Genomic DNA, 115,343 nt, shown 5'->3' with positions numbered 1-115,343 from the left:
CTACAACCCTTGTCGTACAAATAGAGCCAGGTCCAATTCCTACTTTCACCACATCTGCTCCTGCCTCAATTAAGGCTTTGGTTCCTTCAGCTGTTGCCACGTTTCCAGCAATAATGGTGAGGTTAGGATACGCAGTTCTGATTTCCTTTACCATATCAAGAACACCTTTTGAATGTCCATGGGCTGTATCGAGGACAATCACATCGACATTTGCTTTTACAAGCATATCCACACGTTTCATCGTGTCGCTTGTTACACCGACTGCAGCTCCGGCTAATAAACGGCCTTGGCTATCCTTAGCGGAGTTTGGAAATTCAATAACCTTTTCGATATCTTTAATTGTTATTAGCCCTTTTAAAACACCCTGCTCATTTACAAGCGGAAGTTTTTCAATTTTGTAACGCTGCAGTATCTTCTCTGCCTCTTTTAACGTCGTTCCGACTGGGGCTGTGACAAGCTTCTCTTTGGTCATTACGTCAGAAATTTTAAATGAATAATCTTGGTCTGAAATAAAGCGAAGATCCCTATTGGTGATAATACCGATAAGCTTTTGTTCTTCAAAGTTATTTACGATTGGTACTCCGGAAATACGATATTTTCCCATTAAATGCTCTGCATCAAACACTTGGTGCTCTGGTGTTAGGAAAAATGGATCAGTAATAACCCCGCTTTCCGATCTCTTTACCTTTTCAACCTGCTCCGCCTGCTGATCAATGGTCATGTTTTTATGAATGATCCCTAAACCGCCTTGGCGAGCCATTGAAATAGCCATTTCTGATTCTGTTACTGTATCCATCCCAGCACTAATGATTGGAATGTTCAGCTTTACAGTTGGTGATAATTCCACTTGCAAGTTTACATCTCTTGGCAATACCTCAGATTTACCAGGAATTAATAACACATCATCAAACGTTAAACCTTCTTTTGAAAATTTACTTTCCCACATTTTTATGGCCCCCAGGAAAAAAATATTATTTGTAGGTTATCAATTGGATAAAATACTGTCAAGGAATAAGTATTAGTCTGATTCTTCTGAAAAAGGTGATATAGTCTTGGGTATTGAATATAAAGATTGGAAAAGCTACTCTTGCTTCTTTTCCGCAGAATACTGCCAGCGCTTTTTAAAAGGTTGTTACCAAAAGCGTCAGATCGAGAATCCTGAACAAAAAAGCTATGAAAATTGTTATGCCTTTCTTTATTATCTTGAACACGGACAAATTTATTATCAACAAGCAGAACGCTCTCCACTTATTATAAAACCAATTTTACTTTTTTATGGTCTCGTCCATTTAATTAAAGCATGTATATTAACCATTGATCCTGCTTACCCAGAAACAACGGCGGTTTTAGCACACGGAGTTTCGACAAGGAAAAGGAAGAAGCAGAATTATCATTTCTTTCAAGACGAAGTTAAATTTCAAAAAAATGGACTTTTCCCCTTCATCTCTGAAAAATTGTTTCACATGAAACAATTGGAAGGGGAGAAAGTCATAATGGAGGAATTACTACAGCTTATACCAGAACTGGATGATTTATTCTTTTTACTTGAAGGGAAAAGAACATTTATTAAGTTACAAACGGATCAAAAACAGTTTTTTGTACCTGAAACCGTATTAGATCATTTTCATATGACAGAAAATCGGTTTAAGGAATTTTTGACATCTAAGTTTGAAAAAGGAGTGGAATTTTCAAATGATGGTCTGGCATTTTCGATGAACACGACTTCTCATTTTGGAAATTCTCCACTTAAATATAATATTGAGAATGGAACTTTTTCATTGCCTCTTAATAAAGAGAATTATTTCAATTTCCCAGAACTATTGGTCCATTATTTATTGCTTTACAATTTAAGTATGATCGCCCGCTATGAGACGGAATGGTGGAGTGAGCTGACAAAAATGATGCCCAATCAGGATTATCCATTCATAAGTTCTTTTCTTGATGTCACCATGCAGAAAGGACCGTTTTTGATTTATCAGTATTTGATGGGATAGTAACTATGACCATCCTTTTGTTACCGTTGAAGGATTTTTTCCTCTTCTTCGGTAACATAAAGCCCTTCTATGTTACCGGCAATGGCTTTTTACTTCCTGTTCGGTAACATAGGACACTTCTATGTTACTGAAGTTGGTCTTTTTCCTCCTCTTCGGTAACATAGGACCCTTTTATGTTACCGAAGAGGGCTTTTTTTCTGTTGTATGGGCACAATTATTCTTTTTTGTGACCGGTACAAGCTCTTTTCCTTTTCCATGGGCACAATTATCATTTTCTGTTCACCCATACATAAATCTTCGAAAACACAAAAAACAACCATTTCTGGTTGTCTTAGATTTGCCTGGCAACGTCCTACTCTCACAGGGACGCGTGTCCCAACTACCATCGGCGCTGAGAAGCTTAACTTCCGTGTTCGGTATGGGAACGGGTGTGACCTTCTCGCCATTGCTGCCAGACTATTTTTTTAGAGGTATCATTCCCTCAAAACTAGATAATACAGAAGAAGTTGTAAAAACAAGTATGCCTTAAAAATTGGTTAAGTCCTCGAACGATTAGTATCAGTCAGCTCCACATGTTACCACGCTTCCACCTCTGACCTATCAACCTGATCATCTTTCAGGGTTCTTACTAGCTTGCGCTATGGGAAATCTCATCTTGAGGGGGGCTTCATGCTTAGATGCTTTCAGCACTTATCCCGTCCGCACATAGCTACCCAGCGATGCCCTTGGCAGAACAACTGGTACACCAGCGGTGCGTCCATCCCGGTCCTCTCGTACTAAGGACAGCTCCTCTCAAATTTCCTGCGCCCACGACGGATAGGGACCGAACTGTCTCACGACGTTCTGAACCCAGCTCGCGTACCGCTTTAATGGGCGAACAGCCCAACCCTTGGGACCGACTACAGCCCCAGGATGCGATGAGCCGACATCGAGGTGCCAAACCTCCCCGTCGATGTGGACTCTTGGGGGAGATAAGCCTGTTATCCCCGGGGTAGCTTTTATCCGTTGAGCGATGGCCCTTCCATGCGGAACCACCGGATCACTAAGCCCGACTTTCGTCCCTGCTCGACTTGTAGGTCTCGCAGTCAAGCTCCCTTGTGCCTTTACACTCTGCGAATGATTTCCAACCATTCTGAGGGAACCTTTGGGCGCCTCCGTTACTCTTTAGGAGGCGACCGCCCCAGTCAAACTGCCCACCTGACACTGTCTCCCACCCCGATCAGGGGTGCGGGTTAGAATTTCAATACAGCCAGGGTAGTATCCCACCGACGCCTCCACCGAAGCTAGCGCTCCGGCTTCTCAGGCTCCTACCTATCCTGTACAAGCTGTACCAAAATTCAATATCAGGCTACAGTAAAGCTCCACGGGGTCTTTCCGTCCTGTCGCGGGTAACCTGCATCTTCACAGGTACTATAATTTCACCGAGTCTCTCGTTGAGACAGTGCCCAGATCGTTACGCCTTTCGTGCGGGTCGGAACTTACCCGACAAGGAATTTCGCTACCTTAGGACCGTTATAGTTACGGCCGCCGTTTACTGGGGCTTCGATTCAGAGCTTCGCTTGCGCTAACCCCTCCTCTTAACCTTCCAGCACCGGGCAGGCGTCAGCCCCTATACTTCGCCTTGCGGCTTCGCAGAGACCTGTGTTTTTGCTAAACAGTCGCCTGGGCCTATTCACTGCGGCTCTTCGAGGCTATTCACCTCAAAAAGCACCCCTTCTCCCGAAGTTACGGGGTCATTTTGCCGAGTTCCTTAACGAGAGTTCTCTCGCTCACCTTAGGATTCTCTCCTCGCCTACCTGTGTCGGTTTGCGGTACGGGCACCTTTTATCTCGCTAGAGGCTTTTCTTGGCAGTGTGGAATCAGGAACTTCGGTACTAAATTTCCCTCGCTATCACAGCTCAGCCTTCGCGAGAAGCGGATTTGCCTACTTCTCAGCCTAACTGCTTAGACGCGCATATCCAACAGCGCGCTTACCCTATCCTCCTGCGTCCCCCCATTGCTCAAACGATAAAGAGGTGGTACAGGAATATCAACCTGTTGTCCATCGCCTACGCCTTTCGGCCTCGGCTTAGGTCCCGACTAACCCTGAGCGGACGAGCCTTCCTCAGGAAACCTTAGGCATTCGGTGGATGAGATTCTCACTCATCTTTCGCTACTCATACCGGCATTCTCACTTCTAAGCGCTCCACCAGTCCTTACGGTCTAGCTTCAACGCCCTTAGAACGCTCTCCTACCACTGACATCTAAGATGTCAATCCACAGCTTCGGTGATACGTTTAGCCCCGGTACATTTTCGGCGCAGAGTCATTCGACCAGTGAGCTATTACGCACTCTTTAAATGGTGGCTGCTTCTAAGCCAACATCCTGGTTGTCTAAACAACTCCACATCCTTTTCCACTTAACGTATACTTTGGGACCTTAGCTGGTGGTCTGGGCTGTTTCCCTTTTGACTACGGATCTTATCACTCGCAGTCTGACTCCCACGGATAAGTCTTTGGCATTCGGAGTTTGTCTGAATTCGGTAACCCGATGAGGGCCCCTAGTCCAAACAGTGCTCTACCTCCAAGACTCTTACTACGTGAGGCTAGCCCTAAAGCTATTTCGGAGAGAACCAGCTATCTCCAAGTTCGATTGGAATTTCTCCGCTACCCACACCTCATCCCCGCACTTTTCAACGTGCGTGGGTTCGGGCCTCCATCCAGTGTTACCTGGACTTCACCCTGGACATGGGTAGATCACCTGGTTTCGGGTCTACGACCACATACTCATACGCCCTATTCAGACTCGCTTTCGCTGCGGCTCCGTCTCTTCAACTTAACCTTGCATGGGATCGTAACTCGCCGGTTCATTCTACAAAAGGCACGCTATCACCCATTAACGGGCTCTAACTACTTGTAGGCACACGGTTTCAGGAACTATTTCACTCCCCTTCCGGGGTGCTTTTCACCTTTCCCTCACGGTACTGGTTCACTATCGGTCACTAGGGAGTATTTAGCCTTGGGAGATGGTCCTCCCTGCTTCCGACCGGATTTCTCGTGTCCGGCCGTACTCAGGATCCACTCAGGAGGGAACGAAGTTTCGACTACAGGGTTTTTACCTTCTATGACGGACCTTTCCAGATCGCTTCATCTACCCCGTTCCTTTGTAACTCCATGTTGAGTGTCCTACAACCCCAAGAGGCAAGCCTCTTGGTTTGGGCTATGTCCCGTTTCGCTCGCCGCTACTCAGGGAATCGCGTTTGCTTTCTCTTCCTCCGGGTACTTAGATGTTTCAGTTCCCCGGGTATGCCTTCCATACCCTATGTATTCAGGTAAAGATACTGTTCCATTACGAACAGTGGGTTCCCCCATTCGGAAATCTCCGGATCAAAGCTTACTTACAGCTCCCCGAAGCATATCGGTGTTAGTCCCGTCCTTCATCGGCTCCTAGTGCCAAGGCATTCACCGTGCGCCCTTTCTAACTTAACCTAAAAGGTTATTCTCTTACTTACATAAGAGAGAAAACTAAAATGGCATTGACTCGGTTCTTACATTGACTTCTTCATTACGATTATCTAGTTTTCAAAGAACGATTTTGGTGGAGCCTAGCGGGATCGAACCGCTGACCTCCTGCGTGCAAAGCAGGCGCTCTCCCAGCTGAGCTAAGGCCCCGTTATGAAGATGGTGGGCCTAAATGGACTCGAACCATCGACCTCACGCTTATCAGGCGTGCGCTCTAACCAGCTGAGCTATAGGCCCCCACAACGGAAATATAAAGAGAGATTATACTCTCAAAACTAAACAAACAAAGATCGTGTCACAAACTGTTTTGTCTGGCTCACAGGTCCAGCTTTATCCTTAGAAAGGAGGTGATCCAGCCGCACCTTCCGATACGGCTACCTTGTTACGACTTCACCCCAATCATCTGTCCCACCTTAGGCGGCTGGCTCCTTACGGTTACCCCACCGACTTCGGGTGTTACAAACTCTCGTGGTGTGACGGGCGGTGTGTACAAGGCCCGGGAACGTATTCACCGCGGCATGCTGATCCGCGATTACTAGCGATTCCGGCTTCATGCAGGCGAGTTGCAGCCTGCAATCCGAACTGAGAATGGTTTTATGGGATTGGCTAAACCTCGCGGTCTTGCAGCCCTTTGTACCATCCATTGTAGCACGTGTGTAGCCCAGGTCATAAGGGGCATGATGATTTGACGTCATCCCCACCTTCCTCCGGTTTGTCACCGGCAGTCACCTTAGAGTGCCCAACTGAATGCTGGCAACTAAGATCAAGGGTTGCGCTCGTTGCGGGACTTAACCCAACATCTCACGACACGAGCTGACGACAACCATGCACCACCTGTCACTCTGTCCCCCGAAGGGGAACGTCCTATCTCTAGGAGTGTCAGAGGATGTCAAGACCTGGTAAGGTTCTTCGCGTTGCTTCGAATTAAACCACATGCTCCACCGCTTGTGCGGGCCCCCGTCAATTCCTTTGAGTTTCAGCCTTGCGGCCGTACTCCCCAGGCGGAGTGCTTAATGCGTTAGCTGCAGCACTAAGGGGCGGAAACCCCCTAACACTTAGCACTCATCGTTTACGGCGTGGACTACCAGGGTATCTAATCCTGTTTGCTCCCCACGCTTTCGCGCCTCAGCGTCAGTTACAGACCAGAAAGCCGCCTTCGCCACTGGTGTTCCTCCACATCTCTACGCATTTCACCGCTACACGTGGAATTCCGCTTTCCTCTTCTGCACTCAAGTCCCCCAGTTTCCAATGACCCTCCACGGTTGAGCCGTGGGCTTTCACATCAGACTTAAAGGACCGCCTGCGCGCGCTTTACGCCCAATAATTCCGGACAACGCTTGCCACCTACGTATTACCGCGGCTGCTGGCACGTAGTTAGCCGTGGCTTTCTGGTTAGGTACCGTCAAGGTACCGGCAGTTACTCCGGTACTTGTTCTTCCCTAACAACAGAGCTTTACGACCCGAAGGCCTTCATCGCTCACGCGGCGTTGCTCCATCAGACTTTCGTCCATTGTGGAAGATTCCCTACTGCTGCCTCCCGTAGGAGTCTGGGCCGTGTCTCAGTCCCAGTGTGGCCGATCACCCTCTCAGGTCGGCTACGCATCGTCGCCTTGGTGAGCCGTTACCTCACCAACTAGCTAATGCGCCGCGGGCCCATCTGTAAGTGTCAGCCGAAACCGACTTTCAGCTTTTCCTCATGAGAGGAAAAGGATTATCCGGTATTAGCACCGGTTTCCCGGTGTTATCCCAGTCTTACAGGCAGGTTGCCCACGTGTTACTCACCCGTCCGCCGCTAACCAACAGGAGCAAGCTCCTATTGATTCGCTCGACTTGCATGTATTAGGCACGCCGCCAGCGTTCGTCCTGAGCCAGGATCAAACTCTCCAAGAAAGTTGATTAGCTCATTTTGTTACGTTGGCTTAGTTTCGTAATTGAAACTAAAATTTTTGTTTGATTGCACGATTTTGTTTGTTTAGTTTTCAAAGGACAATTTCTCTATCGCCCGTAAGCGACTTAACTAATATACCATCTGTAAAAATTAAAGTCAACAGTTTTTCTATCTTTTTTACTTTGAACAATATAATAACTCTTTCTTACGATTACATCTCTATTTTATAATTCATGGACATAGAAAAGGAGCACATCTATTGTGTGCCCCCTCTACTTTTTTATTCTACATCCTCGTTTGTTTCAACCTCATGATTTTCTTCCGGAGAGTCTCCTTCAGCTTCATTAGGATTATTTTCAAGGTTTTCTTCCTCTTCTTCTTTCTCTACTTTTGCCACAGTGGCAACAAATTCATTTTCGCTTTCCTTCATACTAATGAGCTTTACACCTTGAGTATTACGTCCCATTTTAGAAATACTGCCAACATCCATTCGGATGAGGACACCACCTGTGGTAATAAGCATCAGGTCCTCTTCACCTGTTACCGCACGCATCGAAACAAGGTCGCCATTTTTTTCTGTAACGTGGCAGGTTTTAATCCCTTTACCGCCCCTGCCTTGGATCCGGTATTCTTCCGCTTTGGTACGTTTACCGTAACCATTTTTCGTTACAATTAACACATCATTCGTTTCCTCTAATACTTCCATTCCGACAACTTCATCGTCACTATCGAGCGTAATGCCTTTCACGCCAGTGGCTGTTCGTCCCATTGATCGAACATCCGTTTCCGGGAAACGAATCAGCATACCCTTCTTTGTTCCGATAATCATATGCTTTGTGCCATCAGTTAAGCGGACAGAGATTAGTTCATCCCCTTCACGCAAACTTAGCGCAATTAGGCCGTTGTTGCGGATATGTGCAAACGATGTTAACGGAGACCGTTTTGAAATCCCTTCTTTGGTCGTAAAGAATAAGAACCAATCATCTACAAATTCCGCAACGGGAATGATTGCATTGACCCATTCTCCCTTTTCGACACCAAGGAGATTGATAATTGGTATCCCTTTCGCTGTTCGGCTGTATTCAGGGATTTCATATCCTTTAGAACGGTATACCTTCCCTTTATTTGTAAAGAAAAGGATCGTATCATGTGTTGAGGTGGTGATCAAGTGTTCAACAAAGTCATCCTCGTTTGTACCCATTCCTTGGATTCCCCGTCCGCCTCGTCTTTGAGCACGATAGGTGGAAACAGGGAGACGTTTAACATATCCGTTATGGGTTAAAGAAATAACAATATTTTCACGAGGAATTAGATCTTCATCCTCAATATTTTCAATTCCGCCCGTTACGATTTCTGTCCGGCGCTTATCATTAAAACGCTCTTTGATTTCATTCATTTCTTCGCGGATAATTTCAAATACCTTTTCCTCATCCGCTAAAATTGCCTTTAATTCAGCGATTAGCTTCACAAGGTTTTGATATTCTTCTTCAATCTTTTCTCTTTCCAATCCAGTTAAACGCTGCAGGCGCATATCCAGAATGGCCTGAGCTTGCTTTTCAGAAAGATTAAAGGTAGTCATTAAGCCTTCACGAGCGATGTCTGTCGTTTGTGAGCTGCGGATTAAACTAATAACTTCATCAAGATGATCCAAGGCAATTCTTAAACCATCTAAGATGTGGGCACGTGCTTCCGCTTTACGTAATTCAAACTCGGTCCTTCTACGAATGACTACTACTTGATGATCTAAGTAATGCACTAAGCATTGCTTGAGAGTCAACACCTTTGGATGTCCATTAACTAGGGCTAGGGTGTTAATTCCAAAGCTGGTTTGAAGTGCTGTATGTTTATATAAATTATTTAAAAGGACGTTGGCATTCGCATCTTTACGAACCTCAATAACAATCCGCATTCCTTTACGATCGGATTCATCCCTTAGGTCGGTAATGCCTTCAATTTTTTTATCGCGGGCTAATTCAGCGATTTTTTCAACTAATCTCGCTTTATTCACTTGGTATGGTAATTCATTAACAATGATAACTTCTTTACCATTTGCTTTTTGTTCGATTACTACTTTTGCACGAACTGTTATTGATCCTCTGCCTGTTTCATACGCTTTACGAATACCGCTCCGGCCCAAGATTATTCCACCTGTTGGGAAATCTGGACCTGGGATAATTTCCATAAGCTCCTGCGTCGTAATTTCAGGGTCACGACTAAGCGCTAACACAGCATCAATTACCTCGCCAAGCTGGTGCGGAGGGATATTGGTCGCCATACCAACGGCAATCCCGGTCGACCCATTGACTAAAAGGTTAGGGAATCTGGCCGGTAATACAACAGGCTCTCTTTCTTCGCCATCATAGTTGTCTTGATAATCAATGGTATCTTTGTTTATATCTCTTAATAATTCCATCGAGATTTTAGACATTCTTGATTCTGTATAACGCATTGCTGCCGCTGAGTCACCATCGACAGAACCGAAGTTTCCATGTCCATCTACAAGCATATACCTATAGTTGAAGTCCTGTGCCATCCGAACCATTGTTTCATAAACAGCAGCGTCACCATGCGGGTGATACTTACCGATGACATCCCCAACGATACGGGCTGATTTTTTATATGGTTTATCTGAATGCATACCAAGATCATGCATAGCATATAGAATTCGGCGATGAACTGGTTTCAACCCATCCCGAACATCTGGAAGGGCACGTGAAACGATAACACTCATCGCATAGTCAAGAAAGGAAGCTTTCATTTCTTTGCTAATATTAATCTCTGTAACTTGAGAATTTGGGGTTTCAGCCATACTTATTTCCTCCTTTCACCTTTTCTTTATATATCTAAATTCTTCACGTATTGAGCATTCGCCTCAATGAAATTACGACGTGGTTCTACTTTTTCACCCATTAACATATCAAAGGTTTCGTCTGCTTCGATCGCATCTTCAAGACTTACCTGAAGCATACTTCTATTTTCAGGATCCATTGTTGTTTCCCATAATTGATCAGGATTCATCTCACCTAAACCTTTATACCGTTGGATATTCGGTTTTGGAGCAGCTGGAAGCATGGCAAATATCCGTTCAAGTTCTTTATCATTATAGGCGTACTCAATTCGTTTACCTTGTTGAACTTTATAAAGCGGCGGCTGGGCAATATAAATATAACCGGCTTCTAAGATTTTTCTCATAAAACGGTAAAAGAACGTTAAGAGAAGCGTCCGAATATGAGCACCATCCACATCAGCATCGGTCATAATGACAATTTTATGATAACGGGCTTTAGCAATATCAAAATCTTCACCAATGCCTGTTCCAATCGCTGTAATCATCGCCCTAACTTCATTGTTAGAAAGGATTCTATCGAGACGGGCCTTTTCCACATTAAGAATTTTCCCCCGAAGTGGCAGAATTGCTTGGAAATGGCGATCACGACCTTGCTTTGCCGATCCGCCAGCGGAATCACCCTCAACGATATACATTTCACTTTCAGATGGATCCTTCGAAGAACAGTCAGCCAATTTCCCAGGTAAACTAGAAACCTCTAAAGCACTTTTCCGGCGTGTTAATTCCCTAGCTTTCTTTGCAGCAAGCCTTGCACGTGCTGCCATTAAGCCTTTTTCGACAATTTTTCTAGCAACTGATGGATTTTCCAACATGAACTTATCAAAGGTACTTGCAAAAACGGTATCAGTGATCGTTCTCACTTCAGAATTCCCTAATTTAGTCTTTGTTTGTCCTTCAAATTGGGGATCAGGATGTTTAATAGAGACGATCGCCGTGATACCTTCACGAACATCTTCACCAGAAAGATTGGTATCATTCTCCTTGATTAAGCTATTTTTCCGAGCGTAATCATTGATAACCCTTGTTAACGCAGTCTTAAAACCGGATTCATGCGTTCCACCTTCATAGGTGTGGATATTATTTGCGAAAGAGTAAATGTTATCTGTATACCCCTCGTTATATTGGAGTGCGACTTCAACACTAATGCCGTCACGCTCTCCCTCCATGTAAATCGGTTCTTCATGAATCACTTCTTTTGTGCGGTTTAAATGCTCAACATATGATTTAATTCCGCCTTCGTAGTAGTATTCATTGCGTTTATTTTCAACACGCTTATCCTCAATCGTGATCTTTATTCCCCTGTTAAGGAAGGCAAGTTCACGAAGTCTAGTGGCTAGAATGTCATATTCATATACTAATGTTTCTGTAAAAATCTCACCATCTGGTTTAAAGTGCGTAACTGTACCCGTGATATCAGTCGTTCCAATGACCTCTAATTCTTGAACTACCGCGCCGCGCTCAAATTTAATGGAGTAAATTTGACCATCCCTGTGTACATATACCTCAAGTTCCGTGGAAAGGGCATTAACTACTGACGCACCAACACCATGCAGTCCTCCGGATACCTTATATCCTCCGCCGCCGAATTTACCGCCGGCGTGCAGCACAGTCATAATGACTTCTACCGCTGGTCTACCCATTTTTTCCTGAATTCCGACTGGGATTCCACGGCCATTATCCTTTACCGTGATGCTGTTGTCTTCTTCAATAATGACATTGATTTCATCACAGAAACCAGCCAGCGCCTCGTCAATACTGTTATCAACAATTTCCCAAACAAGATGATGAAGACCTTTACCACTTGTTGAACCAATGTACATACCGGGTCTTTTTCGAACAGCTTCAAGTCCTTCAAGAACCTGTATCTGATCCGCACCATATGCTTCTTCGACTGCTTTTTGTTCCAAAGTCATGCTTGTTCACCTGCACCTTCTGACAAAAATATATCTATATCGTTAATTAAAAAATAAATAAATATCAAAATTCATGTATATTCATTTGAGTTGATCGTTTCTTTAAAGTTCCTGAAGAAATCGGGGATAAGTATACATTGTCATATGTAATAATGACTGATTTAAAGGGGTTTTTCGATAGATTGATTACCTTTTCTTTACGTTGACTGATGAACTCCTCTACAAGCGGCGAGTTGTTTGCACTCTCTTTATCCAAGATAGAAATAATATCTCTTGCCCTAATATTAATATCTTCCCCGATATGGATATACATGGTACACCTCAATTAATTTTCTTTATGACACCAGCTTCAACGATAAACGTGGAAGCTTCCCTTAATGTTTGATGGTCAATACCCTCGACACTTGTGGTAGTCACGAAGGTTTGAACTCTTCCTTGGATGGTATTAAGCAAGTGAGACTGCCGATAGTCATCTAATTCCGATAAAACATCATCTAGCAGTAAAATGGGATATTCACCAATTTCAGCAGAAATTAATTCAATTTCTGCAAGCTTTACGGATAGTGCTGTGGTACGCTGCTGACCTTGTGATCCAAATGTTTGAACGTCTCTACCGTTTACATAAAAAAGCAGATCATCACGATGGGGACCGAAAAGCGTAGTACCTCGCTCAATTTCCCTAGTTCTAACCTTGCTGAATTTTTCTTCAAAGCATGCTATCATCTTCGACAAATTTTGATCTTCTAATACCTCTACCGACGGTTTATAGGTAATTTCGAGCGTTTCCAAGCCTCTTGAAATCCCTTGATGAATCGGTTTTGCCCAATTCTGAAGTAAGCGCAGGAATTCAAACCTTTTCGCCACAATTTTCACAGCCATCTGGATAAATTGTTCCGTTAATATCTCAAGCATGGTCTGATCGGTCTGTTTTCTGATCTGTAACATTTTCAAAAAATGATTACGCTGCTGGAGAATTTTTTGATATTGACTCATATCATGTAAATAAATGGGCGATACCTGTCCAATTTCCATATCAATAAATCGTCTTCGGACCTGCGGGCTGCCTTTCACTAAGTTAAGGTCCTCAGGAGCAAACATAACCACATTCATATTGCCTACATATTGACTTAATTTTTGCTGCTCAATATGGTTGCATTTTGCTTTTTTGCCCTTTTTAGAAATAATTAATTGCAGCGGCAATGAGCTGTGTTGTTTTTGAACCCTACCCTCTATTTTAGCATACTCTTGGTCCCAGCGAATAAGTTCTTTATCATTGGAGGTCCGGTGCGACTTCGCCATGGCCAAAACATAAATAGATTCCATGACGTTTGTTTTACCTTGGGCGTTTTCACCCAGGATGACATTTACTTTATTTTCAAATTCTACGAACAAATCTTCGTAGTTTCGATAATTTGTTAGCGCTAATTTTTCGATATACATGCAAACGACATCCTTTAGCCTTGCTACTCGGTAATTATTTTGATAATTACTCGGTAATCACAAACTCCCCAAAACCAGCAATTTGGATTTTGTCACCTGTGCGCAGCTTTCTTCCTCTTCTTTGATCTTGTTCGCCATTAATGAATATATCATGTTCACTTAAAAACCATTTTGCCATGCCGCCCGATTGAATTACTTCAGCCAATTTAAGAAATTGACCCAGCGTAATAAATTCAGTATCGATCTTAATTTTTTCAGGCAAATCGTCACCCTCGTTTCTAAAATGGTCTCAATACTTTATTTTACTAAATATTTCACAGAGATACAAAGGAAACTAAAAGAAAGCCACCAATGTGTGGTGGCATATGGGTTTAGGCTCTATAAATTTAGTATGTTCGAACGGGTAATATTAATTGCAAAATCGTTTCATCATGAAGCGGGCGAATGACGAACGGGCGCATGGCTCCAGTAAAGCTTACCCTAACATCTGTTCCTTCAAGCGCCTTTAATGCATCCATCATATATTTGGCACTAAAAGAAATCTTTAATTCTTCACCCTCGATGGCTTCGCTTTGAATTTCCTCGACTACCTTCCCGACCTCAGGAGTATTTGAAGAAATTTCAATAATTCCGCCTTCAATTATCGAAAATTTGACAACATTGTTTCTTCCTTCTCTTGCCAGCAAAGAGGCACGATCAATTGCATGCAAGAATTCCTTTGTATTTACCGTCACATCCGTTTTACTTTCATTCGGAATTAAACGAGAGGTATCCGGATAATTTCCTTCTAACAATCTTGAGAAAAATAATAAGTGCTTCGCTTTAAATAATATTTGATTCTCGGTAATAACAATATCAATTAAGTCATGGCTGTCATCAATAATCTTACTCAACTCATTCAAGCTTTTTCCTGGAATGACCACATTATAATTTTCGTTGTTCGCTATTTCGATCTTTGCCTTTCGAAGCGCGAGCCGGTGACTATCTGTTGCAATACAGTTTAGTTCCCCGTTTTCAACCTTCCAGTTTACACCTGTCAAGATCGGGCGTGTTTCTGAGGAGGACACTGCAAAATGAGTTTGGCGAATCATCGCTTTTAAAAGATCTGTTGCAATATGAAATTTATTATTTTCTTCGATCTGTGGAAGGTGAGGATACTCTTCAGCATCCAGGCCAATCAAGTTAAATTCAGATTTTCCAGAACGAATGACCGTTTGAAGCGAGCCTAAGACTTCAATTTCAACCGAATCAGTCGGGAGCTTTTTGACAATTTCACTAAATACTTTTGCTTGGAGAACGATCGCTCCTGCTTGTTTCAATTCAATAATTTCATCACCAGCATCCTCTTTTGGAATAAAGGATTCAATGGAAATATCGGAATCACTTCCTGTTAGGGTAACACCTTCAGATGTAGCTGTGATTTTAATTCCGGTTAAGATAGGGATTGTTGTTCTTGTAGTAACAGCCTTCATAACGTCTTGAACACTCTGAACTAACCGATCTCTTTGAATGATAAATTTCATCGCATGTATTCCTCCGTTTTAAGCATATTTTTTATAGCTATAACATAATATATTTTTTAAAAAAAAGAGTAGAAGTACTAGTAGGGCCTGTTGATATGTGGATAACTGGATTATTTCAACGGAAACACAGCCTATCCACATGTGGACAGACTGTGTGTAAATGCAAAGAAGTTATTCACATATTTGAAAGGAAAAAACACCAATAACTGCCTAAACTTTTAATAGTTCATGCAGTTCTTTCATTTGCCTTTGCAGCTGGGCATCGGTCTGAAGAAGTTTGGAAATTTTCTCATGCGCATGTATGACAGTCGTATGATCGCGGCCGCCAAATTCTTCTCCTATTTTTGGCAAAGAATAATCGGTTAATTCCCGTGATAGGTACATTGCAATTTGTCTAGGAAAGGCAAGCGACTTTGTCCGCTTTTTTGCCTTAAAGTCCTCGAGTTTTATACTAAAGAGTTCCCCGACTGTCTTCTGAATATCCAGAATGGTTATTACTTTAGGCTTTGAACTTGGAATAATATCTTTTAATGCCTCTGCTGCTAAATTAGCATTAATATCTTTATTGATTAAGGAAGAATAGGCGACCACTCGGATCAGTGCTCCTTCTAGCTCCCGGATGTTTGTATCAATTTGATTGGCGATATAAAGCATTACCTCGTTAGGTATATCTAATCCTTCGGCTCTAGCTTTTTTGCGAAGAATGGCAATTCTCGTTTCCAAATCGGGCGGTGTAATATCTGTAATCAATCCCCATTCAAACCGTGACCTGAGCCGGTCCTCTAACGTTGGAATTTCTCTAGGCGGCCGGTCGCTGGAGATAATAATCTGTTTGCTTTCCTCATGAAGAGCATTGAAGGTATGAAAAAATTCTTCTTGTGTTGATTCTTTTCCAGCTAAAAATTGAATATCATCTATAAGTAAAATATCGACATTTCGATATTTATTGCGGAAACTCTCTGCTTTATTGTCACGAATCGAGTTAATAAATTCATTTGTAAATTTTTCTGATGATAAATAAACCACTTTTGCTGAAGGGTTATGATCTAAGACATAATGGCCAATTGCATGCATTAAGTGCGTTTTTCCTAATCCAACTCCTCCATAAATAAAGAGGGGATTGTATGCTTTGGCTGGTGCTTCGGCAACTGCCAGTGATGCAGCGTGGGCAAAACGGTTGCCTGAGCCTATAACAAACGTATCAAAAGTGTATTTCTGATTTAGAATACCCTGAGGAAATTCCCCATGGTCATCGTCCTTTTTTACCTTTTTTGGTGGCAGCAGGACATCACTTTCTGTCTCGTTTTGATTTTGCGGAATGATAAACTTAACAGAAAGCTCTTCTCCGGTAATTTCATAGAGGATTCCAGAGATTAGCTGCGAATAACGCTCTTCCAGCCAATCACGAGCAAACTCATTGGGAGCAGTGATGATTAGCAAATCGCCTTGAAGGGAATGGGCCTTTGTGGACTTAAGCCAGGTATCAAAGCTTGGTTTGCTTATTTTTTTTTCTATATTGGCTAATGCAGCATGCCAAAGATCCGCAATATTTTCCAAATAATATCCCTCCTTTGTTGTGTTTTTTTTATAAAATAACGTGCTTTTCTTAATTATACCGTCAGTACAACCTATTAATTTATAAATATACGAAATAGTGAATGTGGATAATAAATAATAAGGAAGTAAAATGGAGTTTCGACAATATCCACCTCTTGTGGACAACTTTCTGCAGTACCCTCGGATAAACTATCCACATGATATCCACAAATTGTGGATAACGTATTATTGTGGATAAAGTTATTCAGAGTGAAAACACAAATATGATATCAAATAATTGCTTGATGTGCAATGCCTTTTCGTAGTTTATCCACAACTGTAACAATATGTGCACAGTAATTGTCCACAAGTAGATGTTTTGTGCAAAACCTGTCAATATCTTGTGTAGAATGTGAAAAAAATGTCGAAAATTTATCCACAGGATATTCGTACCTTCCAGGAGAAAGGGCTGGATGAATTATGGGAGTAAAAATAAGAATTCCACTTTCATGGTTCAGATCTATTCTTATAGCTATAGAATTTCTGGAAATTAGCAAATTCATGTTCAATAAAATTTGGAAATGGAAACAATAGTGAAGAGTAGTTGACAATTTTATGGTGAGGTCTTTATAATAAGTAAGACTGTCATTTAAACTTGATAGCTATTCCTCAGGGAGGTGTCATATAATGAAAAGAACATATCAACCAAATAGCCGTAAACACAGTAAAGTTCATGGCTTCCGTAGTCGTATGAGCTCAGCTAATGGCCGTAAGGTTCTAGCTCGTCGTCGTCTAAAGGGAAGAAAAGTATTATCAGCATAGACCACTGCAAAGTCAGTGGTCTTTTTTCTAATCCGACTGAAGGTGTTTTTATGAAAAAAGAGCTGCGTATTAAAAAAAATAAAGAATTTCAAACGGCATTTCAAAAGGGCCAATCATTTGCAAATAGGCAATTTGTCGTCTATTCATTAAAAAAAGAGGGACAAGACTATTTTCGCATTGGCCTGTCGGTGAGTAAGAAGATTGGAAATGCGGTGACAAGGAACAGAATTAAAAGGTATGTAAGACAATCCATTTTTGAACTGAACGAACAGTTAGCACCAGGGAATGATTACGTGATTATTGCCAGGAAACCAGCAGCTGAAATGGATTTTTTTGAGGTGAAAAAAAGTTTAACCCATGTACTTAAAGTTGGGAAGGTTTTGAAAAAGTGACTTTAAGGACAAAATTTGCAAAGGAATTCGTTGAATATTTATATCCTATTGAAGACAATTCCTTTGCCTAAGTGATAAAATACCTTTGAAATCATCCAAAATAAATTGTACATAGATTTGATTCTAAACTGTTCATTATCTTTATTGTAAGGAGGAAAATTTGGTTGAAAAAACGAATATTACTAGGTATTGGTTTACTTTCTGTATTTATGTTCCTAACAGGATGCAGTGAAATTAAGAAGCCAATCACATCGGAGAGTTCAGGCTTTTGGAATGAGTACATTGTCTATCCTTTATCCTGGTTGATCAAGGAAGGGGCGCTTATTCTCGGGGGCAGTTTTGGGTTATCGATTATTGTCGTAACTATCCTGATCCGCCTTGCGATTTTGCCGCTAATGATCAAGCAGACAAGAAGTTCAAAAGCGATGCAGGCATTGCAGCCAGAAATGGCCGAACTGAAAAAGAAATATAGTTCTAAAGATCAAAAAACACAGCAAAAGCTGCAACAGGAAACCATGGCACTTTTTTCAAAACATGGTGTAAATCCAATGGCTGGCTGTTTTCCATTAATTGTACAAATGCCAATTTTAATTGGTTTTTACCATGCCATCTCACGAACAAGGGAAATTGCAAACGATAATTTCCTATGGTTTGACCTTGGTGATAAAGATCCTTACTATATTTTGCCGATAGTAGCAGGTATAACCACGTTTATTCAGCAAAAAATTATGATGGCTGGACAAGATCAGAATCCACAAATGGCGATGATGCTTTGGATGATGCCAATCATGATTGTTGTTTTTGCCTTTAGTTTCCCCGCCGCGCTTTCGTTGTACTGGGTAGTAGGAAATATTTTTATGATTGTGCAAACCTATTTTATTAAAGGACCGGATTTGAAAATGGCAAAAGCATCCGGTAATGCGGGAGGAGCAAAAAAGTGAAACAGGTAACTGCTACAGGACAAACTGTCGAAGAAGCAGTAAAATCAGCTTTAGCTCAATTACAAACCAGCAAAGACCGCACAGATATTGACATTATTGATCAAGGGAAAAAAGGGATTTTTGGTATTTTTGGTTCACGTCCAGCTGTTGTAAAAGTAACCGTCATTATTGATCCCATTGAAGAAGCAAAGAAATTTCTTACTCAAGTAAGTGAACAGATGGGAGCGCCCGCAGAAATAGAAATCAAACGCGACGGTAAACATGTTCATTTTATTATGACGGGTGAAAAGATTGCGTTATTGATTGGAAAAAGAGGTCAAACATTAAATTCGCTTCAATATTTGACGCAATTAGTGCTAAATCGTTTTTCGAATCAGTATTTAACCGTGATCTTGGACGCGGAGGATTACCGAAAAAGAAGAAATGAAACGCTGATTCAATTAGCCCATCGTCTCGCCCAAAAGGTGGTTAAGTCAGGAAAAGATGTAACCTTAGAGCCGATGCCTTCCTATGAGCGAAAAGTGATTCATGCTGCTTTATCTGATAATAAACGCGTCAAAACACTTTCTGATGGATCGGAGCCTCATCGCTTTATTGTGATTACTCCAGCATCAAAAAGATAAGGATTTAAACTTAAAAACAAAATCACAAAGGCATCCTATTGAATGATAGGGTGTCTTTTTTTGTCGAATTTTAAAAAAATGAGCCTGTTGATAACATTCAATTTTTTCACATTTTTCGTTTTATTGTTATTCACATGTGGATAAGTTAAAATAATAATGAGATAGAAGTGAATTGTGGATTAATTATTTGGAAGAGGGATTACTTTTTCCACAGAAAATGATGTGGTATTCTATTGTTTTGGAGAAAAAATATTTTTTATATATATGAACCGATTTTTTAAATGTGAGGTGAAGGAAATGGAATCTGATACGATTGCGGCAATATCGACTCCGATGGGCGAGGGTGCGATTGCGATTGTGCGTTTGAGCGGGGATGAAGCATTCCCGATAGCAGACAAGCTATTTAGGAGTATCGGTGGGAAAAGGCTGACTGAAGCAGCAACCCATACGATCCACTATGGACACTTGATAGACCCTAATACGGGGCAAGTGGTTGAAGAGGTTATGGTGTCTGTCATGAAAGGGCCAAAAACTTTTACAAAAGAGGATGTTGTTGAAATAAACTGCCATGGCGGGATTGTTTCTGTGAATAGAGTTCTTCAGCAGGTGTTAACGAATGGAGCGAGACTCGCGGAACCTGGAGAGTTTACAAAAAGGGCATTTTTAAATGGACGGATTGATTTATCCCAAGCGGAAGCGGTAATGGATTTAATCAGGGCAAAAACGGATCGCGCGATGAACGTCGCCTTGGGACAAATGGAAGGGCGCCTGTCGAAATTAATTCGAAGACTACGGCAGGAGATTTTAGAAATCCTTGCCCATGTGGAAGTGAATATAGATTATCCGGAATATGACGATGTCGAAGAAATGACTCATAAGATGTTAGCAGAGAAGGCCCATTTTGTTCGGGAAGAGATCAAAAAGCTATTGCAAACGTCGGAACAGGGGAAAATTTTACGAGAAGGACTGTCTACTGCGATTGTTGGCCGTCCGAATGTAGGAAAATCCTCGCTATTAAACAGTCTAGTTCATGAAAACAAGGCGATTGTGACAGATATTCCTGGAACCACAAGGGATGTAATTGAAGAATACGTGAATGTTCGCGGTGTCCCATTGCGACTTTTGGACACGGCAGGAATTAGGGAAACCGAGGATATTGTCGAACGAATTGGAGTGGAGCGTTCCCGCCAAGTTTTACAAGACGCGGATTTAATTTTGCTTGTTTTAAATTACGCTGACAAGTTAAGTATGGAAGATGAGCAGCTTTTTGAAGTGGTCAAAGGGATGGATGTTATCGTTATCGTCAATAAAACGGATTTGCCGCAGCAAATTGATCTGGAGAAAGTGAATGAGTTAGCAAAAGAGCATAAGATTGTCACTACTTCACTACTTGAGGACCGTGGCGTCGATGAGCTAGAGGAAGCGATCGCTTCGTTATTTTTTGCAGGCTCGATTGATGCAGGCGATATGACCTATGTTTCAAACAGTCGTCATATTGCACTATTGCACCAAAGCTTAAAGACAATCGAAGAAGCAATTGATGGGGTCGAAATGGGTACCCCTATTGATATTGTTCAAATAGATTTAACAAGAACATGGGAATTACTTGGCGAAATCATTGGCGAGAGTGTCCACGAAAGCCTGATTGACCAGTTATTTTCGCAATTCTGTTTAGGGAAATAGAAAGAGGAGTGACTACATGCAATACGAAGCAGGAAATTATGACGTTATTGTCGTTGGAGCAGGCCATGCCGGCTGTGAAGCGGGCCTTGCGGCGGCGAGACTTGGCGCCAAAACATTAATGATTACCATCAATCTTGATATGGTTGCCTTTATGCCATGTAACCCATCCGTTGGCGGACCAGCTAAGGGGATCGTCGTTCGTGAAATAGATGCTCTGGGTGGGGAAATGGGTCGAAATATTGATAAAACCTATATCCAAATGAGAATGCTGAACACGGGAAAAGGTCCAGCTGTCCGCGCGTTAAGAGCGCAGGCTGATAAATTTGCTTACCAGCATGAAATGAAAAAAACACTTGAGGAAGAACCGAATCTAACCTTACTCCAAGGGATGGTCGAGAAACTGATTGTCGAGGATGGAATTTCTAAAGGGGTTATCACAAAGACAGGTGCGGTCTACCGCTCAAAAACGGTCGTCATTACAACCGGAACCTATTTGCGTGGGGAAATTATCCTTGGTGAGTTGAAATATTCAAGTGGTCCAAATAATCAGCAGCCATCGATTAAGCTGTCAGAACATTTAGAGGAGCTTGGTTTCGACCTTGTCCGTTTTAAGACTGGAACCCCGCCACGTGTTAATAGTAATACGATTGATTATAGTAAAACAGAAATCCAGCCTGGCGACGAAGTTCCACGATCTTTTTCCTATGAAACAACGAAATATATTACGGACCAACTGCCATGCTGGTTGACCTATACCAATGAACGCACCCATCAGTTAATTGACGCCAATCTACATCGTTCTCCAATGTATTCCGGAATGATTAAAGGGACAGGACCAAGGTATTGTCCATCGATTGAAGATAAGGTCGTCCGCTTTAATGATAAGCCGCGCCATCAGATTTTCCTTGAGCCTGAAGGAAGACACACAAAGGAAGTCTATGTACAGGGTCTATCCACGAGCTTACCGGAAGATGTACAGCAGGAAATTCTTAAAACCGTTCCAGGGCTTGAAAATGTGCAAATGATGAGAGCTGGATATGCGATTGAATACGATGCGATTGTGCCAACACAGTTATGGCCTACCCTGGAAACCAAAGTGGTTGAAGGACTGTATACGGCGGGTCAAATTAATGGAACTTCCGGCTATGAAGAAGCAGCAGGACAAGGAATCATGGCTGGTATCAATGCAGGACTGAAAGCGATTGGCCGTGACCAGTTAATTTTAAGTCGTTCCGGTGCGTATATTGGAGTTTTAATTGATGATTTGATCACTAAAGGAACAAATGAGCCATACAGATTGTTAACGTCAAGAGCAGAGTATCGCCTACTGTTACGACATGATAATGCTGATTTACGCTTAACCGAAATAGGCCATCAAATCGGACTGATTCGTGATGACCGATACGAACGATTTTTAGCAAAGAAAGACGCAATTGAGGCTGAAAAGCAGCGTTTAGAGTCGACGTTTTTGAAACCGACGGCTGAGGTTCAAGAGCTGATTCGAAGCATTGGCGGCAGTGAATTAAAGGATGGAATCCGCGCTTCTGATTTATTAAAAAGACCAGAAATGAACTATGAACTGCTTGAAACCATTTTTCCAAGTGATGTCAGCCTTGATGAAGATGTGAAGGAACAGGTTGAAATCCAGTTAAAATATGAGGGCTATATTACCAAGTCACTACAACAGGTTGACCGCTTAAAGAAAATGGAAGATAAGAAAATCCCTGAGAATATTGATTATGACATGGTGTCAGGCCTTGCGACAGAAGCCAGACAGAAACTAAAACTAGTCAAACCGCTATCAATTGCCCAGGCATCCCGGATTTCAGGAGTGAATCCAGCGGATGTTTCGATCCTGCTTGTGTACCTAGAACAAGGCAAAATAGCTAGAGTTTCAAATGAATAATTATGTGAGGAAGATTATTGAATGATCATTGAACAATTTGCAGCAAACCTAAGGGAAAAGGGGATCTCCCTTTCAAGTGAACAGCTCGGCCAATTTGAAATGTACTTTGAGACATTGGTCGAGTGGAATGAAAAAATGAATTTAACCGCCATTACTGATAAAGCTGAAGTGTATCTAAAGCATTTTTATGATTCGATTACGGCTTCCTTCTATTTTGATTTTACAAAGCCTTTCCATCTTTGTGATGTGGGGGCGGGAGCGGGGTTCCCTAGTATTCCGCTAAAAATTGTTTTCCCACATATCGAAGTGACGATTGTTGATTCACTAAACAAGCGCATTTCGTTTTTAAATCATCTCGCGAAGGAATTAAAATTGGAAAATGTTCATTTTATTCATGATCGCGCCGAAACCTTTGGGGTAAATCCAAATTTCCGCGAAAATTTTGAAGTCGTAACCGCTAGGGCCGTGGCAAGAATGTCTGTGTTGAGCGAGCTCTGCCTGCCACTTGTTAAAGTAGGCGGACACTTTATTGCCATGAAAGCTGCCCATGCGAAAGATGAATTAGAGATCGGTCAAAAGGCAATTTCCATTCTGGGCGGCAGGTTGGAAGATATGCACACCTTTACATTGCCAATGGAAGAAAGCGAGCGGAATATTTTAATCATTAAAAAGGAAAAACAAACACCAAAGAAATACCCGCGCAAGCCTGGGACACCAGGAAAGACACCGATTGAATAAGAAAAACGGATTTGGAGTGCTAACAATTTTTCAATAAACATGTTATTCTAGGCAGGAAGAATGTCTGTATTCAGAGAATAAGTAATAGGGAGTTTCGTAAAGGTGGTGTTGGGGATGAAGCAATCGTTTACACGCTTTTTTGGCCTCGGCGATAAGGGAGAACAAGAGGTTGCGCTTGAAAAAGAGCTAATTGTAGAAAAAAACGAGGAAATAAAAAAGATTCCAATTGACCATATTGTTGCAAACCGATTTCAGCCTCGTACGGTTTTTGATGAAGAGAAAATTGAAGAATTAGCGCGAACAATTCACATTCATGGGATCATTCAACCGATTGTCGTTAGAGAGTTTGCCATTGACCAATATGAAATTATTGCTGGGGAACGCCGTTTTCGTGCGATGAAAAAGCTCGGTTGGACCGAAGCACCAGCCATTATAAAAAATTTATCAGATACTGAAACGGCCTCTGTTGCTTTAATTGAGAATTTACAACGGGAAGAGCTGTCGCCGATTGAAGAAGCGATGGCGTATGGGAAATTGCTGGAATTGCACAATTTAACCCAAGAAGCATTAGCACAACGCCTTGGGAAAGGGCAGTCAACCGTTGCCAACAAGCTTCGTCTTCTTAAATTGCCGCAGCCTATTCAAGAGGCATTGTTAAATAAAATTATTACAGAGCGTCATGCACGTGCACTGATCCCTCTTAAAGATCCAGAAAAACAAGTGGTGCTATTGGCTGAAATTATTGAAAAGAATTTTAATGTCAAGCAGACAGAGGAACGTGTGGTCAAACTGCTTGAACAAAAAAGCGAAAAGCCAAAGCCGAAACGGAAGGCTTTCAGTAAAGATATGAGAATCGCCGTAAATACCATCCGTCAATCATTAACAATGGTAACGGACAGCGGGATTAACCTCGATGCTGAAGAAGAAGAATTTGATGAATTCTACCAATTTACAATTCGCATACCAAAGAAAAAGTAAGATCAATAGAATAATAGATGCTAGAACCAAACGAAATCACAAGTTTGGTTCTTTTTATTATGTTAAAGATCAATATTGATTTTGGCACTATGTTGATTGGAGCGGAAATCAACATTTCAGTATAAATAGCCTTTACTTGAGGAATTTTCGTAATAAATAGTAATTTATGGATAATTAATGTCCATTCCCCCTCTAAATCACAGATATAAACTAATTGAAAATTTGAATATTTTTAGAAAAAATCCAACAACCTTTCTGTTTCATGCTAAAATAAAGGAATGGAAATTTTCCTATCATAAATTCAGTTTAGATTAGCCAAATGACTAGTATTTTAATAGAATTTAATAGAAACATAGAATAAAACTTTGAGAGAATAAAAGGGTAGGTGACATCGTGGGCAAAATTCTTGCAATCGCGAATCAAAAAGGCGGAGTCGGTAAAACGACTACCTCTGTCAACCTAGGGGCCTGCTTAGCATATATTGGGAAACGTGTCCTGCTAGTCGACACGGACCCGCAGGGAAACGCAACAAGCGGGATTGGTATTGAAAAGGCAGAAGTTGACCAATGCATATATGATGTTTTAGTAGATGATGTAGAAGCAAAGGATGTTATTAAACAAACATCGGTCGAAAATTTGTATGCGATACCAGCAACAATTCAGCTGGCAGGAGCAGAAATTGAATTGGTTCCGACGATTTCTAGAGAAGTTCGTCTGAAACGAGCACTTGGAGAGGTTAAAGATCAATTTGATTATATTATTATTGACTGTCCGCCATCGTTAGGCTTATTGACGATCAATGCGTTAACGGCCTCTGATGCTGTCTTAATTCCTGTTCAATGTGAGTACTATGCGTTAGAAGGCTTAAGCCAATTATTAAGTACAGTAAGACTTGTTCAAAAGCATTTGAATCAGGATTTGAAAATTGAAGGCGTCTTATTAACGATGCTTGATGCTCGAACCAATCTTGGCCTTCAAGTAATTGAAGAAGTAAAAAAGTATTTTCAAGATAAAGTGTATAAAACCATTATTCCAAGGAATGTCCGTCTAAGTGAAGCACCAAGCCATGGGGAACCAATCATTACTTATGATTCGAAATCGCGTGGTGCTGAGGTGTATTTAGATTTAGCGAAGGAAGTGGTCTCAAATGGCTAAAGGTTTAGGAAAGGGACTAAACGCAATTTTTACGGATGTTGGCAAGGAAGAAACAGTTCAAGAAATCAAGCTTAAGGAACTGCGCCCCAACCCTTACCAGCCGCGAAAAACCTTTCAACAAGAGGCAATTGATGAATTAAAAGATTCTATTTTAGAACATGGAATCATACAGCCAATCGTCGTTAGAAAAAGCCTTAGAGGGTATGAAATTGTTGTCGGTGAACGGCGTTTTCGGGCTGCAAAGGAAGCAAAGCTTGAAACAGTCCCGGCTGTTGTCCGCGACCTTTCAGAGCAGCAAATGATGGAATTGGCCGTCCTTGAAAATCTGCAGCGGGAAGATTTAAATCCCATCGAAGAGGGTTTAGCGTATCAAACATTAATGGAAAAGTTAAAGCTAACCCAAGAAGAGGTAGCGAAGCGATTAGGCAAAAGCCGGCCGCATGTAGCGAACCATGTTCGTCTGCTTTCCCTCCCTCCGAACATTCAAGAGTTAATATCCACTGCTAAGATATCAATGGGACATGGCCGTGCCTTGTTAGGACTCAGGGAAAAGGCAAAAGTTCCTGCATTAGTGGAAAAGATCATCAAGGAAGCGCTCAGCGTCCGTCAGTTAGAAAAACTGATTCAGCACTTAAACGAAAGTGTTTCACGTGAAACAAAAAAGCCAGAAAAGAAAAAAGATGTGTTTATCCTGGAACGTGAACACACCCTGCGTGAACGGTTTGGAACGACTGTAAACATTAAGCAGAATAATAATAAAGGGAAAATTGAAATTGAATTTTTCTCTCAAGATGATCTTGAACGAATTCTGGAAATGCTTGATCAAAATGAATCCTTATAACCATCATTTCGATGGTTTATTTTTTTGGGTAAATATGATAGTTTATTAGGTATATATTTCGAAGGTCGAAGAAAAAGGTGGAAATAGGATGTTTTTATTAGGAACACTTGTAAATGGGCTGTTAATAGTCATTGGAACGCTTCTTGGGAAGTTGTTAAACCGCATCCCAGAAGGAATGAAGGTTACTGTCATGTATGCCATCGGGTTGTCCGTCATGGTTTTAGGGTTGCAAATGGGCTTGAAGAGTGAAAACTTTCTCATTGTTATTATTAGTTTGGTGGTTGGAGCTGTGGCCGGCGAGGCTCTCAAATTAGAGGATAAATTAAATGACTTAGGTATATGGCTTGAGCAGAAAGTCGGCTCTAACAATGGAAAAGGGAGTATCTCAGAAGGGTTTGTCACTGCTACCCTCATCTTTGTAATTGGGGCGATGGCGATTATTGGTGCACTTGATAGCGGCATCCGCGGCGATCATGCTGTTTTGTACACCAAATCATTGATCGATGGATTTACGGCGTTAATCTTAACGACAACTTTAGGGATAGGCGTTATTTTTTCTGCGATTCCGGTTGTCCTTTATGAAGGGTTGATTGCCCTGTTTGCTACCCAGATTGATCGATTTGTTCCCCAAGCATTAATGGATCAGTTTATTGTTGAAATGACGTCTACGGGTGGGATCATGATTTTTGCGATTGGCCTAAATTTAACCGGAATGGTGAAAATTAAAGTAGCCAATTTGCTGCCAGGCATTGTTGTAACGGGACTGATTGTAACCGTTCTTTATTATTACCATCACTATTTGTAGCCAATAGAAATAAAAGAGCAATCGGATATAACACCGTTTGCTCTTTTAATTTGTCTTCTCTTCTTCGAGCCAATTTAAGTTTAATTCCGTCCAGGTTTGTTTAGGGTATAACAGGCTTGCTTGATAGATCCCATTGGCAATCGTTTTTGCCATTCTCATGACAAGATTTAAGCGGGTGTTTTGCAGGACAAAAAACTCCATAAACCCACTGACATTGACGATGCCGGTGATATGTATATCTCCGACCGCTGGAAGTTCTTTGTTTACTCCAGCTCCTGGTTTGACAGGACCATTTCCTAATTGAATGACTCCGACATTTTTAATCCTGCCCAAACAAGCATCAATCCCAATAATATAGGGGTCATCATGTTTTGCATGGATTTCCTTTAGTTTTTCAGAAAGATTGACGGCATGAATCGGTTCATCTAATGTTCCGTACACATAAAACGACCTTATACCCTTTTCTTCCAGCAGTGTCCCAACAAGTGGTCCTAATGAATCCCCTGTGGAGCGGTCGGTACCAATACAAACAAAGACAATTGGGCGCTTTGTCAGACTGGGAATCACAGCAAGCAACTCTTCAGCTAGATTTTCAGCCGCATGCAAATCATCGTGGCTGATTCGCGTCTTAGCCCTCCTGTCAAAAAAACTGGTCTTCAGATTCATTAAGTCACTCCCTCGCAGTAAATAGTCTTATTAGTATACGGAATTTTCAGTAAATCTATACATGAACTGGGGAGAAAAAGGAAAATTCATTATGCTATTAACTGCGCAGAATAATTGCTAAAATAGATGTGGATTATGAAGTTATTAGAGGATGGTGTCTGAATGAGTCTCACACAAAAGGGAATGCAAAAATTAATCGATAAATTTCAAAATGAAGATACATGGTTGAATATGGGTGAAGCCTTTCTAAAAATCCTTGCGATTTTGGTCATTACCAATATCTTGATTCGAATTGGAAATTTGATGATCCATAATATCTTTAAAATTAGAAACCTCTCTCCGCTCAATACATCAGATCGGCGTGAAGAAACGCTCTCAAGGCTGCTTGATAATGTCCTTTCTTATGTGGTTTATTTTATCGCTTTTATGATGATCCTTTCTGTGTTAGGAATTGATGTAAAAGCACTGATTGCCGGAGCGGGGGTTGTTGGTTTAGCCGTTGGTTTTGGTGCACAAAGTTTAGTGAAGGATATTATTTCTGGCTTTTTTATTATTTTTGAGGATCAATTTTCAGTCGGTGATCATGTTCGCATAGGACAATATGAAGGTAATGTCGAAACTATAGGGTTAAGAACCACAAAAATAAAAAGCTGGACCGGGGAACTGCATATTTTACCAAATGGCAGTATCATCGAAGTAACCAATTTCTCAATAAATAATAGTATCGCTGTTGTTGATATTGCCATCGCCTATGGTGAGGACATAGCCAAGGCGGAAAAGGTAATTGAGGAAACCATTCAGTTTATGCCTGCCCAATATGAAGAGTTAGTTAAAGCCCCTGAGCTATTAGGGATTCAAACAATGGGTGCAACCGAGGTTGTTTTACGGGTTGTCGCAGAAACACAGCCTATGAAGCAAGCGGCTGTTTCTCGAAATATTCGCAGGGATATCAAGCTTCAATTAGACGAGAATGGCATTAAAGCACCAACTCCAAGAGTGGTCATGTATGGATCTGAACAACCAAAATAAGGGGAGATTTTGCAATGGAAGAAAAAGAATTTGCCTTAAATGATGTTGTCGAGATGAAGAAACAGCATCCCTGTGGAACAAATCGTTGGAAGGTGATCCGCATGGGGATGGATGTTCGGATCAAATGTGAGGGCTGCGGTCACAGCGTTCTCATACCAAGGAGGGAATTTTCAAGGAAAATGAAGAAAATTTTGGTGAAGCATGAGGAGTAGTTCATGCTTTTTTTTAATGGAAAACTATATTATTCTTATTAGAAAAGTAGAAATAGAATTTTTCACATAGGGGATGGGGAAATTGGCACAAATACGTAAGGCAGCATGTCCGTTAAATTGCTGGGATAGCTGCGGTTTTAATGTAACAGTCGAAAATGGCCGGGTCATTAAAGTAGAAGGAGATCCCTCCCATCCGATCACACAAGGGAAAATTTGCGGACGGGGACGGATGCTCGAAACAAGGACAAACTTCTCGCAACGGTTGTTGCATCCATTAAAAAAGATAAACGGTCAATTTGAGCAAATTTCCTGGGAACAGGCACTTAATGAGATTGCTGATAAATTAAAACAAATAAAAGAACAGTACGGTTCTACCGCTGTTTTACACAGCCATGACTATGCGAATAATGGCTTATTGAAAAACCTCGACCAGCGTTTCTTTAATTGCTATGGCGGTGTGACCGAGCTTTACGGCTCGCTCTGCTGGGGAGCAGGAATTGAAGCACAAAAGTGGGACTTTGGCGATGCTTACAGCCACGAACCAGATGATCTTTACAACAGCAAAAATATTATTGTCTGGGGACGAAATGTCGCCCGCACAAATATGCACTTTTACGAAAAACTTTTAGAAGCGAAAAAGCTTGGCGCGAAACTAGTGGTTATTGACCCTATTTTTAATGCAACGGCGAAAATTGCCGATGACTATATATCGATCAAACCTGGGATGGACGGACTATTAGCGGCGGGAATTATCAAGGAAATGCTCCGCTTAGGAGTAGAAGACCGCAGTTTTATTGAGCGATTTACCGCGGGCTTTGATGAGGTGGAACAGCTCCTTAACAGCATCTCAATCGAAAAAATTAGTGAAATGACGGAAGTCCCTTGTGAAGTGATCACTAAATTAGCTCATGTTTATGGGGACAAACCAACTTCTACCTTTATGGGGCTTGGCTTACAACGCTATAAAAATGGCGGCAATACGATTCGCTTCATTGATGCCCTTGTTGCATGCAGCGGGAATATTGGCATTGCCGGCGGCGGCGCCAACTATGCCAACCTTCAAGTTGGACAAAGCTTCGTGTTTGAGGAGTTGACCCTGCCAACTCGCAAACAAAAGCAGCGCCAATTTTCAATTATGAAACAGGCAGAAGAAGTGTTAAAGGCAATAGGCCCAGAAATTCAGATGATTGTAGTGACGTGTGGGAATCCCTTAACCCAGGTGCCTGACACCCAAGTGGTTGAAAAAGCCTTCTCTTCCGTAGCGACGCTGGTGGTGATTGATCAATATATGACGGACACAGCGCAGCATGCCGATTATGTGTTGCCGACCACAACTGCCTTTGAGGAAGAGGATATTTATTATTCTTCGATGTATCATCATTATGTTAATTATGGTCCTAAGCTTGTAGAAGCACCGGGTGAAGCCAAACCGGATTTATGGATCTGGACAGAATTAGCAAACAGACTCGGTTTTGGGGCGGATTTTAATTTTTCAAGAGAGCAATTCCTAAAGATGGCCTTTCAAGCATTGGAAGAAAAGGGTGCATCTCTAGAAACTTTAATGGATAAGCATACATTAGAATTGCCGGTACTCGCCATCCCATGGCAGGACCGAAAGTTTAAAACACCATCCGGTAAGTTTGAATTCACGGCACAGTTAGGTCAACGTAGCGGCAGCGATGGACGGTTAACCTTAGCTGTACCCGCAGAGTCTAAATGGGAAAATCCGAAGCTTGCTGAAAAATATCCATATAGTCTGCTGACGATTCATCCGATGCGCTCTAATCACTCGCAGAACTATCACCTTTATGCAGTGACACCAAAAGTGAAGGTGGAGGTTGCCAAAAATATTGCTGATGTTCTCGGTTTGCAAAAGGATGATTTTGTAAGGGTCTGGAATGACCGCGGCGAAGTAAAGGGCTATATTTCGATAGCAGCGGCTGCCCATCCGAACACCATTAATATCGATGAAGGAATTTGGAAGCAGTTTGGCGGGTCTGTTAATCACCTGACCTCGAGCGAGGCATCTGATAATGGTCTTGGGAGCACCTTATATGATTGTCTCGTGAATATTGAAAAGGTCCATTAATTTATAATAGAATAGGGGGCTGCCGAGCGGCCCCCTTTCTCATAACTAGAATTAATTATATTTCGGGATCTCTAGTACTAGTTTATAAGAATCTATTAAACTATATAAATTGTAAATTTGGTGGACTTGCTTGGCAGCCCAGCCGATATCTGACGCATATTGATGTGTTGCACGACCGCTTGTTACTGTTGAACCTGGATTCCATCGCATTTTATAGAGGGTATCCTGCCCTGCGTTAATATATCCGTTGGCAATAAATTGTGCACCGCCGAGAATAGCTTTCTCAGGAGTAAACCAACCAGCATTATAAGCAAATTGGGCCCCACTGGTGACCGCAGTTTGATCATAAGCACCAATTCCGAACATATTATAAACAGTTTTCCCATTAATTTGGACACCTTGAGCCAGTTGTGATTTACCTTTATTTGTTTCTAATAAAGCATGGGATATTAAGTAAAGTTCATTTATTCCATATGTATTTCCAGCCTTGATAAAGGTGGATGCTAATCCTTGCAAACTACCTTTTCCAGACAGAATTCTTTCATTAACCTCTTTAGCACTTATATTGGCTGTCACTGACAGTTTAAGAAATTGCAAGGAATCGACCGTATTCTTTTGGAAATTATTTGGATCTACATAATAGGTAATATCTTCCGGACTCGCATTTACCCAGGTTTTATTAAATTTTACCCGGTACCAGTTATCCCCATCTGTCCCCTTTAGTTTACCAAGAATTTGTAGAGTATCCTGTTTCTTCACTTGGCCGACTACCCAATAGCCAGGACCAGCCCCACCTCTTACATTCCAACTCGATCCATTGACCGTCCCGCTTGTTTCACTAGTTAATGTTAAGCCATCAGCTCTGATGTACGTATCATATGACTTGTCTGTTTGTGGATTAACTGCCATCTGCTTTTGTACCAAATCAGATAAGGGAATGTCATAGCTTTCAATAACCTTATCAATGGTTCCACTAGTGGTATTGGGATTAAAGGGCGGAGTTGTTGACAAGTATTGCGTGCTGATATATCCCGTTTTCCCATTGGCCGCTACTTTAGCCCAACCATTTCCTTCGGAAAGAATCGTGACAAGGGTTCCTCTTGATAACTTTGTTACGATAGAGGCGCTCCCAGCAGCGCTAGAACGCATATTTAAGCTGGAACCATAAATAACATCCACATATTTTGTCTTCGTAGTTTCTTTACTCGGTTCCGAATTATTATTGTTCGCAGCAACCGATCCGGCAGGGGGAGTTGTTTCAGATAAATAGTGAGCTTGGACATAGCCCGTTTGCCCATATGCTTCTATTTTAGCCCAGCCCTTTGCTTCAGAATGAACGATTACTTTCACCCCACGAGCTAATTTAATTAAAATGGATGCATTCAATGAGGCACTTTTGCGCATATTTAGAGTGGAGCCTAGGTTGATATTTACATATTTGTTTATGGTCGTTTGTTTATCCGGTATTTCGTTCACAGGGGTAGTATTTACTTTCGTAGTAGAAAGATATCCAGAACTTACATACCCCTCTTTCCCATTGAATTTTACTTTAGCCCAGCCATTTGCCTCGGAATAGACCTCTACTTCAGTTCCATTTTTTAATTTTTCAAGAACTGTTGAACTGGTTGATGGACCTTTCCTTAGGTTCAAGGTAGAGCTAGCACCAACATTTACAACCTTTTTTGTGGTTTTCACAGGGGTAGAAGCTGATGTACCCGTACTAGGATTTTTGCTTGGACTCGTACCAGATAGAAAAGCAGAACTTACAAAGCCAGTTTTTCCATAAACTTTAATTTTCGCCCAGCCACCCGCTTCAGAATAAACCATTACCGCCGTCCCTTTTGCAAGTTTCACAATAAGCGATGCACTTGTTGAAGTACCATTACGCATATTTAACGTGCCACTTTTTACATTTACGTATTTAGTTTTGGCGGTTGTCGTTGATGCTGGAGTAAAATTGGTCGGGCTTTTGGATGATAGAAAGCCCGAGCTGACATATCCAGTTTTACCGTTCACGCTTACCTTGGCCCATCCCTTTGTTTCAGCAGAGACCTTTACTGCCATCCCTTTTGATAGAGTTGTGACGATAGCTGAACTAGTCGAAGTACTTTTTCTCAAATTTAATGTCCCGCTGGTTATATTTACATACTTGGTAGTCTGAACACTATTACCACTGATTTGTGTAGAACTTGTTTTTTCTGCAAAAATTGTTTCCTCAAAAGCAACGGTAGACAGCACTGCAAAACAAAAACTCGGAAGTAAGGCTTTTTTTACAATACTTCCTGAAATCCAGGGTCCATCTGACTTTTTAGGTACTTGTTGTGTGTTTGTTTTTTTCATTACTCCTCCTCCATATATCTATTAATCTATTATTCTAGTAAAACTATCAAGTAAGGTTTGTATTAAATTTACCATATTTACTAAATAATATAGGAAAATTTGTAGAAAGAGGGGGAATTAGTTTGAAATTTCGATCTCTTTTTATCTTTATTTAGCATTTATTGGCATAAAACCAAATCTTCGTACCTCCTTTCTTTGATTGTCGTTACCATTAATCATTCTTGTCTTTTTACATTGAAATGCCTATAATTGTGAAAGACTTGTCTTTTTATTATCAGAACTAATTTTATTTAAAATAGATCTTATTTTTTTGAGGAGTGAAATAAATGGCATTAACAGCTGGTATCGTAGGTTTGCCGAACGTTGGTAAGTCTACTTTATTTAACGCAATTACCCAGGCAGGGGCAGAATCGGCCAATTACCCTTTCTGCACGATTGACCCGAACGTCGGAATCGTTGAAGTACCTGACGCCCGTCTGCAAAAATTAACTGAACTTGTTCAACCAAAAAAGACGGTTCCCACCGCTTTTGAATTTACCGATATTGCCGGGATTGTTAAAGGCGCAAGTAAAGGTGAAGGACTCGGAAATAAGTTCCTCTCACATATTCGCCAAGTGGATGCGATTTGCCAAGTAGTCCGCTGTTTTGCAGACGATAACATTACCCATGTATCTGGTAAAGTTGATCCTATCGATGATATTGAAGTCATTAACTTGGAGTTAATTCTTGCTGACATGGAATCGGTTGAAAAGCGGATTAACCGTGTTGAAAAATTGGCTAAGCAAAAAGATAAGGAAGCAGCGGCTGAATTCGAGGTCCTCTCCATGCTTCGCGATGCGTTTGAAGCAGAGAAACCAGCTCGTACCGTAGATTTTACGGAAGAACAAATGAAACTTGTTAAAGGACTTCATCTGTTAACAATCAAGCCTGTTCTTTATGTGGCCAACGTGAGTGAAGATGATATTGCCGATCCTTCTGACAATGAATATGTTCAAAAGGTCCGCGAATTTGCTGCTGCAGATAATGCAGAAGTGATCGTGATTTGTGCGAAGATTGAAGAGGAAATTGCTGAACTTGAAGGCGAAGAAAAGCAAATGTTCCTATCGGAGTTAGGAATTGAAGAATCCGGTCTTGACCAATTAATCCGTGCGGCCTATCACTTGCTTGGCTTAGCGACTTATTTCACAGCAGGTGTTCAAGAAGTTCGGGCCTGGACCTTCAGAAAAGGAATGAAGGCACCGCAATGTGCAGGAGTTATTCACTCTGATTTTGAACGCGGCTTTATTCGCGCCGAAACCGTTTCTTATGAAGATTTATTAGCAGCTGGCAGTCATACGGCAGCAAAAGAAGCGGGCAAGGTCCGTTTAGAAGGTAAAGAATATGAAGTAAAAGACGGCGACGTCATCCATTTCCGTTTCAACGTATAATATTCCAAGCTCTGCAGGATTTGCAGAGCTTTTTTAATTGGAAAAATCTCAATCCTGTGAATGAGATTGCTTTTGTTAAATAACTATGCTATAATTTCAACTTGTGAGTAATGAATAATTGCTCCTTGCCCAAATGGGCCGTTTAGACCAAAAGGAGGTGACTGTGATGAATAAGTACGAAATCATGTACATCATCCGCCCAAATATTGAAGATGAAGCTAAAAAGGCTCTTGTAGAGCGTTTTAATACAATTCTTCTTGATAACGGTGCGGAAACTGCTGAAACAAAGGATTGGGGTAAGCGTCGTTTAGCATATGAAATCAACGATTTCCGCGACGGATACTACGAAATCACTAAAACAACATCTTCAGCTGCTGCAGTACAAGAATTTTCTCGTCTTGCAAAAATCAGCGAAGATATCATTCGCCATCTAGTAATTAGAGAAGAAGCTTAATAATAGATTTGAAAATGTTTCATGTGAAACATTTTCTGAAAAAAAAGGAGTTGATTCTGATGATAAATCGTGTTGTTCTTGTTGGCCGTTTAACCAAAGACCCTGAACTGAAATATACACCAAATGGCATTGCGGTTGCTACATTTACTCTTGCAGTAAATCGTCAATTTTCAAATCCCCAAGGGGAACGTGAAGCAGACTTTCTTAACTGTGTAGTTTGGCGAAAGGCTGCTGAAAATGTTGCCAACTTCTTGAAAAAGGGCAGCTTAGCAGGTGTTGATGGTCGAATTCAAGTTCGTACTTACGAGCAGGATGGAAAACGTCAGTATTTTACTGAGATTGTGGCAGATAATGTTCAATTTCTTGAGCCTAGGGGTTCTTCAGGCGGAAATGGTAGAAACGACAACAATCAATTCGGTGCTCCACCAAGGGAACCTCAAGGGAATCCTTATGGCGGCGGCAATCAGAATCAACAACGTCAAAACCAAAACACGAATAATGGTTTCCAAAGAATGGACGAGGATCCGTTTGCAGGTAATGGTCAAATTGATATTTCCGATGACGACCTTCCATTCTAAACAACCTTAAATGAACGATAAACTAAAATGATAAAGGAGGGAATTTTCATGGCAGGAGGACGTAAAGGCGGTCGCGCAAAACGCCGTAAAGTATGTTATTTCACAGCAAACGGTATTTCTCGCATCGATTATAAAGATGTGGATTTACTTAAGAAATTTATCTCTGAGCGTGGAAAGATTTTACCACGTCGTGTAACTGGTACTAGCGCTAAATACCAACGTAAATTAACAGTTGCAATCAAACGTTCACGTCAAATGGCATTACTTCCATTTGTTGCAGGTGAATAAAAATAGATAAGTAAAAAGGCAGTTAGGGTTATCCCTGCTGCCTTTTTGTTATACTCTAGAGTTGAATAGAACACCTTATATCGCTAAAATAAAGAATAGCGTTGTAAAATTAGGGGTGAAGTAGTGAAAGATGTACGCAAGCTTACAGAGGGTGCTGTTCTTTTGGCGGCCTTTGCTGCACTATTATTAATAACGATTTATGTTCCTGTCGTTGGATCAATCCTAAACCTGGTACTGCCGCTGCCATTTATCATGTTTTCTGTTAAAAATAATCTGAAACTGATTGCCGCCTTTTTAGTAGCAGCCATATTTATTGCATTTATTGCAGGCTCTTTAATGGGTGTTGGCTTAATGTTGATTTATGGTTCGGTAGGTACCGTTATTGGCTATCTGCTCCAAAAAGGCAAGAGCCGGACGTTCATATTAATAGCTAGTTCCCTTACATTTATGGCTGGGCTAGTGATTTCATATGTTGTCATGGTTGCTTTTATGAAAATCGATATTATCCATGAACTTACTGTAGCGTTAAATGAATCAGTTAAAAGCTCTGAGGTAATGCTTAAAGCAATGGGAAGAGAAGACCAAGTTGAACTCTTAAAAGAGCAAAATGCCTTAATGCTTAAGCAAATCGTAACGCTTGCACCAAGTGCTCTGATTTTCGCTTCCATCCTTTCCTCTTTTATTACTCAATGGATTTGCTTTCCAATTGCGAAGAGGTTTGGGGTGAACGTACAGCCATGGGGCAGTTTTCGCAATCTTGTCCTGCCTAAAAGCCTTTTATGGTATTATTTAATTGCCTTAGGGATGATGCTGCTCTTTCATCCGCAAGAGGGAACTTACTTATATTCTGTTTTAATTAACGCCAGGTACATATTAGAGACATTTATCATGCTTCAGGGTCTGGCTCTTTTATTTTTTATTTTCCACCAAAAGTCGGTTGCAAAGGGACTTGCTGTATTAGTTGTAATTCTTACTTTCATGATTCCAATAGTCCGTTATATAATAATGTTATTAGGCATTACTGATTTAGGCTTTGATTTTCGAAAGCGATTTGAAATGAAAGAGTAAGATTCACGACTAGGAGCTGAAAATATTGCCTGCATTTTTAGAAAAGCGGTCGATTCGTTACCCTTTTTATGGGTTAATAGGCGTTACAGTGGTATTGATCATTGCCCTGTCCTTCTATAATTGGACCATTAGTGCAGCCGGGCTGTTTATCATGCTCTTCCCGCTCTACTATATGTTTGTTGTTGACCGTCGCCAAAGAAAAGAAATGGAAGAGTATATCGCGACCCTTTCTTACCGGGTTAAAAGGGTGGGCGAAGAAGCATTGATGGAAATGCCAATCGGGATTATGCTTATTAATGATGAGTATTATATCGAATGGACAAATCCATTTCTAGCCTCTTGTTTCGATGAGGATACCTTGGTCGGAAGATCACTTTATGATGTCGCAGATACGCTGATTCCGTTAATTAAACAAGAAGTAGAGACAGAAATCATTACGCTCCATGAACGAAAATTCCGTGTGATTCATAGACGGGAAGAACGGCTTTTATACTTTTTCGATGTGACTGAACAAAAGGAAATCGAGAAAATGTATCAAAATGACCGAACTGTCATTTCAATCATCTTTTTAGACAATTATGATGATCTTACCCAAGGAATGGATGACCAGATGCGTGGCAGCATTAATAATTTGGTGACGTCAATCCTGAATAAATGGGCGCAGGATAATGGGATCTTTTTAAAAAGAATTTCATCTGAACGATTTATGGCTGTGTTTAGTGAAGGAATTCTTCAGAAGTTGGAAAAAGGTAAATTTACGATTCTTGATGAAGTAAGAGAGATGACTTCCAAACAAAACGTCTCATTTACCTTAAGTATTGGCGTCGGAACAGGCGTTTCTTCCCTGCCAGAATTGGGGGTTTTAGCCCAATCCAGCTTGGACTTAGCCTTAGGCAGAGGCGGCGATCAAGTGGCCATTAAACTGGCAAGTGGCAAGGTGAAGTTCTATGGCGGTAAAACGAATCCAATCGAAAAGAGAACCAGGGTTAGGGCACGGGTCATTTCGCATGCCTTAAGGGATTTAATTATGGCAAGTGATAAAGTCATCATTATGGGCCATAAACATCCGGATATGGATTCGATTGGCGCTAGCATTGGCATTTATAAAGTAGCCCAAATGAATCAGAAGGATGCTTATATCGTTGTTAACATGCAGGAAATAGACAATGCCGTCAAACGGCTCATGTCGGAAATCCGCAATCAAGAGCAATTATTTTCACATTTTATTGGTCCAGAAGAGGCGCTTGAAATCGCATCTGATAAAACCCTACTCGTCGTCGTCGATACCCATAAACCTTCCATGGTCATGGAAGAACGGCTTCTTAATAAAATTGACCATGTCGTTGTGATTGACCATCATCGCCGCGGTGAGGATTTTATCCAAAATCCGTTACTTGTATACATGGAACCTTATGCCTCATCGACATCAGAGCTTGTGACTGAGTTTCTTGAATATCAGCCAAAACGGGGTAAAATTGAAATGATTGAAGCGACCGCCCTGTTAGCAGGAATCATCGTCGATACAAAAAGTTTTACGTTACGAACAGGCTCAAGAACGTTTGATGCGGCCTCCTATCTAAGAGCACATGGAGCAGATACGATCCTCGTTCAAAAGTTTTTAAAAGAAGATGTTGATACATATATCAAACGTTCCAAGTTAATTGAGTCTGTTACCTTTTACCGTGATGGGATTGCCATTGCAAAAGGAACTGCAAATGACTTTAATGATCAAGTGATTATTGCCCAAGCAGCGGATACATTGTTAACAATGGACGGAGTGCTTGCTTCCTTTGTTATCTCCGAACGCAGTGAAGGGGTCATTGGCATCAGTGCAAGGTCACTCGGAAACATCAATGTCCAAATAATTATGGAAGCCTTAAAAGGCGGAGGGCACCTGACTAACGCCGCCACACAGCTGAGTGGTTTATCGATCGCAGAAACGGAAAGTAAATTAAAGCTAGCAATTGATGAATATTTTGAAGGAGTGAAAAAAGAATGAAAGTAATTTTCTTAAAAGACGTGAAAGGTAAAGGGAAAAAGGGCGAAGTCAAGAATGTAGCTGATGGTTATGCCCATAACTTTTTAATTAAACAAGGTTTAGCAAAGGAAGCCAATAACGCGAATATTAGTACGCTGGATGCACTTAAGAAGAAGGAAGAAAAAGCAGCTGCCGAAGAATTAGCGGAAGCACAAAAATTAAAAGAGGTATTGGATCAGATTACGGTGGAATTAAATGCTAAAGCTGGTGAAGGCGGCCGCTTATTTGGTTCGATTACAACAAAGCAGATTGCTGAAGAATTACAAAAGAAACATGGTATTAAAATTGATAAACGCAAAATGGAATTAGCGGATGCGATTCGTACGCTTGGCCACACAAAGGTTCCAGTAAAGCTTCATCATGAAGTAGTCGCAACGTTAACCGTTTCTGTTACAGAAGTAAAATAAAAATTTTCCCAGTGCGAAATCGCTGTGGAACATGATAGAATATAAAATGTAATCAACGACATGTGATCGGTCTTAACTGGTCACTTTTTCCTTTTTTGGATAGGATATGATAGTTTAGAACTTTGATAATTGTTGAGCTTTTGCTATTTTAATATAAATCATCCTCTTCATGATAGGAGGTTTTTGATAGATGAATGACTTATATGCGGACCGGATGCCGCCGCAAAATATAGAGGCCGAACAGGCTGTTTTAGGGGCGATTTTTTTAGAACCTGCCTCTTTGATTTTAGCTTCAGAAATATTAATTCCTGAGGATTTTTATCGTGCTTCCCACCAAAAAATATTTAATGTCATGCTTAGTCTAAATGATCAAGGGAAAGCAGTTGACTTAGTTACGGTAACTGAGGAGCTTTCAGCTGCCAAACTGATTGAAGATACAGGCGGGGTTAGTTATTTAGGGGAATTGGCCGCCTCTGTTCCGACAGCAGCAAATATTGAGTATTATGCAAGAATAGTAGAAGAAAAATCATTACTTAGAAGATTAATTCGTACCGCAACGAGCATTGCTTCGGATGGGTATTCCCGCGAAGATGAAGTGGAAGCTCTCTTAAGTGAAGCGGAAAAAAGTATTATGGAAGTGGCCCAGCGAAAGAATGCCGGTGCTTTCCATAATATCAAGGATGTACTTGTGCGTACGTATGACAATATTGAGGAAATGCATAACCGTGTTGGGGACATTACGGGTATTTCAACAGGATTTGCGGAACTGGACCGAATGACAGCAGGATTCCAGCGTAATGACTTAATTATTGTTGGCGCTCGTCCTTCCGTGGGTAAAACAGCGTTTGCCTTGAATATTGCAGCCAATGTGGCGACGAAAACGAATGAAAATGTCGCGATTTTTAGTCTAGAGATGGGTGCCGAACAGCTGGTTATGCGTATGCTTTGTTCGGAGGGGAATATCGATGCGCAAAGGCTTCGTACAGGTTCTCTGACGGATGAAGACTGGGGTAAGCTGACGATGGCGATGGGCAGCTTGTCGAGTTCAGGGATTTTTATCGATGATACTCCAGGGGTACGAATCAGTGATATCCGTTCCAAATGCCGCCGTCTCCAGCAGGAGCATGGTTTAGGCATGATTTTAATTGATTATTTGCAGCTGATCTTAGGAAGCGGACGATCTGGTGAAAACCGTCAGCAGGAAGTTTCTGAGATTTCACGTTCCCTAAAGCAATTAGCACGTGAATTAAAGGTTCCTGTTATTGCCCTTTCTCAGCTCTCCCGTGGTGTCGAGCAGCGTCAAGATAAACGCCCGATGATGTCCGATATCCGTGAATCCGGAAGTATTGAGCAGGATGCCGATATCGTGGCGTTCTTGTATCGTGATGACTACTATGATAAGGAATCAGAGAATAAGAATATTATCGAGATCATTATTGCAAAGCAGCGTAACGGCCCGACTGGAACAGTGTCGTTAGCCTTTGTAAAGGAATATAATAAGTTCGTCAACCTCGAGACACGGTATAATGATCCGCCGGGTGCATAGATTAAGGCTAGCCAAGTTTTTTTGGCTAGCCTTTTTTGTGTTTAGATTAATAGCGACTATTGGTCGTGGAGGCTTAGATAATGGATCAGCGGTATGCTCAGCTAATTTGAAGTGTCTTTTATTCAATTTTGCCGGCTTCGTATTTAACTTTTTCAAAAAGCGGTTCAGCTGTGTTGGAAAAACAATAGAAGGATTTATTGAGGTTTGATATAAATGAAACTCAGGGTTAATGAAGATAAGGTAGGATTCCAGCGGATAATGATAACCGAGGTCGCGGAGCAAGGATCGAAGTAAAGTTTCACAACGGCTCAATTGGTGTAACGGATTCTTTCCGTCTTTTTAGCGCTAATATACCATTTATCACCTTCAACATAGTGGTCACCTTCATAATTTTTCACATCTAAAGGGTAAATGGTGTCCTGAGAAATAAGTAAGGTATCAATTTGAAATTTAGAATTGTTATACTCAAGTAATAAATCATGGATAATAAGCCAATCCTCGGAAAGCCCCTCTAACCATATATCACTCTTTTGCTCCCCTTCGTATCCTTTTTTAAGATTTAAATAGTTAGTTACTTCTTTGTCTGATAAACTCATTCGAACATTTAAAGATCTTAAAATTATTATTTCCGATCGCTCTTGCCGATGTTTAATAATCATATTCCACATCCTTATCATTATTTTACGAAACTATAATTCTATTTTATGGAAAAATATTCGGATTTACAAGTTGGGATATTGATAGATTCCTAAATTAATATTTTACGAACATAATAATATATGCTTATATAAAATGTTCGTGTTTTGTTTGCTTTTGGCCATGAAAGTTGGTAAACTTGTGTATGGAAAATAGAAAAACGTATTTAATTTGGAGGTGCCTTATATGTCATCAGTAGTAGTGGTTGGGACGCAATGGGGAGATGAAGGAAAGGGTAAAATTACCGATTTCCTTTCAGAAAATGCCGAGGCAATTGCCCGTTACCAGGGAGGAAACAATGCAGGCCACACCATTAAGTTCAATGGAGAAACATACAAATTACATCTAATTCCATCAGGAATTTTTTATAAGGAAAAAATCTGTGTCATTGGAAATGGTATGGTTGTTGATCCAAAGGCACTTGTAACCGAACTTGCCTACTTACATGAAAAGGGCGTTACAACCGATAATCTTCGTATCAGTAACCGGGCCCACGTCATCCTTCCATATCACTTAAAACTTGATGCAGTGGAAGAGGAAAGTAAGGGCGCTAATAAAATTGGAACGACTAAAAAAGGGATTGGACCTGCCTATATGGATAAGGCAGCTCGCGTGGGGATTAGAATCGCTGACCTGCTCGAACATGATGTATTTGAAGAAAAGCTTGATCGTAATTTACAAGAGAAAAATCGTTTGTTCGAACGTATTTATGAGACTACCGGATTTACGAAGGAAGAAATCCTAGAAGAGTATTATGAATATGGTCAGCAAATTAAACAATATGTTTGTGATACATCAGTTGTATTGAATGATGCCTTAGATGATGGCAAACGGGTTCTTTTTGAAGGCGCACAGGGTGTCATGCTTGATATTGACCAAGGTACATACCCATTCGTGACCTCATCTAATCCAGTAGCCGGCGGTGTGACGATTGGGTCTGGTGTCGGACCATCTAAAATCACTCATGTGGTTGGAGTGTGTAAGGCATACACTTCTCGTGTTGGTGATGGACCTTTCCCTACTGAACTAAATGATGAAATCGGCGATCGCATCCGCGAAGTTGGTCGTGAATACGGCACAACAACTGGGCGTCCTCGTCGAATTGGCTGGTTTGACAGTGTGGTAGTTCGCCATGCTCGCCGTGTAAGTGGCTTAACCGACCTGTCCCTCAACTCGATTGATGTACTGTCGGGTATTGAGACATTAAAGATCTGTACTGCATATCGTTATAAAGATGAATTGATTACAGAATATCCTGCAAGCTTAAAGGTGTTATCACAGTGTGAACCTGTCTATGAAGAATTACCTGGCTGGAGTGAGGATATTACTGGAGTTAAAACATTAGATGAATTACCTGAAAATGCACGTCATTACGTGGAACGTGTAACACAGCTTACTGGAATTCCGTTAACAACTTTCTCTGTCGGACCAGATCGTAATCAAACAAATGTAGTCCGCAGCCCATGGAGACAAATTTAATTATTAACTTAACTAATGGAGCCCTCTAATTAGAGGGCTTCAAATCTTTTGAAAAGTTTTTTTGAAAAAAGTATTGCGTTTAATATGTAGTCCGTGCTATTATAAAAAGCGTCGTCACAATACGATAAAGTTTTTAGTACGAGCCATTAGCTCAGTTGGTAGAGCACGATCGAATAAGCTTCCTTGAAATAGCATCAGGGCACACGCCGAGCTGCTACTTGAATAAGCTTACTGAGGCGTGGGCATCCGGCGAATTAATGGATTAGAGAATTATTTTTGTACGAGCCATTAGCTCAGTTGGTAGAGCATCTGACTTTTAATCAGAGGGTCGAAGGTTCGAGTCCTTCATGGCTCACCAAAGTTTTTTGCTTTAGCAAAATAACTTTCAATATATGGCCCCTTGGTCAAGCGGTTAAGACACCTCCCTTTCACGGAGGTAACACGGGTTCGAGTCCCGTAGGGGTCATGGCTTTTGATTGTCAGTAAGAGGCTGGCAAGGACGGTTTCCTTGCTGACAATCAATTAAATATTGGTCTGGTAGTTCAGTTGGTTAGAATGCCTGCCTGTCACGCAGGAGGTCGCGGGTTCGAGTCCCGTCCAGACCGCCATATAAGTGGCTCAGTAGCTCAGTCGGTAGAGCAAAGGACTGAAAATCCTTGTGTCGGCGGTTCGATTCCGTCCTGAGCCATAAAAAGAGAAGCTTGCATATGCAGGCTTCTCTTTTTAGTTAAAAATTGCGATTGCAATCCCTGTGTAATAAAACCACCTCGTTTTTACAAAAGAACCATGAGTTTTTGTCGATTATTGTAATAATTTCATCCTCCACCTTCTGGACTAGAAAAACCCTTATTTAATAGGGCCTTTCCCCTACTTTTTAAAAAGAAAAACAAGGAAATCTAATTAGAATATTTCACTTAAATGTAGGTAAATGTCAGTAATTATACATTTTTGTTACAGTATAAAGACTATTAATCTATTTGCAAAAAATTATGTTAAAGTATAGAAGGTCTAAAATACTGGGGAATTCTTAAGTGGGTAAACACTAGATTAAGAGGGTTTTACCGTGGTTTAGGGAGGATAAATGCTACTTTTCAATAAGATATCAAAAACAAAAAAGTTATTTCTCAAGACAACGATGGCTACTACAATCGCTTCATCGCTGATTGCATTTAGTAACGGACCGGTCGCTTTTGCCGATACATCAAATTCAACCAAGGATTATGACGTATATCTGGATGGTACATATATAGGAAATGTTGCAGATAAAGCTGTAGTAAATAAAATAATTGCTGCAAAAGTCGATAACAGCAACAATATCGATCAACAGGTGCAAAACATTCCATATCAAGTATTTCCTTCTTCTGCAAACAAACAAGAAACAGTCCGAACTATTAAGAGTATATTCCAACTTCAAACAGAGGCCTCTGCGATTATTATTGATGGTAAGCCCGTTGTTTACGTAGATAATCAAAATACAGCTGAAGAAGTTATGAAGAAGCTGATCCAACATTACGTGCCGGAGGATCAATTAACCGAACTTAAGGCCAGAAAAGCTTCCGTCAATTCGAAATTACCAGCATTAAAAGAAAATGAGTCTCGTCTATTAGACGTTCGATTATCAAAAAATGTTTCCTTTTCAGTAGAAAATATTGTTCCAGAAAAAATGATGTCAGCCGAAGAAGCAGTAACCTTTTTACAAAAAGGTACATTAGAAGAACAGAAATATGTGATTAAAGAAGGCGATGTGCTCGAAATGATTGCACAAGACCACGACTTGACACTGGCGGAAATCTTATCAGTGAATCCCGGACTAAAAGGGGATACGCTCTTAAAAATCGGCGAAAAAATTAATATTACCGTTCCAAAACCATTTATCGAAGTGATTGTGGATAAAGAGGTAAATAAAAAGGAAGAAATTCCATTTAAAAATACAGTTGTTGAAGACTCTTCCTTGCTAAAAGGTGAGACAAAGGTAAAACAAGAGGGTAAAAGTGGCTCGCGGTCTGTTACCTATAAAATTACTGAACAAAATGGTGTAGCAGTGCAGAAAGTGGAGTCAAATGCAACAGTCCTTGAACAGCCTGTGAATCAGATTGTTATCAAAGGAACAAAAGTCATTCCGTCTCGTGGAGAAGGAAACTTTGCCTGGCCGACTGTAGGTGGGTATGTATCCAGTAAACAAGGGCCTAGATGGGGCAGAATGCACAAAGGTATTGATATTGCCAGACCAAGCAACAGAACAATAAAGGCAGCCGATAATGGCGTCGTTGTTTCTGCTGGCTGGGGCGGCGGTTATGGGAATAAAATTGTCATTGACCATCAAAATGGTTTCCGTACCCTTTATGGACACATGTCGTCGCTCAAGGTTAGGGTAGGCCAGACGGTTTCAAAGGGTACTAGTATAGGTGTAATGGGAGCTACTGGAGATGCAACAGGTGTACACTTGCATTTTGAAGTGTATAAGAATGGCAGCCTAGTAAATCCACTTTCCTATTTAAGATAAAAGGTAAGTCTCTAGTTGGCACTAGAGGCTTTTCTTTATTCTTAGAGAATTGTTTGGCTCCAGACCCCAGATCTTGCCAAATAGTACTTATAGGTGAATTTATGCCAATAACATGATACAGTAATCTAGTATAGTTATGACTTCTAGAGCATTTGTTAAATAGATTAGATCGACTAAATGATAAGGAGATATGGTATGGAAAAGAAAATTCTTGTAGTTGATGATGAAAAGCCAATTGCTGATATCTTACAGTTTAACTTAAAAAAAGAAGGTTACGTTGTCTATTGTGCTTATGACGGAAACGAAGCACTCCAGTTGGTTGATGAAATCGAACCAGACTTAATCCTCTTAGATATTATGCTTCCATTAAGAGACGGGATGGAAGTTTGCCGTGAAGTCCGCAAGAAGTATGAAATGCCGATTATTATGTTGACTGCCAAAGACTCTGAAATTGACAAAGTCTTAGGTCTTGAACTCGGTGCGGATGATTATGTAACCAAACCGTTTAGTACAAGAGAATTGATTGCGCGCGTAAAAGCTAACTTGCGCCGTCACCAGCAAATTCTGACGCAGCCAGATGCAGAGAACGAAACCAATGAAATTGAAATTGGTTCACTTACTATCCATCCTGATGCTTATGTCGTTTCAAAACGCGGTGAGACAATCGAGCTTACACACCGTGAATTTGAATTGCTTTACTATTTGGCTAAACATATCGGTCAAGTGATGACGAGGGAACACCTCCTGCAAACGGTTTGGGGTTACGATTACTACGGAGACGTGCGGACCGTTGATGTAACTGTTAGAAGATTGCGGGAAAAAATTGAGGACAGCCCGAGTCATCCAACGTGGATTGTCACTCGCCGCGGAGTTGGATACTATTTGCGGAATCCTGAACAGGAGTAAGATGAATGAGAAAGGTTGGTTTCTTTCGCTCTATAAACGTCAAATTCGTTATCATCTATGTCCTCCTTATTTTAGTAGCCATGCAAATTATCGGTGTTTATTTTGTCAATCAGCTTGAAGAAACATTACGGACAAACTTTCAGACTTCGATAAAGCAACGGGTGGATTTGCTTGCCTACAATCTGGTTGAGGAAATGGAGAAAGAGAGAACGCCTGAAGATCCAACACTCGAAGAGGATATCAAAAAAATCCTTAGAGACTTTGATGCAGGTGATATTTCGGAAGTTCGGGTGATTGAAAACAGATCCCTTAAAATTCTTGGTACCTCACATCCCAGTAACCAAGGGGTGGTTGGACAAAGGACAACAGAGCTCCGAATCAAACAATCAATGGTTTTAGAAGAGGATCAAAGCGCAATATTAATCGACCCCCAAACAGGTCATCGGATTTGGGTCCTCTCTACTCCAATTATGTCTGGTAAAAAAGTAATTGGTGCGATCTACCTTGTCGCAAAAATAGAAAATGTCTTTGAACAAATGAAAACTATTAATGGGATTTTTGCTACAGGGACAGCGATTGCCTTATCGATTACAGCTATATTAGGGATATTATTAGCCCAAACCATCACAAGGCCGATTGCAGATATGAAGAAGCAGGCCTTAGCGATGACCAAGGGTAATTTTTCAAGGAAAGTAAGAGTATATGGTAACGATGAAATTGGGACACTGGCTGTTACGTTTAATAATTTAACGAAAAAGCTCCAGGAAGCACAGGCCATGACCGAAGGGGAACGTCGGAAGCTGTCATCTGTTTTGTCCTATATGACGGATGGTGTAATTGCTACGGACCGGAAAGGCCGGGTTATTTTAATCAATGAACCAGCGGCAGAAATGCTGAATGTTTCACGTGAAACAGTTCTGACCGAGCCAATTGTAACGTTATTAGATTTAGATGATACCAATTCCTTCGAAGACTTATTGGAGGAAAAGGATTCGATCATTTTAGATTACAGTACAAAAACCGAGCGTTATTTCCTGCGTGCCAATTTCTCTGTGATTCAAAAAGAGACGGGCTTTGTCAATGGATTAATTGCGGTTTTGCATGATATCACGGATCAAGAAAAAATTGACGCCGAACGAAGAGAGTTTGTCGCCAATGTATCCCATGAACTTAGGACACCGCTAACGACAATGAGGAGTTATTTAGAAGCTCTTGCAGATGGTGCCTGGCGGGATGAGGAGATTGCTCCGGAATTTTTAGAAGTGACGCGGACCGAAACAGAAAGAATGATTCGCTTGGTCAATGACCTGCTCCAGCTTTCAAAAATGGATAGTACGGATTACAGGCTGAAAATCGAATGGGTAAACTTCGTCGACTTCTTCCACCGCATCATCGACAGGTTTGAAATGTCGAAGGAACAAAACGTCACCTTTAAAAGAAAACTCCCGAATCATGTGATATTTGTTGAAATTGATGAAGATAAAATGACACAGGTTTTATACAATATTATTTCAAATGCCTTAAAGTATTCACCTGAAGGCGGAAACGTCACTTTTTCGATTAAAGAAAAGGACGATAAAATGATTGTCAGCGTACAAGATCAAGGCATGGGGATTCCGAAAGAGAATATTGGAAAGATTTTTGACCGTTTTTATCGTGTCGATAAAGCGAGAACTCGGAAACTAGGCGGGACAGGCCTAGGTCTGGCCATTGCAAAGGAAATGGTTAATGCTCATGGCGGAGCAATCTGGGCAACAAGTGAGGAAGGGAAAGGAACAAAGATTTCCTTTTCACTCCCATATGAACGTTCTGAAGAGGATGAATGGTCATGAGATACGAAAATATTAAATCAGGGATTTTAACCTTTTTAGTTCTGGTTAGTATTCTTTTAACATGGAATCTTTGGACCTACCAGCCTAATTACGACACGATGGAAAAAAGTAATACGGTTGCTGAAGTCACCTTAAGTGAAAAACAAGAGGTCCAAAAGATCGTCAGGCCTGACCAGGTGTTTTTTCACGTGAAGGGTCAGCATTATGGAACCAATAACACGGAAGAGATCGAAAAGGTTCTTAAGCAATTAAGCAGTTGGGCCTTTTTTGATGTAAAAAAATATACAAACGAAGTGAAAAACATCAAGGAATTAATCCATGGCAGCGGCAATGCGGAAATTATTTTTCCAGGAGAAGTCCCGATTGAGTTATATCGCAGTGTCTTAAATATTGAAGGTAAAAAAATACCTTCTTTCACCTTCAATCGAATCATTGTTAATGTTGAGAATTCAGAAAAGGAAAATGGGATTGTTTATTTTGTTTCCACTGAACATCAGCAAGTATATATAAGTCATATTTCTTCCGCTCATTTAAGTGAATTTAATCGTAATATTTATAAAAATGCAGCGCAGTTCCCTCGTCATTTCGCCTATGAAGCTTCTGAATGGCGGACGATTTTTCTTCCAGAAACTGAAACAGAAATGACAACCTATAAATATTTGCCTGTTAATCTTGATTCAGAGGAATTTAAAGAAGCACTTTTCAGCGACCCTAGTTTTGTGCAAAAAAGCTTCGTCCCTTCAGGGGAGGAATATACGAACGATTCTAGTAAAATGACGTTGAATTTTGAAAGTAACGTCCTTCGCTATGTCAATCCAACCGTGGAAGAGAATTTTGTTAATAGCTCTTATGATTTAGTCAAACGGAGTATTGACTTTGTGAATGAACATGGCGGCTGGACAGACCCTTATCGCTATGTTGATAAAAATGAACTTAATCACTCCGTAACCTTTCGTTTATACAGCATCGAAGGCTATCCCGTCTTTAACGGAAACGGGATTGCTGAAATTAGTGAGGTTTGGGGCCGAGATGAAATCAACCAATATATTCGGCCAAATATTTCTTTGGAGCTTCCCCTTACAACGGAAATGAAAAAGGTCACACGCCCATCGGGGCATGATGCACTGGAATTTTTACAAAACAAAAAGAATTTTAAACCAAGTCTTCTTGAAGAAATGATCTTGGGCTATCGGATGGAAAGGGATTCAGATGAGAATAAGCTAATCCTTTTAGAACCTGCCTGGTTCTATCGCTATGATAAAACATGGGGACAGATTACGATGGAAGACCTAGGAGGATTGCAGCATGGATTGGAGTAAGATTAAAACCATTTTTATTATAACGTTCTTAATTTTAGATGTTTATCTCTTATTTCAATTCATGAAAGTCCGTGATGCCAATAAATATGAGGTGATTACTGAGGCCTCGTTTGAAGAAAAACTGAAAGCGGATGAAATCAAATTTGTGGACCTTCCCAAGGATCCCATTAAGGCTCAATACCTCAGTGCAAAGCCTAAGATGTTTAATCAAGAAGATATTAAAAAACTTAAGGGGCAGAGTGTTGTTCTAAGCGGAATCGGGACAACCTCTCTCCATGCCAAATTAGAGAAACCACTGCAGTTAACTAATAAGTTTGAACCGGCAGAGCTTTCTTCTTTTTTAATGGATAATGTTCTTTTTGGAGAGGATTATCAATTTGGAGAGAAAAGTGACAAAGATCAAACGATCACTTACTATCAACGATCAGAGAATTTCCCGTTGTTTAAGAATATTAATGGGATGATCATATTTAAAGTGGATGAAGATAATCAAATTGTTTCTTATGAACAGACCTTCCTGGAGGAAATGGAAACTTTAACAGCAAAAGAAGAAATTCTTAAGCCGTTAAAGGCAATTGAAACCTTGCACCAGAAAGGGATGTTGAAGTCGAAGAGTAAAATTACCAGGGTAGAGCTTGGCTACTCCACACTCATCCAGTTGGCTGCTTCACAAGTATTAGCACCAACTTGGCGCTTTGAGGTCGATGGTAAGGAGAGCCTGTTTGTGAACGCATTTGAAGGGCAGATAATTCAATTTAACAGCGATGAAAATAGTAAATTGGAGTGAAATAGCATGTCTTTAGGTTATAGCATTCTTGCAAGCGGGAGTACGGGAAACGCCCTTTATGTGGAGTCTGATGAACATTCGTTTCTAGTTGATGCTGGGTTTAGTGGTAAGCAAATGGAGGCACTGTTTGGACAAATTGACCGTGATATTAGTAAACTTTCCGGAATATTTGTCACGCATGAACACAGTGACCATATTAAAGGCATTGGGGTTCTCGCCCGTAAATATCAGTTGCCTGTATACGCGAATGAAAAAACATGGCGGGCGATGGAACACTCGGTCGGCGCGATTCCAACGGAGCAAAAGTTTGTTTTCAATATGGAAACAGTGAAGAGCTTTGGTGCTGTTGATATTGAATCATTCGGGGTATCACATGATGCAGCAGAACCCATGTTTTACGTTTTTCATCATGGAGGGAAAAAACTTGTCTTAATCACGGATACAGGCTATGTCAGTGACAGGATGAAGGGGACCATCTCCAATGCAGATGTGTATATTTTTGAATCCAACCATGATGTTCAAATGCTGCGGATGGGCAGATACCCATGGAATATTAAACGAAGAATTTTAAGTGATGTGGGCCATGTTTCCAATGAGGACGCAGCCTTTGCGATGAGTGATGTGGTTGGCGATCAAACCAAGCGAATTTATCTTGCCCATTTAAGCATGGATAATAACATGAAGGACTTAGCAAAAATGGCGGTAACACAGACCCTTCAGGAGCGTGGGCTGATTGTTGGCGAACAATTTGGCCTTTACGATACAGACCCGAAAATCCCGACTGCCTTAACGGCTGTGTAAGCATTTTAAAAGAATGAAGAGCCTTTTTATAGGCACTTCATTCTTTTTTTATTGGCTATGTTGATTGAAGCGAAGCGCTTGGAGCGCAAATCAACAGGCCATTATTTATGAAAAAACTATGAACAAAGTCGTAAGTTTTTATTAATACAAGGTAATTATTTAGTAATTTATAGATGAACGAGTATAATTGTAATTATAAGCCAAAATAAACGGTAGCAATCTTTTCGGAAAGTGAGGAATGATGTAAAGTGGGTTATTATGATGATCATTCACAAAACCGCTTCAGGGAACAGAAAGGAAACAGGGGTGGAGTTTTCCTAGCCAGCGTAGTTGGTGCGATACTTGGTGCCATTTTAGTAATCATTGCTATTCCAGCCTTATCCAATCGTGGATTCCTCCCCTACCAAATTGATACAAATGAAAACAATGCAGTAGAATCAACTAACAATAATAATGATCAGAATATCATCCAAAAACAGGTTTCCTATGATGTGAACACAAATACAACGAAGGCAGTTGAAAAAGCAGCTGATGCGGTTGTCGGAATTAATAATATCCAGTCCACCAGCTTTTGGTCAGATGATCAAGCCGATTCAGAGGAAGAAGCCGCTGGAACAGGCTCTGGAGTTGTCTATAAGAAGGCTGGAGGTAAAGCTTTCGTTGTCACAAACCATCATGTGGTTGAAGGGGCGACAAAGCTGGAAGTAAGCTTGATCGACGGTACAAAGATCCCTGCTAAGCTGCTCGGCAGTGATGTCTGGACTGATTTGGCTGTCCTCGAGGTCGATGCGGACAAGATAAAAAAGGTAGCTGAATTTGGTGATTCCGATAGTTTAAAAATGGGTGAACCTGTTATCGCGATTGGGAACCCTCTGGGCGCAACCTTTTCAGGTTCGGTCACACAAGGAATTATCTCTGGACTTAAGCGGACGATTCCGGTTGATATTAATCAGGATGGATTAATCGATTGGAATGCAGAAGTACTGCAAACCGATGCGGCCATTAATCCAGGAAACAGCGGCGGTGCCTTAATTAATATTACCGGCCAGCTAGTTGGAATTAACTCAATGAAAATTGCGCAAAATGCAGTTGAAGGAATTGGATTATCCATCCCAATCAATTCGGCCCGGCCAATTATCGATGCTCTTGAAAAGTTTGGAACGGTTAAACGTCCATATATGGGAGTGGATTTAAAATCAGTCTCTGAAATTCCAGCCTACTATCAAGAAGAAGCGTTGAAATTGCCTCGATCAATCAATTATGGTGTAGCCTTACGACAAGTCGTACCAAATTCGCCAGCCGCTCAAGCAGGCTTGCAAGAGTTGGATGTCATCGTTGAGATGGATGGGCAAAAAATTAACGACGTCATTGATCTTCGGAAACATTTGTACGAGAAAAAGAAAATTGGCGAGCAATTGGAGATTAAATATTACCGTGAAGGTAAGTTGAAGCAAACGACATTAAGATTAGCAGCAGAAACAACTCAATAAAAGCGTGGGTAAAACAGGAAAGTGAACCGTTCACTTTCCTGTTTTTATTTGTGTTATGATGTATAAGTTATTGAGTTATTTCGTATGACAGGATGATATAAAGTAAACAATAGCTTTAATGAAATGAATAAGTGTAGGAAAGGTGAAGTAGAAAATGATTTATTGCTGTGAGGAACATGTGGATATAGCCTTAGATACGATTGTGGATGATTTTGAGACTTTTCCCGTTTTGTCGAAAATAGATGTGGATAACTTATCAACAAACTGTGAATATTGTCAAAATACGGCTACATATGTTGTGGCGAACAAATGATTCCATACAAGATGTGGATAAAAATTGTGAATATGTGGATAACTTCTGTGGATATCTTGTTTGTAAGCTGTTTGTAATCAAGTTGTAAAGGGCTGTGGATTGTGAATATCTCAATTGTTACGGTTGGTAAATTGAAAGAGAAATATTTAAAACAGGGTATTGAGGAGTATTTAAAACGCCTGACTGCCTATGCAAAAGTTGATGTCATTGAAGTTGCCGATGAAAAAGCACCTGAAATATTAAGTGAGTTGGAAATGGTGCAGGTAAAGCAAAAAGAAGGCGAAAGAATTTTAGCAAAGATTAGCCAAGATACATACGTAATTGCCTTAGCGATTCAAGGGAAATTAGGCTCGTCCGAGGAACTTGCTGATTCACTAGATAAGCTAGCTACCTATGGAAAAAGTAAGATTGCCTTTGTGATCGGCGGGTCATTGGGCTTGAGTGACGAAGTGATAAAAAGATCCAATGAGCAGCTTTCTTTTTCGCGGATGACCTTCCCCCACCAATTGATGAGGCTCATACTCGTTGAGCAGATATATAGAGCGTTTCGGATTAATCGGGGTGAACCGTACCATAAGTAAATGAGATTTTTAACAGCTGAATGTAAAAGCTTAAAAATTATGAGATCATTATAAATTTGGCTCCAGCCATATTAGACTGGAGCTTTATCATTTTCTATTATTAAAGTGCTTCTTTTATTACTTTTTTGTAATAGAGTACGGATAGTATACCGAAAATGGAGTATAATGCGGTATATAATAACATGACCATAATCATCGGTGTCCATAATTCAGTACCAAACATGAACCAACCAGATTTTACTGCAAAATAACTATGGGCTAAGCCAATGACTAAAGGGATACCGAAATTAAAGATTTGCTTTGCTTGAATGCCTCTTAACAAATCCCCTTGTGTGAATCCAAGCTTTCTTAATATCGTATAATTTGGTTTTTCTTCTTCGCTCTCATCCATTTGTTTAAAGTATAAAATACAACCAGATGTAACTAAAAAGGTTAATCCTAAAAAGCCAACGATAAACATGATAAGTCCCATGTTTCTTTGCTGATCATTGCTCATTTCTAGACGTGAATCATTTTTACCATTAAAAGTCATATTTTGAAAAAGATCATTCGCTTCTTCCAAATTACCTTCATCTTGCAAAACAATTCCAATATAAAGAGTCGATTCTTTTTGAATTTCTAGGTTAATATCTTTTTTTAATCGCTCAAAAATAGTTTCGTCCACAATTGCTACGGGTAATCCACCGCTTGTAAAATAGTATGATACGATGTATTCCTTCCTTAAGCCTAAATATTTTTGAGGTATCACTTCATTTTTCCCTTTTAATTCTATTTGACCTGAACTTTTTAGTGGCATAAATTTTTGTAGTAAATCATTATAACCTGTAAAAAGGGTTTCCCCTGCAGATAAATTAACACTATTGGCGTCCTTGTCACTGATGACCGGAATAGTCATATTCCTTGGATCAGAATTCATATCCTCTAATTTTGATTCAGCTATTTTTTCTATGTTTGCATTTACCTGAATGACATCAATCATTTTTTCGTTATACTTAATTTCATTTACTTCTAATGCTTCTTTGAAATTTTCAGCATCTTGTTTATTTGTAATTGAAAAGTCAGCTACTACATTATTTTGGGTTAATCTTTCTGCTGAGTAGTGTGAAATATAGCTTAAGGATAACAAGCCGATAGCAAGTGCAGATACAGTCGTAATAATGGTTAATAATAAAGCATTTGATTTCATCCGAAACATGATGGATGAAAGAGACAATACTTCATTAATAGTTAAATAACCATCTTTCTTTTTTCGTATAACATAAAAGATAAATCGAACAGATCCTTTGTAAAAAAGATAAGTCCCGATAATAACGGAGGCTAAAATGAAGACCATGGCTAAGAATAGTTCAGTCATTGTTGTAAAGTCGCCACCAAATAATTTAGATGAAATATAATAGCCTAAAAGGATCAATAAGATGCCTATAATTCCGTAGATCATTTCAAAAATGGACACTTTTTTTACTTTTTCTTCAGTCGATGAAAGAACTCTAAATAGAGATAAGATACTTTGTCTTTTAATAAATAAAAAATTTATCAACATGATAAAAAAATAGATTATAGTAAAAACAACAACAGTTTGAATCAATGCTTCTGTTGAAAATCTTAATGTGGCGACGTCCTCAACACCGGTAATTTTAAATAAGATCATCATGATTAATTTTGAAATCGAAAACCCGATAAAGATTCCAATAAATAAGGAACCGAAATATAGAATAAAATTTTCAAGTGTAAGAATGCGAAAGATTCTGCTTTTTGTCATTCCTATTAACTGAAATAAACCAATTTCTTTACTGCGTCGTTTAATAAAAATGTTATTGGCGTATAAAAGAAAAATGGAGACAATCGCAATGAGTAAGACGGATGCTGTCTTGATTGCAGCTGCCCCTTTAATTGAACCTTTTGTTGCATTCATTGCAGGATCAAATTGCAGTGTGACAAAGGCAAAATACAGTGCCACTGTAAAAACTAGGGCAAAAACATAGAGATAATAATTTTTTACATTCTTTTTCAAATTTTGTAGGATGAGATGATTAATGCTCATTTTGCACCCCGCCCAATACACCTTGTGTTTTCATGATGTCATGAAAGAAATCCTGTCTCGATTCTTCACCCTTCGTTAATTGAGTATAAATTTGACCATCCTTAATAAATATGACCCGGTTGCAATAGCTGGCTGCGACTGCATCATGAGTGACCATTAGTATAGTGGCATTTCGTTTTTGATTTAAATCGCTTAGTTTGTTTAACAAATCGGAAGCTGATTTTGAATCAAGTGCCCCAGTTGGTTCGTCAGCGAAAATAATGCTTGGTTCATGAATAAAGGCTCGAGCTGCAGATGTACGTTGTTTTTGACCACCGGAAACTTCATTTGGATATTTATCTTTTAGATCATTAATGCCGAGCTCTTTAGCCAATGTATTAAATTTCTCATCTGCTTCTCTCTTGGACGTTTTTGTAATCGATAATGGTAATAGAATATTTTCTTTGACTGTTAGGGTATCTAATAAGTTATATTCTTGAAAAATAAAACCTAAATGATTTTTTCGGAATTCTGCTAATTGCTTTTCTTTCATAGCTGTCATTTCTTTTCCTTCGATATAAATTGTCCCGCTACTAACTTTATCAATTGAGGAAAGAATATTAAGTAAGGTTGTTTTCCCTGAACCCGAGGCACCCATGATACTCACAAATTCCCCTTTTTTAATGCTAACATCTAGACCCTTCAGTACTTCTTGTTTGTTAAATTTATTCCCATAGCTTTTATGAATTTTTGTTGCTTCTAAAATGTACATTTCCACACACCCCTTGATTTGATAGTTTTATTATAAAAGGCTTTGTACTTCATTTCCTTCGATTGACGATACAAAAAATAAAGGCATGTGACAATTTTGTCACATGCCTGAAATATGAAGGAATTGATTTCTTTTCGGAAAGATTAAAGTAAAAGTGGTTCCAACTCCTAGTTTTGAATGTACGTCTATCTTGATTAATAATGGCTTTGCTGCTTTTTTTGCTAGATATAATCCCATGCCTGTTGCCGCATTATCTTGATGTTTTGCAGTTGATGTAAAGCCCTTATCAAATATGCGCGGCAGATCCTTTGGGTCAATGCCGCGTCCAAAGTCCTCTACCTCAAGGATGGTTTGTTCATTTTTTTGGTAAGTTTTAATGATGATATCGGATGCCTCGCTATATTTTATGGCGTTTGTTAAAAGTTGTCTGATGATAAACACTAGCCATTTGGCATCGCTAAGGACTTCTTTAACCTCGGTATGTAAATCAAAGCCAATTCCTTTTTGAATACACCAAGATTGTAAATCTTTAATTTCCTTAGTTATTAAGACTTTTATATCTGTAACCTCTATATATAAATCATTTTCTATAAATGGTATACGTTTCTGATAAAGCTGCTGGTCAAGTAGTAGATGAATTCTTAACCATTCATAAATTAAATTCGATTTCATTGTTCCATTGTCTAGTCGATCAATCATTAATCTCATAGCTGTTAACGGTGTTTTTACTTCATGAATCCACGATAATAATTCATCTTTCTCCTGCTCTAAGGACATCAAATTATGGGAAGCAATCTGTTTCAACCATTCAGTCTGGTTCGTAACACTATTCTCGATAATTACTTCAAAAGGACTCTCTGCATTTGAGATACTCGTTAAATCAAGACTATTTTCCCAAGTCTCTACACTTTTGTAAAAGTTTGTTTCCTTATTGTATCGGATGATTAAAAAGATGATGAAAATAATCATTGATATAAAAACAATATAGACGATAGACATTAACGGTATTGTTGGATCAAAATAAGAGACAACGATGATTAGAAATTGTAGAAATAAAAAGAGAATAATCCAGCTGCGCCTTTCAATTAAATATTTTTGAATCATCTAAAACCAGCCTCTTCTTTAGCGATATAACCTTGACCAACTTTTGTTTCAATAAATTGTCCTAAACCAAGCTCATCCAGTTTTTTTCGTAAACGATTAACATTGACAGTTAAGGTATTATCACTCACAAAGCGCTCATCATCCCATAAGCTTTTTATCAACTCTTCTCGACTAACGATCTTATTTCTTTGTTCAATAAGCAGTTTTAAGATAAAAATTTCGTTCTTTGTTAGCTCTACCGAACCTGAGTCATTTGTGACAGTATTTTTCTCATAATCGACTGTTGCACCATACCATGTTTTAAGTAAGATTGGTTTATTATTGTAATTATATACTCGGCGAAGAATAGCCTGTATTTTTGCAATGAGAACATCAAAATGGAAGGGCTTTTGAATAAAGTCGTCCGCTCCCAGTTGCTTAGACATAACCATATCAACAAATCCATACTATTTTGAATAATAATGTTTTAAATGTTAACCATATTTAAAACTAGGTTGACATTTAATTTGAGATTCATTATTATCATAGTTGTAAATAGTACATATTGATTATTGGGGAGAGATAAGAATGAAAATTAAAGAAATTACCTTTGTAGCAGTGTTTGCCGCTGTCATGGGTGCTCTAGGAGTAGTTCCGCCTATTATGCTTTCTTTTACACCAGTTCCCATTACATTACAAACTCTAGGTGTCCTTCTTGCGGGAGGGGTATTGGGAGCAAGATTAGGGGCGATGAGCCAAACAATCTTTTTATTACTTCTCGCTGCTGGAATGCCTCTTCTATCTGGAGGAAGAGGTGGACTAAGTGTATTTGTCGGACCAAGTGTTGGTTATATAATTTCATGGCCTATTACGGCTTTCTGTATTGGTTATCTACTATCACGTTTTCAAACTTTAAAAATACAACATATTTTATTTATTAATCTGACAGTCGGTATTCTATTAATCTATTTAATTGGAATTCCTGTTCAAGCATTTATGATGGGCATTCCTCTTTTAAAAGCTGTTCAGTTAAGTTTAATTTATATCCCAGGGGATGTCTTAAAAGCCATACTAGCTTCTATTTTAGTTTACAGACTAAGAAAACACCCAGTTTTTTCACGCGCATTAGCAACAAGTTATTCCAATTATTTATCTAAAAATATCTAAATCTTAAGAGGCACCAGAATGTGTCTCTTTTTTATAGAGGAGATATATCATGGGAAATATTACAGAATCATATAAGACTTTCGCAAAATTATCCCCAGACAAAATCGCAATCCATACGAATCATCAACAAATCAGTTATCAAGAATGGTATGAATTAATCAATCAAACAGCGAACTGGCTTCATTCTCTTCATTCAGAAAATAAAACTATTGGAATCCTTTTGCCGAACGGTATCCCTTTCCTACAGCTCTTTGCAGGAGCCTCCAAGGCAGGTTGGATTGCTGTTCCATATGATTTGAAATGGAAGATAACCGAATTGGAAAAAAGGGTGATACTTTCACATCCTTCTATCATTGTCACAACTAGAGAAATTTACTCTCAAATCGAACAAAGTATTCCTAATGTAATGATTTTGGATGATAGTTTACAGGAAATCTCTCAGTTCGATCCTACAACTGTATTGAAAACGGAAGGAAATCTGCCTTTTTACATTGGATTTACATCTGGTACAACCGGAAAACCAAAAGCATTTGTTCGCTCGCAAGATTCGTGGGTGGCTAGCTTTGATTGCAATCGTTTTGATTTCGGGTTAGATGAATCCGATCATGTTCTTATTTCTGGAGCCTTAACCCATTCTCATTTTCTGTATGGAGCCATTAGCACTTTGTATTTAGGTGGAACCGTCTATCTATTAGAAAAGTTCTCTCCTATTGAAGGACTATCATGGATACATTCCTTTCCAATTACAACGATATATGTAGTTCCGACAATGGTAGAAGCATTCTTGAAAGAAGGAATTCAAGTTGATAAGTCTATAAAAATTATTTCATCTGGTGCCAAATGGTCGGATAAATCGAAATTAGAAATTCGTAATATGATTCCTAACATGACTATGTACGAGTTTTATGGGGCTAGTGAATTGAGTTTCATTACTGTACTTCCTGATAGTGAAGGTATTCAGAAGGCTACAACTGTCGGAAAGCCTTGTTATGGTGTAGAGGTACAAATACGGCGTCCAGATCAGGAATTAGCAAAGCCAAATGAGACCGGAAAAATATATGTAAGAAGTAAATTGATGATAAATGGGTACTTGGATCATGCTGGAAGGTCTATTCATTCTATTCAAGATGAAGGGGGCTGGGCCACAGTCCATGATATGGGGTATTTTGACGAGGATGGCTTTTTATATATTGTAGGTCGTGAACAAAATATGATTTTATATGGAGGAATAAATATTTTTCCTGAAGAAATAGAAAAAGTGATTTCCTTACATCCAGATGTCGAAGAAGTTGCTGTAATAGGCCTATCAGATTCGTATTGGGGTCAGGTTGTTGCTGCGGTAGTGAAAGGAAAGGGTAGCCAATTAGAGTTAAAAAGATTTTGTAAGACACATTTATCTTCTTACAAAATTCCACGTAAGTGGTTTTTTCTATCTGAAATGCCATATACAACGAGTGGCAAGATAGCTCGTGCTGAGCTAATAAAACGAATGGAAAAAAAGGTGGTCAATGATTAAAAGAGCGGTAATTGTTGAAGCGAAACGAACACCAATTGGAAAAATGGGTGGAATCTTACGAGATATTCAGCCACATGAGCTTGCAGCTCCTATCCTCCAACATTTAGCGAATGGATTGGAGGAAAAGATAGAAGACATCATTTTGGGAAATGTAGTTGGACCAGGCGGAAACGTAGCTCGAGTTGCTGCATTAGAAGCAGGACTTCCTCTTTCTGTACCGGGAATCACAATTGACCGTCAATGTAGTGCAGGGTTAGAGGCGATTCGAATGGCATGTTATTTTGTCCAAGGCGGAGCTGGCTGTTGTTATATCGCTGGTGGTGTAGAAAGTACGAGTACCTCTCCGTTTCCAGCTAGAGCAAGATTTTCTCCTGAAAAAATTGGCGATCCAGATATGGGCGTTGCAGCAGAATATGTGGCTGAAAAATATGCTATTTCAAAGGAAATGCAGGATGAATATGCGCTTTTAAGTTATAAACGTAGCTGGGAAGCTTACGAAAAAGGATATTTTAATCAAGAGATCATTCAAATTGGAGATCTCCACCAAGATGAAGAATTTTTTAGGAAAAGAAAGATGGAAGTACTTTTAAATAGGATGAAGCCAATATTTAAAAAGAACGGTACGGTTACTGCAGCGAACAGTTGTGGGATACATGACGGGGCTTCAGCTGTACTTGTCATGGAAGAAAACATGGCATTAAATAATGGATTCCAGCCTATTTTACGATTTTTGGATAGTGAAGTCTCAGGTGTACTTCCGAATTATCCAGGAGAAGCCCCTATTCCGGCTATTCAAGACTTAATAAAAAGAAACCAGTTATCCATTGAGGATATTGACCTAATTGAAATAAACGAAGCTTTCTCCTCTAAGATTGTTGCCTGTACAAAAGAACTTTCTATTTCTTATGACAAGTTAAATGTGGGCGGAGGTGCTTTAACGATAGGACATCCTTATGGGGCTTCGGGAAGTATCATGATCACGAGGCTTTTCTACGAAGTACAAAGACGAAAGGATATTAAATATGTACTAGCCGCGATTGGGAGTGGTGGAGGAGTCGGAGTAGCGGTCCTATTCGAGGTGGTAACATGAAAACTAAGGAACATGAGATTATTTTTAAAAAAGAAGATGTGCAACAAATTGTCCAAGTGATTGGTGATCGAAATCCTATCTATCAGAGTTCGGAGAGGGCAAAAGACTATGGTTTCGAAACGATTCCTCTTCATCCAACAATGCCAATGATGGCTTATAAATGGATTGCCCCCCCATGGGAGCTGCAACATCCTATTATTCATCGAAAACAGAAATGTATCCAGCATCAGAGAATGTATATTGATGAGGTCTATAGAGCGATAGTTGAAGTTACAGATCAATTTCAACGTCAAAACCTTACTTTTATTAAACAAACGCTATATTTATATAATAGGGATGGAAAACTTTGTTTTGAAGGAATATCTGATTTGATTTTGGGTGGTTTGTCATGAATATGATAACTTTTCAAATTACCGAAAAGGACGTTGAACAATATGCTGTCATTTCTGGTGATTACAATCCAATTCATTTAGATATGGAGGCGGCGAAGCAACAAGGATTCACTAATAAAATTGCCCATGGAATGTTAACAGTGGCCAAAGTGTTAAGTGTAATTTCGAATGAATCTCTCATTCCTCAAGTGTTGTTGAGTCAGTATGAATTTACCTTTATCTCCCCTGTTTATGTGGGAGATCTAGTAACACTGACTATCAAACAAGCGGAGAATAAAATAAGAGTAGAAGGAAAATGTGGAGAAAAGATAGTCGTAAAAGGATGTTTAATAGTAGTTAGAGGAAATCCCTGATGATTTATACTGGATCCTGGTCCCAATCCTGTTCAAAAGTAACTAAGGAAAATATAAATAAAAGTTTTTCTGATAAAGTAGTCTTTAGGGCTGCTTTTTTTGTTTTTCAGCGCCCTTATTTCACTGAGCATCGCCCCTATTAAAAAACGTTAAGAAATTCTTAAGAAATCTATCCATAAATTCGTAAGATATATCCGTTACTATTAACTTCATCAGCATTCGGTTCCCGCCAGCTTTTGTTTATGTTTGCCGAAAGATGTAAAGTACATGAAAATAAATAATAAAGGGGAGTTGGGATTTCCAATAAATTTAGAGGAGTGGCTTACATGAACATATTGGTTTGCGATGATGATCAGGCAATTGTGGATGCAATCGGAATTTACCTGGAAAACGAAGGCTTTTCAATTTTCAAAGCTGCCAACGGACTAGAGGCGATTGAACTTATAGGTGATCAGGAGATTCATCTAATTATCATGGATATTATGATGCCTAAAATGGATGGAATAAGAGCGACTATGAAAATTAGAGAAGAGAATAATATACCATTGATTATGCTTTCAGCAAAATCTGAGGATTACGACAAAATTTTAGGATTAAATATAGGAGCAGATGACTACATAACCAAGCCTTTTAATCCCTTGGAGCTGATCGCAAGAGTTAAATCACAGCTGAGAAGATATACAACATTGGGTAGTCTTGAAACCAAGAGCCATGTATATCGGTCGGGAGGGCTCGTGATTGATGATGAAAGCAAAAACATCTCTGTTGATGGAGAGGCGGTCCATCTTACACCTGTGCAATATAAGATCTTAAAACTTCTGATTGCTAACGCCGGAAGAGTGTTCTCCATCGAAGAGATTTATGAAAAGGTATGGAATGAACCATCCTTTAGTCCGGAAAATACAGTAACTGTTCATATAAGAAAAATTAGAGAGAAAATAGAAATCAATCCGAAAGAACCTAAATATTTAAAGGTGGTGTGGGGAGTTGGATATAAGGTTGAAAAAATTTAGTCATTCTATTACAACAAAACTAATTGTTTTTATCATCATGATTGCTTTGTTTGTAGGTGCCGTAAAGGCAATTGGCGATTTAGTTGTGGCGAATGATGGGGATATTGGAATCGTTTTTGAGGACAATTACTTTCTAAGTAAGTCATATATAATGGAAAGTGAAATGCTTGTAAGTGACCTCACGAGGCTGGTGGGAGAATATAAAACTGAAGAACATATTTTAAAGGGCGGGACTATTAGTAAGGAAGAATTAAGAATCGAAGTGCAGGACTTATTTTCTGATTATCAGTTGGATTCAAAAAATTATAATCCAAATCTTAGTGAAGCGGAGAACTACGAAAAGTTTAAAGTGGAGAATGCTAAAAAAATAGCCCAGGTAAAGGATAAGCTGATAAAGAGGGATTTAGGAGAATTCCATTTACTGTTGCAAAGTATAAAAGGGGTTAAAGATCCATTATTTTATGCAAGCGATGGCATAAATGTATTTACGAACAGCACGATGAATGAAAGGGAACAATTTAAAAGCTATCCATCTTATATGATGTTTGATGGATATAAAACAGAGGTCTATCCAAAAAAAGTAGAAGCGAATAAATACTTGGATTGGGTTTCAGTGCAAATAGATGACTTGGGCCCAGAAAACCATATGATTTATATTGCTTTTACGAAGGATTTTTTAAATTCGAAAATAAATACGTGGAATGAAAATAAAGTAAATGCTACAAAAGCCTTTTATCATTTTCTAGGATTCTTAGCAGGATTTATTATATTCTTTTTCTATCTGATGCTTGTGAGCGGTAGAAAGTTTTTTAAGGATGAGGAACTTCACCTGCATCCAGTCGATAAATTATATGTTGATTTAAACCTCTTGTTATGTTTAGTGCTATTGATGCTATGGGCTGCCATTCTTGCCGAGATGGGCATTCAAAACGTCTCCAAATGGGCAGTTTTAATCACAGTCCCAATTTCTATAGCCGTGTTTTCGTTCGTATTCTCACTAGTGAGGCATATGAAGAATAGAACGTTCTTTAAGCATACTTTAATCTATCAAATTATTTTTAGGCTGGTTCAATTTGTAAGAAATGTTTATGATAGCGGAAGTGTCGGAGTAAAGACAGTGCTCATTGTAATTGGGTATCCACTATTGATTGCTTTAACGTTCTTTATGTTCCCGGTCACCATAGGGATTGCTGCCTGGTTTACCTTAAAGAAAGTCCAGTCATTTATTGCTATTAGAGATGGGGTAAAAAGAATAAAAGATGGAGATATTACTCACAGCATTGATGCTGGTGAAAAGGGGGAGTTTGCCAGTCTTGCTGCTGATATTAATAGCATCACAGATGGGTTGAAAAAAGCTGTGGACAGCGAGCTGAAAAGTGAGCGGTTAAAATCGGAGCTCATCACCAATGTATCCCATGACATACGTACACCTTTAACATCCATTATCACTTATGTGGATCTATTGAAGAAAGAAAGGAACCCATCAAAGATAGAAGAATATATGGAAGTACTGGATCAAAAATCTAAAAGACTAAAAATCCTGACAGATGATTTATTTGAAGCAGCAAAGGCCTCCAGCGGAACCATTCCGCTACAGTTGGAGCGAATCGATATTGGTTCGTTAATCATCCAGGGGCTGGGAGAAGTAGGTGAAAAGATTAACGAGCTGGAATTAGAATTTAAGTTCAATCAACCTGTAAAAAAGGTCTATATTGCAGCTGATGGAAAATTATTATGGAGATCGATTGAGAACGTATTATCCAATATTTTTAAATATGCTCTTAAAGGGTCAAGGGTCTATATTGATATTGAAGATTTAGGTAACGAAGCCTTGCTTACCTTTAAGAACATTTCGTCTTATGAGTTAAATATTTCAGCAGATGAATTAATGGAGCGTTTTAAAAGAGGCGATGAATCTAGATCCAGTCAAGGCAGCGGGCTGGGACTATCCATTGCAAAAAGCCTGATTGATGCACAAAAGGGGAAATTTGTAATTCAAATTGATGGGGATCTATTTAAGTCCATGATTTTTATGCCTAAACATAGCAATGAGTGATTGATCAATTACATTTCCGTTTGCCTGTTCCACGTGAAACATATAGGAATGATAAGAAAAACCGCCACTTAGACATGTGCGGTGAACCGTACCATAAATAGAGGCAGTTTTTTTGAATAATCTGGGCTCATAAAGCCCAAAAGGCATGGGCCAAGTGGAAAATGGTCGCTATGAAAGGTTCATAAATCCCAAAAGGCATGGGCCAAGTGGAAAATGGTCGCTATGAAAGGTTCATAAATCCCAAAAGGCATGGGCCAAGTGGAAAATGGTCGCTATGAAAGGTTCATAAATCCTAAAAGGCATGGGGCAAGTGGAAAATGGTCGTTATGAAAAGTTCAAAGAGCCCAGTAGTATCATGAAATATGGTTTTAATTGAAACTGAAAATGGAGTCTGTCCTTCAACGTGTCGATGAAGGACATTTTGAAATAAGTGCCTATCACCACCGTATATGTAGGTAACCTTTTGTATTGTTCTTTCTAGAGAATTTGATAATTAACAGTAATTTACGCTATGTGTTAAAACAGATTCAAGTTCAAAGGAGGACTAGCTTATTATTCACATTCTTTCTTTTAGTAACCTGCCCCTTTACTACCATAGTAAAGGATCCACTTCTGTAAATGTTTCAGAAAATAAAACAAATATTTTTAACTTCATTTTGATAAGTTACAGTGAACCGTACCATAAATAACTGCTAAAATTTGAGCCTCTCGTTTGGTAATGAGAGGCTTTTTTATATATTTTAAAAAATTTTTAAAAAAGGGTTATCTTCGTTTGAATTCTACCTTTTCGGAAATCATAAGATAAGGTTTCTGCTTATAAAAAATCGTTTTATCTAAGGTAAAATTTCAAACAAGGAGATCAAAAAAATGAATGCGATTAATACGAATGATGCTTCTATAGAAAAAAAAGAAACGGTCATGAATAAAATTTTAGGAGCAATCAGTGGAAGTTTCGCGCCTATTTTAGGGGTACTTGCTGGATCCGGATTAATTTCAGCCTTATTATCCATTTTATCGACCTTAGGATGGTTATCTGCTAAAAGCGGAACCTATGCCATTCTTTCTGCAGCTGGACATGCTGTTTTTTATTTCTTCCCCGTTTTTCTAGGGATTACATTAGCCTTAAAACTGGGAGCCAACGGCTATGTTGGTGGTGCGATCGGTGCAGCACTTTTGGAACCGCATTATACGGGTTTAGTTGAAGCAAATGCTCAAAACGTAGATTTCTTAGGGATTCCTGTTATATTAGCAAATTATTCTTCAACCGTTTTTCCAATATTAATGGCTGTTTCCATATATTCCGTATTAGATAAGTTTTTGAAAAAAGTAATTTATAAAGACTTACAAATGTTTCTAAATCCACTTATCTCATTAATGGTGATTGTTCCTTTAACCGTACTCGTATTTGGTCCTTTTGGTACATATGTGGGCGGGGCCTTAGCAGTGGTTATCAAATTTTTAAGTTCAAAAAGTGGAATGTTAACTGGAGCGGTGATGGGAGCTGCATGGTCATTCTTGACTATATTAGGCCTCCACTGGGCCATAATTCCAATATTTATTGCAAATCTTGCGACTGGCGGTGATCCGCTTAGCGCGATGATATCAGCTGCTCCTTTCGCTCAAATCGGGATGGGTCTTGGGGTGTTCTTTAAAACGAGAGATAAAAATTTGAAAACGCTAGCTGCATCAGGGCTTATCCCTAGTGCCTTGGCAGGTACAACAGAAATCCTTACATACGGTATCCTAGTACGTTACAAACGAACGATGCTTTTTGTTGCAGTAGCCGGAGCAATTGGCGGATCGATTAATGGGGCACTTGAAGTAAAAGGGACGGCATTTGCTCTTCCAAGTTTCTTGTCGATTCCTGTATTTACACCAATCGGAATATATTTAACGGGTACTTTAACGGCATTAGTTATCGCATTGGTTCTGACACTTGTATTTGGATATGAAGGGAAAAGCGACGCAGTCCCTGCCAAAACGGTGAAAGAATTTGGAATAGCGAATGTAAAGAGAGAAACCATTTTAAGTCCATTAAGCGGGGAAATTGTTCCATTAAGTGAAATTAGCGATCCGCTTTTTTCAACTGAGACGGTAGGTAAAGGAATTGCGATTGAACCAACAAACGGCGAAGTGATCTCACCCGTTGATGGAACGGTTACCACTCTATTTCCAACCGAGCATGCCATTGGGATTACATCAGAAGATGGGGCTGAAATCTTAATTTGTATTGGGGTTGATACTATTAATTTAAAAGGTCAATTTTTCACTTCTCAAGTAAAACAATGGGATAAAGTGAGAAAGGGCGATTTGCTAATTCAATTTGACATTGAAAAAATTAAAGCTGCAGGCTTTGATGTAAAAACTCCTATAGTCATCACTAATACCAATCAATATGTTGATGTTGTCCCAGCCATAGATGGGAAAGTCCAGGCAAAAGATGAATTAATCAAGCTGGTTGTATAAATGAAAACTCGCCTATTGGAGTGTCCGCTAAGACAGTTCACATTTGTTAGGGGTGAGTGGGTTGGATCCATTGTCAGATTTTCAAATATCATTTCAACATATTGAGTTACTAGTTCCTAGAGTAAATAAAGGGATTCAATTTATTCTGGTAATTAGTGGTAAATTATTAATAGAAACATCTAGTCGCTTTTATCATATGGTAGAAAATGATTTGCTTGTCATTAATCGTAATCAGCTTTACCAGGTCCAGGGGAGTGAAAATAATAGGGTAATGATACTAACCATTTCGGATGCCTTCATGGACCATCATTACGGGGACTATCGAAATCGGCGATTTGACTGCTATTCTAGAGAAATTGATCTGGGAAGAGAAGATATGATTTTTTCAATTCGCAAGCTACTTGCAAATGTGATGATTAGTTATTATAGACAAGATGAAAGCTATCGAATTGAGGTGAAAAGCTATATCTGTCAAATGTTACTTATCCTGATTCGTAGTTTTAAAGAAGAAGGCAGTGTTCTTGAGAAAATGGATACCGGGGATCTGCGTTTATCGCAAATCATTGACTATATGGAAGAAAACTATGACCAGATGATTACATTAGAGGAGATTGCTAAGAAATTTTTTCTTTCAACAGGCTATCTATCCCGCTATTTTAAACAGAAAATGGGGATGGGGTTTAGTCGTTTTTTAATGAATATCAGGCTTAAGCATAGTATGAAAGATTTGCTTTATACGTCTGACTCCATTTCGCAAATCGCCATGAATAATGGCTTCCCAAATACAAAGTCTTTATCAACTTTTTTTAAAGAAGTGTACGGAATGACCCCTCATGTATATCGAGAGAGCCATCCTGTACAAAAAGAAGATTCCGTTCAAAGCTATAGCAAAGAAGATGCTTCAAATCTTGTCCAATCACCAGAAATTGTAGCAAAATTAAGCAGCATGATTTTAGATGAACAAAAACCCTATACCCATTCAGAGACAAGATATGAAAAGTTGCCGGTAAACTTGTCCAAACCTGTGGCAATGAAATTAAATTGTCCTAATCACATTCTTAATATTGGAGAAATTATTGAATTATTAAAAGAAGATGTCCGATCTCAAGTACTAGATGTGAAAAAGGATTTGCAATTAAGGTATATCGGAGTTCGTCATCTTTTTAGCAATACAGCCATTCCTCCTGAGGTGGAGACAGATGAAGAGATTCCGACAACATCTCCGTATTTTAATATTGATAGTGCTTTGGAATTCATGAAAAAGCATGATTTATCTTTGTTTGTACGGGCCGATTATATGGATATTTCGAGAAATGAAGAGGGATATTTTACAAAACTCAGTCAATTCATCAGACATTGTTTGCAACTGTACGGAGAATTGTTTATTAAGCAATGGCATGTGATGTTTTATGAGCCGTACTATACTGGAGTCGAAGCAAAAGAACTTCAGAGGGTGTATTTAAAACTTCACGAAGTATTGAAAACAATTATCCCTTCCATTCAGGTAGGAGTGTATATGCCTTTTTCTTTCCGTAAAGAAAAGACAAGTGATAATCATGCATGGCAGCTAGATTATGGCGTGTCTATTGATTTTATCGGTTATAACGCTAACCAAAATGAGGTCATTGATTTTAAAGAAATGGCGGATACTAAGTTCGATTTAGCAAAGGATTATATTAAAGAAAAAACCGATAAGATGAAGTATTATTTAAAAAGGAACAATATGGAAAAACCGCTTCATCTCGTATCATGGAACACGTTGTCTGGAAATACTAGGTATACGAACGGCACTTTTTTTCGAGGAGCATTGGTCTTGAAAAATGTCTTAGATATAGCCAGTGACGTGAAAACAGTTGCTCTCTGGATTAATACCATCGTACATGAAGATGCAGGAAAAGATAAGCGATATCGAATGGATGGCGTAGAATTATTCCATTATCTAAACGGAAAACGCCCAGCGTATTTTGCATTGATGTTTTTAAAACGCCTACATGGCGAGATTGTTGCACATGGTCAGGATTACGTAATGACAAAGAATGAGCGGGGATATCAATTGATTCTGATGAATTGTAATATCATCAATCCGTATTTCTCCGTTGAAGAGACCTTTCTTCAAAAACTCAATAAAGAAATTCACGTAACAATTACTGGAATGCCTAAAGGGGAATATCAAATACGCAAGCATGTATTTGATAAAGATCATGGAGCTTTGTATACAAAATGGTGGAACTTGAACAGTAAGCATGGTATGGATGCTGAAATTATTGATTATATTATTAATTCCAGCAGGCCTTCCTTAGAAATCTTCGATGAATCCATTGAAGATGATTGGTCATTTTATTCCTATTTAACAAGCAATGCTATTCACTTTTTCGATATTCGAAAAACCTATCGATAAGATTGATACAATAAATATCGAAATGAGGACAACCTAAAAGGGTCTAACCCCGCGGCCTTATACACTTGAAATGTATATAGGATGGCGGGTGTGGACCCTTTCCTTGTTGGGAATGGCAAAAATCGACCCTATTATTTTTACCTCATAAAACTGCAGGTTAATTATTTTACACTTTGTTATGTTGATTTACATAAAAATTGACTCACTTAAATACGCTTAAATTTTTATAATCAAGGTATAGAAACACAACCATGTGTTCCTGTTAGTTATTAAGTGCTTTAAGGTTCATTCATTAGGAGAATACAAACTTAATTAAAGTGTAGGGGGTTTAACCATGGAGACAAATTATAAAGGTACAGATAAGATGATCACAGGGATTGTGTTCGGCGTTATCACATTTTGGCTTTTTGCACAAGCAATGGTCAATGTGGTCCCGGCCGTTCAAGAAGATTTGGGGATTACATCCGGAACATTGAATATAGCCATCAGCTTAACAGCCTTATTTTCTGGAATGTTTATCGTAGCGGCTGGTGGGCTCGCAGATAAAATTGGCCGCAAAAAAATTACCTATCTCGGGTTAATTTTAAGCGTTGTCGGTTCCCTTTGCCTAGTATTAGCGCAAGGAGCGACATTGTTAATTATCGGACGTATCATTCAAGGACTTTCCGCAGCTTGAATTATGCCATCAACGATTGCCTTAATGAAAGCTTACTTTGATGGAAAAGATAGACAACGTGCCCTTAGTTACTGGTCCATTGGATCTTGGGGCGGTTCAGGGGTATGTTCGTTTGCAGGTGGTGCCATTGCAACTTATATGGGATGGAGATGGATCTTTATCTTCTCTATTGTATTTGCCCTTCTCGCCATGTGGCTGATTAAAGATACACCTGAAAGTAAAGCAGAAGGAACCGGTGAGTTTAAATTCGATTATAGTGGTTTAGCTATCTTTATCGTCACCATGATCGCATTAAACGTTTTTATTACATTTGGTGCGGACTTAGGCTGGACAAGCCCAACTTCCATCATCTCTGCCATTATTACCATTATTGGAGCTATTGTCTTCTTCAAAGTTGAAAAAAGGAAAAAGATTGCACTAATTGATTTCTCTTTATTTAAAAATAAACCATACGCAGGTGCCACATACTCAAACTTTTTGTTAAATGCGGTAGCCGGAACGCTCGTTGTGGCAAATACGTATGTTCAAGTCGGTCGAGGATTCACTGCATTTCAGTCAGGGATGCTATCCATTGGATACTTAGTGGCGGTGCTTGGCATGATTCGTGTCGGAGAGAAAATCCTGCAAAGAATGGGTGCGAAATTACCAATGATTTGGGGCGCTGTTATCACGACTGTTGGTGTAGCGGTTATGGGTTTAACCTTCTTGCCTGATTTTGCTTATACCGTTGTCGTATTCATTGGGTTTGCCTTATTTGGTCTTGGACTTGGGGTATATGCGACGCCGTCTACAGATACATCCGTATCCAATGCCCCATCCAACAAAGTGGGTGAAGCAGCTGGGATTTATAAAATGGCAAGCTCACTAGGCGGAGCATTCGGTGTTGCCATTTCCGCAACGGTTTATAGTTCAGTTGCAGCGGCTGGAAGTGTTGAAACTGCTGCATCCATTGGGATCATTGTAAATGTGATTTTTGGGGTGCTTTCTATTCTATCGATTATGATTATGGTTCCTAATAGTGCAGGAAAACCTTCAGAGGCTTCATCGACAAAGTCAAGACGCACACCAAAACCAAAACCAACACCGTCAGAAAGTCACTAATTGAAAGAATAGAATGGAGATTCCTTTCATTCTTTGCCATCAAAAGGGGAGACGAAAATGATGAAAAGCGAATTAATGAGCATGTTAGAATCACGTAAGGAAGAAATAATCAAAATCCGCCGCCATTTACATGAAAATCCTGAGGTCTCTTTTAAAGAGGAGAAAACGGCTCAGTATATTGCAGATTTTTATAAAGGGAAAGATGTTGACATACAAACGAATGTTGGAAATGGTTATGGTATGATCGTAACGATTAAAGGTGGAAGACCTGGAAAAACCATTGGTCTTCGTGCTGACTTTGATGCACTTCCAATTGTAGAAGAAGCGGATGTGCCGTTTAAGTCAAAGAATGAAGGTGTCATGCATGCGTGCGGACATGACGGACATACGGCTTACCTGTTAGTTTTGGCTGATTGCTTAATTCAATTAAAAGACTCCATCCCAGGTACCATCAAAATCATTCACCAACATGCAGAAGAAGTTCCGCCAGGTGGGGCAAAAAGTATTGTCGAATCTGGCTTGATTGATGACTTAGATGCCATTTATGGCATTCATTTGTTACCGATGGGACCTGCGGGAACTGTAGGATATCATGCGGGGTATTCCTTCAATGGACGAGCTTACATGAAATTGAAAGTTCAAGGAAGAGGTGGACATGGTTCCTCTCCTCATTTAGCTAACGATGCCATTGTTGCTGCTGCACATTTTGTTACAGCTGCTCAAACCATCGTTAGCCGCAGATTAAGTCCATTCGATGTCGGTGTGATCACAATCGGATCCTTTGATGGAAAAGGGACATTCAACGTAATCAAGGACAGCGTCGAACTTGAAGGCGATATTCGCTATATGACTGTAGAAACAAAAGAAACGATTGAGAAAGAAGTTAAACGGATTGTAAGAGGAATTGAAGAAGAATTTGGCATAACATGTGAGCTTACTTATGCCCCAGATTATCCACCTTTATACAACAACCCGGAGCTTACGGCAATGGTTGCAGAAAGTTTACGAAGCATAAATGATAAAGATATAAAAGAAGTAAAAGAATTTCCGGCTATGTCTCCATCCGAAGACTTTGCTTATTATGCTGAAAAATTCCCTGCCTGCTTCTTTTACATCGCATGCACACCAAAAGGAGTAGAAAATCCTTACTTCAATCATCATCCAAAATTTGATATCGATGAAGATGCACTCCTAGTAGCTGCTAAAGCTGTTGGACAAGTGGTTTGCAGTTATTATCAATTAGATTAAAAAATTTAAAAAAACCTATCACATCCGCTATTAGATTCAGTATGTGATAGGTTTTTTTGCATGGACAGTGACACGATATTAGTACCACCTTTGTAGAAACTGGATGCCATTTGACTAATTTCAGTTATAATAGAATGAATAGATTGGAGGAAGGAGTACATATTTTTGAACAACGATAAACAGGATCAAACGAAAACATCCAATATTCAAGTGATCACTCGTGCGGCTAAAATACTAAGGGCTCTTAGAGACCATCCAAAAGGATTAAGCCTATCGAAAATTGCTAAAGAAGTAGGTCTGGCCAGATCGACGGTTCAAAGAATTGTGACTGCTCTTGAACAGGAGAGGTTAGTTTCAGCAGCTTCCGCTAATGAAGGTTTCTGTCTTGGGCCAGAGATTGCGTTGCTAGCGGCTGCGGTCCAGAGTGATTTAAGAGAAGAAGTCAGGCCATTTTTAATAGAACTATCACGTCAAGTTAATGAAACGGTAGACCTGTCCGTTTTAGATAACAGTAAGGTGCTTTTTGTGGATCAAATAATCGCACCGCATCCATTGCAAGCAACTTCACAACCTGGTGCGTCTTTTCCATTACATTGCACGGCAAACGGAAAGGCGATACTGGCCTCCTTACCTATAGCAGAGGTTGAGAAATTAATACCGCTGGACATGCAACAGTTCAATGATCAGACAATTACAAGCCGGTATGAACTGTTAAAGGAATTAGAAGTGGTTCGTAAAGAGGGAGTAGCTTTTGCCAGGGAAGAGCATATTCAAGGAATTTGTGCAGTGGGCGCAGTTATTTTTGATCGAATGGGAAATTTAAGTGCTATCTCGATTCCGCTCCCCTCCATTCGTTTTTATGGCAATGAAGAGAAGCTAGCGGCTGCCCTCCTTCATACATGTCAAACGATTAACCAGCACTTTAATAACAAATATTGAAGGATGGATATCATTGATCTTCGTTATGGCTAAAATGAAAAAGGACCACGAAATGATATTTCGGGTCCTTTGAATCTTCTGGCTAACATACGGGTATGTTAGTTTAAAATGGTTACCTTTAATTGTTTTACCCCAAAATTGATGGCATCTTGTTCAGCAGGAATAAAGACATCAATTCGATTGCCTTTAATAGCCCCGCCAGTATCTGCAGCCGTTGCTTCACCATAGCCTTCTACATAAACTTTACTGCCAAGCGGTATAACCGATGGGTCAACTGCGATGACTTTTGCATTTGGATTTGCTTTAAGGTTAATTCCAGTTGCCGTAGTACCAGAACATCCCTCACACGAAGCCGTATAGGCTGTAGCCCTCACTGTAATTTCTCTTGAACTTGTATTAGTAGTTGAAGCAGCTTCTACCGCTGGTTCACTTTCTTTTGGTGCTTGCGCTGCAGGCTTTCCTGATGCTGTAGGTGCAGCAGGCTTCGTTTGTTTTTCTGATACAGCCGTATTAGTAGTATTTAAACCTTCATAGATTAATAGATTTAATCCAGGATGGATGAGATCGGTAGTTAATTTGTTCCATTCTTTAAGTTGCGAAACAGTTACCTGATAATCAAGGGATATATCCCATAGTGTGTCACCTTGTTTAACAGCATAATGTTTTTCCGGTGCAATGGTTAGTATATCTCCAGGGTGAATTAGATCCGTAGTAAGATGATTTAACTTTTGGATATTTTCTAAAGATGTATTATTTGCGCGTGATAGATCCCAAAGGGTATCCCCTTTTTGTACTGTTACTGTTGCAGCTTGTACATTAGCACTTACAGTTACTGAGAGTACAGCAACTGCTATAATTGAAATAATTTTTTTAAGCATTCTTTTACCCTCCATGTTCTTTGGTTGCTAAGTTTTTATCATCGTAACATAGATTTTTCTGAAACAAAGAACAGGGAGATGTTAAATCGTTTACATCCGTGGCAATAGTATTGCGATAGTATTTCTAAATTCATTTAATAATCTGAGAATACATCCCTCCAAGGCTTCTAAAATGCAAAAGACCCAGTAGGAGTCCTATCTGGGCGCGTTACTTCTATTTTTACAATAGTGTTACATAAAATGAATTTTAAGTTTATATTATCCTATTATTTTCCTTAAATACCATTTGTTTTTTTCTTTAAAAACTAATTTCCCATCAAAACAAGGCACAGCATTCGCCGTGCCTTGTTTTTTGGAGTGTTTATTTACGGGAGAATATTGCCTGCTGCACGATAGATACGGTACCATTCTTCACGTGTTAACTGAACTTCGCTTGCCTTACAGCAGTCCTTTAATCTGTCGATATTCATCGTTCCGATCACAGGCTGCATGTGGGCGGGATGACGTAACAGCCAGGCGGTAGCGATGGTCGTGTTGCTCACTTCATATTTGGCGGCAATTTCATCGATCTGCTGATTCAATTCTGGGAATTTGTCGTTTTCAAGGAATACTCCTTCAAAGAATCCATATTGGAATGGAGACCAAGGTTGAATGGTAATTTCATTTAGTCTGCAAAAATCGAGGATGCTGCCGTCCCGGTTAATTGCAGAATCATTTTCCATGTTTACATTGATGCCATTAGAAATCATATTGGCGTTGGTAATACTTAATTGCAATTGGTTAGCCACAAGTGGCTGCTTCACAAATTTCTGAAGCAGTTGGATCTGCATCGGATTTTGATTGGAGACACCAAAATGGCGCACTTTTCCTGATCTCTCAAGGGTATCAAAGGCCTCGGCAACCTCTTCAGGTTCGACCAGCGCATCCGGGCGGTGCAGAAGGAGAACATCAAGATATTCGGTGTTCAGCCGTTTCAAGATTCCGTCGACTGATTCTAAAATATATTCTTTCGAAAAATCAAACATTCCCTTGCGAATGCCGCATTTGGATTGCAGGATGATTTTTTCACGAATTTCCGCGTTCATGTGGATGGCATCTGCAAAAATTTCTTCACATGTTCCGCCTCCATATATGTCCGCATGGTCGAAGAAGTTTGCCCCTTCTTCTAAAGCAGATTGGACAAAGCGTTCAGCCTCTGTTTTTTCTAGCGAGTTAATACGCATACAGCCAACTGCTATGACTGGCACCTCTAATGAACTGCTACCTAATTTAATGGTTCTCATCATTTGTTTCCTCCAATTTGTTATACTTGGCGAACGATGTCGATAGGTAATGCGGATATTCGACTATTTCTTCCAACCACATTACCAGAATGAGTGAAACTATTTTTACCTATTCTTCCCTATTTTGACACATGGGTTTAGTAATAGGCAATTTTTAAACAGCAGCGGCTACATCCATATCGAAGTAGCGATAAAAAAATAAATCCGGAAACAGGCTTCCTGCCTCAAGCAAATCAACCGGCCATGCATATTTTAATGGTAATTACTATTACACGATAGTTAATCGATCATTTAGCATGGTTTTATTTTTGCATAAAGGGGCTGGTTTTTCTTGGCACGAACGCCATTGGCAAGTATACTGCAGAAATCATTTTTGTTGGCAGGTACTGAAACGAAGAAACCATTAAGTACTGGACAAGCTATTACGCTAGATAATAATAATTTACAAAATGCTCTACTTACACCACAAAATTATACGAATGAGGGTGGAAAGGCTGCTCCTAGGATCGTCATTGTAGGAGCCGGATTGGCAGGTCTCACGAGTGCTTATCGACTTAAACAGGCTGGGATCACATCAACTATTTATGAAGCGACCGATCGGGTTGGGGGACGTTGTTGGACAAGAAGAGGGTACTTCAACGACGAGCAAATTGTCGAGCGTGGCGGAGAATTAATAGATACCTGCCATATCGAAATTCAAGAACTCGCCAAAGAGTTGGGATTAGAATTAGATAATTTAATCATGACAGAACCCGTTAACACCAAACCATTTTATTTTTTTGATCAACGCCCTTACTCCTTTGATGAAGTAACTAATGATTTTATAAAAATCCTCCCTAAACTACAAAAGGATCTGAAAGCAGTGGGTGAAACGACCCTTTATAATAGTTATACTGAGCGAGGATTTGAACTCGATCATATGTCTATAGTCGATTATATCAATGAGACGGTACAAGAAGGCATCCATTCAAGATTTGGTAAATTACTAGCGCTTGCCTATTCCATTGAAAATGGAGCGGATGCTCACCAGCAAAGTGCCTTAAATCTACTTTATATGTTAGGGTTTGCACAAAATGAGCCCTTTCGAATGTACGGTGATTCAGATGAATGCTTTCATATAAGGGGAGGGAATGACCAACTCCCTGCTTTATTAGCAAAAAAACTTCAGGGGCAAATCGTATGTAATGCCCAATTGATTAAGGTTGAACAGTCCATTCAAAATAAAATAACGCTTATTTTTCGAAATAAAGAAAAGGAATGGAAGGTCATAGCCGATAAAGTTATTCTTGCTCTCCCTTTTAGTATTTTAAGAACGATAGATTATGAGAATGCAAGATTTCGTCCGTTAAAGGAAACAGCAATTGAAGAGCTCGGAATGGGGGTAAACACAAAACTTCATGTACAATTTGTTAATCGGTTCTGGAATGTGCTTGGAAATAATGGTGAAACATTTGCGGATACAGGCTATCAACAGACCTTTGAATCATCTCGATCTCAACCAGGTAATTCAGGAATTCTTGTTAACTTCCTAGGAGGTGAAACAGCGGCGCAACTGCTTGCTTCCACAGATCGAGAATTAGAAGAGAAGACGAAAGAACTTTTGGACAAGCTTGAGCCAGTACTGCCTGGAAGTAATAATAAATGGAATGGTTTAGCAACCGTAGAACATTGGCTAAGTAACCAATGGACTAAAGGAGCCTATTCCTATTGGAAAGTTGGCCAATATACAAAATTTGCTGGTATTTTGGGAGAGCGGGAAGGCAATATCCTCTTTGCCGGTGAGCACACTTCGATTAAGTTTCCTGGTTATTTAAATGGGGCGGTCGAGACTGGTGAGAGGGCAGCACATGAAGTAATCAATGATATAAAAGTAGATTAGAAAAAAAATGCTGACAAATATGGAATCTGTTGTTCCTATGTGTCAGCCTTTTTTATTGTGAATTTCTAAGGGAAAGCTAACGGTGTTTAGAAAATGTCATTTAGTTCGCTATCAGAATAGATGGAAATTAACACAACTGCTTTACCATCACCAATATTTTTTACGAAATGCGGGACACTAGCGTTCCAACTGAAGGAATCGCCTTCGTCAATGATCATTGAGTCTTCGCCTTGTTCGGCCAGGACTTTTCCCTCCAAAACCAAATGACATTCTTCTCCTTCATGGGCATTTAATTCACCCATGGAAGCACCAGCAGGGAATTCGACCAGCATCATTCTTAATCCACCTTTGGAGGTTAGATGCTCAACCTTCAAATGGTTAAAGGTGGAGTGAGTCCTTTCAGCCTTTCGAACGACGCGCATATGCTGCTTCTTTTCTAATAATAAATAAGGTAAAGGGATACCAAGAAAGGTTGCAATGGTTTGCAAAGTACTAATCGATGGTGAGGTGTTATTGTTCTCGACATTTGAGATAAACCCCTTTGAAAGTCCAGTCCCCTCACACATTTGCGCAATGGTGATTTTTTTTCTATTACGTATTGCACGGATTTTCGATCCAATATCCAAATGATCCACCTCAAAGGTTTCCAATTAAAAAACATAATTCTATTTTACCATTCTTTCGGCTGATAGTTTAAGTCTGCAAACAATTGATTGCGTTCTTTCTTAGATAGGTCGCGCCACTGTCCGATCGGTAGATTGCCTAAATGAATATTCATGATTCGCGTCCGCTGCAACCTGACAACTCCATAGCCAAGGGCAGAACACATTCGGCGGATTTGCCGATTTAGACCCTGTGTTAAGATGATTTGAAATACATATTTAGACAATTGCGTTACTTTACATGGTAATGTCTTTGTATCTAGAATCTCCACACCCGCTGCCATTCTCTTTAAAAATTCAGGTGTGATCGGTTTGTCGACTGTCACGATATATTCTTTTTCGTGCCTATTTTCGGCACGCAAAATCTCGTTAACAATATCTCCATCATTCGTTAAGAGAATTAATCCATCTGATTCTTTATCTAAACGGCCAATATGGAAAATCCGTAAGGGATGATTGACCAAATCAATGATATTTCCCTTTATATGTCTTTCCGTTGTGCTGGTAATCCCAACGGGTTTATTTAAAGCGATATAGACATAGTTTTTAGCCACTTTAATCGGGCTGCCGCTAATACGGACATCATCCCCGGGCTCAACCTGGCTCCCGATCACCGCAACTTTTCCATTAATCGTAACTCTTCCTTCACTAATTAACTTATCTGCTCCTCTTCTAGATGCCTTGCCAGACTCGCTAATAAATTTATTAATACGCATGATACACACCCTTAAGTGGAGAATTGTAAGTTTACCATACCCAACTACTGCCTTTTTTTCAAGTCTTCGGTGCCTGACACCGTTTTAAGTTTTATATAGAACTTATCTTTTAAACCATTGATTATAAAAATTGAAAATATAAGAAAATGAAAGAAAAACGTATTATAGTGAAAGAAAAACGTTCTTTATAGTGAAAAACAACAAAAAACAGGGATTTTATTTTTATATTTTGTTCTATATAATGAACTTAATGTTCGATATAATTTATTTGAAGGGAGGGAAAAGGATGCTTAAAAAGCTCGTTCTTGCTATTTTATTATTCCAATTCTCTACAATGGGATTACATGCTGGGTATGCAGCTGCAGAAGAAACTGTTGCTGCTGATACAGACAGTACTGGGTACACAGAGGCTAATATTCCATCAGATTCGCCGGAGGGAGTTGTAGATGTCGAATTAAGTCAGACATCTACACTAGCAGAAGAACCAATTGAATCACCCGAACAGCAAAATGAAAATACGGCTGAGCAGGATCAAGTTGCACCATCAGATGCAGGACAAGATAAGCCTGCCACAAGTGAACAGAAAGATGCCGTTTCTGAAGATACTATGGATCAGAACCAATCAACAGATACATACGGTAATCAATCACAAGATGTAAATGGTGAGGCAGAGGTTGTCCAAAACCAAATGGCGAATGATGCCGTTTGTCAAGAGCAATCCGTCAGTGCATCTGTTTCCTGTAATGACAAACTTGATAGTGATGTAAATGGAGACTTAGACCAAAGCCAAATCACTAAAATTGAGGCTGGTCAACTGCAATCAGGTGTTTCGTCTGGAAAAGTAGACGCAGACCAAAAGCAAGAGATCGATGTAACATCTGGTCAAACTCAAGAGGTCACTTTACCTTTAGGAGATCCTCTATCACAAAATCAAGGGACGAATGCATCAACAAGCCAGTCACAATCAATAAGCGCAGAAGAACAAGCTGTTTTCTTACAGGAGCAGTTAACAGGAGTGGGCATCAACCAAAGACAGCAGCTTAGCGCCTCTGAAACAAAGGTGGATGATCAGAAGCAGCAAACCATAATAGAAGCCCTGCAAAATCAATATTTGAGCACTTCTGGTTCTGCAAAGGTGGAACAAACCCAAACAGCAGAAGTCAAAAGTAAAGTGGTCGATACATTAAAGAAAATCGTAGAAACTGGAGTGAGTGTAACAACCAGAAACTATGTTGAGATTGTCAAGGATTCCGTTAGCAGTATGGTAAAAGTCTTCCAAGAAATCGTCGTAAATAATGAGTTGGTTGATTTGTATTATCATCAGTTTAAATTAGATGGTACAGAAATCAGCGATGCACCTCAACATAAATACGAGAAGCAATTTGATTGGGGAAATCTTGTTGTTGAAAATTCAGCAATGGTTCATTTTAATGAAGAATTACAAAGTTTTGAGACAACAATGAGCAGTTTTTTAGGGATTACATTTTTTGTAAATTTGTTTAATAATGATGACAAGCCAGATTCAAACAATGGAGGAGATCCAGTAACACCACCTCCAGGAGAAAATGAAAATCCGCCACAAGGCGGAGATAATGGAGGAGATCCAGTAACACCACCTCCAGGAGAAAATGAAAAGCCGCCACCAGGTGGAGATAATGGAGGAGATCCAGTAACACCGCCTCCAGGAGAAAATGAAAATCCGCCACAAGGCGGAGATAATGGAGGAGACCCGGTAACACCGCCTCCAGGGGAAAATGAAAATCCGCCACAAGATAGCGGTAATGGAGGAGATGTAGTAACTTCACCTCCAGTTGAAAATGGGCAAGTATCATCTCCAACCACTGAAACAGAAGTACAAAAACCTGCTGAATCTAAACCAGAAAATGTAATTTATACAGCTGCAGTGTCAGATAAGGCAAATTCACTGCCGATTACAGCTTCAAATACCTATAATTACCTTATCTTTGGGTTGCTTTTGGTTACAGCGGGCTCCGTATTCGTATTAATTAGGAGGAAAAGGGTGTAACCGTTCCTTCAAAAGAGAATACAAGATTACCAGTTTAAAATGGATGCTATATGAGCGTAAGATTGACATTGTCAATCTTACGCTCATTTTTTTTACCCAAATGTGACTAATGAAAAATCAATTGTTGTTCCTTATAAAGAACGAAAAGGTATTTCTAATTACTTTATAGCAGGAAAAATTTATAGTTTGTTTAGCTATATTTTTATCTTTTTAAAGGCTGTGTTAGAGGTCATTATTGATTTTATAGCCATGTTGATTGGAGCGGCAGGAGCTTAGCGCCGAGGAGGCTCCCCGGACCGCCCGCGCCTGGAGAGAGCCTTTTTAAAAAATGAAAAATAAAGAAAAAGAGAGATATACCTTAATAACGAACGAAAATTGTTCTTTATAAGGAAAAAACGGCCGGATATGGGGTTTTTCTTACATCATACGAAGGTCGTATACTAATTGTGGGAAACAAATTTCCAAATATTTATAAAGTGGAGGAATGAAAGGTGAAAAATTATTTGAAAATTAAAAACGTACTGAACATGAAGAAAGTAGTTAGCGTAGGTGTAATTGCAGGAACTTTACTCGGTTCTACCTCTGCTTTTGCATCTTCTGGTGTAAACCAAAAACATGTCGCCAATTCTAACCAATATGGAGCTAGCGTTGCGTTAGGAACATTTATATCGCAAAATCAAGGCGCTGGTGATGCAACAGGCCAATTCCAAACGGCTACACATTCCTTTAAAACAAAGGAAAAACAAAAGGCGTCAAAAACATCTGTTCAACTTCAAGGAGCAGCTGGTGCCCTTATTAGCCAAAATCAAGGGGCATCAAAACTATCCTATCAAGATCAGAATGCAACCTATGATTTTAAATCAAAACAAAAACAAAGTTCTAAAGATAGTTCACTTCAAGGCCAAGGTGCATTGGGCGCGCTAATTTTGCAAGCTCAAGGATCTGGCAGCGAGACAGGTCAATATCAAAATACAAGCGGTGCCTTTAATAACCAAGACCAATCTAGCAAGAATAAAAATGCTCAACTTCAAGGTGCATTGGGTGTTTTAATTGGTCAGGGTCAAGGCTCTGGAAATTCTAATGTTCAAGATCAATCAGCGGGTGGTTTTGGCAACAGCCAAGGTCAAGCTTCTGTCAATAAAGGGGCACAAGCTCAAGGTGCATTAGGTGCTCTTATCGGTCAACTTCAAGGTTCTGCAAATGTTGGAGACCAAACACAAGTGGCAACTGGGGCCAAAAATGATCAAGCTCAAGCGAACGTTAATGTTGGCTCTCAAGGTCAAGCAGCAGGAGGCCTATTGATTGGTCAATTACAAGGTTCTGCTAACAGTTCATCACAATATCAAGACGCTTATGGGTATAAAAATGATCAAGCCCAAGTAAATGCAACAGTAACTGAACAAGACCAATTAGCTCTTGGTGCAGGCATTCTTCAAGCTCAAGGATCTGCAAATGATTCAGTGCAAAATGCTGTTGCCGATGGCAAAAAGAATGATCAAGTTCAAGCTGCTGTAGGTGTTACTGAACAAGACCAAGCTGCCGTTGGAGTAGGCGTAGTTCAAGGTCAAGGTTCTGCTAACAGTACAGAACAAGATACATGGGCTGAAGGAAAATATAACAACCAAGCTCAAGGATCAGTGGATGCTACTTCCCAAGCTCAAGAAGGAGCTTTCGGTGCAAGCCAGGGTCAAGGTTCTGAAAACGCTACTACCCAAGTGGCTGATACAACTGGTGTAGCCAATGATCAAGTTCAAGAATCAGCTAATGGAACAGCTCAAGAACAAGCTGGTGCATTAGGTACTGATCAAGAGCAAGCTTCTGGTAATGAAACAGTTCAAGTCGCTGTTTCAACAGGCGTAGCTAACGACCAAGCTCAAGTAGCAGCAACTGAAACAACTCAAGTTCAAGCAGCAGACTGCGGTGCGGACCAAGAGCAAGCTGCCGTTACTTCTACATCTCAGGAAGCTGATGCTACAGGCGTTGCTAACGACCAAGCTCAAGTAGCAGTAGCTGAAACTACTCAAACTCAAGCTGGAGAAGGCAATGTTGAACAAGACCAAGCAGCTGCTGAGGCTACTAGCCAATCTGCTACTACTGCAGGGGTAAATAATAATCAAACTCAAGCAGCAGAAACTACTACTCAACAAGCACAAGCTGCTTCTGGTAGTGCAAAACAAAGACAGGCTGCTAGCAGCACTAAAAACCAAACAGCAACTGCGGTTGGTGCTAACATCAGCCAAACTCAAGGTTCTAGCTCAGTTGTCATTCAAGGGCAAAGTGCACATTAATTTATAGCTTTAAAATGAATTCAGCTCCATCTGGTAATTTGCTGGATGGAGCTTTCTGTTAAAAAATGGTGCAGTCATTATTTCTTGATTATTATAGAAAACTTTGGAGGGTTTGGTTATGTTGAAAAAAAGCGTAGGTTCTTTATTGGCAGTTGGATTATTAACTGCAGGTATAGGCAGTGCCGCTAGTGCTGCAGAGGTTTCTCAAACTCAAAGTGTTACTCCATCTTGGAGTAAGTATTTCGGAATCCAGTCTACCACTAGTCACAGTTCAAGTGGAGTAAATGCAGGAAGCGCCAATGGTGCACAAGTGCAAGCTGCCAATACTTCAGGACCTGCAACAGCAACTCAAACAGGTACCACTTCTGTAGACCTGGGTGATAATAGTGCAAGTGGTGCTGTGGATCAAACAGCTGCTACTACAGAGCCAAGCCAAGTGATCCAGGCATCAGGAAGCCATTCGGTCGCAAACAGTGTTGATGTAACCCTTCGTAACGGCAAAACCATTCAGCACCAAACTGCGCATACGACAAATGTTCAGTTTTCATCTGTGGTGAAATTGCCAAGCAGATAAGGATGAGTTACAACTTGAGTTTGTAAGATTATGTCAATGAAAGAGAAGTAGGGTAAAGTTTTTTCTTTGCAGTGACAATACTTACATAATCTTCATAGCTAGAGAAGAGAGATTATCTCTCTTCTCCTTTTTTATACGATTTATTAAGAGATGGAATGAGAAGTAATATGTCGAAAAAGTAAAGATTTACAATCAAAATTTCTAAATAGGCAGGAAAATATCACCATTTTCTCTCCAATTTTTGACAAAATATTTTGATTACATATGTTACGTTTAGTAATAACTACATAATTGGGGAGATTACGATGAAAAAACTATCTATTATTTTTGTTTTGCTGTTCAGTGTATTCTTATTTACAAGCCAAGCAGATGCAAGCAGTGGGTCACAATTAATTATTATTAACAAAAAGACAAATACCCTTGCATTCTATGATAGTGGTAAATTAGTTAGAACATTCAGCGTTGCTACTGGAAGATCGAGGTCTCTTACACCAGAAGGGACTTTTAGAATTGTAACTAAGATCGTTAATCGCCCCTATTATAAATTGAAAATTCCGGGTGGGGATCCTCGCAACCCGCTAGGTAATCGGTGGCTGGGATTAGAAGCTCGGGGCACCTATGGTACCACCTATGCTATTCATGGGAATGCAAATGAAAATTCGATTGGTACTTATGCAAGTTCAGGTTGTGTACGGATGCACAATTCGGAAGTACGTTGGCTTTATAGCCATGTCAACAAGTACACATTGGTAGTCATCACCCATTCAAACAGCAGCTTTGATTCGATTGCAAAGGCCAACGGTTATGGCAGTGGCTGGGTGGAACTTAGCGGCAACAAGTATTATTATGTGGATGGCCAAGTAAAAACGGGCTGGCAGTCGATAGACGGAAAAAGGTATTTCTTTGATGAAGCTGGTGTGATGAAAACCGGTTGGATAACCCAGGGTGATAAGAAATATTATCTCGATAACAAAGGTGAAATGAAAACGGGCTGGCTGGACGATAATGGAAATAGGTATTTTCTCGATCAAACAGGTGCGATGAGAACGGGCTGGGTCGCAGACGGTGGGAAGGAATATTATCTTGATAACAAAGGTGTAATGAAAACAGGTTGGTTATCTATCACTGAGAATCGGTACTATCTTGATAGCAGCGGAGCTATGAAAACGGGCTGGCTAGCAGATGCTGGAGAATGGTACTATCTCGATAATTCAGGATTGATGAAAACGGGTTGGGTCAATTCGGAAGGCCGCTGGTTCTATCTCAATGGTAGTGGTGTCTTGAAAAATACTCAGGCTCTTGCCAACAACAGTCAGTGGGATTATCTCGACAAAAATGAAGAAGTAACGGCAGATCGGTCCAATTTATTAGAGGAAAAATACAAACTTAACAGTCAAGAGTCGGTAGTGACTGGTTGGTTGAATTATAAGGAGAAATGGTATTACCTGTATGTAGGTGCTGACATGGTTGCTAGCGCGATGAGTGAAGGGTAAATAGGTTTGGCAGGATATAATGCCTCATAGATTAATAGATAGCTTAAAGTGCCTCTAGCAGGCGCTTTTTTGCTGTGAAGCCATGAGTATTTGAAGGGATATAAACAAGCAAAAACCTACCCTCAGAAGCTTCTGAAGGTAGGTTTTTTATTAGTTTATTTGAAGATTAAGACTTTACCAACGGTACCATCAGCACTTTCACCAACCACACGGAATTTTAATCCGTAATTTGGCACGCTCCGGCCAGCATCAACGAGTCCAGCGTTACTGTAGTTTGCGCTGTCATCAAATAATGGGTTACGTTGAGAGAAGTTATCTTTCATTGTGACACCAAATCCTGGGATATTAGAGTAGTCTAAGAACATTTTATCTGTTTTGCTTAGTCCAAATGCCGCATCATGGACTTGGTAGCGAGTAGCCGCAACGGCTTTATCACTCCAATAGGTTGTATGCTGGTCTGCATCGACAACCCCTAGGAAGCCATTTCCAGGGTGCATTCCAGTCCAGTTGTTGTCATAGGTTTCATCAACATACCAGACCACTAAACCTGGGTCATAAGATATTAAGCTGTCACCACGCCGGATATGAGCAAGTCCTTGGTCAACGCCGTTATGGGATCTCCATTCTAGTAAATAGTAATGTTTAGAAAGGAATTTACCTTTGTCTTTAGTAAAACCATCTAATGTGAATTTAGATACGCCTTCAACGTCATCATTCAGAACTGTGGAAGCACCTGCGGTAATGGAAATATCATCCACATAAATTCCACGTTGAGCAACAAATGGATCTGTCCAGTAGTTGAACTTCAAATCGATTTTTTTACCAGCATATGCTGTTAAATCAAATGTAGCAGGTACCCAGCCATCCGATGTACCAGTAATACCGTTTCCAGGGTTTTGGTCATTTGGATTTTCTGCTGTTGTGATAGTACCTTGAATAGCGGTCCATGCAGTAGAACCTTCTTCCTTAACTTGTACAGAAGCATAGTCCCAATCTTCTTCAATATCATACCAAGCATTAAATTTCAATTCAGCACTAGTTGCGCTAGATAAATCTACAGAAGTGACCATTGAATTTTCCATTTCATTGCCACTTCCGCTATAGTATTCAAATTGACCACTTGTAGGGGTGTTGACAGAATTCTCTTTATCCGGCAAATCTATGCGAACCGCATCATCATTAGTACCTTTAGTTACTCCTTCATCAAGAAGGACATTTGTCCCAGCCTTTGTAATTTCCGAAGCATTGAGTGTTGTTCCTGTTAACCAGTTACCGCCATGTAGAGCCTGGAGCATTTCTCTTGAGTATGGGCTAATTCCAGGTGGTTCTGTCCCAGGAATAGCACCACCCCAGCTTCCGCTTGACATGAGTGACCAATACTCAACCGGCTCTCCTGCACCTGTATACTGTGTATCATACTCATCAGGAAGACCTAGGTCATGTCCGAATTCATGAGTGAATACTCCTGCAGCGCCGTCTTCAGGTTCAATCGTGTAATCCCAAGCCGCTAAGACTCCTCCAAAACGATTACTATTGGATTTTCCACCTGGTACTCCAATAGGTCCTGTAGAGAGTTTCGACCGATGTGACCAAATCGCATCGCCTCCTAGGCTGCCACCACCTGCTTCTTCCCCAACACCAGCATGAATCACCATGAGGTGGTCAATGATTGCATCTGGCTCATTGTATACACCATCTCCATCGTAGTCATCGCGATCCCATACATCGTAGTCAGCTAAATTAATAGAAGGATCTTTAGCTGCCTTTGTCAGAGCTTCAACTACAAGTGATCTTGCTCGAATGTCACTATCCTCTGGACCGGGGGAGTTGGCACCGTAATAGGCCGCTTCATGATCAGCCTTATACCAGCCAGCTACGGTACCTTCAACCGTATAACTGCCGCCAGATTGCTGTTCATAGTATTGCTTCATGGAGATATAATTTTTTCCATCAGGGCCTGTATATCCATTTTTACCGAAAATCATATCTTGGAAATGGTCATGTGTGTAATCTTCATAGAACATATCAGTTTCTTCTTTAGTAATTGAGCTTTTTTCATAGTCTGAGAAATCAATTGCTAGGACCAAGACTTTATCCTTACGAACGGCACCGTTATAACTCTCTTTTTCAACTGAATCTACTGTGCTTTTCTTTGCTTGTCCTAATTTATTACCCTTGCCATTCTTAAGATCATTAGATGTTCCCTTATCACTTTCTTTGATGTTTGCAAGTGACTTTGGTAACGTATCTTTTGTCTTAGTAGATTCGCCTTTTCCTTTTAAATAGCTTTTTAACGCCTTTTCAGATTCTGCCGGACTTGCATTCTTTGCTAGTTTTCCTTCGCGCTTCAACATTTCAATTAATTTTTCGTCATTTGCAATCCCTGCGTCAAATGATGTGGGTACTTTCGTAGCTGCTGCTGCGGACTGTGGAGCTAAGGCAGAGCCTCCCAGCGTTCCAACAAACAAGCTGGAAGCAACGATCGTACTTGCGGTAATACTAGAAAAAACCTTCAGTGCTCGATTTTTCTTTACCAAACGTATTCCCCCTAATTAATTTGTCTATAGTGCATTTTTAATCATACAATAGTGACTGAATGTTGTGAATATTAAAATTACATTACGACAAAATTAGTGATAATCTACTATTCTTCGCTAATTAATAACAAACTTATAGATTAAATTTTTACAAGTAATCTGGTTTAATAGTTTATTAGTTAACGATTTTAGAAGAGGGGAGGGGCACTTAAATCTATGTGAGATCGGACATTGAGGGATCATCGGCAAGTATACATTTCTGCATACATGTTTACATTTTGTATACTTTGTGTTTACAAAGGCGTAAACATGTATACAAATTCGTACACATCGCGTAATGGCGCTGTGTGTACAAGTTTGTAATCGTTGTTTACAAAAACTTGATAACAGCGATACCTGAAAACAGGCTGGCTAGAGGACGGTGTGGAATGTTGTTGACTGGATACTTCTCGTTTCATGAAGACTGGCTAAATAAGCTCTGAAGGCAGATGATGAGTTCTCGATGATATAACATGAATAATAATCCTCAAGCTCTTGTCAGCAACAATCAGTGGGATTATCTCGACAAAGATGAGGCTGTTGATTCAAATAGTTCCTATTTGTTAGAGGAATACAAACTTAATAGGAAAAATGAAGTAGTGACGGGCTGGTAAAATTACAAGGAGAAATGGTAGTGCTTATATGTAGGAAAATATATGGTTGCCAGCTCGATGAGTGATGAGTAGGGGACCTGTGTCCTTCTTCCTCCCTCATGATAAATTAATGGTTAAAGCACACATTAAAGGGGGTGCTTTTTTGCTGATAAAAGTATTGATCAATAGAGGGTGGATCGGACAGCAGGGCATTGGCAAGTATACAATTTTGAATACATGTTTACGTTACTGGTGTGTTTGTATACATTTCCGCATACATGTTTACGGTTTATGTATATTTGTATACAATTTGTATACTTTGTGTTTACGAAAGTGTTTACATGTATACAAAACTGTGTACACTTTGGAGTTGCACGATGTTTACAAGTTTGTTATCGTTGTATACAATAATGTTTACATCCTTCTGAAGTTTACATGTTGTTTACATTTTTACAGTTATATTTTTTTTACTTATAAATCATTGAAGAATCTATCAATCTTCTATACCCTTAAAGGTGTAACTAGAATTACATAACTACTTTTAAAAAATAAATCTATAAATGAAGAGGAATGATGTTTATGACTAAATCCAGAGTTGCAGCTATTGATGTTGGGAATGACTCCATTAAGGCCATTTTCGGAGAACTAGACTATGAATTGAATATTCCTAACATAATTGCTAGGGATACAGAAGATCGACCTGTTATTGGGATTGAAGAACTTGATAATAAAAATCCATTGGATGGAATTCACATCAAAGTCCACTCCCCTGCTTTAAAAGAGAACAACGGAATTTATCGTATTGGTAATTTAGCTACTAAAAGTATTAACGCCACTGAACTAGACCCTGGCAGCAGCAAGTCAGAGGAAGATCAAACGTTAATTATGCTTTTTGCAACATTAGCTTTAGACGCAGTAAAGGAAAATAATTCACATGGTTTTCCGCGTACAAAAAATGTGATTGATGCTAACTATACATTGGGAACAGGTCTTCCCCTTCGTGAAGTAAAAGAAGGCAAGGATGCTGGCTATCGTTCTAAATTAGTTGGTTCCGTTCATCAAGTTGAATTCCTTGTCACACCAAAGTACCAAGGATTGAAAGTAAATATTAAATTTGAAGAAGTAAAAGTATATCCTGAAGGATTCGCTGCATTTATTAACCTTGTTTTGGACAACAGCGGGAAAATAATCAATAAGGAACTTATTGATAAGCGCATCTTAATTCAAGATATCGGCGGATTATCAACGGATATTGCAGTCATCAAAAATCGTAATGTTGATGATGATAAAGCACAAGGATTTAATCTAGGGGTTTCAGAATCATTAGAAGCCATTCGCGAAGAGATTAGAACAAAGCATGGGGTTGAACTCGATAGCCGCCGTGATGTGGTTGAGATTATCACTAAGAAAAGCGATCGTAATCATATTATGGTTAAAGGTAGCCGGACAAGCGTTCATGATATTACCGACCGAATCCTGCTTGATTTAGCTAAAAAACAATATCGTTTATTACGTAATGTTTGGCAGAGAAATTCGCAAACGGAAATTTGTTACTTTGTCGGTGGCGGAGCCAATGTCTTAAAGGAATATCTTAAAACGTTAAATAACAATTTAGACGGTTATAATATTGATTTCTTTGAAGATGAAAAAGAGAGTATTTGGATGATGGCCAATGCATATTATAAACTCATCAACGACTTTGTTCGTAAAGCAGAGAAACAAAAGCCAGTTAGAGTTGAACCTGTAAAAAGCTAAGTAAGGTGATTATATGAAAAAAGCAGCCTCAAATGAGGTTCAGCGGGGTCAAGCGATATCCTTTCGTGTCCCCTCTGATACACCTGACCATATTTTAAAACATTTACAAAAGTTGAAGGATACAGAAAGAAGGAATTTTTCCAGTAAAATTGCAGAGTTTGTGATGCAAGGTGTGAGTAGTTCTGTTTCGAGGGAAAAGGAGACAATTACGATCCCCCTCCCCCAGAAGTTAACGAAAGCCCAGCGAAATTGGTTAAAGCATGAACATTCTGAAGCATTACTTGGAAGTATTCTCTTTCAGCTGATTTCTGACCCGGTTCGCTCGACTTCGCTGCTTGCTTCATTAAATAGTCATTCAATCGATATCGACGAAGCTTTGTACCTTCAGGAAGAAGTATTTCCCGAGGAACTTCAAAGAGATGAAAGTTATCTGCAGGTCGCTGTAGGTAAGGAGGTCCCGCCCTCCCCTATCGACTTAAGTGATATGGAAGATGACCTCAGTGAGTTTGATTGGGAAATTGCAAAAGAAAAGCAGCCGTTAATTGAAGAAGAGGAAAACGAAGTCGAGCCGGATATTGACGACTTACTTGGCGGATTTCTTGCAAACATGAATAAATAAATTAAAAGGGCCAGACCTCACACACCGCCTATGCGCGGTTGAGAGGTTTGGCCCTTTTTTGTAATTAATGCTGTTTATTAGGCATCCTTTGACTTTTTTGGCCTGTTGCTTGACGTTCTTTATTTCTCTTATCTTTTTCCTGTTTTTCATGAAGCTGTTCTACAAATTCGTGTGTACTTTTGTTATCCATTCTGCTTAACCTCCTTGAAAAATCGAACCAATGTTATTTTGACCAAACAGGTAGGAAATATTCTGTAATGCATTTCATTTGTTGTGAATAAGAATAAACATTATAGTCATAGTTGAAAATAAATAAATCTATGAAACTATTAATAGATGCGGTGGTGAGCCCATGGAATTGCTTAACAATATTGTCCGGGCTAATGGAAATTTAAATGAGGAGATCATCCTTAAAAAGGAAATCCTCTATAAGGGGATGAATGGGAGATTTGTAGAAAGATTCTACCTAACTCCATCAACTAGCTATATTTTTAAACCACTGACAAACGATGGCCAATTAGGCAAAGAGGTCTGGGTCCATGAACATATTCTCCCCATATTTCCAGCGATTTATCCAAAAATTATCTCCTATTCCATAAGTGAACGGACTGATTTAAACTGGATGATTCTTGAGGATCTTGGCCCACTCTCCCACGAATTTAAAGAAGAAAGTGTAATGGGTGTGATCAAATGGGTGGCGTGGTGGCATTCGCTCCCCATTGAGGAATTGGGAAATGTCCCGGTAACAGGTTTGAAGCCAAAAATAGAGGAAATAGTATCAGATGTTTGTGATCAGAAGGATGAGTTTTACCGCCTATTGCCATCGTTAAAAATCGAGGAAGAGCTCATCGATGCCATTTTCTCACAAATTAATCACCTGGATTTTTTAGAGAAAAAGGTGTTAACCCATGGCGATTTACATACGGGGAATTTTGCGATCGTCGGCGATGAGTTGAAGATATTGGACTGGGAGCATACCCATCTTAACTCACCGTACTGGGATTTGTACCATCTCATTGATATGTCCCATCCCCTCTTCCCGAAAAAAATAACCAGTCCACTTCGGGATCGCATCTTGGAGTCCTATCTTAGTCTAGTTAAGTTTGAGATTGATCGGGATTATTTTTTCAAAGAGTATTATTTATTTGCGACCGTGTTTTCGATGTGGATGATCCTGCTGATTCAGAAGGACCTAGTGGAGAACGGCGGGAAATGGTCTGTTGCGCAGTTGAATACCCAGCTTGAAGAAACCGTTTCTAGTCTTCAACAGTGCGCAGCAGCTCTTATTTTATGAAAAAGCTAACCTTGTTTTTAGTAAAGGTTAGCTTTTTTTGTTAAAATTTAAGCTTTTTGTTCTGTTAATTTGATGATTTCAATGACGGTGTTGGTAGCTTTGATCATATTATCCACGGAGATAAACTCAAATTTGCCGTGGAAATTTTCGCCGCCTGTAAAGATATTTGGTGTTGGCAGTCCCATGTAAGAAAGCTGGGAGCCATCGGTGCCGCCGCGGATTGGTTTGACAATTGGCTTAATGTCTAGGTTCACCATCGCTTCATGGGCAATGTCGACAATTTCCATGACCGGCTTGATTTTTTCACCCATGTTGTAATATTGATCGTTCAGTTCGAGGTTGAAGGTGTCTGTACCGTATTTTGCCTTGAGTCCATTGACGATGTTTTCGATCAACGCTTTTCTCGACTTGAAGGTTTCCATGTCATGATCTCTGATAATATAGTGGAGCTTTGTGAGCTCGACATCTCCATTGAATGATAGCAGATGGAAGAAGCCTTCGTATCCTTCAGTATGTTCTGGTGCTTCCTGTGCTGGGAGTTGGCTATGTAATTCCATCGCAATTTTCATCGAGTTGACCATTTTGTCTTTTGCGGAACCAGGATGAATATTGTTTCCTTTGATCGTGATTTTCGCCGCTGCCGCATTGAAGCTCTCGTATTCTAACTCACCTAGCGGACCGCCATCGACGGTATAAGCATGCTTCGCATCGAAGGCCGCAACGTCAAACTTATGGGGACCTCTGCCAATTTCCTCATCTGGGGTGAACGCACAGCGGACCTTACCGTGCTTAATTTCCGGATGGTTAATCAGGTAAGCCATTGCTGTCATGATTTCAGTGATGCCGGCTTTGTTGTCCGCTCCAAGCAATGTGGTCCCGTCGGTAGTAATTAGTGTGTGGCCTTTATAGTCGGGTAGGCTTGGAAAATCCTTCGGAGACATCACAACTTTTAGCGCCTCGTTTAAGACGATTTCGTTGCCATCATAATTTTCGACGATTTGCGGGTTAACGTTTTTTCCAGTAAAGTCAGTGGCAGTGTCAACATGGGCCAGGAAGCCGATGGTGGGCACTACTTTTTCTGTGTTTGACGGTAAGGTCGCCATCACGTAGCCGTTCTCGTCGATGGTAACTTCATGCATCCCGATGGTTTGCAATTCCTCGACAAGCATGCGGGCTAATGTCCACTGCCCCTCTGTTGAAGGACAAGTTTCGTTGTTTTCATTGGATTGTGTGTCCACTTTTACATAGGAAGTAAATCTTTCAATGAGTTCGGTTTTCAATTGTACTACACTCCCCTTTTTTGGATGAATTCATGATTATCATATCACTATGAGAGAGCGGTTACACGTTTTTAGAAACTTTTTGAATGGTGTGGTTTACTGGCGGATAACTATCCAATACTGGCGGATAGGCGCTATTAACTGGCGGATAAGTCCACTTTACTGGCGAAAGCCGAAATAACTGGCGGATAACTATCCAATACTGGCGGATAAGCGCTATTAACTGGCGGATAAGTCCACTTTACTGGCGAAAGCCGAAATAACTGGCGGATAACTATCCAATACTGGCGGATAGGCGCTATTAACTGGTGGATAAGTCCACTTTACTGGCGAAAGCCGAAATAACTGGCGGATAACTATCCAATACTGGAGGATAAGCTCCAATTACTGGTGGATAAGAGTCAATTACCGGCGAAACTACTCCTCAATTGTGAATTATTATGGTTTCCTGGTTCTGGCTGAGGTTTTTACAGCTAAAATCCATAAAATAACAACGATCTCGATAAGTCCCCTGGCTTCGCAAATTCATACCTAGCAATATGCGTTTGGCTGTATGGATATCCCCTACCCCCAAAAACTCCCGGCATTCCTTATTCGTGATGGTTCTATTACAAATCAAAAACCACTCTCGTAAAGTCCTAAGGTGGGCAAGATGATCATTCGCTCCACAATATGGGCAGCGCCAGGTCCGGGGCAGCTTCACCATGCCAAACCTGCCGCATGGCAAGCACCTCACCCCAGAACGAAAATCCCCGAAAGGAATACCGTAGGCTGCGCATATCGGTTTTGGGATAAACGGTTGATGACTTTTTAGAAGTTCGGCAGACAGCCATTGAAAGGTTTCTTGGTCCAACTTATTTGCTTGTTGTGGGATGCTTTTCATAAATGAGGAGATTAAGCTGGGGAACAAGATTTTAGTCTTTGCAGGAGGAACGGTAACCATTTGTTTCGGGTAAGCCAAAACGACTGCCCCGTAGATTGGGAGCAGGATGTTTCGATTCAGAAACCAATCACTAATTAACCCACGATTTCTTTCCAATTGGACAACAGGATTCTCAAAACCATCCTTATGTCCATCCTCTCGTGTTCGGATTAATTGAGGGGGATTGTCCTTGAACTCCAGGCTTCCGCCAATATTCTTTACCTCTAAAACCACGCCACCCCAAGGAGTCAGCCCAAACGTATCCATTTGAAAATTTTCGGACCATGCGGGAGATAAATCGTGGAAAATGTGGTGTTCAACTGAAAATGGGTGCTTCCGGAAGACTTCTGCTACTCTTTCCTCTCCTCCAATACCCGCCTCAACGGATGCTCGTTTAGCAGCCAGTACTGGCTGGAGCGAATGGCCAGCTGATAACCGCTGCTGAGCTGCAATTAATCCTTCTAACGTCAATGATACATCTCTGTCTTTAATAATAATCTTCCATCACCTCCATCAATGATACATCTCTGTCTTTAATAATAATCTTCGATCACCTCCGTAATGATACAACTCTGTCGTTAATAGTAATCTACAATCACCTCCTTAAAATCTATCTGTCATCTTGCATCGTAGCACGTCCCCAAAGGGCATACTATACTTCAAACAACTATTTCATATTTTTGTAAAAAAATAGGGCTTGACTGATATTGACCGAATGAGTCAACGGGAGTACAATGTGATTGACTGATGTGGTCAATAACCGAAATAGGAGGGCCGCGACAATGTTTTCAAAATTTCTCAACTTAGATAAAGAAAAACAAGACCGAATTATTAATGCCGCCATAAAGGAATTTGCTGAGAAAGGATATGACCGAGCATCGACCAATGAAATCGTCAAAGAGGCGGGTATTTCAAAGGGATTGCTGTTTCATTATTTTCAGAACAAAAAGCAGCTGTTCTTATTTTTATTTGATTATTGCTACGAACTCGTTACCGACGAATTTTACAAGAAAATTAATTTCCAAGAGACTGACTTTTTTAGGCGTATGCGGCATGCCATCATGATCAAAGCGGATATGCTTGGGACGTATCCAGATATCTTTAAGTTTATCCAAGAGGTATTTTTGGAGGAATCTGCTGAAATTAAGATTGAATTTGATAGAAAAAAATCAGAACTGACACATATCAATATGGAAAGGGCGTATGAGGGGATTGATTTTTCCAAATTTAGAGATGATGTCGATCTGACAAAAATAGTAAAAATCATCAACTGGACGTTTGAAAAGATGAGTGATGAGGCGATACAAAAAGCCAAGTTGTCGCCAACCCACGAGATTAACTATCAAGTGATCCAAGCCGAAGCAGAGGAGTATTTTGAGGTTTTGATTAAATGTTTCTACAAATAGGAGGCTGTCACGATGAATGTAATTGAAATTAACAATTTGACAAAGACGTATGGCAAGTCGAGAGGGATCACGGACATTAGCTTTCATGTCGAAGAAGGCGAGATTTTTGGTTTCATTGGGCCAAATGGCGCCGGTAAATCAACCACAATCCGAACACTCTTGTCGCTTATCTACCCTACCAGCGGCAGTGCGACCATCTTTGGCAAAGACTGTGTTCAATTTGCACCTGAAATTAAAAAGGAAATCGGTTATTTGCCTTCTGAAGTTTTTTACTATGACAATATGAAGGTTAAGGATCTATTAAAATATTCAGCTAGTTTTTATAAAAAGGATTGCAGTAAGCGAATCAAGGAATTGGCTGAAATTATGGACCTCGACCTTAATAAAAAAATTGATGATCTCTCCCTGGGAAATAAAAAGAAGGTGGGGATTGTTCAAGGGCTGCTTCATGAACCGAAGCTGATTATCCTTGACGAACCAACCAGCGGACTTGACCCGCTCATGCAGCAAAAATTCTTTGAACTCTTAGAGGAAGAGAACAAAAAAGGGGCGACGATCCTCTTTTCCTCTCACATACTTAGCGAGGTTCAACGCTTATGTAACCGTGTTGCGATCATTAAAGAAGGTAAAATCGTCACGGTTGAAAAGATTAGTACCTTACAAGAAAACAACTATAAAAAGTTCAAAATTGAAACGAAAGCACCGCTCGATCCAAGCTACTTCAGCATCAGCGGCGTCAATAATTTAGAAGTTAGGGACACGACGACTAGCTTTTTATTTAGAGGAAACATCAATGCTATCTTGAAAAAGATTGCTGACATTGAACTTGTGAATCTGTGGATTGAAGAGCCAGACCTTGAGGAGATCTTTATGCATTACTACGAAAAGGAGGCCTAAGACTATGAATATCTTTTTTCATGAATTGAAGGCTTATCGGAAGTCGACGATTATTTGGTCGGTATCGTTAGTGTTGATCATCGCTCTATTTATGTCATTCTATCCTGCCTTTGCTAAGGATGCAGAGGATTTCCAAAAAATCATGAAAGGCTATCCCGAGGCCATCAGGAATGCCATCGGCTTTAACCTTGGGAATTTCTTTACCATTCTAGGTTTCTATTGTTTTCCGTTGTCATTCATTACACTGTGTGGAGCAATTCAGGGGATGAATCTTGGCACGAGCATTGTCAGTAAGGAAGTCCGCGAAAAGACAGCCGATTTTCTGTTAACGAAGCCTGTTACCCGGCCAACTGTTCTAACAGCGAAACTGATGGCAGCCTTTGTCTCGCTCATCATTACTAATATTATCTATCTAGCTGTAACGATAATTCTGGCATTTAATGTCAAGACAGATGACTTTAGCCTGAAGGTACTTATTATGCTTTCACTGACGATGTTTTTTATCCAGCTGATTTTCCTAGCCTTAGGGGTGATGATGTCGGTGGTTGTCCCTAAGATTAAGTCGGTATTAACCGTCTCCCTTACGACCGTCTTTGCGTTCTATTTTCTGGGGTTTTTTAGCAGCACAACGGGTGAGGAAGCAAAACGCTATATTTCGCCGTTTAAGTATTTTGACACCGCCCATATCATCAAGCATGAAAGCTTCGAAGCATCCTTTTTAGTGGCTGGCGCCGTTATTATCATTCTGGCCATCGCGGCGAGTTATTTTGTTTATTTAAAAAAGGATATCCACGCTGTATAGCTGCGAAATGGAGGGGTTTGGTCATGAATATATTTTTGAAAGAACTGAAATCTTATCGGAAATCGCTGATATTTTGGAGCATCGGTGTCTTCCTCATGGTGGCATCAGGCATGGCTAAATATGAGGCCTATTCCTCATCGGGCCAATCAATCAATGATCTGATTTCCGATCTGCCCAAATCGATGAAGGCAGTCATGGGTTTCGGTGTCGTTGATTTATCAAAGATTAGCGGTTATTATTCCTTGCTGTATATTTATTTATTATTAATGGCGACGATCCATGCCGCGATGCTCGGAGCTTCAATTATTGCCAAAGAAGAACGGGACAAAACAGCGGAGTTTCTCTTTGTCAAACCAGTTTCCAGAAATACCATTATTAGCGCAAAATTATTGGCCGCCTTCACTAATATTGTCATCTTCAATCTTGTCACCTGGGTTTCATTGATTATTTTGGTTGGGAAATACAATAGCGCAGGTGAAGCGGTTAATGGGGATATCGCCCTTACCATGGTAGGCATGTTTATTTTACAGGTTTTGTTTATGGTCATCGGAAGCGCGCTTGCGGCTGTAAAAAAGAAACCGAAGACAGCGCCATCTCTAGCAGCCGGTGTGCTTCTTCTTACGTATATGTTATCGATTGCAATTGATTTGAACGAGAACATCGAAGGCATGAAATACTTCACTCCCTTTAAATATTTTGATGCAAAAAATGTGATGTTTGCCGGTGGACTCGAGGCGATTTTCATCGTCATATCCGTGATTATCATTGCCGCATTATTAGTAGTAACCTTCACTTTTTATAAAAAGAAAGATTTAAATGCATAATGAGAGGCCTGACTTTTGTCAGGCCTCTCATTATGTGACTACTTTTCCCGTGTCATTTTTACAAGGGTATTGATATCACTTGAAAGCTTGCTATAGGAAGGAGTATCTAATTTAATATTTGCCTTTATTCCATCAATGAGCGGCAATGCTTTTGGGTTTGTAATTGTTAAAATTTGAACATGGCCATTAAAGGCTTTATCCATCAAATCTTTTGCTCGATCTAAATTGTCATCGTTATTCAACTTCGAAGGGTCCACCCCATCGAGATTACCGGTTCCAGATTCTCCTGCGGTGTTTTTTAACACCTTGCTTTGTAATTCATCATAGCGAGTGGAGGTCACTTCCGGTTGTGCTCTTGCCAGAATAATGGTGTCATCTAAGACAAATACTTTTATTCCTGGAATCCCCTCTCCAGATAGGCGTGATTCCAAATGGGAGGAAATCCCGCCGTCATGGAGGCTGGAACTGCCAATCAAGCTATAGACATTCGTTCCAACCCCGCTTGTTGTTTGACCATTTTTGTTTGTGGTATCTTTCTTAGCTCTGTCCACACTTGGAATGACATTTGGACTATTATGATGTCCATGGACATTCCCATTTCCTTTTTTATTAACAGCCGGATCATGATAGTCAAGATTTTCTGCAGCCCCGACCTCATTTCCCTTCACTCCGTTTTGGGCTGAACATCCCGACAACACTAATAAGGCAGCCAACGGTAACCCCCAGCTTTTCCATTTTTGTTTAAACATAAAAAATAGCCTCCTTTTTTAAAATGTATTTTCCCCGTGAATTTTATAATTATGAATGGAATATTTCGGAACATATTGAGAAAAGTATTTATTAAGAGAGAATAATGTCGAAAATAATGGAGGTATAAAAGATGGCTGAAGAAAACAAGGAAAATCCAGAATCGTTATCTAGAAGGAAATTCATTCGTAATACCGGTTTCACCGTGGGTGGGCTGGCTGTTGGTGGTGTCTTGGGCAGTCTACTCCCTTTAAATCGTAAAAAAGAGGAAAAAGTAACACAGACAAAAGCAGAAAACTTTAATCAGGCGTTGATGTATTTTACACCTGAACAATTCCAATTGACCGAAGCAGCAACAGAAAGGATTTTTCCGGAGGATGACCATGGGCCGGGAGCAAAGGCTCTAGGTGTGGCTTTCTTTATTGACCATCAGTTGGCTGGTGATTGGGGCTTTAATGCAAGGGAATATATGCAGGCACCCTTTTTCAAAGGTGAAAAGGTTCAAGGCTACCAGGGACGGTTAAGGCGCAGAGATATTTTTGATATCGGGCTGAGGGAACTTCAAAATCATAGTATGTCTGTTTATAAGAAAAAATTCACTGAGTTACAAGAGGAAGAGCAGGATGCCGTTCTGAAAGATTTTGAGGAAGATAAAGTAAGCTTAACGACCATTTCTCCGAGTGGATTTTTTCAAATGCTTAGGGGCGCCACACTAGAAGGTGCTTATAGTGATCCATTATACGGGGGAAATAAAAATATGGAGGGCTGGAAAATGAAGAAATATCCTGGCAGTCAAATGGCTTATACAGACATTATTGACAAGGATTTTAAGGAAGTTAAACCGCAAAGTTTAAAATCTCATATGAATCACTAAGGAAGTAGGTGGAAACGATGGTGAGGAAGTTACCGAAAGTAGATGTAGTTATTATTGGCGTGGGATGGGCAGGTGGAATCATCGCGTCTGAACTGACCAAAAAAGGACTGAAAGTGGTCGGTTTGGAAAGAGGTAAGGAAAGAAAAACGGAAGATTACTTTATGGTCCATGATGAACTTCGGTATGCATTGCGCTATGGGATGATGCAAGACCTATCAAAAGAAACGATTACTTTTCGCAGTAATGAAAGAATCCGTGCACTACCGATGCGACAATATGGCTCATTTCTGCTTGGAGATGGATTAGGGGGTTCAGGTGTCCATTGGAATGGGCAGACCTTCCGTTTTTTGCCGTATGATTTTGAAATCTATAGTAAGACAGTTGATAGGTATGGCAAAAATAAAATTCCTGCAGGAATGACGATTCAAGATTGGGGAATTACCTATGATCAAATTGAGCCCTATTATGATAAATTTGAAAAACTTACAGGTATTTCCGGGGAGGAAAATCCGCTTGCTGGCAAACGATCAAGTAAGTATCCAACTCCACCGATGAAAAAGTCGCCTCCATTGCAAATGTTCGAGGAGGCTGCGAAAAAATTGAAGCTCCATCCCTATATGATGCCGTCTGCTAACCTCTCTGAATCCTATACAAATCCAGATGGAATCGCACGATCAGCCTGTCAATATTGCGGATACTGTGAGCGCTTTGGCTGTGAATATGGAGCAAAGGCCGATCCGGTTGTAACCGTAATTCCTATCGCAAACAAAACGGGGAATTTTGAAATTAGAACCCATTCAAATGTGAGGAGGATATTAAAAACGGGGAATAAGGTCACCGGGGTTATGTACACAGATGTGACAACAGGCGAGGAAATTGAACAGCCTGCTGATATTGTCGTCTTAACAAGCTATGTATTCAATAATATTCGCCTTTTATTAATGTCGAATGTGGGCAAACCTTACGATCCAGGTACAGGAAAAGGCGTGATTGGGAAAAATTATGCTTATCAAGTGATCAAAGGGAATGCCATAGGTTTTTTTGATGATAAAGAATTTAATACGTTTGCAGGCGCCGGTTCGCTCGGAATGGTATTGGATGATTATAATGGTGATAATTTTGACCACTCCAAGGTTGGCTTTATTCATGGCGGGATGGTTTCTCTCAGTCAAACGGGATTAAGGCCGATTCAAAATAACCCGGTCCCTGGAGGCAAGCCTACATGGGGAAAAGAGTTCAAGGAAAAGTCAGTTAAATATGCCAATCGCTATTTATCCGTAGGCGCCCAAGGTTCCTCGATGCCTTTTAAACATCACTATCTAGACCTTGATCCGAGTTATAAAGATGCTTACGGGGACCCTTTAATCCGGATTACCTTTGATTTTGAAAATCAAGATCAGCAGCTGGCCAAGTTCCTTGCCTCCAAATGTGAAGGAATCCTTAAAGAAATGGGAGCAGACCACATCGATGCGATGAAGGATTTAGGTCCATATGATATCACCACCTATCAATCGACCCACAATACGGGCGGTGTGATTATGGGGAAAGATCCGACGACCTCGGCCGTCAATAATTATTTGCAAATGTGGGACGTCGATAATTTGTTTGTGGTGGGAGCATCTGCATTTCCGCATAACTCTGGCTATAATCCGACGGATACCGTTGGTGCCTTAGCCTACCGTGCGGCTGAAGGAATTATTAAATACCATGATAAAGGCGGACAGGTTGTCTAATTCTCCTTGAAAATGGATTAAATGATAACGATAGTGATAATATAGGTAAATGAATTAGAAATAGGAGGAGAAGCAAATGACAACACAAAATGAAAACAATACCTTGCCGCCAAAAACTTGTTCCGTGGAACGCTTAGTCACACTTGAAGGAGATGTAAAGAAGGTACTTTCAGGTGAAAAAACAGCGACGCGCCGGAATGGCCGCTATGCGGATCCTGGTGAAATCATGACATTGGAAGGCCGTGACTTTGTGGTAGACCGTGTCTATTCTCAGTCATTAGGTGAATTAACGGATGATGATGCACGCCGTGAGGGCTTCGAAAATGTGGAAGCCTATAAACAATCGATTCTAAGTATTCATCCTGGAATGCCATGGCTGCCGCAAATGCGCGTGTGGGTTCATGAGTTTAGCCCTGTTCAAAAATAGTCTTAAATGCTCGAGGTCCATTTCAAAAGTGGGCCCTTTTTTTATGGAATTTTCAATGCTAATCCCAAAAAGGCCTTCGAAATATACCTTACATTTACAGGTAAATTATTTGGTTAATCGAAGTAAAAAATTTATAATGTTCCTAGAGAAGGATTTCCGAGAGGCTGGGGTGAGCGAATGAAGTTTCTATCAAAATACATAAAGAAGTACTGGAAATCTTTTAGCATAGCGGTTTTATTCCTCACCATTGAGGCGATTAGTGATTTGATGCAGCCAACCATTATGGCGAAAATTATTGATGAAGGTGTGGCCAACAAGGATATTGGTTATGTTTTGAAAATGGGCGGATTTATGCTGCTCATTACGGCCTGTGGAGCAATCGCTGCTTCCACTAGAAGTGTAGTCGCTAGTATTGTTTCACAAAACTTCGGGACGGAGTTAAGGTCGGACTTATTCAAAAAAATTCAAACGCTTTCGTTTAAAAACATCGATAAATTTGACCGCGCCTCCCTTGTTACCAGACTGACGAATGATGTGACACAAGTCCAGGTGTTTGTAAATGGATTGATGAGGATTTTTGTCAAAGCCCCGTTGCTTGCTATTGGTGGTTTAATTATGGCCACACGGTTAAACCTGCAGCTTTCCGTGGTCCTGGCGGTTGTGGTTCCAATTGTCGCGCTATTAATCATCTTTAATATGAGATTGGGCTTTCCCCTCTTTTCCCGTGTTCAAAATGGATTGGACCGGGTGAATAGTGTCATGCGGGAGTACCTATCCGGGGTCCGAGTTGTGAAGGCGTTTAATCGCTTTGATGTCGAGGTTGGCAAGTTTACGAGGGTAAATGACCAGTATAAAAATCAAGCCATTTCAGCAAATCGACTGATGTCCTCCTTCAGCCCAGCGATAATGCTTACCGTTAATCTAGGAATTGTTGTTGTCCTTTGGATCGGCGGCAATGGCGTGAATACGGGCGATATTCAGGTCGGCCATATTATTGCCTTTATCAACTATATGACGCAAATCCTATTTTCATTGATGATGATCTCGATGGTTTTTACGATGTTTGTTAGAGCAAAGGCGTCGGCAGGGAGAATCGATGAGGTATTTTCTCAAGTGGATAGCGTTTCTTGGAATGAGGAACTTAGGTTAAATTCTATTGAAAAAGGCCGAATCGACTTTGAAAATGTTTCTTTTTCCTATGAACAAGCAACAGGCGAGCCAATCTTAAAAAATATTAATCTTACCATCCTACCTGGAGAGACAGTAGGAATCATCGGCTCAACAGGATCAGGGAAAAGCACGCTGGTCGGACTCATCCCCCGTTTCTACGATACGGTGGGCGGTACGATTAAAGTAGACGGTGTTGATAGTAAACTGGTTAGTCCGAAGAAATTACGAGAGAAAATTGCGATCGTGCCACAGAAGAACATTTTGTTTACGGGGAGTGTCGCGGAAAATATTCGCTGGGGTAATGAAGAGGCAACAGATGCAGAAGTGGTTACGGCGGCGACAATGGCCGGGGCACATGATTTTATTGAGAGGTCACCGGAGGGCTACCAAACAAGGATTGGCCAAGGGGGCGTCAATTTTTCCGGCGGACAAAAGCAACGGATTTCCATTGCTAGAGCCTTAGTAAAGAAACCAGAAATTTTGATATTAGATGATAGTACAAGTGCCGTTGACGTCGCAACCGAGGCGAAGATCAAGGAGGCCTTGAAGAAATATGCTAAAGGGCTTACCTGTTTATTAATTGCCCAGCGAATCACCTCGATTATCGATGCCGATAAAATTGTCGTCCTCGACCGCGGCGAAGTTGTTGGGGTTGGTACACATCAGGAACTATTGAAGGATTGCCGTGTTTATCAGGAAATCTACCAATCTCAAGTTGGCAAGGAGGTGCATCCGTAGTGTCAAAGGGAAACGTACAGACTGGGAATACTCCCCCTGCTCCGCCGCCGATGAGACCAGGCGGTTTTGGCGGAGCCCAACGCCGTGGGCCTGTTGTCAAGCCAAAGAACTTTAAAGGGACATTGCAAAGACTTTGGCAATACTTCGGCAAAGAACGAAAAATGCTCACGGTTATTTTTATTTTTATTGTAATGGACGCAGCCCTGATGCTGCTTGCACCCTTCCTGATTGGAAAAGCGATTGATTCGATGCGAATAAATGGTGGGAAAGTAGATTTTGGCTTTCTAGAGATGATGATCTTGATCTTGGTGGCTGCGTATCTGACTGACAGCCTGTTAACCTTTTTACAAGGATGGCTGATGGCCGGTGTTTCCCAGCGAATTGTCAAAAGCTTAAGGGATGCCCTTTTTAAAAAATTACAAAAGCTGCCGGTATCCTTTTTTGATTCTCGTTCACACGGTGAGTTAATGAGCAGGCTATCGAACGATGTCGATAATATTAGTAATACAATCTCGCAATCAACGACGCAATTAATGTCCGGGGTGGTCATCATTACCGGGTCATTAATGATGATGATACTATTGAGCCCTATCTTGACATTAGCAAGCTTAATAACCGTACCGCTTGTCTTTTTACTCACAAAAACGATCGCCAAACGGACGAGTGTCCTGTTTAAAAACCAGCAAGTGGAGCTGGGAAAATTAAATGGCCATATTGAGGAAACAATCTCTGGAATTGAAATTGTCAAAGCCTTTAATCACGAGGAAAAGGTCATCGAAGAATTTGAAGTGGTCAATACGAGGCTGCGTGAGGTCGGCCTCAAGGCGCAAATTTGGTCCGGATTTTTGATGCCGATCATGAACGTCATTAATAACCTTGGCTTTGCAGTGGTCGCGGTAGTTGGAGGAATCCTTGCGGTCAAAAGCATCATCACGATTGGGGCAATTGCCAGCTTCATCACCTACTCCAGGCAATTTGTCAGGCCGCTTAATGACCTGGCGAATATTTTCAACATTCTTCAGTCTGGCGTTGCTGGGGCCGAACGTGTCTTTGAAATCATCGATGAACAAGAGGAGCCAGAAGATCTCCCAGGTGCAATCGCCTTAGAAAATCCAAGAGGACATGTCATATTTGAGAATGTAAGTTTTGGTTACCGACCAGATGTGGCGATTCTAAAAAATGTCAGCTTTGAAGTGGATATCGGCAGTAGTACCGCGTTCGTCGGACCAACCGGCGCCGGAAAAACGACGATCGTAAATCTCCTGACAAGATTTTATGACGTGACAGACGGAAGAATTCTCCTCGATGGCCATGATATTCGGGAATACACAAGGGACAGTTTAAGAAGATGCTTTGGATTTGTCCTCCAGGATACGTATTTATTCTCAGGGACGATCAAGGAAAATATTAAGTATGGAAATACGAAGGCAACGGACGATGAGGTGGAACGCGCGGCGAAGATGGCCAATGCCGATACTTTTATCAAACGGCTGCCAAACCAATATGAAACGGTCTTGTCTGAAAATGGCGGGAATCTAAGCCAAGGACAGCGGCAGCTGCTGGCGATTGCGAGAGTCATTTTAGCTAAGCCCGCCCTGCTGATCCTAGATGAAGCGACGAGCAGCATTGACACCAGGACAGAGCTCCATATTCAAGAAGCCTTGTTAACATTGATGGAGAACCGGACCAGCTTTATCATAGCCCACCGCCTCAATACGATCCGCGATGCCGACACCATCATGGTCATTGACCATGGGGAAATTATCGAGAGTGGAAACCACGATACGTTAATGAGTCAGCAAGGAAAATATTACAATATGTTTTTTAATCAGTTCAAAAATGTGGAAACGGGTTTGGATGGATAGGTATAGGAGGAGAGACTGGGGTTCCAGTCTCTTCTTTTAGTCAATACATATGGTTGATGGGCTTTCTTTCATTTACCGAGAGAACGACTTTTGATGCTTTAGGGTAAATGTAAACTTACAATAACATTATCTATCGACCCCAATGTAATCTTTTAGCAAAGGACGGACCCCCCTCTACCAAAATAAAGTAAATTATTAATGACAACTGTAAAGACACCTGCTAGAATACTTATGGTTAATCGATTATTTTCGTACCTAAAGTAAAGAAAATTAGGGAATAATGTAAAAAAACAGCTACAACTTAGGGGGATCCATATGAAAGACAAAAAGGAAATTTCAAGCCGGAGATTGCTTGGCATTGCCGGGATGGGCTGGATGTTTGATGCCATGGATGTCGGCATGCTCTCTTTTATCATTGCGGCCTTAAAAGTAGAATGGGAGCTGACTCCTGGGCAGATGGGTTGGATTGGAAGTGTCAATTCCATTGGGATGGCCGTTGGTGCACTTATTTTTGGATTAATGGCAGATAAAGTTGGCCGCAAAAATGTATTTATCATCACGTTATTATTATTTTCCGTTGGGAGCGGGCTTTCCGCAATGACCACCACATTAACCGCCTTTTTAGTGTTAAGGTTCTTCATCGGCGCTGGTTTAGGAGGAGAGCTTCCTGTTGCCTCCACATTCGTATCAGAAAGTGTCCCCGCCGAAAAACGCGGCAGGATTGTGGTTCTGCTTGAGAGCTTTTGGGCAGGAGGCTGGCTAGTTGCTGCAGTTATCTCTTATTTCATTATTCCAAAGTTTGGCTGGCAAGTGGCATTACTTATTAGTGCCATTCCTGCTTTATATGCATTATACCTACGCATGGGGCTGCCGGATTCACCCCGTTTTACGGCCGTTAAGGACAAGGAAAAAATTTCAGTCTTCCAAAGCATGAGGAATTTATTTTCAAAGGATTACAGGCGCCAAACAACGATGCTTTGGATCTTATGGTTTTGTGTAGTTTTCTCCTATTATGGAATGTTTTTATGGCTTCCAAGTGTAATGATTATGAAAGGATTCAGCTTAATTAAAAGCTTTGAATATGTGCTAATTATGACGTTAGCACAGCTCCCTGGTTATTTTACAGCCGCCTGGTTTATTGAAAAATTCGGCCGTAAGTTCGTTTTAGTTGTCTATTTAATTGGTGCAGCAGTGAGTGCCTATTTCTTTGGTGCAGCAGAATCGACTGCCCTGTTGATGACTTCAGGAATTCTATTATCATTTTTTAACCTAGGTGCTTGGGGAGGTCTTTACGCTTATACCCCTGAACAATATCCAACCATCATGCGTGGTACAGGCTCTGGTATGGCAGCAGCGATTGGAAGAGTTGGCGGCGTGTTAGGCCCCTTATTAGTCGGTAATCTTGTCGCACAGCAAGTATCGATTTCAACCATCTTTATGATCTTCTGTATTTCTGTCTTAATTGGAGCAATGTCCGTTTTCGTATTGGGAAAAGAAACGAAAAATACAGAACTAGTATAATAAATAGTCCAAAGAGATTCCTTATAGAGGAGTCTCTTTTTTTATATATAGAACATTGAATCATATTTAACCAAAATATTTAAAAAAGAGAATTCATTTTCCCGTTTCACATAAATCCTTTTCGACTTTAGTGTAATAAAGGCTATTTAGTGGATATAATTCATATATTTGCTTTATTGCAAATTATCTTAAAATAATGTATAATACCACTAGACGAACCCCCGAATATTTTGTACAATGTTTTCAGAATATTATCTTTTTTTAAAACAGTTAGACAAAGGCGTTTGGGAAAATTTTTTCAAAAAACAGGGGGTAAATCATGAGGAAAAAGAAATTGGCTGGTATCTTTATGTCGTTTATGGTTGCAGCAGGTGTGTTGGCAGGATGTAATTCAAGTGCTAGTAGCGATGGGGAAAAAGGAGGCACAATTAAGATTGGTGCGAACCTTGAACTATCGGGTGGAGTAGCTTCTTATGGTCAATCTGCCAAAGAAGGTATTGAGTTAGCAATCGAAGAAATCAACAAAAAAGGTATTAATGGCAAAAAACTAGAATTAGTGACAGTTGACAATAAGTCAGATGCAGCAGAGGCTACAAATGGTGCTCTAAAACTTGCCACTCAGGATAAAGTTGTTGCGATGATCGGTGCGGCAACAAGTACAAACACATTAGCACAAGTGCAGATTGCTCAAGATAACAAAATTCCATTAATTACACCAACGGCAACAAACGCAACGATCACAAATAAAGATGGAAAGGTAAATGATTTTGTGTTCCGTACATGCTTCATTGACCCATTCCAAGGTACAGTTGCAGCAAATTTCGCTTCCAATGATTTAAAGGTTAAGAGCGCGGCTGTTCTGATTGATAGCTCAAGCGATTACTCTAAAGGTCTTGCTGATTCTTTTAAAAAGAATTTTGAGGCAAATGGCGGAAAAATTGTTAAAGAAGAAGCCTATGTGGCGAAGGATACAGATTTCCGTGCAACCTTAACAAATATAAAATCAGCAAAACCAGAATATATATTCGTTCCTGGCTTTTATGAAGAAGTAGGTTTAATTATCAAACAAGCTCGTGAGCTTGGCTTAAATGTGCCAATCATGGGTGGTGACGGTTGGGACTCTCCTAAACTAGTAGAAATCGCTGGAGCAAATACACTGAATAATACATTTATTACAAACCACTATTCATCAGGTGATAGTGATAAGAAGGTTCAAGACTTTGTTGCAGCGTTCAAAGCAAAATACGACGGTAAATCTCCGGATGCCTTTACAGCTCTAGGTTATGACACAGTATACTTCCTTGCGGATGCGATTAAACGTGCTGGAAGCAGTGATTCTAACAAAATTCAGAAGGCACTCGCTGAAACAGATGGATTAGAACTTGTTTCTGGAAAAGTGAAGCTTGATAAAAACCATGATCCAATTAAAGCCGCTGTTATCCTTGAGTACAAAAACGGAGAACAACAATTTAAGACAAAGATTAATCCTTAAGAGAAAAGCGGAAGCGCCTTATCGTTGAAGCTAGCAAAATTTTATAGTTTGCCAGAGGAATAGGGAGCGTGATGTCTCCCTATTCCACTTTATAAAAGAAATGCAAGTTTCCCAACATGCAAACTTTGTTTAATTGTATTTAAAAAAAGATACGTGAAGTCGGTCCAAAGGAGTGTAAGACATATGGAATTAATACAGCAGCTTGTAAATGGAATATCCTTGGGCAGTATTTATGCATTAATCGCTCTAGGGTATACAATGGTTTATGGTATTGTAAAACTGATTAACTTCGCCCATGGAGATGTATTCATGGTTGGTGCATTTATAGGGTTTTATTCCATTACTATTTTAGATTTAGGATTTTTCCCAGCATTACTTATTTCAATGGTGGCCTGTGCCATCTTTGGTGTTTTAATCGAGAGGATTGCTTATAAGCCTCTTAGAAATGCAACTAGAATTGCGGCCCTTATTACCGCAATTGGGGTTTCGTTGTTTATTGAGTACGGTACCATTTATATTCGTGGTGCCCAGCCGGAAGCCTATCCAGATGGAATCGTTCCAATAAAGAGCTTAGAGCTTTTAGGGGTAAAAATTAGCGGTCAGTCCTTACTTATCTTAGGAACTTCGTTAATTTTAATGATTTTACTACAATTTATCGTTCATAAAACAAAAATTGGTAAAGCCATGCGAGCCGTATCACACGATATGGATGCCGCAAGATTAATGGGAATCAATGTGAATAACACGATTTCAGCAACTTTTGCGATTGGTTCTGCCCTTGCTGGTGCAGCCGGAGTTATTTTTGGTGTCTACTATACAAAAATTGAGCCTTTGATGGGAATTATTCCAGGACTTAAAGCATTTGTTGCCGCAGTTTTAGGCGGAATCGGGAGTATTCCTGGGGCGATGACTGGCGGTTTAGTTTTGGGTGTAATCGAGTCACTTGTTAGTGCAGCAGGCTACTCCCTATGGCGTGACGCCGTAGCATTTGTCGTCCTTATCTTAATCTTAATCTTCCGTCCAGCAGGTTTATTTGGTAAAAATATCAGGGAAAAGGTTTAAGGGGGTCTTTTAGCGATGGCAATTTTAAAACAAGCGAAGTTTTTCTGGACCTCGATCGTTTTAGCCGTTATATTTTCAGTCGTCATGCAATTTTTAATAACTGGCGGGTCATTGAACCAGTTTTATGTAAACACACTATTTTTTATCGGAATTAATATCATCCTAGCCGCAAGTCTCCATTTAATTATTGGGATTACAGGGCAATTTTCAATTGGACATGCTGGTTTCCTAGCCGTTGGAGCCTACGCTTCAGCAATCATGACCATGAAATTGGGCCTGCCCTTTCCAGTGGCCATCCTTGTTGGCGGATTGGCAGCCGCTGTGGCGGGGCTCATTATAGGGATTCCGACACTTAGATTAAAAGGAGATTATCTTGCCATTGCCACGCTTGGCTTTGGAGAGATTGTAAGAATTGTCTTTTTAAATATTGAATATGTCGGTGGGGCAAGCGGGATGACAGTCTCCCACTTAACAACGTGGCCATGGCTGGTTGCTTGTGTATTGCTAACCATCATTGTGATTGTGAACTTTACCAACTCGACACATGGACGAGCTTGTGTTTCAATTAGAGAAAATGAAATTGCTGCAGATGCAATGGGGATCAATACAACCTTTTATAAGGTTACAGCTTTTGCCATCGGTGCCTTCTTTGCCGGAATTGCCGGTGCCTTATATGCGCATAACTTTTATATCATTCAGCCGACTAACTTTGGCTTTTTGAAATCATTTGATATTTTAATTTTTGTAGTATTAGGCGGGCTTGGAAGTATGTCTGGAGCGGTTATTGCAGCGGTCTTATTAACGATTATTTCGACCTACCTTTCCAGTTATCCAGAGGTTCGGATGGTTGTTTACAGTCTTGTCTTAATTGCAATGATGCTTTTCCGACCACAAGGATTGCTAGGAACGAGAGAGATTACCTCATTCTTTAAAGCTGGTAAAACCGCTAAAGGAGGAGTGCAAAAATGAATGAAAAAACAACGTTGCTTAAAGTAGAAAATACCGGGATCCGTTTTGGCGGCTTAAAGGCTGTTTCGGATGTAAACCTGGAATTAAATCAGGGTGAACTTGTCGGTTTAATTGGCCCAAATGGTGCCGGGAAAACGACGTTTTTTAACTTGCTAACAGGTGTCTACGTTCCAACCGAGGGAAGCATTACGTTAGATGGCGAAAAACTAAATGGCTTTGCGCCATATAAAATTACCAAAAAGGGAATCAGCCGGACCTTTCAAAACATTCGTTTGTTTAGTGAACTGTCTGTTCTCGATAATGTAAAGGTAGCCTATCATTCGTTGGCCAAGCATTCGATGCTGAGCTCTATTTTCCGCCTCCCTTCCCACTTCTCCGGTGAGAAGGAAATGGAAGAAAAGGCGATTGAATTCTTAAAAATCTTTAAGCTAGAAAATGTGATGCATGAAAAGGCAAAAAATTTACCATATGGTCAGCAGCGTCGCCTTGAAATTGCCCGGGCATTAGCTGCTAATCCTAAATTATTGCTGCTGGATGAACCGGCTGCCGGCATGAATCCACAGGAAACAGAAGAACTGATGAATTTAATCGCGTTAATTCGTGAGAGATTTTCGTTAACGATCCTATTAATTGAACACGACATGCTTCTTGTTATGGGTGTCTGTGAGCGAATTTATGTGCTTGACCATGGTCAATTAATTGCCAATGGTACACCTGAACAAATTAGAAATAATCCAAAAGTCATCGAAGCTTATCTTGGAGAGGAGGTCTCCTAATGCTAAAAGTAAATGATATTAATGTTTATTATGGAAATATCCATGCATTGAAGGGAGTTTCTCTCGAGATCAATCAAGGAGAAATTGTCACACTGATTGGCGCCAATGGTGCTGGGAAAAGTACGCTTTTACAAACCATATCAGGGTTACTAAAACCGAAAAATGGTGAAGTATTGTTTGAAGGTGAACATGTGGAGGGCAAGGTTCCTCAATTAATTGTTAAACGGGGGATTTCGCAAGTACCGGAAGGCCGCCGTGTTTTCTCAAACATGTCGGTTGAGGAAAATCTAGAATTAGGTGCGTATTTACGGAAAGATAAAAAAGGCATTCAAGAAGATTTTGAAAAGATTTATCAGTTATTCCCTCGCTTGCTGGAGCGCCGTAAGCAACTATCTGGTACGCTTTCTGGGGGAGAGCAGCAAATGGTCGCCATGGGCCGTGCATTAATGGCTAGACCTCGTCTATTACTATTAGATGAGCCTTCCATGGGTCTTGCGCCGATTTTAGTAAAAACCATTTTCAAGATTATTGAGGAAATCAATAAAACTGGGACAACCATTTTATTGGTAGAGCAAAATGCTAATATGGCGTTATCGATTGCCGATCGTGCCTATGTCATTGAGACCGGAAAAATTGTTGCTTCAGGTACAGCTGAAGAGCTTAATCAAAGCGATCAAATTAGAAATGCTTATTTAGGCGGTCACTAAGCCTTGGCTATAAAAGAGGAGTTGGGAATCCCCCAGCTCCTTTTAATATTTATATATTCATTTTTCTTCGTTCGGTATCAATCTGGAATTGCTGTCGTCTTTTCGGACTTAATAGATGTCTAATTTTGTTCGCATAATCTTCATAGAGCTGTTCGAGTCCGACTAATGTGAGCGAAAAGAAGTTAGCGTAATTCTTTTGAACTTCCCACTTTAACTCGTTCTTTCCACAAATACTATATTTATTTAACTCTTCAATTTCCTCACGAATCTTTGCTAGTTCACCAGGTTGCTGCTCTGCTGGAAGAGAGAGAACATAATCAATTTTTTCAATATAATCCATCGATTTCTCTATTTTCCATTTGATTTCTAGATAATTTTCTTCATCAATCAGGCCGTATTTTAATTTGAAATCATTTAGTAGTTGTGCCGATTCATAGGTTGAATTAACAATGTCATCACGTGTCATATCTTTTGTTTCATAGCTAAGCATATGCTTCCACGAAGGCTGGGTAATCGCCTTGCGGTGATCCTCAAGTGTGTGGCAGAACTTTTTATAGCCATGGTGTTCTGGATTTTCAAACGCTGGGCTTGCAGGATCTAGGAACGGTGCAAGTGGTGCGACGAAGTAGAATATCCGTTTGTCTTGATTGCAGGCAAGATGGATTTTTTCACAGAAATCAATGTTTTCTAACACGCTGTCATAGGTCTGTCCTGGAATCCCAACCATGAAGAATAAATCAATTTTTTTACAGCCATGCTTTAAGGCAAAATTAAGCGTATCGATTACTTTAGGGTTCGTACAGTTGAATTTCCCGTTGTAGCGTCTGATTTTTTCATCGTGTGTTTCCAGGGTAATTTCAATACTATATTTCGGAACGCTATCATTCATCTGTTGAAAGAACCCTTCGTCTGCATACTGGAATAACTCAAAGACGACCTCATTTTTAAGATGAAGTTCCTTCAGCCGGCTAAAAAATTCCTTCACGTATTCACGTCCGCCCTGGCGCAGGTCATGAAGGATAAAAATCGGTGACCGGCTAAAGCGTGAAATGAATTTAATGTCCTCAACTAGTTTTTCGGGCGACCGTAAGGCAAGGGAGCTTCGGTTACAGTTTTGATCATAGGCATCCTTAGAACCGCCGCAGATGAGACAGTTTTGTGAACAGCCTCTCGCTGTCAGTAAAGCGGTATTTGGATATTGCAGCCAGCCATTGTACGGAAGCGGGTCAAGGAAATTCCGATATTTAAACACAGAACGGATCGCATAACGATATCCTGGAACGTCAAGGTCATCCAAATCCTTTGGTACATAAGTAAGCGGATTGCAGCCGATGCCGCTCCCCTTTTTCCAAGTTAAATTGGGAATGTCCGCATAGTGGGTATTCCCTTGTTCAATTTTATTCATCAATAACAGCATCAGCTTTTCGGTTGAATAGCCGCGCATAACAAAGTCTATGCAAGGATATTCAATTAACTCCCTATGATAATAAGTGGCAGAAAGTCCGCCAAAAATCACTGGAATATCTGGATGAAGCTTTTTTACAATTTTCGCCAGCTCGATACTGCCGTGTGCATGCGGAAGCCAATGGAGATCAATGCCGAAAGCCTTGGTGTTAATATTCCTTAACTTTGCTTCCACATCAAACTTATTACTCATCAGCATCCGATTGGCGATATTAATGATCTTGACCCGAAGACCGTATCTTTCAAGGTATTCTGCAATACTAGTGATTCCGATGGGGTACATTTCAAAAACAGGTGATGATGGCACAACATCACTGATGGGGCCGGCTAGCAGGGAGTTTTTTCGAAAGTCATAAACACTTGGTG

At 40.1% G+C, this 115,343-nt stretch carries 92 protein-coding genes, 6 tRNA genes, 3 rRNA genes and 2 pseudogenes (2 of these 103 cut by a window edge); 73 read left to right on the top strand and 30 right to left on the bottom strand.

Annotated elements, in window-relative coordinates:
- Positions 1-946: the 5' portion of an IMP dehydrogenase gene (gene guaB, locus CCK98_RS00805; protein WP_088084893.1), read on the bottom strand. Its footprint begins 524 nt before the window's first position; 946 of the gene's 1,470 nt are visible here — the first part of the coding sequence; it begins with the start codon at positions 944-946; the stop codon falls past the left edge of the window.
- 106 nt (positions 947-1,052) lie between these two features.
- On the opposite strand from guaB, the gene CCK98_RS00800 reads away from it, so the two are divergent.
- Positions 1,053-1,994 carry a YaaC family protein gene (locus CCK98_RS00800; protein WP_179195683.1) on the top strand — a complete coding sequence of 314 codons (942 nt, stop codon included), beginning with the start codon at positions 1,053-1,055 and terminating at the stop codon, positions 1,992-1,994.
- A 339-nt stretch (positions 1,995-2,333) separates the two neighbouring features.
- Here CCK98_RS00800 and rrf read toward each other — a convergent pair.
- The 12 genes from rrf to dnaA form a co-directional block, all read right to left on the bottom strand.
- A 5S ribosomal RNA gene (rrf, locus tag CCK98_RS00795) occupies positions 2,334-2,450 on the bottom strand.
- Positions 2,451-2,526: 76 nt separating this feature from the next.
- A 23S ribosomal RNA gene (locus CCK98_RS00790) occupies positions 2,527-5,461 on the bottom strand.
- Positions 5,462-5,568: 107 nt separating this feature from the next.
- Positions 5,569-5,644, bottom strand: a tRNA-Ala gene (locus CCK98_RS00785).
- 10 nt (positions 5,645-5,654) lie between these two features.
- A tRNA-Ile gene (locus CCK98_RS00780) sits at positions 5,655-5,731 on the bottom strand.
- A 103-nt stretch (positions 5,732-5,834) separates the two neighbouring features.
- Positions 5,835-7,384: ribosomal RNA gene (locus CCK98_RS00775) — 16S ribosomal RNA — on the bottom strand.
- Together the 16S, 23S and 5S rRNA genes with 2 tRNA genes alongside form the textbook arrangement of a ribosomal RNA operon.
- 278 nt (positions 7,385-7,662) lie before the next feature.
- Positions 7,663-10,191 (bottom strand): DNA gyrase subunit A, encoded by a 2,529-nt coding sequence (gene gyrA / locus CCK98_RS00770; protein WP_088084891.1) that lies wholly within the window; start codon positions 10,189-10,191, stop codon positions 7,663-7,665.
- Between the two features lie 26 nt (positions 10,192-10,217).
- Positions 10,218-12,143: a DNA topoisomerase (ATP-hydrolyzing) subunit B gene (gene gyrB / locus CCK98_RS00765; protein WP_373408474.1), complete on the bottom strand. Its 1,926-nt coding sequence runs from the start codon at positions 12,141-12,143 to the stop codon at positions 10,218-10,220.
- Between the two features lie 64 nt (positions 12,144-12,207).
- Complete coding sequence (remB, locus tag CCK98_RS00760) at positions 12,208-12,456, bottom strand: extracellular matrix regulator RemB (protein ID WP_088084890.1); 249 nt, start codon at positions 12,454-12,456, stop codon at positions 12,208-12,210.
- An 8-nt stretch (positions 12,457-12,464) separates the two neighbouring features.
- Positions 12,465-13,583, bottom strand: a complete 1,119-nt coding sequence (gene recF, locus CCK98_RS00755; RefSeq protein WP_088084889.1) for a DNA replication/repair protein RecF — start codon at positions 13,581-13,583, stop codon at positions 12,465-12,467.
- Positions 13,584-13,629: 46 nt separating this feature from the next.
- Positions 13,630-13,845 carry a S4 domain-containing protein YaaA gene (gene yaaA / locus CCK98_RS00750; protein ID WP_088084888.1) on the bottom strand — a complete coding sequence of 72 codons (216 nt, stop codon included), beginning with the start codon at positions 13,843-13,845 and terminating at the stop codon, positions 13,630-13,632.
- 124 nt (positions 13,846-13,969) lie between these two features.
- A complete protein-coding gene (dnaN, locus tag CCK98_RS00745; RefSeq protein ID WP_088084887.1) occupies positions 13,970-15,106 on the bottom strand; it encodes a DNA polymerase III subunit beta in 1,137 nt (378 codons plus the stop codon).
- Positions 15,107-15,316: 210 nt separating this feature from the next.
- Complete coding sequence (gene dnaA / locus CCK98_RS00740) at positions 15,317-16,663, bottom strand: chromosomal replication initiator protein DnaA (RefSeq protein WP_088084886.1); 1,347 nt, start codon at positions 16,661-16,663, stop codon at positions 15,317-15,319.
- Between the two features lie 666 nt (positions 16,664-17,329).
- Here dnaA and rpmH point away from each other — a divergent pair.
- The 11 genes from rpmH to CCK98_RS00685 all read left to right on the top strand — a co-directional run bounded on the left by rpmH (position 17,330) and on the right by CCK98_RS00685 (position 27,526).
- Positions 17,330-17,464 carry a 50S ribosomal protein L34 gene (gene rpmH / locus CCK98_RS00735; RefSeq protein ID WP_035446353.1) on the top strand — a complete coding sequence of 45 codons (135 nt, stop codon included), beginning with the start codon at positions 17,330-17,332 and terminating at the stop codon, positions 17,462-17,464.
- 50 nt (positions 17,465-17,514) lie between these two features.
- Positions 17,515-17,856, top strand: coding sequence for a ribonuclease P protein component (gene rnpA / locus CCK98_RS00730; RefSeq protein WP_088084885.1), 342 nt, complete (start codon positions 17,515-17,517; stop codon positions 17,854-17,856).
- 164 nt (positions 17,857-18,020) lie between these two features.
- Positions 18,021-18,797 (top strand): YidC family membrane integrase SpoIIIJ, encoded by a 777-nt coding sequence (spoIIIJ, locus tag CCK98_RS00725; protein WP_088084884.1) that lies wholly within the window; start codon positions 18,021-18,023, stop codon positions 18,795-18,797.
- Complete coding sequence (jag, locus tag CCK98_RS00720; protein WP_088084883.1) at positions 18,794-19,420, top strand: RNA-binding cell elongation regulator Jag/EloR; 627 nt, start codon at positions 18,794-18,796, stop codon at positions 19,418-19,420. Before spoIIIJ ends, jag begins: the two co-directional genes overlap by 4 nt.
- 297 nt (positions 19,421-19,717) lie before the next feature.
- Positions 19,718-21,103 carry a tRNA uridine-5-carboxymethylaminomethyl(34) synthesis GTPase MnmE gene (gene mnmE / locus CCK98_RS00715; protein ID WP_088084882.1) on the top strand — a complete coding sequence of 462 codons (1,386 nt, stop codon included), beginning with the start codon at positions 19,718-19,720 and terminating at the stop codon, positions 21,101-21,103.
- A 16-nt stretch (positions 21,104-21,119) separates the two neighbouring features.
- The gene (gene mnmG / locus CCK98_RS00710) at positions 21,120-23,009 is read left to right on the top strand and encodes a tRNA uridine-5-carboxymethylaminomethyl(34) synthesis enzyme MnmG (protein ID WP_088084881.1); all 1,890 of its coding nucleotides are present in this window, start codon (positions 21,120-21,122) and stop codon (positions 23,007-23,009) included.
- Positions 23,010-23,030: 21 nt separating this feature from the next.
- Positions 23,031-23,747: a 16S rRNA (guanine(527)-N(7))-methyltransferase RsmG gene (gene rsmG, locus CCK98_RS00705; protein WP_088084880.1), complete on the top strand. Its 717-nt coding sequence runs from the start codon at positions 23,031-23,033 to the stop codon at positions 23,745-23,747.
- Positions 23,748-23,861: 114 nt separating this feature from the next.
- The gene (noc, locus tag CCK98_RS00700; protein ID WP_088084879.1) at positions 23,862-24,725 is read left to right on the top strand and encodes a nucleoid occlusion protein; all 864 of its coding nucleotides are present in this window, start codon (positions 23,862-23,864) and stop codon (positions 24,723-24,725) included.
- A gap of 393 nt (positions 24,726-25,118) precedes the next feature.
- Positions 25,119-25,880, top strand: a complete 762-nt coding sequence (locus CCK98_RS00695) for a ParA family protein (RefSeq protein WP_088084878.1) — start codon at positions 25,119-25,121, stop codon at positions 25,878-25,880.
- The gene (locus CCK98_RS00690) at positions 25,873-26,721 is read left to right on the top strand and encodes a ParB/RepB/Spo0J family partition protein (RefSeq protein ID WP_088084877.1); all 849 of its coding nucleotides are present in this window, start codon (positions 25,873-25,875) and stop codon (positions 26,719-26,721) included. Before CCK98_RS00695 ends, CCK98_RS00690 begins: the two co-directional genes overlap by 8 nt.
- 88 nt (positions 26,722-26,809) lie before the next feature.
- Positions 26,810-27,526: a DUF554 domain-containing protein gene (locus CCK98_RS00685; RefSeq protein ID WP_088084876.1), complete on the top strand. Its 717-nt coding sequence runs from the start codon at positions 26,810-26,812 to the stop codon at positions 27,524-27,526.
- A 45-nt stretch (positions 27,527-27,571) separates the two neighbouring features.
- Here CCK98_RS00685 and yyaC read toward each other — a convergent pair whose 3' ends face one another.
- The gene (yyaC, locus tag CCK98_RS00680) at positions 27,572-28,192 is read right to left on the bottom strand and encodes a spore protease YyaC (protein ID WP_088084875.1); all 621 of its coding nucleotides are present in this window, start codon (positions 28,190-28,192) and stop codon (positions 27,572-27,574) included.
- Positions 28,193-28,354: 162 nt separating this feature from the next.
- On the opposite strand from yyaC, the gene CCK98_RS00675 reads away from it, so the two are divergent.
- The 3 genes from CCK98_RS00675 to CCK98_RS00665 all read left to right on the top strand — a co-directional run bounded on the left by CCK98_RS00675 (position 28,355) and on the right by CCK98_RS00665 (position 31,522).
- Entirely contained in the window at positions 28,355-29,221 is an 867-nt protein-coding gene (locus tag CCK98_RS00675; protein WP_088084874.1) for a mechanosensitive ion channel family protein, read from the top strand.
- Positions 29,222-29,235: 14 nt separating this feature from the next.
- A complete protein-coding gene (locus tag CCK98_RS00670; protein WP_026568062.1) occupies positions 29,236-29,433 on the top strand; it encodes a DUF951 domain-containing protein in 198 nt (65 codons plus the stop codon).
- Positions 29,434-29,515: 82 nt separating this feature from the next.
- Positions 29,516-31,522, top strand: coding sequence for a molybdopterin-dependent oxidoreductase (locus CCK98_RS00665; protein ID WP_088084873.1), 2,007 nt, complete (start codon positions 29,516-29,518; stop codon positions 31,520-31,522).
- Positions 31,523-31,573: 51 nt separating this feature from the next.
- Here the strand turns inward: CCK98_RS00665 and CCK98_RS00660 are convergent, their stop codons facing one another.
- Positions 31,574-33,862, bottom strand: a complete 2,289-nt coding sequence (locus CCK98_RS00660; protein ID WP_088084872.1) for an SH3 domain-containing protein — start codon at positions 33,860-33,862, stop codon at positions 31,574-31,576.
- A gap of 326 nt (positions 33,863-34,188) precedes the next feature.
- Here CCK98_RS00660 and ychF point away from each other — a divergent pair, with 326 nt between their 5' ends.
- The 8 genes from ychF to dnaB all read left to right on the top strand — a co-directional run bounded on the left by ychF (position 34,189) and on the right by dnaB (position 41,668).
- Positions 34,189-35,289 carry a redox-regulated ATPase YchF gene (gene ychF / locus CCK98_RS00655; RefSeq protein WP_088084871.1) on the top strand — a complete coding sequence of 367 codons (1,101 nt, stop codon included), beginning with the start codon at positions 34,189-34,191 and terminating at the stop codon, positions 35,287-35,289.
- 166 nt (positions 35,290-35,455) lie between these two features.
- Entirely contained in the window at positions 35,456-35,743 is a 288-nt protein-coding gene (rpsF, locus tag CCK98_RS00650) for a 30S ribosomal protein S6 (protein ID WP_088084870.1), read from the top strand.
- A 59-nt stretch (positions 35,744-35,802) separates the two neighbouring features.
- Positions 35,803-36,321, top strand: a complete 519-nt coding sequence (gene ssb, locus CCK98_RS00645; RefSeq protein ID WP_088084869.1) for a single-stranded DNA-binding protein — start codon at positions 35,803-35,805, stop codon at positions 36,319-36,321.
- Between the two features lie 48 nt (positions 36,322-36,369).
- Entirely contained in the window at positions 36,370-36,609 is a 240-nt protein-coding gene (gene rpsR / locus CCK98_RS00640) for a 30S ribosomal protein S18 (protein WP_088084868.1), read from the top strand.
- Positions 36,610-36,732: 123 nt separating this feature from the next.
- Positions 36,733-37,677 carry a YybS family protein gene (locus CCK98_RS00635; RefSeq protein WP_088084867.1) on the top strand — a complete coding sequence of 315 codons (945 nt, stop codon included), beginning with the start codon at positions 36,733-36,735 and terminating at the stop codon, positions 37,675-37,677.
- Positions 37,678-37,702: 25 nt separating this feature from the next.
- Complete coding sequence (locus CCK98_RS00630; protein WP_088084866.1) at positions 37,703-39,676, top strand: DHH family phosphoesterase; 1,974 nt, start codon at positions 37,703-37,705, stop codon at positions 39,674-39,676.
- The gene (gene rplI / locus CCK98_RS00625) at positions 39,673-40,122 is read left to right on the top strand and encodes a 50S ribosomal protein L9 (protein WP_088084865.1); all 450 of its coding nucleotides are present in this window, start codon (positions 39,673-39,675) and stop codon (positions 40,120-40,122) included. Before CCK98_RS00630 ends, rplI begins: the two co-directional genes overlap by 4 nt.
- A 190-nt stretch (positions 40,123-40,312) precedes the next feature.
- Positions 40,313-41,668, top strand: coding sequence for a replicative DNA helicase (gene dnaB / locus CCK98_RS00620; protein WP_088084864.1), 1,356 nt, complete (start codon positions 40,313-40,315; stop codon positions 41,666-41,668).
- Between the two features lie 308 nt (positions 41,669-41,976).
- Here dnaB and CCK98_RS00615 read toward each other — a convergent pair whose 3' ends face one another.
- A complete protein-coding gene (locus CCK98_RS00615; RefSeq protein ID WP_179195682.1) occupies positions 41,977-42,327 on the bottom strand; it encodes a nuclease-related domain-containing protein in 351 nt (116 codons plus the stop codon).
- 223 nt (positions 42,328-42,550) lie between these two features.
- On the opposite strand from CCK98_RS00615, the gene CCK98_RS00610 reads away from it, so the two are divergent.
- From CCK98_RS00610 to rlmH, 14 genes are all read left to right on the top strand, one after another.
- A complete protein-coding gene (locus CCK98_RS00610; protein ID WP_088084862.1) occupies positions 42,551-43,843 on the top strand; it encodes an adenylosuccinate synthase in 1,293 nt (430 codons plus the stop codon).
- Between the two features lie 282 nt (positions 43,844-44,125).
- Positions 44,126-44,201 (top strand) — tRNA-Lys (locus tag CCK98_RS00605).
- 36 nt (positions 44,202-44,237) lie between these two features.
- Positions 44,238-44,309, top strand: a tRNA-Glu gene (locus CCK98_RS00600).
- A 65-nt stretch (positions 44,310-44,374) separates the two neighbouring features.
- Positions 44,375-44,451 (top strand) — tRNA-Asp (locus CCK98_RS00595).
- Positions 44,452-44,458: 7 nt separating this feature from the next.
- Positions 44,459-44,531, top strand: a tRNA-Phe gene (locus tag CCK98_RS00590).
- Between the two features lie 393 nt (positions 44,532-44,924).
- Complete coding sequence (locus tag CCK98_RS00585; RefSeq protein ID WP_088084861.1) at positions 44,925-46,346, top strand: peptidoglycan DD-metalloendopeptidase family protein; 1,422 nt, start codon at positions 44,925-44,927, stop codon at positions 46,344-46,346.
- Between the two features lie 195 nt (positions 46,347-46,541).
- Positions 46,542-47,252, top strand: coding sequence for a response regulator YycF (gene yycF, locus CCK98_RS00580; protein WP_088084860.1), 711 nt, complete (start codon positions 46,542-46,544; stop codon positions 47,250-47,252).
- 5 nt (positions 47,253-47,257) lie between these two features.
- Positions 47,258-49,084 carry a cell wall metabolism sensor histidine kinase WalK gene (gene walK / locus CCK98_RS00575; RefSeq protein WP_088084859.1) on the top strand — a complete coding sequence of 609 codons (1,827 nt, stop codon included), beginning with the start codon at positions 47,258-47,260 and terminating at the stop codon, positions 49,082-49,084.
- Complete coding sequence (locus CCK98_RS00570; protein WP_088084858.1) at positions 49,081-50,403, top strand: YycH family regulatory protein; 1,323 nt, start codon at positions 49,081-49,083, stop codon at positions 50,401-50,403. Before walK ends, CCK98_RS00570 begins: the two co-directional genes overlap by 4 nt.
- Positions 50,390-51,190 carry a two-component system regulatory protein YycI gene (locus tag CCK98_RS00565; RefSeq protein WP_088084857.1) on the top strand — a complete coding sequence of 267 codons (801 nt, stop codon included), beginning with the start codon at positions 50,390-50,392 and terminating at the stop codon, positions 51,188-51,190. Before CCK98_RS00570 ends, CCK98_RS00565 begins: the two co-directional genes overlap by 14 nt.
- Positions 51,191-51,196: 6 nt before the next feature.
- Complete coding sequence (locus tag CCK98_RS00560; protein WP_088084856.1) at positions 51,197-51,991, top strand: MBL fold metallo-hydrolase; 795 nt, start codon at positions 51,197-51,199, stop codon at positions 51,989-51,991.
- Positions 51,992-52,239: 248 nt separating this feature from the next.
- On the top strand, positions 52,240-53,481 hold the full coding sequence (locus CCK98_RS00555; protein ID WP_088084855.1) for a S1C family serine protease: 1,242 nt from the start codon (positions 52,240-52,242) through the stop codon (positions 53,479-53,481).
- 154 nt (positions 53,482-53,635) lie between these two features.
- Positions 53,636-53,794, top strand: coding sequence for a CxxH/CxxC protein (locus CCK98_RS00550; RefSeq protein ID WP_088084854.1), 159 nt, complete (start codon positions 53,636-53,638; stop codon positions 53,792-53,794).
- A gap of 101 nt (positions 53,795-53,895) precedes the next feature.
- Positions 53,896-54,375, top strand: a complete 480-nt coding sequence (gene rlmH / locus CCK98_RS00545) for a 23S rRNA (pseudouridine(1915)-N(3))-methyltransferase RlmH (protein WP_088084853.1) — start codon at positions 53,896-53,898, stop codon at positions 54,373-54,375.
- Between the two features lie 100 nt (positions 54,376-54,475).
- On the opposite strand, the gene CCK98_RS00540 is transcribed toward rlmH, so the two are convergent.
- The 4 genes and pseudogenes from CCK98_RS00540 to CCK98_RS00525 all read right to left on the bottom strand — a co-directional run.
- On the bottom strand, positions 54,476-56,416 hold the full coding sequence (locus tag CCK98_RS00540; RefSeq protein ID WP_088084852.1) for an ABC transporter permease: 1,941 nt from the start codon (positions 56,414-56,416) through the stop codon (positions 54,476-54,478).
- On the bottom strand, positions 56,406-57,167 hold the full coding sequence (locus CCK98_RS00535) for an ABC transporter ATP-binding protein (RefSeq protein WP_088084851.1): 762 nt from the start codon (positions 57,165-57,167) through the stop codon (positions 56,406-56,408). The genes CCK98_RS00540 and CCK98_RS00535 overlap by 11 nt, the downstream gene beginning before the upstream one ends.
- A gap of 99 nt (positions 57,168-57,266) precedes the next feature.
- Positions 57,267-58,271, bottom strand: a complete 1,005-nt coding sequence (locus CCK98_RS00530) for a sensor histidine kinase (RefSeq protein ID WP_088084850.1) — start codon at positions 58,269-58,271, stop codon at positions 57,267-57,269.
- Positions 58,268-58,705 (bottom strand): annotated as a pseudogene (locus tag CCK98_RS00525) (response regulator transcription factor); the annotation flags it as partial. The pseudogene CCK98_RS00525 and the gene CCK98_RS00530, both read right to left, overlap by 4 nt.
- A 133-nt stretch (positions 58,706-58,838) precedes the next feature.
- Between CCK98_RS00525 and CCK98_RS00520 the strand changes: the two are divergent.
- The 12 genes and pseudogenes from CCK98_RS00520 to CCK98_RS00465 all read left to right on the top strand — a co-directional run bounded on the left by CCK98_RS00520 (position 58,839) and on the right by CCK98_RS00465 (position 74,665).
- The gene (locus CCK98_RS00520) at positions 58,839-59,417 is read left to right on the top strand and encodes a biotin transporter BioY (protein WP_088084849.1); all 579 of its coding nucleotides are present in this window, start codon (positions 58,839-58,841) and stop codon (positions 59,415-59,417) included.
- Positions 59,418-59,466: 49 nt separating this feature from the next.
- Positions 59,467-60,933 (top strand): AMP-binding protein, encoded by a 1,467-nt coding sequence (locus CCK98_RS00515; RefSeq protein WP_088084848.1) that lies wholly within the window; start codon positions 59,467-59,469, stop codon positions 60,931-60,933.
- Positions 60,929-62,023, top strand: coding sequence for an acetyl-CoA C-acyltransferase (locus CCK98_RS00510; RefSeq protein WP_179195990.1), 1,095 nt, complete (start codon positions 60,929-60,931; stop codon positions 62,021-62,023). The genes CCK98_RS00515 and CCK98_RS00510 overlap by 5 nt, the downstream gene beginning before the upstream one ends.
- Complete coding sequence (locus CCK98_RS00505) at positions 62,020-62,415, top strand: MaoC family dehydratase (RefSeq protein WP_088084846.1); 396 nt, start codon at positions 62,020-62,022, stop codon at positions 62,413-62,415. The genes CCK98_RS00510 and CCK98_RS00505 overlap by 4 nt, the downstream gene beginning before the upstream one ends.
- The gene (locus CCK98_RS00500) at positions 62,412-62,768 is read left to right on the top strand and encodes a MaoC/PaaZ C-terminal domain-containing protein (protein ID WP_088084845.1); all 357 of its coding nucleotides are present in this window, start codon (positions 62,412-62,414) and stop codon (positions 62,766-62,768) included. Before CCK98_RS00505 ends, CCK98_RS00500 begins: the two co-directional genes overlap by 4 nt.
- Before the next feature lie 326 nt (positions 62,769-63,094).
- Entirely contained in the window at positions 63,095-63,781 is a 687-nt protein-coding gene (locus tag CCK98_RS00495; RefSeq protein ID WP_088084844.1) for a response regulator transcription factor, read from the top strand.
- Positions 63,768-65,837: a HAMP domain-containing sensor histidine kinase gene (locus CCK98_RS00490; RefSeq protein WP_256942220.1), complete on the top strand. Its 2,070-nt coding sequence runs from the start codon at positions 63,768-63,770 to the stop codon at positions 65,835-65,837. Before CCK98_RS00495 ends, CCK98_RS00490 begins: the two co-directional genes overlap by 14 nt.
- Positions 65,838-66,704: 867 nt before the next feature.
- Positions 66,705-68,303 (top strand): glucose PTS transporter subunit IIA, encoded by a 1,599-nt coding sequence (locus CCK98_RS00485; RefSeq protein WP_088084842.1) that lies wholly within the window; start codon positions 66,705-66,707, stop codon positions 68,301-68,303.
- A 61-nt stretch (positions 68,304-68,364) separates the two neighbouring features.
- Positions 68,365-70,701: a helix-turn-helix domain-containing protein gene (locus CCK98_RS00480; RefSeq protein ID WP_218780138.1), complete on the top strand. Its 2,337-nt coding sequence runs from the start codon at positions 68,365-68,367 to the stop codon at positions 70,699-70,701.
- A gap of 334 nt (positions 70,702-71,035) precedes the next feature.
- A pseudogene (locus CCK98_RS00475) lies at positions 71,036-72,478 on the top strand (MFS transporter).
- Between the two features lie 60 nt (positions 72,479-72,538).
- Positions 72,539-73,726, top strand: coding sequence for an amidohydrolase (locus tag CCK98_RS00470; protein WP_088090239.1), 1,188 nt, complete (start codon positions 72,539-72,541; stop codon positions 73,724-73,726).
- A gap of 165 nt (positions 73,727-73,891) precedes the next feature.
- Positions 73,892-74,665, top strand: a complete 774-nt coding sequence (locus CCK98_RS00465; RefSeq protein WP_088084841.1) for an IclR family transcriptional regulator — start codon at positions 73,892-73,894, stop codon at positions 74,663-74,665.
- A gap of 98 nt (positions 74,666-74,763) precedes the next feature.
- On the opposite strand, the gene CCK98_RS00460 is transcribed toward CCK98_RS00465, so the two are convergent.
- Together CCK98_RS00460 and CCK98_RS00455 are read right to left on the bottom strand one after the other, a co-directional pair.
- Positions 74,764-75,543: a 3D domain-containing protein gene (locus CCK98_RS00460; RefSeq protein ID WP_088084840.1), complete on the bottom strand. Its 780-nt coding sequence runs from the start codon at positions 75,541-75,543 to the stop codon at positions 74,764-74,766.
- Between the two features lie 365 nt (positions 75,544-75,908).
- On the bottom strand, positions 75,909-76,826 hold the full coding sequence (locus CCK98_RS00455) for an aldo/keto reductase family oxidoreductase (RefSeq protein WP_088084839.1): 918 nt from the start codon (positions 76,824-76,826) through the stop codon (positions 75,909-75,911).
- A 331-nt stretch (positions 76,827-77,157) separates the two neighbouring features.
- On the opposite strand from CCK98_RS00455, the gene CCK98_RS00450 reads away from it, so the two are divergent.
- Positions 77,158-78,705, top strand: a complete 1,548-nt coding sequence (locus CCK98_RS00450; RefSeq protein WP_088084838.1) for an NAD(P)/FAD-dependent oxidoreductase — start codon at positions 77,158-77,160, stop codon at positions 78,703-78,705.
- A gap of 86 nt (positions 78,706-78,791) precedes the next feature.
- On the opposite strand, the gene CCK98_RS00445 is transcribed toward CCK98_RS00450, so the two are convergent.
- Complete coding sequence (locus CCK98_RS00445) at positions 78,792-79,331, bottom strand: helix-turn-helix domain-containing protein (RefSeq protein WP_088084837.1); 540 nt, start codon at positions 79,329-79,331, stop codon at positions 78,792-78,794.
- A 44-nt stretch (positions 79,332-79,375) separates the two neighbouring features.
- Positions 79,376-80,083, bottom strand: coding sequence for a 23S rRNA pseudouridine(2604) synthase RluF (gene rluF, locus CCK98_RS00440; RefSeq protein WP_088084836.1), 708 nt, complete (start codon positions 80,081-80,083; stop codon positions 79,376-79,378).
- Positions 80,084-80,369: 286 nt separating this feature from the next.
- Here rluF and CCK98_RS00435 point away from each other — a divergent pair, with 286 nt between their 5' ends.
- From CCK98_RS00435 to CCK98_RS00420, 4 genes are all read left to right on the top strand, one after another.
- On the top strand, positions 80,370-82,109 hold the full coding sequence (locus CCK98_RS00435; protein WP_088084835.1) for an LPXTG cell wall anchor domain-containing protein: 1,740 nt from the start codon (positions 80,370-80,372) through the stop codon (positions 82,107-82,109).
- Between the two features lie 491 nt (positions 82,110-82,600).
- Positions 82,601-84,397 (top strand): hypothetical protein, encoded by a 1,797-nt coding sequence (locus CCK98_RS00430; RefSeq protein WP_088084834.1) that lies wholly within the window; start codon positions 82,601-82,603, stop codon positions 84,395-84,397.
- A 118-nt stretch (positions 84,398-84,515) separates the two neighbouring features.
- Entirely contained in the window at positions 84,516-84,971 is a 456-nt protein-coding gene (locus CCK98_RS00425) for a hypothetical protein (protein WP_088084833.1), read from the top strand.
- A 305-nt stretch (positions 84,972-85,276) separates the two neighbouring features.
- The gene (locus tag CCK98_RS00420) at positions 85,277-86,464 is read left to right on the top strand and encodes a L,D-transpeptidase family protein (protein WP_088084832.1); all 1,188 of its coding nucleotides are present in this window, start codon (positions 85,277-85,279) and stop codon (positions 86,462-86,464) included.
- Positions 86,465-86,619: 155 nt separating this feature from the next.
- On the opposite strand, the gene CCK98_RS00415 is transcribed toward CCK98_RS00420, so the two are convergent.
- Entirely contained in the window at positions 86,620-89,001 is a 2,382-nt protein-coding gene (locus CCK98_RS00415) for an immune inhibitor A domain-containing protein (protein WP_088084831.1), read from the bottom strand.
- 512 nt (positions 89,002-89,513) lie between these two features.
- On the opposite strand from CCK98_RS00415, the gene CCK98_RS35090 reads away from it, so the two are divergent.
- The 3 genes from CCK98_RS35090 to CCK98_RS00405 all read left to right on the top strand — a co-directional run bounded on the left by CCK98_RS35090 (position 89,514) and on the right by CCK98_RS00405 (position 92,007).
- Positions 89,514-89,654, top strand: a complete 141-nt coding sequence (locus tag CCK98_RS35090) for a hypothetical protein (RefSeq protein ID WP_179195681.1) — start codon at positions 89,514-89,516, stop codon at positions 89,652-89,654.
- A 558-nt stretch (positions 89,655-90,212) separates the two neighbouring features.
- Complete coding sequence (locus tag CCK98_RS00410; protein ID WP_088084830.1) at positions 90,213-91,388, top strand: ParM/StbA family protein; 1,176 nt, start codon at positions 90,213-90,215, stop codon at positions 91,386-91,388.
- A gap of 13 nt (positions 91,389-91,401) precedes the next feature.
- Positions 91,402-92,007: a hypothetical protein gene (locus CCK98_RS00405; protein ID WP_088084829.1), complete on the top strand. Its 606-nt coding sequence runs from the start codon at positions 91,402-91,404 to the stop codon at positions 92,005-92,007.
- Between the two features lie 64 nt (positions 92,008-92,071).
- On the opposite strand, the gene CCK98_RS00400 is transcribed toward CCK98_RS00405, so the two are convergent.
- Entirely contained in the window at positions 92,072-92,197 is a 126-nt protein-coding gene (locus tag CCK98_RS00400) for a DUF4023 domain-containing protein (RefSeq protein WP_088084828.1), read from the bottom strand.
- A gap of 162 nt (positions 92,198-92,359) precedes the next feature.
- Here CCK98_RS00400 and CCK98_RS00395 point away from each other — a divergent pair, with 162 nt between their 5' ends.
- Complete coding sequence (locus CCK98_RS00395) at positions 92,360-93,301, top strand: phosphotransferase (protein WP_088084827.1); 942 nt, start codon at positions 92,360-92,362, stop codon at positions 93,299-93,301.
- Between the two features lie 47 nt (positions 93,302-93,348).
- Here CCK98_RS00395 and pepT read toward each other — a convergent pair whose 3' ends face one another.
- Both pepT and CCK98_RS00385 read right to left on the bottom strand, forming a co-directional pair.
- Entirely contained in the window at positions 93,349-94,581 is a 1,233-nt protein-coding gene (gene pepT, locus CCK98_RS00390) for a peptidase T (protein WP_088084826.1), read from the bottom strand.
- A 424-nt stretch (positions 94,582-95,005) separates the two neighbouring features.
- Complete coding sequence (locus tag CCK98_RS00385) at positions 95,006-95,974, bottom strand: nuclease-related domain-containing protein (RefSeq protein ID WP_256942219.1); 969 nt, start codon at positions 95,972-95,974, stop codon at positions 95,006-95,008.
- Between the two features lie 311 nt (positions 95,975-96,285).
- Here CCK98_RS00385 and CCK98_RS00380 point away from each other — a divergent pair, with 311 nt between their 5' ends.
- From CCK98_RS00380 to CCK98_RS00365, 4 genes are read left to right on the top strand one after another with little or no spacing between them, the layout of a single operon-like run.
- The gene (locus CCK98_RS00380; protein ID WP_088084825.1) at positions 96,286-96,909 is read left to right on the top strand and encodes a TetR/AcrR family transcriptional regulator; all 624 of its coding nucleotides are present in this window, start codon (positions 96,286-96,288) and stop codon (positions 96,907-96,909) included.
- A 12-nt stretch (positions 96,910-96,921) separates the two neighbouring features.
- On the top strand, positions 96,922-97,806 hold the full coding sequence (locus CCK98_RS00375) for an ABC transporter ATP-binding protein (protein WP_088084824.1): 885 nt from the start codon (positions 96,922-96,924) through the stop codon (positions 97,804-97,806).
- Between the two features lie 4 nt (positions 97,807-97,810).
- Positions 97,811-98,608: an ABC transporter permease subunit gene (locus CCK98_RS00370; RefSeq protein ID WP_088084823.1), complete on the top strand. Its 798-nt coding sequence runs from the start codon at positions 97,811-97,813 to the stop codon at positions 98,606-98,608.
- A 23-nt stretch (positions 98,609-98,631) separates the two neighbouring features.
- Positions 98,632-99,432 (top strand): ABC transporter permease subunit, encoded by an 801-nt coding sequence (locus CCK98_RS00365; protein ID WP_088084822.1) that lies wholly within the window; start codon positions 98,632-98,634, stop codon positions 99,430-99,432.
- A 38-nt stretch (positions 99,433-99,470) separates the two neighbouring features.
- Here CCK98_RS00365 and CCK98_RS00360 read toward each other — a convergent pair whose 3' ends face one another.
- Positions 99,471-100,181 carry a hypothetical protein gene (locus CCK98_RS00360; protein WP_088084821.1) on the bottom strand — a complete coding sequence of 237 codons (711 nt, stop codon included), beginning with the start codon at positions 100,179-100,181 and terminating at the stop codon, positions 99,471-99,473.
- 131 nt (positions 100,182-100,312) lie between these two features.
- Between CCK98_RS00360 and CCK98_RS00355 the strand changes: the two genes are divergently transcribed.
- From CCK98_RS00355 to CCK98_RS00305, 11 genes are all read left to right on the top strand, one after another.
- The gene (locus tag CCK98_RS00355) at positions 100,313-101,053 is read left to right on the top strand and encodes a gluconate 2-dehydrogenase subunit 3 family protein (protein ID WP_088084820.1); all 741 of its coding nucleotides are present in this window, start codon (positions 100,313-100,315) and stop codon (positions 101,051-101,053) included.
- Positions 101,054-101,070: 17 nt separating this feature from the next.
- A complete protein-coding gene (locus tag CCK98_RS00350; protein ID WP_088084819.1) occupies positions 101,071-102,786 on the top strand; it encodes a GMC family oxidoreductase in 1,716 nt (571 codons plus the stop codon).
- A gap of 76 nt (positions 102,787-102,862) precedes the next feature.
- Positions 102,863-103,213: an ASCH domain-containing protein gene (locus CCK98_RS00345; protein WP_088084818.1), complete on the top strand. Its 351-nt coding sequence runs from the start codon at positions 102,863-102,865 to the stop codon at positions 103,211-103,213.
- 177 nt (positions 103,214-103,390) lie between these two features.
- Positions 103,391-105,121, top strand: a complete 1,731-nt coding sequence (locus tag CCK98_RS00340) for an ABC transporter ATP-binding protein (protein WP_088084817.1) — start codon at positions 103,391-103,393, stop codon at positions 105,119-105,121.
- Between the two features lie 50 nt (positions 105,122-105,171).
- Complete coding sequence (locus tag CCK98_RS00335; protein WP_088090237.1) at positions 105,172-106,986, top strand: ABC transporter ATP-binding protein; 1,815 nt, start codon at positions 105,172-105,174, stop codon at positions 106,984-106,986.
- A 315-nt stretch (positions 106,987-107,301) separates the two neighbouring features.
- Complete coding sequence (locus CCK98_RS00330) at positions 107,302-108,507, top strand: MFS transporter (protein ID WP_088084816.1); 1,206 nt, start codon at positions 107,302-107,304, stop codon at positions 108,505-108,507.
- A gap of 319 nt (positions 108,508-108,826) precedes the next feature.
- Positions 108,827-109,999 (top strand): ABC transporter substrate-binding protein, encoded by a 1,173-nt coding sequence (locus CCK98_RS00325; RefSeq protein ID WP_088084815.1) that lies wholly within the window; start codon positions 108,827-108,829, stop codon positions 109,997-109,999.
- A 183-nt stretch (positions 110,000-110,182) separates the two neighbouring features.
- Positions 110,183-111,061 carry a branched-chain amino acid ABC transporter permease gene (locus CCK98_RS00320; RefSeq protein ID WP_088084814.1) on the top strand — a complete coding sequence of 293 codons (879 nt, stop codon included), beginning with the start codon at positions 110,183-110,185 and terminating at the stop codon, positions 111,059-111,061.
- A gap of 15 nt (positions 111,062-111,076) precedes the next feature.
- Positions 111,077-112,030 (top strand): branched-chain amino acid ABC transporter permease, encoded by a 954-nt coding sequence (locus CCK98_RS00315; protein ID WP_088084813.1) that lies wholly within the window; start codon positions 111,077-111,079, stop codon positions 112,028-112,030.
- A complete protein-coding gene (locus tag CCK98_RS00310) occupies positions 112,027-112,806 on the top strand; it encodes an ABC transporter ATP-binding protein (protein WP_088084812.1) in 780 nt (259 codons plus the stop codon). Before CCK98_RS00315 ends, CCK98_RS00310 begins: the two co-directional genes overlap by 4 nt.
- Entirely contained in the window at positions 112,806-113,513 is a 708-nt protein-coding gene (locus tag CCK98_RS00305) for an ABC transporter ATP-binding protein (protein WP_088084811.1), read from the top strand. The genes CCK98_RS00310 and CCK98_RS00305 overlap by 1 nt, the downstream gene beginning before the upstream one ends.
- A 49-nt stretch (positions 113,514-113,562) precedes the next feature.
- Here the strand turns inward: CCK98_RS00305 and CCK98_RS00300 are convergent, their stop codons facing one another.
- Positions 113,563-115,343, bottom strand: partial view of a TIGR04190 family B12-binding domain/radical SAM domain protein gene (locus CCK98_RS00300; RefSeq protein WP_088084810.1) — the 3' portion only. The gene runs 28 nt beyond the window's last position; only the last 1,781 of its 1,809 coding nucleotides appear in the window; its start codon lies off the right edge, out of view; its stop codon occupies positions 113,563-113,565.

This window comes from Bacillus sp. OV166, assembly GCF_900177675.1.
In the GTDB taxonomy this organism is placed as follows: Bacteria; Bacillota; Bacilli; order Bacillales; family Cytobacillaceae; genus Neobacillus.
Note: the sequence above shows the minus strand (reverse complement) of the source record. Positions and strands in the feature narration are given on the sequence as shown.

Coding starts and splice junctions, on each gene's coding strand:
- gyrA (WP_088084891.1), bottom strand. CDS start 10,191: ATGGCTGAAACCCCAAATTCTCAAGTTACAGAGATTAATATTAGCAAA.
- gyrB (WP_373408474.1), bottom strand. CDS start 12,143: ATGACTTTGGAACAAAAAGCAGTCGAAGAAGCATATGGTGCGGATCAG.
- remB (WP_088084890.1), bottom strand. CDS start 12,456: ATGTATATCCATATCGGGGAAGATATTAATATTAGGGCAAGAGATATT.
- recF (WP_088084889.1), bottom strand. CDS start 13,583: ATGTATATCGAAAAATTAGCGCTAACAAATTATCGAAACTACGAAGAT.
- dnaN (WP_088084887.1), bottom strand. CDS start 15,106: ATGAAATTTATCATTCAAAGAGATCGGTTAGTTCAGAGTGTTCAAGAC.
- rpmH (WP_035446353.1), top strand. CDS start 17,330: ATGAAAAGAACATATCAACCAAATAGCCGTAAACACAGTAAAGTTCAT.
- rnpA (WP_088084885.1), top strand. CDS start 17,515: ATGAAAAAAGAGCTGCGTATTAAAAAAAATAAAGAATTTCAAACGGCA.
- mnmE (WP_088084882.1), top strand. CDS start 19,718: ATGGAATCTGATACGATTGCGGCAATATCGACTCCGATGGGCGAGGGT.
- mnmG (WP_088084881.1), top strand. CDS start 21,120: ATGCAATACGAAGCAGGAAATTATGACGTTATTGTCGTTGGAGCAGGC.
- rsmG (WP_088084880.1), top strand. CDS start 23,031: ATGATCATTGAACAATTTGCAGCAAACCTAAGGGAAAAGGGGATCTCC.
- noc (WP_088084879.1), top strand. CDS start 23,862: ATGAAGCAATCGTTTACACGCTTTTTTGGCCTCGGCGATAAGGGAGAA.
- CCK98_RS00690 (WP_088084877.1), top strand. CDS start 25,873: ATGGCTAAAGGTTTAGGAAAGGGACTAAACGCAATTTTTACGGATGTT.
- CCK98_RS00685 (WP_088084876.1), top strand. CDS start 26,810: ATGTTTTTATTAGGAACACTTGTAAATGGGCTGTTAATAGTCATTGGA.
- yyaC (WP_088084875.1), bottom strand. CDS start 28,192: ATGAATCTGAAGACCAGTTTTTTTGACAGGAGGGCTAAGACGCGAATC.
- CCK98_RS00675 (WP_088084874.1), top strand. CDS start 28,355: ATGAGTCTCACACAAAAGGGAATGCAAAAATTAATCGATAAATTTCAA.
- CCK98_RS00670 (WP_026568062.1), top strand. CDS start 29,236: ATGGAAGAAAAAGAATTTGCCTTAAATGATGTTGTCGAGATGAAGAAA.
- CCK98_RS00660 (WP_088084872.1), bottom strand. CDS start 33,862: ATGAAAAAAACAAACACACAACAAGTACCTAAAAAGTCAGATGGACCC.
- ychF (WP_088084871.1), top strand. CDS start 34,189: ATGGCATTAACAGCTGGTATCGTAGGTTTGCCGAACGTTGGTAAGTCT.
- rpsF (WP_088084870.1), top strand. CDS start 35,456: ATGAATAAGTACGAAATCATGTACATCATCCGCCCAAATATTGAAGAT.
- ssb (WP_088084869.1), top strand. CDS start 35,803: ATGATAAATCGTGTTGTTCTTGTTGGCCGTTTAACCAAAGACCCTGAA.
- rpsR (WP_088084868.1), top strand. CDS start 36,370: ATGGCAGGAGGACGTAAAGGCGGTCGCGCAAAACGCCGTAAAGTATGT.
- rplI (WP_088084865.1), top strand. CDS start 39,673: ATGAAAGTAATTTTCTTAAAAGACGTGAAAGGTAAAGGGAAAAAGGGC.
- dnaB (WP_088084864.1), top strand. CDS start 40,313: ATGAATGACTTATATGCGGACCGGATGCCGCCGCAAAATATAGAGGCC.
- CCK98_RS00615 (WP_179195682.1), bottom strand. CDS start 42,327: ATGATTATTAAACATCGGCAAGAGCGATCGGAAATAATAATTTTAAGA.
- CCK98_RS00610 (WP_088084862.1), top strand. CDS start 42,551: ATGTCATCAGTAGTAGTGGTTGGGACGCAATGGGGAGATGAAGGAAAG.
- CCK98_RS00585 (WP_088084861.1), top strand. CDS start 44,925: ATGCTACTTTTCAATAAGATATCAAAAACAAAAAAGTTATTTCTCAAG.
- yycF (WP_088084860.1), top strand. CDS start 46,542: ATGGAAAAGAAAATTCTTGTAGTTGATGATGAAAAGCCAATTGCTGAT.
- walK (WP_088084859.1), top strand. CDS start 47,258: ATGAGAAAGGTTGGTTTCTTTCGCTCTATAAACGTCAAATTCGTTATC.
- CCK98_RS00570 (WP_088084858.1), top strand. CDS start 49,081: ATGAGATACGAAAATATTAAATCAGGGATTTTAACCTTTTTAGTTCTG.
- CCK98_RS00565 (WP_088084857.1), top strand. CDS start 50,390: ATGGATTGGAGTAAGATTAAAACCATTTTTATTATAACGTTCTTAATT.
- CCK98_RS00560 (WP_088084856.1), top strand. CDS start 51,197: ATGTCTTTAGGTTATAGCATTCTTGCAAGCGGGAGTACGGGAAACGCC.
- CCK98_RS00550 (WP_088084854.1), top strand. CDS start 53,636: ATGATTTATTGCTGTGAGGAACATGTGGATATAGCCTTAGATACGATT.
- CCK98_RS00540 (WP_088084852.1), bottom strand. CDS start 56,416: ATGAGCATTAATCATCTCATCCTACAAAATTTGAAAAAGAATGTAAAA.
- CCK98_RS00535 (WP_088084851.1), bottom strand. CDS start 57,167: ATGTACATTTTAGAAGCAACAAAAATTCATAAAAGCTATGGGAATAAA.
- CCK98_RS00530 (WP_088084850.1), bottom strand. CDS start 58,271: ATGATTCAAAAATATTTAATTGAAAGGCGCAGCTGGATTATTCTCTTT.
- CCK98_RS00520 (WP_088084849.1), top strand. CDS start 58,839: ATGAAAATTAAAGAAATTACCTTTGTAGCAGTGTTTGCCGCTGTCATG.
- CCK98_RS00515 (WP_088084848.1), top strand. CDS start 59,467: ATGGGAAATATTACAGAATCATATAAGACTTTCGCAAAATTATCCCCA.
- CCK98_RS00505 (WP_088084846.1), top strand. CDS start 62,020: ATGAAAACTAAGGAACATGAGATTATTTTTAAAAAAGAAGATGTGCAA.
- CCK98_RS00500 (WP_088084845.1), top strand. CDS start 62,412: ATGAATATGATAACTTTTCAAATTACCGAAAAGGACGTTGAACAATAT.
- CCK98_RS00495 (WP_088084844.1), top strand. CDS start 63,095: ATGAACATATTGGTTTGCGATGATGATCAGGCAATTGTGGATGCAATC.
- CCK98_RS00485 (WP_088084842.1), top strand. CDS start 66,705: ATGAATGCGATTAATACGAATGATGCTTCTATAGAAAAAAAAGAAACG.
- CCK98_RS00470 (WP_088090239.1), top strand. CDS start 72,539: ATGAAAAGCGAATTAATGAGCATGTTAGAATCACGTAAGGAAGAAATA.
- CCK98_RS00460 (WP_088084840.1), bottom strand. CDS start 75,543: ATGCTTAAAAAAATTATTTCAATTATAGCAGTTGCTGTACTCTCAGTA.
- CCK98_RS00455 (WP_088084839.1), bottom strand. CDS start 76,826: ATGAGAACCATTAAATTAGGTAGCAGTTCATTAGAGGTGCCAGTCATA.
- rluF (WP_088084836.1), bottom strand. CDS start 80,083: ATGCGTATTAATAAATTTATTAGCGAGTCTGGCAAGGCATCTAGAAGA.
- CCK98_RS00435 (WP_088084835.1), top strand. CDS start 80,370: ATGCTTAAAAAGCTCGTTCTTGCTATTTTATTATTCCAATTCTCTACA.
- CCK98_RS00425 (WP_088084833.1), top strand. CDS start 84,516: ATGTTGAAAAAAAGCGTAGGTTCTTTATTGGCAGTTGGATTATTAACT.
- CCK98_RS00420 (WP_088084832.1), top strand. CDS start 85,277: ATGAAAAAACTATCTATTATTTTTGTTTTGCTGTTCAGTGTATTCTTA.
- CCK98_RS35090 (WP_179195681.1), top strand. CDS start 89,514: ATGAATAATAATCCTCAAGCTCTTGTCAGCAACAATCAGTGGGATTAT.
- CCK98_RS00410 (WP_088084830.1), top strand. CDS start 90,213: ATGACTAAATCCAGAGTTGCAGCTATTGATGTTGGGAATGACTCCATT.
- CCK98_RS00405 (WP_088084829.1), top strand. CDS start 91,402: ATGAAAAAAGCAGCCTCAAATGAGGTTCAGCGGGGTCAAGCGATATCC.
- CCK98_RS00400 (WP_088084828.1), bottom strand. CDS start 92,197: ATGGATAACAAAAGTACACACGAATTTGTAGAACAGCTTCATGAAAAA.
- CCK98_RS00395 (WP_088084827.1), top strand. CDS start 92,360: ATGGAATTGCTTAACAATATTGTCCGGGCTAATGGAAATTTAAATGAG.
- CCK98_RS00380 (WP_088084825.1), top strand. CDS start 96,286: ATGTTTTCAAAATTTCTCAACTTAGATAAAGAAAAACAAGACCGAATT.
- CCK98_RS00375 (WP_088084824.1), top strand. CDS start 96,922: ATGAATGTAATTGAAATTAACAATTTGACAAAGACGTATGGCAAGTCG.
- CCK98_RS00370 (WP_088084823.1), top strand. CDS start 97,811: ATGAATATCTTTTTTCATGAATTGAAGGCTTATCGGAAGTCGACGATT.
- CCK98_RS00365 (WP_088084822.1), top strand. CDS start 98,632: ATGAATATATTTTTGAAAGAACTGAAATCTTATCGGAAATCGCTGATA.
- CCK98_RS00360 (WP_088084821.1), bottom strand. CDS start 100,181: ATGTTTAAACAAAAATGGAAAAGCTGGGGGTTACCGTTGGCTGCCTTA.
- CCK98_RS00355 (WP_088084820.1), top strand. CDS start 100,313: ATGGCTGAAGAAAACAAGGAAAATCCAGAATCGTTATCTAGAAGGAAA.
- CCK98_RS00350 (WP_088084819.1), top strand. CDS start 101,071: ATGGTGAGGAAGTTACCGAAAGTAGATGTAGTTATTATTGGCGTGGGA.
- CCK98_RS00345 (WP_088084818.1), top strand. CDS start 102,863: ATGACAACACAAAATGAAAACAATACCTTGCCGCCAAAAACTTGTTCC.
- CCK98_RS00340 (WP_088084817.1), top strand. CDS start 103,391: ATGAAGTTTCTATCAAAATACATAAAGAAGTACTGGAAATCTTTTAGC.
- CCK98_RS00335 (WP_088090237.1), top strand. CDS start 105,172: ATGAGACCAGGCGGTTTTGGCGGAGCCCAACGCCGTGGGCCTGTTGTC.
- CCK98_RS00330 (WP_088084816.1), top strand. CDS start 107,302: ATGAAAGACAAAAAGGAAATTTCAAGCCGGAGATTGCTTGGCATTGCC.
- CCK98_RS00325 (WP_088084815.1), top strand. CDS start 108,827: ATGAGGAAAAAGAAATTGGCTGGTATCTTTATGTCGTTTATGGTTGCA.
- CCK98_RS00320 (WP_088084814.1), top strand. CDS start 110,183: ATGGAATTAATACAGCAGCTTGTAAATGGAATATCCTTGGGCAGTATT.
- CCK98_RS00315 (WP_088084813.1), top strand. CDS start 111,077: ATGGCAATTTTAAAACAAGCGAAGTTTTTCTGGACCTCGATCGTTTTA.
- CCK98_RS00310 (WP_088084812.1), top strand. CDS start 112,027: ATGAATGAAAAAACAACGTTGCTTAAAGTAGAAAATACCGGGATCCGT.
- CCK98_RS00305 (WP_088084811.1), top strand. CDS start 112,806: ATGCTAAAAGTAAATGATATTAATGTTTATTATGGAAATATCCATGCA.